Source organism: Sporosarcina sp. 6E9 (genome assembly GCF_017921835.1).
GTDB lineage: Bacteria > Bacillota > Bacilli > Bacillales_A > Planococcaceae > Sporosarcina.
The window spans coordinates 1,439,472-1,554,814 of record NZ_JAGEMN010000001.1 but is presented as its reverse complement, the minus strand read 5'-3'; the positions used below and the strand labels follow the sequence as shown (position 1 = coordinate 1,554,814).

The window sequence follows — 115,343 nt, the reverse complement described above, 5'->3', positions numbered from 1 at the left end:
TATTGCCTTCGACTATGTAGATGCGATTGAGGCAGTTCATGGATGGTTAAATTCACCTGCTCACCGTAGTATACTCCTAGATAAGGATTTTACTCATATGGGAACAGGTTCATATGGGAATTATTATACACAAGACTTCATTAAAGCTACAAAAGAAGATATTAGAAGGAAATAGCCGTTACCAAAACCTAAACGGATAGGGACGGACAACGTGATCCGTCCAATAAGTTAATTTGTAATCCAAGTTCCACTTTCTGTTCCGGTGATGCCTCTAATATAAAGAGGTGTCGCTGTTTTTTTTGCGTGTAATGCAGCACGTTTTTGTATGATAGGTTTTTCGCAATTAAGAAAGCCTAGAAATTCATCAAAGCTAAGTGAATCTAATCTTCGGGCGCTCTTGATGATTGCAGGGTCTTCGGTCATAACACCAGGAACATCTTTGAAAAATTGAACATGTGTCGCCTGAAGTGCATCTCCCAAAGCGACAGCGGTTAAATCACTGCCACCTCTACCAAGGGTCATTATATTTCCTTTTTCGTCCATTCCCTGAAAACCTGGAATGATAACGCAGTCAACTTCATGTAGATAGTGGTGAATTGATTTTGTGTCGATGGTCGCAATTGAAGCATCGCCATACTCTCCGGAAGTCACAATTCCCGCTTGCATTCCATGAAGAATCTTATTACGAATGCCAAATTGATGTAATTCGGCAGAAAGAACGCTGGCAGCAATTAACTCTCCACACGATGCGACAAGGTCCTTCGCTGCCTTATTGGATGAGAATGCCTTCGACAAGTTAAGTAAGCTGTCTGTGGCGTATGGGTCGCCAAGACGGCCGATTGCAGAGACGACAACGACTATTTTTTTAAATTGTTCAATCCCATCTTTTATGTGGTTGATGCATTTCATTCGCATTTCTTCGTTTTGCATGGCGACTCCGCCGAATTTCTGGATAATCATACGCGTCCCCCAATTTTCTTCGTGACATTTGAAACACCTTGTTCATAGGATAAAGTAGGTTTGCTCTCAATATATTCGATAAAAATTAAAACGTTCGGGAAGGGGAGTCGGGTGCTGCTTTTACAGGAGTTATTAAAAGACTGGCCGTGTACGATTGCTGGCGGGAATTATAGAGTAGCTGTAAAAGGAATTACGGAAAACTCACTGGATGTAAAACCCGGTTTCATATTTGTTGCTAGAAAAGGGAAAAAAAATGATGGAACACTTTTTATAGGGGAGGCGATAAATGCTGGCGCAGTCGCAATTGTTATTGATAAAACCACCAGATATCAATCCGACAGCATCCCGATAATTACCGTGCCAGATTGTAGATTATTTTTATCTCATGCAAGCGCGGAACTGGCACAAAACCCTGCCAACCATTTGACGGTTATTGCCGTAACGGGAACAAATGGTAAAACGACAGTCAGTCATTTCATTGGTCAGTTATTAATGATGCAAGGCAAGCGAGTTGCGGTAATCGGCACGACGGGAATTTTCATCGATGGAATATCATTTAATTATCAGGCACCCCAAATGACGACATTGTCTGCGGAACATTTACATCCATTGTTAGCAAGTTGTTTGGAAAACGGGGTTACCCATGTGGTTTTAGAGGCTTCTTCGTTGGGATTATCGACGTACCGGTTGGCGCATTGTAAAATTGATATCGGGTTGTTATTGAATATTGGTTCGGATCATTATGATGAACACGGCGGAAAAGAATCGTATATTAATGCGAAGAAGAAATTATTGCTTATGGCTAGGAAAGTCATTGTTAATCGAGATGACCCGGTGTGTGTGCAAATGGCGCAATCCGTAGCTAAACCATGCACATATTTTGGTACCTGCCTCGACTCAGACATTCGTCTGAATTTTGAAGCGCAAAAACTATTCGTTCATTGTGGGAAAGAACACGGTGCGTTTTCTCTACCTCTACTTGGGGAATTTAATCGCATGAATGCAGTAGCCGCAATAAGTGTTCTTCATACCTTATCCTATAAACTTTCATCTGTTTTACCATACGTCGGTTCATTACAATTGCCAGAAGGTAGAATGGAACAAGTCAATAAATCAAATATAACTGTTGTCATCGATTATGCGCACACCCCGGATGCACTTCAAGGCGTATTATGTTCGTTGATGAAAACATCTACAGGAAGACTGATTACTATCTTCGGTTGTGGTGGTGAGCGAGATAAGGGGAAAAGGGCAGAAATGGGTCAAATTGCTTCTTTTTATTCTTCAACCGTTATTATAACAACAGACAATCCTAGAAACGAAGACCCGATAGCAATCATCGATGATATAATTTCAGGTATAACGGATAGTGCGAATGAAATTATCATCGAACCGAACAGGGAGTTAGCCATTCAAAAAGCCGTTAATATGGCAGATGCCGGTGATATCGTGCTTATTGCGGGAAAAGGTCATGAAAAAATTCAACATACAGCTGAAGGGACTTTTCCATTTTCAGATATGAAAATTGCTAAACAGGCATTGCTTCGAAAAGAGGGAAATTAGAAAAAAAGATTATTACATTCACGGGATTGAAAATTTCTGTTATGATGGAAGGGTAAATGGAGGGGATGAAATCTATGTTGATGACCGATGAATGGGTCACGATTTTAGAACACGCGGAAGAACTCGCCGATTATATACTCTCTTCGGATGTAATCGAAGAGTACAATAAATGTTACCAAGCTGTTTATTCAAATGACATCCTTGTGAAATCGATTAATGAATTCACAGAGATGAAAGAACGCTATGAAGAAGTACAACGATTCGGGCGTTATCATCCGGATTATAGCCATGTCATGAAAGAGATCCGGTTGCAGAAAAGAGCGCTTGATATGAATGAACAAGTTGCTGCACTTCGTCTTGCTGAAAACGATGTTCAATATCTGTATGACGAAGTTGGGTCAATTATTGCGAAATCTGTATCGGATTCAGTGAAAGTTCCAGCCGGAAGTGCATTCTTCGCAGATTCATCATGTGGAAGTGGTTGCGGCTCTGGTGGAAGTTGTTCGTGTTCCGCATAATAATATTACACCTTATTTCTGGTTAAGCCGACAGAAATAAGGTGTTTTTTGTATAAGAGAAAGTGTTTGCTTATTCAATTGTATTGTCGTAGATGACTTGCATCACGAGTTCAGGATTACTAGTGATAAATCCGGCAGCCCCATTTTTAATCATAGAAAGGATAGCGTTTTGATCATCAACATCTTTGTAATAGATTGGAATATTTAACTTTGATAAAAAGTTAATAAATCCTTCACTGCTAATGGAGAAAATACCGAATTTTTCCGGGACTTGAAACATATCCACTTGCGGGTTATACAAATGTCCGAATTGACTTGCATAGGCTGCATAAGCCTTTTTCACTTCATCGTCCCCAGCCCCTGTAGCAACTCGGTTTTGCGCGTATAAATTAAAACGATCAACTTGCTCGTCATATGAACTTGTAACCGCGACTCGGTCTTCAGCACTCAATTCTTCAATTAGCCGCCATAGCTTTGAAGGCATTAGGCTACCTTCATATGTGTCAGGGGAGTCCTTCATATTGATACTGACAAACATATGTGGAAATCGATCCAGAAGTTCTTTCAGTGTAAGTAATTTTTCGCCTTTACCACGGAAAGGATAGGCTTCATTTTCATCTGTAAAATGATAGCCAGCATCGGCATCTTTTAATTCATTTAATGTGAAATCGGCTACTTTTCCAGCAAGATTCGTAGTGTCGTCTATATATTCATCATGAAAAACTAGAATTTCTTCATCTTTCGTTAATCGTATATCAACACAAAATCCATGAACACCAAGTGAGGCGGAATTTGTGAATGCCGATAATGTATTTTCAGGAGCACCCATTCGTCCACCCCGATTCGCTAAAACGATTGGATTGTCAAATTCAAGTGCTTTTTTACTTTCGCGAATGATAGGTTTGGCAACTGCTTTGGAAGCAGCCCATGCAGCTATACCGGCAGCACCTACGGATATGGCAACTTTAGTTTTTCTACCCAATGATGGATCCTCCTTCATCTGAAAGTATGTACTAGTATAAGTACATCCAGCTCCGAATGGCAACCGCTCGGGTCGTTTCGGTCTTGAACATGTAGGAAGGATTGAACTGCATCCTTCTTTGGCAAAGAGCACCTTTATTTCAAGTCCTCCAACGCCTTTCGCGGTAAACCGCCATTCTCCGCTTTTGTTTATTATAAGTTATAAGTCTCGAGTTGTCAGCTATATGTAAGTTGCAGCCCATTTCTGACATATGGTATTGTAGGGAGTAGGAAAAGAGGGGAATTCTTATGATTGATCGACAAGGTGTTATCATTTATCTCCATCACTTGAGACAAGCGAAATCGCTTCGAAAGTATGGTCATGTTCATTATATATCAAAGAAAATGAAATATGTCGTTCTCTATTGTGATCAAACTGAAGTGGAATCCGTCATTAATAAAGTAGAACAACTTCCAACTGTTAAAAAGGTATTGCCTTCTTATCGTCCATTTGTAAAAACAACTTACGAAAATGCAAAGCCAGATAAAGCAAAGGAATATGATTATAAAACGGGACTGTAAGCAGCTATAATACGGGAGAGGTTGAGTACCATTGAGAATTATTGCGGGAGCAAAAAAAGGATTGCGCCTAAAATCTTTGGAGGGCGTGCATACACGTCCGACATTGGATAAGGTTAAAGAGTCCGTATTCAATATGATTGGTCCTTATTTTAACGGCGGAATCGTTGTGGAGCTTTTTGGTGGAAGTGGGGCACTATCCCTAGAGGCTCTGTCTCGAGGCGCTGAGAAAGCGTATGTTTTCGAAAAAAATAGAAAAGCATGTGCGATAATCCAGTCTAATGTGGAAAAATGCCGTTACGACGAAATTGTACATATTAAGCAAACTGATGCTAGAAACGCTTCGAAAATTTTGCAGCAAAATAATGAGATGATTGATTTACTGTTCATAGATCCACCTTATGCCCAAAATGATTTTTATCAACTAGCCGAGACGATAGCGGATAATAATTTGCTGACTGATAGTGCTATTATCATCTGCGAACATGATAATAAAACAGTATTACCAGGGGCCTATGGTGAGTTCCAGAAAATTAAATCTTCAAAGTACGGCAATATCACGATATCAATTTACGAGAAATGAGGTTTTAAGAATGTCTAAAATAGTAGTTGTCCCAGGTAGTTTTGATCCAATCACCAATGGACATCTTGATATTATTAAACGAGCTGCGAAAGTTTTTGGACAAGTAAATGTCGTTATCATGCATAACTCATCAAAGAACTATCTGTTCAGTGTTGATGAACGCATGGACTTGATAAAGCAAGTGACGCAATCGATTCCAAATGTAAAGATAGAAACTTCCAGCGGGCTAATGATTGACTATGCTGAAAAAGTAGGAGCGGTTGCAGTTGTCCGTGGACTACGGGCTGTGACAGACTTTGAGTATGAAATGCAAATTACATCGATGAACCGTGTTCTAGACGAAAACATTGAAACGTTCTTTATTATGACAAATAATCAATATTCGTTTCTAAGTTCAAGTATCGTAAAAGAAGTCGCGCAATACGGCGGAGATATTTCTGAACTTGTTCCAGTACAAGTGGAAGAAGCATTGAAGAAGAAATTCGCAAAATAATAGTCTGGAAAAAGGCTATCATGGGAATCCATTCATGATAGCCTTCTTTTATTACAGCAATAAGTAAAGTAAAATCGGAACGATGACAATACACCAGACTCTGCCTATCACGTAAGGTCGCATAGAAACCTTCGCCGTTTTGGCGATAACCGCAACTTGAATATGAATACTTAGCCCATTCATTGAAATAATTGCTGCAATGAGCAATGGGTAGATGGTTAGCCCGCTAAAATGGGTCGTTGCGGATTGGACGCCGGAAGTCATTTCGAAAATTGACAAGGTCACAGTTTGTGCAATACCAGTGTCAACTGAAAAAGTCGATGCAATGACACTGGATAACACGATTCCTAATGCAGAGAAAAAAATAACGGTTGTTGCAACGAGAATAATAATTTCCGAGCTATCCTTTAGCGAATCCAAAAGTGGCATTGTCGATTGTTTTGGTACTGGTGGTTGAATCTTGCCCTTCAATTCTTGTTCATTCTTAATAAATAGCAATGTCATGAAAAAGAAAATAATATTTGCGATATGGATCGCAATCAATAACTTCCACCCTGTGTTGATATCGCCGAATAGTTCAATTCCTACGAAACCGATAACAAACATTGGGCCAGGAGCATGGCATGACGCTAATAGAAGACCAGCTTGTTTTCGCGTCAACTCTTCATTTTTTGTCATTTCCGATACAGTGACAGCGCCGACCGGAAAACCACCAAAAGAGCCGAGTACATAGGCTTTCACAAACTTTTTCCATGGGGCTCCTACCTTCCCGGCGGTTACCGGCATTTTTAATAACCATTGCGTTAAAATGATATAGGGGAGCAAATAAGGAAGCAGCGCGTGAACAAATAGCCTTGCACCTGCTTCAGCACCGTCGTGTGCAACACCTGGTTGTAAGATAAAGAGCAGGATTAACCCCCATATAATAAAGATGTTTATCATCTAATGGTGCATTCATCTAATTTAGCGTGCATGCACTCCGCTCCTTCCGCTTGTGGAGTAAAGGTAAAATGAAATTAATCCGATACACTACTATATATGTCAAACCCGTACAGGCTATTAATAAATGGAGGTGCATAATAATGAATACGAAAAAAATCGGCATAACCGGAATTTTACTTATCCTAATTGCGATCCTGTTTGTTTACCCGATGGACATTTATATATCCAAACCAGGGGGAGCCTATGATCTAACGCCTTTAGTAGATGTAGAAGGTGGCGACGAGAATGATATCGGCACGTTTAGTTTAATGACGATTTCATTGTCAAAGGCAACTGCGGCGTCATACGTCTATTCACAGTTTTCAGACCAACGGAAAATTCTCCCTGCAAAACAGGTTCGCAGATCGGGTGAAAGCGAGACTGAATATAATTTGCGACAGAAAAGGTTAATGTCTGATTCGCAGTTTAATGCGATAACAGTTGCCTTTGATAGAGCTGATATTCCAATCGATGTTACCTTTGATGGGGTGACAGTTATGAGTGTGTTAGAAAATGGGGCAGCTGACGGTATTTTAGAAGCAGGCGATCAAATTCAATTAGTAGATGGCGTTCGATTAAAAGAATCTGGTCAGTTTGCCGACATTATTTCACGAAAACTTCAAGGGGACGAAGTGAATCTGTCACTAACACGAAAAGATGATGATAAAAACGTAACCGTTACGTTAAAAGAAATACCCGAAGGTGATGGGCGTGTAGGATTGGGTGTTCAATTTCTAGAAGACAGAACATTAACGACAGATCCTGAAGTGACAATGCATACATCCAATATAGGCGGACCTTCGGCAGGGTTAATGTTCACATTAGAAATAATGAATCGATTAATGGATGAAGACCTTACAAAAGGCTATAACATAGCTGGTACTGGAGAAATGTTAGAAGATGGAACCGTCGGAAGAATCGGCGGTGCGGATTTTAAAGTAATTGCGGCATCCCGTAAAGGTGTTGAAATTTTCTTTGCTCCGGATGATGAAATTCCGAAAGAAGTGTTAGAGAAAAATCCTGGGTTGCAAACAAATTATGAGGAAGCCGACGCAATGGCGCAAAAGATCGGCACGAAAATGAAACTGGTCCCAGTGAAAACAATAGACGATGCACTCGAATACTTGGAAAAACTAGAGCCAAAATAAGCAATATAAAGTCTTGGAAAATATAGAAGTGTGTGAATCTTACATTACAAATAAAACCTATTGAAAAATGATAAACAAATGTTACAATAAAAACATTCTAATAACATTCACTCATATAATCGCGGGGATATGGCCTGCAAGTTTCTACCGATTTGCCGTAAACAAATCGACTATGAGAAGCAATGGAAGGGTCATGCAATGTATAAGCATGTCTCCTTTTCATATCTTTCGAAAAGCTCGAAGGACATTGCTCCACTCTAGTCATGATTGGATGCACGGTCTTTGGGCTTTTTTTGTCGTTAGGTCGTGAAATATGAAGGGAGAACATTATCGTGGAACAATTAAAGAATAAGATTATACAAGAAGGAAAGGTATTATCCGAATCGGTGTTGAAGGTCGATTCTTTTTTAAATCATCAAATCGACCCAGAATTGATGCAAGAAGTGGGCAAGGAATTTGCGTCACGATTTGCTGATTCAAATATTACTAAAATATTATCAATAGAATCATCTGGTATCGCACCGGCTATGATGGCGGGATTATATTTAGGTGTGCCAGTTATTTTTGCTAGGAAAAGAAAATCACTAACATTGACCAATCATTTATTTACATCAAGTGTTCATTCATTCACGAAAAATGAAACGAACGACATTTCCGTATCCAAAGACTTTCTGTTAGCCGATGATGTCGTGCTCGTGATTGATGACTTTTTGGCAAATGGACAAGCAGTTCATGGGCTAGTTGACATTATTGAACAGGCAAAAGCACAGTTGGCTGGCGTCGGGATTGTTATCGAAAAGGGATTCCAACCTGGAGGCGCTACAATACGCGAACAAGGTATACGTGTCGAGTCGCTTGCCAACATCCGATCTTTGGAAAATGGAAAAGTGGAATTCTTTAGTGAGGTAAGTGCTAAATGAAAAATGGTACTAGAACCGCGGCATTAAGTATCCAACACGTGCTTGCAATGTACGCGGGAGCAGTTATTGTCCCGCTAATTGTTGGAGAGGCGCTCGGACTGACTTCAGTTCAGCTAACTTATCTCGTCTCCATTGATATATTGATGTGCGGTGTCGCAACGATTTTACAAATCATGAATAACCGTTTCTTCGGAATCGGCCTACCAGTAGTCTTGGGTTGTACATTTACAGCAGTCGGTCCAATGATAGCGATTGGCGGAGAGTTTGGGATTTCTGCGATATACGGCGCGATTCTTGTGTCGGGATTATTCGTTATTGTTATTAGTAGTTTTTTTGGAAGCTTGGTCCGCTTTTTCCCACCTGTGGTTACAGGATCAGTCGTGACGATTATAGGAATTACATTAATACCAGTTGCGATTAATAATGCGGGTGGTGGTCAAGGTGCAAGCGATTTCGGCTCGTTGACGAATATCTCACTTGCTTTCGGTACTTTGCTATTTATTATCGTGTTATATCGGATGTCTACAGGTTTTATGCGCGCAATTTCTATTTTGATAGGGTTACTCGCTGGTTCAGCTGTCGCGATGTTTATGGGCATAGTCGATTTTGCGCCCGTTAAGGAAGCGTCTGTTTTCCATATGGTGAAGCCGTTTTATTTTGGAATGCCTACTTTTGAATGGTCGGCAATTTTAACGATGATTCTCGTTGCAATGGTTTCTTTAGTTGAATCTACCGGTGTTTATTTTGCCTTAGGAGATATCTGTGAGCGGAAATTAAAGAAAAATGATCTTGCAAAAGGATATCGTGCAGAAGGAATCGCTGTATTATTAGGCGGGTTATTTAACGCATTCCCATATACGACGTTTTCACAAAACGTCGGGCTAATTCAAATGTCCGGCGTGAAATCAAGAAAAGTCATTTTCATCACAGGATTGATGCTGGTCACACTTGGTTTTGTACCAAAAATTGCTGCGATTACAACGATTATTCCAACTGCTGTATTAGGTGGAGCGATGATTGCAATGTTTGGAATGGTTATTTCTCAAGGGATTAAAATGCTGAGTAAAAGCTTTGTGTCATCGCAAGAAAATTCGATGATTATCGCTTGTTCCATCGGAATCGGTCTAGGTGTCACTGTAGCACCAGAGTTATTTGCGAATCTTCCAACAAGCCTACAAATGTTTACAAGTAACGGTATTGTTGCGGGCAGTTTGACCGCAATTGCGTTGAATATATTATTCAATATGCTTCCGTCTCCTAAGAAAAAACAAGCAAAACTAGCTGAACAGAAAGTTTAATCTCATATTGTAGCATAGGAGGGATTTCAATAATTCTTCTCCTATGCTTTTTTAATAAAAAATGCGAAGACGTTTCCAGGTCTGATCGAAGTGTTTCCTTCTCAGTCACGCCAGAAAATCGGTGCATGCATATAATCAGCACCAATTAAGCTTTGTTCTGTTCCGTTTGCGATTCCAAGTGCATACATATTTGATGCATGCACATCCATTTTCATTGACGGATCTGAAAAGGCGGCGACTTTACTGACAAGCGGGCGTTTTAAATCCTTTTTATTTTCATTTAAATAAAGTCTTCCAGTTTGCGTCATACCTAATAAGCGCAAATAGGATGGCGCTTCGATTTGACGGCGGATATCATACGTGAATCCGGTGAAGATATGAGTGAGCATACGTTGGATTCTGGTCCATGTATATCGCTTTGATTTGACTTTATTCATGAACTCATCAAATGTCCCGCTCGTTTCAGCAGCACGATAGAACAGGTTCTCAATGCCTTCTGTCACATCAGCGATACGCTTTAGTCGTTCCGATCCTTCCCGAAGGATTGTAAATCTTAAAAAAGGATAGAATGAGTCCCAATTCCCAAATGATTGACGTTCGGCTTGCCATTTGCGTAAGGCGTTATATGTTTCAGGTGGATAAAATCCTTGAACAGCGTCAAGCGAATTCGATTCGAAAAAGGATTTTCGGATTCCAGTAGCGCTGGCAATTGAATTCCCTTTGACTGCATCATCATGATAGTCAGCTATAATACGGGATATAGTCGCGGCTTTCATAGACGATTGAATGTTCCTGGCGGCCTGCAAATAATGAAAACCCAAGATATTGTTCGGTTTTGTTAAATCTGCAAATGGCCTATCAGACGCAGAGGATTGAATTGCTTGTTGATAGGCTGAATTAAGGGCTTTAGGATAACTCATGCCTTCCTGTACAGATTTTTTAACAATTTCTTCATACTCATATTCAGCATTTGTTATGAGCTCCAAGCTATTGTTAAAAGGCTCTATATCGCCGTCTTCGCTTCCAAAACAATAGGATTGACAGCGAGCGGCATCTAGAATTTGAATGGCTCCTTCTGCAAATACAGGAGCATGTGCTGTAGCGAAGGCATATGGAAGTTCGAATACAAGGTCAACACCATTTTGAAGCGCCATTTTCGTGCGAGCCCATTTATCAACAAAAGCAGGTTCCCCGCGTTGCAAGAAATTCCCGCTCATAACAGCGATAACAAGGTCGGCATTTGTCGTCTTCCGTGCTTGTGATGCATGAAATTTATGTCCGTTGTGAAACGGGTTATATTCAACAATAATTCCTGTTGCTTTCAAAGCTGTCACTCCTTTGTTACAATGATGTTATTATACCTATGGGAATGGTGAAGTGACAAGAAATTGTCTTGACATCCCTTTGTTCCCATTATATAATCAAGAATGTTGTCTTGAGGTGATCGACATGAAATGGTCCATCAATCAATTGCAGAGATACAGGCAAGGGGACATGCCGTTTGACGAAACGGTTAACCTAGATTCCGTTAAAAAACGGAACCCGGAAATCCGGGATATCAAGCCTATCCATGTAACCGGAAGTTGTACAATTGGCTCGAGTAATCTCTCCTGCCGATTCCGGCTTGAAGGTACGATGACACTGCCTTGTGCCCGAACGTGGGAAGATGTCGCTTTTCCATTCTTAATTGAATCTATTGAACGATTCAGTTGGGATGAAGCGGAACTAGCGGCCGATGATGAAATTCATCAAGTCAGCGGAGATTTTGTTGACTTGACCCCCGTCTTTGAGGAGCTCGTCCTCCTTGAGGTGCCCCTTCAAGTTTTCAGTGAAGATGCTGATAAAATGAAGACGGCTGAAGGTAAAGGTTGGTCATATGCGACCGACGAGGCGTACAATGCTCGGCTCCAACAAGAACGTGAAACAAAGGTGGATCCGAGGCTTGCCGGATTGGCAAACTTATTTGAGAAGAAAGACGAATAAGGTAATTCGTTTAAGGAGGTGCCCCAGATGGCTGTACCAAAAAGAAGAACATCTAAAACTGTAACAAAAAAACGTCGTACACATTTTAAACTACAAGTACCAGGAATGGCTACTTGTGATAACTGTGGCGAAACAAAGCTAGCACACCGCATTTGTAAATCATGCGGACACTACAAAGGAAAAGAAATCGTAGGCGAATAATTAGATTCGTTTACATAAAGAATGTTTTTGAACGTTCTTTATAAAGGCTACCGTGAGACCATGGATCTCGGTAGCCTTTTTTCTATGCGAAAAATACCTTCAATTGCTATACTAAGTTTAAAGTGGAGGTGCAATTGAATTGGCATACAAAATTACAATTGAAGAAAATATCGCTACATTCATGATTGATCGACCTGAAATGAGAAATGCAATAAACACCGAAGTAGTCGATGGACTTGAATCTTTTTTAGAGAAGATTGAAAATAATTTAGAAGTTTCGTTTGTTGTTATTACAGGAGCAGGTGACCGTGCATTTTGTTCGGGAGGCGACTTGTCTGAGTACCAAGACCTTCAAACTGCAGAAGATTCGTTTCCGATGCTCAGTCGAATGGCAGGCCTCTTACATCGAGTCGCGACACTTCCGATGCCTGTTATTGCGCTCGTGAATGGAACAGCTGTCGGAGGCGGCTGCGAGCTTGCAACGGCATGCGATTATCGTGTTGTTTCGGATAAAGCGAAAGCGGGCTTCATTCAAGGGACACTTGCCATCACAACTGGATGGGGCGGCGCGACATTATTATTTGAGAAGTTCAGCAAGCAGGATCAAGTATTCCGTTTATTATCCGAAGCAGAAGTTCATAGCGCCGATCAAATGTTAGAAATCGGTTGGGCGACTGAATTGTATAGCGGTACTGCTGAGGAAGGACTGGAAAAGTTTCTAGAAAAGATGTTGAAAATACATCCTTCTGTCCACAGAGCCTATAAAACGATCGCAATTCGAAAATGGACTGCTGACTTTATTAAAGACCGAATGTTGGGTGAGGCACAGAATTGCTCAATACTTTGGGAAAGCGAAGCGTACCACAAAGCAGTCAAACGCTTTTTACAATAAAGTTGCTAAAAAGGAAATGAAAATAGATTAATTTTAGACAAAGGTTGAAAACGGTTTCACTTATCGTATAAACTAGTAAGTGAATGGGAGATTCACTTCAAACAGTTTGGGGGATTAAATTATATGAAAAAGATACTGATTGCAAATCGTGGGGAAATTGCAAGTAGGATCATACATACGTGCAAACGTCTCGGCATTGAAACGATTGCGGTGCATTCTGAAGCTGACGAACATATGCCGTTTGTAACAGAAGCTGATGCAGCATTTTTAATCGGGCCACCGCCCGTACAACAGTCTTATTTAAAAGGGGAAGAAATTCTGGAAATTGCGCTACGCGAAGGGGCAGACGGCATTCATCCGGGGTATGGGTTGCTGTCTGAAAACGCTGAATTTGCATCTCGAGTGTCAGAAGCGGGTCTGAAATTTATTGGACCGGACGCTTTGACAATAACAGAGATGGGGGACAAAGTTGGCTCAAGGTCTACGATGAAAGCTGCATCTGTTCCGGTTGTACCCGGGACAGATGACGGGGTGGAATCACTTGAAGATGCCATTCGTGTTGCAAAGACAATTGGATATCCAATCATGTTGAAGGCGAGTGCAGGCGGCGGCGGTGTGGGCATGGTGCGCTGTGAAAGTGAGCAAGCGCTCAGTCAACAATTTGATTCGGTGAAAAGTCGAGCGAAAATGTATTTTGGAAATGATCTCGTTTTTATTGAAAAATATATTACAAATGCCAGACATATTGAGGTCCAGATTTTCGGTGATGACGCTGGAAACATTGTTCATTTATTTGAACGAAATTGTTCCGTACAACGTCGCAATCAAAAAGTGATTGAAGAATCACCATCACCGAATCTATCAGCAGAAACGAAAAATCGTCTTTATCAAGCGGCTATCGACGCGGCAAAAGCAGTAAACTATAAAAATGCAGGAACGGTAGAATTTATCGTCGATGAAAATGATGAAATCTACTTCCTCGAAATGAACACGAGGCTTCAAGTCGAGCATCCTGTAACGGAAGAAGTGACTGGATACGATCTTGTAGAGTGGCAAATAGAAGTTGCCCGCGGAAATGAACTTCCGGTTAAAAATCAAGACGACATTCAACTTAATGGGCATGCATTGGAGTTTCGCGTATATGCGGAAGATCCGAAAACGTTCATGCCGTCTCCGGGAACAATCACGAAACTGAAATTACAAAGTGACATCGACGGCATTCGAATCGATAATGGCTACGCCGAAAACGGAAAAGTCACGCCGTTTTATGATCCATTAATTTCAAAAGTGATTGTGCATGGGAATACACGGGATGAAGCGATTGAAAAATCAAAAAGGTTTTTTGAACAAGTCGAGATTGAAGGATTAAAAACGAATATATCTTTATTTACAGAAGTGTTGAATGAGGAGTCGTTTAAGGACGGTACTTATACGACGGCAATTCTCACTGACTGGTCTAAAAAATAAGAGGAGGAAATGAATATGACACAATTAAAATCAACAATGGCGGGAACAGTATTCACAGTAAATGTAGCAGTTGGAGAAGAAGTGGCGGCGGGTCAAGTCGTGATTGTTCTGGAATCAATGAAAATGGAAATTCCAGTTGAAGCAGAAATAGCGGGAAAAGTGACGGCTATTAATGTAAATGTTGGCGACTTTGTGAATGAAAATGATGTTCTAGTTACTTTAGGGGAGTAATCGCTAAAGAACATCAACTCATGTTTTAAAGAGGGAAGGGGATCGGGATGGTAGAAAAAGTAGAATATAATAAAGATCTTGAATCGAAACTTAAAGAAATCTTTGCGGGCGGTCATTCGAAATATCATGAACGCCTAAAAGAACAAAATAAAATGTTCGCAAGAGACCGCTTAGCACTTCTTTTTGATAACGGTAAATATACGGAGGATGGTCGCTTCGCGAATTATGAAGCGGGGGATCTTCCGGCAGACGGTGTCGTCACGGCTATGGGGGAAGTTAACGGCCAAACTGTTTGCGTGATGGCGAATGATTCGACGGTTAAAGCGGGTTCTTGGGGTGCGAAAACGGTAGAGAAAATCATTCGGATTCAAGAAATTGCAGAAAAAAATCGTGTTCCGATGCTTTATCTCGTCGATTCAGCAGGTGCGCGAATAACAGATCAACTTGAAATGTTCCCGAATCGACGCGGTGCGGGAAAGATATTCCATAATCAAGTAAGATTATCTGGTTTTATTCCACAGATTTGTATTTTGTTTGGTCCATCGGCAGCGGGCGGAGCGTATATCCCGGCATTTTGCGATCTTCTTATCATGGTGGAAGGCAATGCATCGATGTATCTTGGGTCACCGCGAATGGCTGAAAAAGTTATCGGTGAAAAAGTAACGCTTGAACAAATGGGTGGCGCGCGCATGCATTGCTCGATCAGCGGATGCGGAGATGTGCTTGCTACGAACGAAGAAGAAGCTATCGCGGAAGCACGTCGATACCTAGAATACTTCCCGGCAAATTATATGGAAAAACCGAAAGTTAAAGAAACGATTGAAGCGAAAGCGGGTCGTACACTAGAAGCAATCATCCCGGAGAACCAAAATGCACCGTTCGATATGTATGAAGCGATTGATGCATTAGTCGATGAAGGCAGTTTCTTCGATGTGAAAAAATTATTCGCCCCTGAAATTATTACGGGGTTAGCACGAATCGAAGGGCAACCCGTGGGAATTATTGCGAATCAGCCGAAAGTAAAAGGTGGCGTGTTATTCGTAGATTCAGCGGATAAAGCAACGAAATTCATCAATTTATGTGATGCATTTTCAATTCCATTGCTATTCCTAGCTGATGTACCTGGTTTCATGATTGGAACAAGCGTGGAACGCGCAGGTATTATTCGCCATGGCGCAAAACTAATTATGGCAATGAGTTCTGCTACGGTGCCGAAAATTTCGGTCATCGTACGAAAAGCTTATGGCGCAGGTTTATACGCAATGGCGGGTCCAGCTTTTGAGCCAGATGTTTGTATCGCACTTCCCACTGCGCAAATTGCGGTAATGGGTCCTGAGGCTGCTGTAAATGCGGTCTATTCAAACAAAATTGAGTCCATTGAAGATCCAAAAGAAAAACTTGCTTTTGTTCAAGAAAAGCACAAGGAATATCAAGAGGAAATCGACATTTATAAAATGGCATCGGAAATGATTATCGATGATATCATCGAGCCGTCAGACTTAAGAAGCGTCCTTGCGGATCGATTCAGATTGTATAGTACGAAAGAAATAGCGCCAGCACCGAGAAAACATCCAGTATATCCTGTATAATGGAAATATAGAGTAACGAATAGGCCCGCTATTATGCGGGCTTATTTATATGAAAGGAGAATTAGGAAATGGATGTCGTAATTGTTGGCGCTGGATCAGTTGGATTACTACTTGGTTCGTACTTATCTGAATCTGGCCTAGAGGTCACAATGATCGTTCGAAGGGAAGGACAAGCAAACGCTCTTAATAACAATGGGATTCGAAGAATAAATGAAGATGGTTCAGAAACGATTTCACGTATTCATGCGACAACATCAATGCCAACAGGTAGTGCATCTCCTGTCTGGATAATTGCGGTAAAATATATAAATTTACAGCAATTACTAAACGAACTAGATAATTTACAAATCCTAAATCCCATGCTATTTATCCAAAACGGACTCGACCATTTCGGAATGGCGAATGCCACATCGCTTCCGAATCTTGCATTCGCTACCGTTGAGCATGGAGCGCGCAGGCTTGACGATAATACCGTGCAACATAACGGAGTCGGTCTTGTAACGATTGGAGCGGGTAGAGGCGATTCTACTATTTTCGGTATAATTGAAACTGCACATTCAGATCGCTTTCCGGTAACGAGACATGTCGATGCGGAATTTGTATTGATGAGAAAAGTATTGATAAATTGCATGATTAATCCCTTAACCGCGATACTCGAAGTGGAAAACGGCGAGTTGCTCACAAACCCATCATGCCATGAATTATTTGTAGCACTATATGATGAACTCATCAATGCGTTTCCTGATATGAAACCTTTTCTTTCGATAGAGGCAGTATCAGCCGTCTGTCAAAACACCGCGCATAATAAATCATCGATGTTATCTGACCGACTAGCAGGGCGTCCGATGGAAATAAAAACAATCATCACAGCAGTAATTGAAAAAGCCAATGAATTACATAAAAAAGTTCCCCTTCTAGCTATGTTAGAAAAAATGCTTTATGCAATTGAAGGCAAGGGAGAACAACTATGATGGAAACCATTTTATCTGTTCTGTTTGGTATTCTTATATTCTGTCCATATATAATGACGATTCTTATTTTAATGATTTATAGAAGACTAGGAATAGCGCCGGCATCTATACTCGGCCAAGCAGCTGATTTAACTACGCCATTTCTATTTCTTTCGGTATATATAATTTCACGAACGATTTTTGGGGATTTAGTTGGATTTTACATATCTATCACCTCAATCATCATTATTATCATCTATTCAATTGTTGAAAAGAAGAGTGTTAAAGAATTTCTTGTAAAACGTTTTTTACGAAAAGTTTGGCGATTATTTTTCCTTCTATTATCATTTTCGTATATTATCTTGCTCATCATCGGCCTGGTACTAAAAATAATTGAATACACCCTATAAGCGTTTGTTTTTAATCAAGCCCTTTAAAATGATATACTTTGGATAATTAGGAATGTAAAAAAGGGGCTCGCATATGAAAGTGGAGAATATCGCATTACAAGAGCAAAATAAAGTAATGCAATCATACAATCATGATAATGAATTCATACATACGTATTTTGATTATGAAAATAAAGAAAGTTCATATCCAGAAAGACTGGCTGAATTATCAACACGCAATTTTAAACGAAAACAACTTGTGGAAACGGTTCGTTCGTTTATGGAGCCGTTTGGGATTTCACCAACTGCCCACAAACATTTGGAGGAACTCGAGGAAGATGCAGTTACAGTAGTCGGCGGGCAACAAGCGGGAATACTTACAGGTCCTTTATATTCGGTACATAAAGCAATTTCAGTAATATTGCTTGCAAAGAAACAACGCCAAACTTTGGGCGTTCCAGTTGTCCCGGTTTTTTGGGTGGCGGGTGAAGATCATGATATTGATGAAATTAACCATGTCTATACAAATGTAGCTGGACGGATTACGAAGGAAAAAATTCAAGATAAATTCGTCTTGAAATTAATGGCGTCTGATGCGACGTTCGATCAAGTCGAAATGAAAAAATATGTTGAAACGATTTTCAGCAGGTTCGGTGAGACGTCTAATACAAAACCATTGATGGAAGATGTTTTAGCTGCTGTGGATAAAGAAAATACGTTTACGGGTTTCTTTGTTCGATTGATGAATGGTCTCTTTGCAGAGGAAGGATTATTATTCATCGATTCGGCATACAAACCGTTACGTGAGCTGGAAAGCGATTATTTCCAACTACTTATTCATGAATCGGAAAACATTGCTGCAGCCATTGTCGATAAGGAATCAATGTTCGATTCTGAAGGATACGGGAGGCCGTTTGATGCTGAAGGGGATGCTTCGCATTTATTTTATGTACATGAAACTGGTCGGATGTTACTGACGCGAAGAGATGAGTTCTACGTGAATGATAGTGCAGGACTTCGATTTACTACCGAAGAAATGTTGGAAATCGCAAAGGAGTCGCCATTTCTATTAAGTAATAACGTCGCAACTAGACCTATAATGCAAGATCTGATATTTCCGGTTCTCGCATTCGTAGGTGGGCCTGGAGAAATTACGTATTGGGCTTTGCTGAAAGAAGCATTTCACCAAATCGGTATAAAAATGCCAATCATTGTCCCGCGGTTATCGTTAACACTCGTTCCGAGAGATACCTGCAAAGCGCTAAAAGAGAAATCATTGACATTCCAAGATGTCATTTCAGGTGAAGTCGCGGGAGCACGCGCGGAATTTATCGCGACATTGCAAAATAAACAATTTGAACAAGCAGTAATCGAGGCGGAAAAAGTTCTGAAAAAGGAATACGAAAAAATCAGTCGTACAATAGATTCCGATGAACGTATGATGAAGGATATTTTGAAAAAGAACTTGAATTTCCATAAACTGCAGTTCAACTATTTAAAAGAAAAATCCGAGGAAGCGGTAATCATCAAACATGAAGTTGCGCTTCGTAAATTTAGTCTTATTGAAACAGATTTATATCCAAACAATGGTCTGCAAGAACGAAGTTACACGCCATATAAATACATGAATGTATATGGTCCAACCCTCATTAAAGATTTATTAGAACTTTCATTGGAATTTGATGGAACTCATAAGTTAATTCACATTTAACAAGTAACACGCCAATCTGCATCTTCATGCGGTTTGGCGTGTTTTTTAATTGCTTAGGAAACTAAAAGCTTATTGACTGTGGATCTCTTCTAACGTAGATATTTCACGTCTAGCTCCAGGCGCCAGCCCCTCGAGTCGCTTCAGGCTTTAAGACGTAGGAAGGATTGAACTGCATCCTTCTTTGGCAAAGAGCGCCTTTATTTAAAGTTCTCCAGCAAGGAGGAATTGACCCGCATTCTTCTCCTCACGGCTAAACGGGCGCCTTGCGCTTTTGTCATTAGGATTTTTATATATTAGGTCTATTGACTATAGGAGAAAACTCGGATAGCATAAATGATTGAATTATCAAACTCGTTTCAATAACTTGAAAACATGACTAGAAGGGGGACTAGTATTGTGTACTATATTCTATCGAAAGAAATGGGGATGATTCCATGATCAAATTAATACATTTTGAAATGACCAAAATAATTAAATCAAATTTCTTTCGAATGATACTACTAGGTTTTTGCATTTTTATAGTTGCTTACTATGTATTTATAAACCTGAATACAATAAGAGTTGAAGATTTAATAGTAGATGCAGAAAGCACTGTTCAATCCAATAATGAAAACCTTGAGAGATTAAGGGAGTCGCTAGATGCGAGTGATGAGCAGGGAAAAAAACAGATTGAAGATGAGCTAGAGTTTTGGGGAGAATGGAGCAAAAAAGATGAAATAAAACTGAAAGCGCTCCAGGAAAATGATTGGACGACACTTCTGGAACTAGCCATCGCAGAAGATGAAGATCGTTTATCCGCCTATACAAAAGATGATTATTACACTTCATCTTGGCCGACGCCTTTTACAATGGAGACGCGCCTTGAAGGGTATAGGTGGTTAATAGAAAGAAATATTGACCCTGTACTTCGATATGATTTCTGGTCTCATATGACATTCTATGATGTGAATTTTCAAGTCGACGGTATTAGCGAAGAGGAACATAAAGCCTGGCTTGTCAAGCTTAGTACTAAATATTCGTCCGCTGGAATGTATTATCTAAACCACCTATTTCGAATTCTTTTTGGCGTATCCGGCGCGGTATTTTTCCTTTTTCTATTCGGGGATATCGTGACGAAAGAAGGATTAGGTAGAAGCGGGCCGATTCATTTACTGCAAACCCAGCCAATTCGTCGAGATAAAGTGTTGCTGAGCAAGTTTTTAACCGTACTATTATCAAGCGTATTTATTCTCGTAGGCGCAAGTATTATTTCATTAATACTCGGAACGGTTTTTGATTCGTTTGGCTATTGGAATTATCCAGTTTTAATTTACGGGGAAGCGTATTCATACTTTTTTATGAATATGAGCACATTTATTTTAAAGTCAGCATTCCTATTTTTTATGATTCTACTCTTTTGTTATTCCATTCTATTTCTCTATTCAATTTTAACGAAAAGGGCATCTATTGCGCTTGGATTAACAATCGCCACCATCATTATAGGCATTAAACTAAGTGAAGGATCCGTCTTGTTTAGCTTGGCGCCGTATATACCATTTTATTACTTTTCAGTGCCGCAAGTGATGACGATGGAATTAGCTGTAACATTAAAGAACTTCGATTTTTCCTATATGAATGGGCTAATTTCGTTAGGGGTATCTAGTTTCATTATTTTATTTGTGACCTATATCGTTTCTGTCATGCAATATAAATTTGGTCGTTAACGAAAAATTGAATTGGGAGTGATGAGATGATTGTTCAAGTTAGCAATTTAAAAAAAAAATATAAGAAGCAGACGGTGTTAAAAGGAATTGATATAACAGTGGAGTCGCCGCAAATTATCGCGTTAGTCGGCCCCAATGGATCTGGAAAGACGACATTACTCAATTGTATGACAAATCTTCTTTCGTTCAATGAAGGGAACGTCGAAATCCTAGGGAAAAAACATACGGACACATCTCTTTTTTATGAATTGTCCTATTTACAAGACAATCGTATTTTATATGGGGATTTGACCGGCTACGATCACTTGAAATTCATCTGCCATGTCCAAAAAATCCCGTTAACTAAAATTCAGGAAGTCGCCGAACGGGTTGGAATGGCAGATTACATAAAGAAACGAGTTAGAAATTATTCACTCGGCATGAAGCAACATTTATTGCTGTCGATGGTAATTATTAACGAGCCAAAAATATTGCTATTGGATGAGCCATTGAACGGACTAGATCCAACAAGCGCTATAAATATGCGAAAGATTTTGCTGGAGTTATATCAAGAAGGGACGACTATTATTCTATCTTCACATAATCTCGATGAAATTGACCGATTGACAAATACGATTTACTTCATGAAAGATGGTGCACTTCTGAAAGAGTCACTTCAAGACCTAGCGACAAATTACTATTTGATTACCGTAAATGATTTGGAAAAGGCGAAAGAAGTATTGGAAGAACAAAAAACACCTTTTACCATCAATGATAAAAATCAAATAGGTTTTCTCGAAACAGATATTGATCTACAAACATTTATCACGCAGCTCAATAAAAGTTCTATCACTATCGAAAATATTGAGAATGAAAAAGTAGGAGCGGAGAAGCGGTACCAAGAGTTATTTGCAGGGGAGAAATCTGTATGAAATTACTAACCTTCGAATTAAAAAAGGTTTTCTTTAGTAAAAAATTCATATACCTGTTATTGCTAATTATCATTGGCATCAGCGCTCTTTTTCTGCGTAATATTACATTTCAGGAATATATCGAAAAAGAAGAACTAAGAGAGATAGAATCACAAATCAACACCGCCCAGGGAAAATCGAGAATACATGGATTAGAAATAGAACAAGATCCGGAAAATGAAAAAGCAGAATTACTAAAGAATATTACGTCTACTATGCTTATCTCGCTGTATGACTTAAGGGCGGCGAACCCAGGAGATGATTGGAAAGCAAAACTAACACTTCAAAACCAAGCGCTATTGGATACTGTGAAATACAAAGAAGAAGGCGGCGACCATCCATTCTCTTTTAAGGAGATCGAACAAAGGCTTGCCATGAATGAAAAATTATTGGCGGATGATATTAAACCCGAACATCCAATGTATAGCTTAGTGTTACCGAATTTTATGAAGCATATTGTTGATATGTATATTAACTTTGGGGCAATTATTATTTTGGTCCTCATGATTGGTGAAATCCTTTCGGGGGAGTATGAAAATCATTCCATAAATCTATTATTTACTCAGCCGTTAAAAAAGACGCAGATTATTATGAGTAAGTTTTGGAGTTCTGTCATCGTCTATTTGTTTACGACAGGGGTTATTCTCGGGATAATTACCCTAATTGGATTTATTTTTGGGGAAAAGGGAGCATTTAATTATCCAATTCTCATCGAAAGAAACACTCAAATTGATTTTATAACGATTTCTGAATTTTTAACTGAAGGATTATTTGTTTTGACGGTCACGATGGTCATGGTAATTGCCCTTTATTTATTATTTGGTCTGCTGTTTAAGCATACTTTGTTAACGCTGTTTGTTTTATTGGGTGCGCTGGTTGGGGGCTATGTCGTCACATCGTTCATGACGTGGCCAGCTTTTGCATGGCTTAACCCGTTTCAATACTTGTTACCAGAAAAAACAATTATCGTGCAAAATGGAAGCGAGTGGTATCAAGGGATACCAGTAATTCTTTTATTGACAGTTGTATTTTACATCATGGCTTCGCTAAAAATTAAAACAAGCAAAATTGATTAAAAAACTGAAAAAATGTCACTCCGCTAAAAAAGCTGAGTGACATTTTTTCTGCGGCTATCGTATCGACAAAGAAAAAGCATAGATGGCTTTTCCTTTTAAATCACCATCCCATGTGAGGATAGCTGAATAATAATAGACGCCTTTTCCTTTGGGGGCAGTGAATTTTTGGTTGATTACTTCGAAAGTAGATTCTTCGTCTTTTCCTGTCTGGATTAATACAAACTCTTCTGGACTAGTTAAATAGAGACGGTCCTTGTCTGATGCAATAAAAGAGAAAGAAACTTCTGCTTCTTGAGCCACGCTCATGTGAGTTTCCCCCTTTAAAAGTTCCTGCGGTGGGGTAGGTTCGATTGAACAAGTTTTATCATCTTCCTCCTGATCCCAGCAATACGTATCTATGATGCCACCATAAGCTGAATTTTCGTTATGGACACCGAAATCGAATGGTTTCCCTATTTCTTGTGGCGTATCTACAAGCGATTCTTCCTTAACTTCTTCTTTTACTGAACACCCAACTAAAAAAATACCAATTAACATACTGATAATTATCTTCGACTTCCTCATGATAATTTCCCCCTTCTATACATCTAAAATTATTAAAATTAAAAAAATATCTCATACAATTCTAACATCTTTAACATTTCTTATCTATTACCGTTTTAATTTATAGATTGAGACACTTGTTTTTTCTTTAAATAGGGAAACTCCTCCACAAGGTTACTAAGTCTAAGAAATCGCGATATTATCTCATTGAAACAAGTACTATTTACACATTTTCAACGAAAACAGAAAGAAATACCGATTAGTGGTGGAGGAATGTGGGGGGATGTGGTACATTTATTTTACATGGTGGGGTGAAGAGTATGTTCATGGGTGAATATCAACACACAGTAGATACAAAAGGTCGCCTAATCGTTCCTTCAAAATTCAGGGAACATTTGGGTGGTAATTTCGTGTTGACTCGTGGCCTAGATAACTGTCTCTTTGGTTATCCTATGGATGAATGGAAAATACTCGAAGAAAAGCTTAAAGCCTTACCTGTAACGAAGAAAGATGCGCGTGCATTTACCCGATTTTTCTTTTCCGGAGCAACAGAAGTTGAATTGGATAAGCAAGGCCGCATTAACATCCCAGCATCACTGCGTAACTATGCGAAAGTCGAAAAAGATTGTGTTGTTATCGGTGTATCCGGTCGTATTGAAATTTGGTCGAAACCACTATGGGATACTTACTATGACGAATCCGAAGAATCTTTCAATGACATTGCAGAAAACATTATCGACTTTGATTTTTAACTTAAGAAAGTAGGCGGACTTAATTGTTCAATCACACAACGGTATTGCTCGAGGAAGCCGTCGATGGTTTAAATATAAAAGAAGACGGCATATACGTTGACTGCACACTTGGTGGCGCAGGGCATAGTATAGAAATTGTGAAAAGACTTTCAGAAAAAGGTCGTCTCATTTGTTTTGATCAGGACACTTCCGCTATCGAAGTTGCAAAAGAACGACTTAAAGATTATTTAACAAACGTTACTTTTATTCATTCGAATTTTAGGTATTTAAAAGAAGAACTTGCGAACATTGGCATAACCCATGTTGATGGCATTCTCTATGATTTAGGTGTCTCATCACCGCAACTTGATACACCCGAACGTGGATTCAGCTACAATCATGACGCGCCGCTCGACATGCGCATGAATATGGAAGCGACATTGACAGCTTATGACGTGATTAATGATTGGTCTTATGAAGATCTGGTTCGAATCTTTTTCCGCTACGGAGAAGAAAAGTTTTCAAAGGGGATTGCAAGAAAGATTGAGGCGGCCCGTGAAGAATCTCCTATTGAAACAACTGCACAGCTTGCAGAATTGGTGAAGAGTGGAATTCCCGCTGCAACAAGACGTACTGGGGGACATCCAGCAAGAAGAGTGTTTCAAGCAGTACGAATTGCTGTCAACGATGAGTTAGGGGCGGCAGAAGATTCTATCTCCGATGCAATTACATTGCTAAATCCCGGCGGTAGAGTTTGCGTAATCACGTTCCATTCATTAGAGGATCGGTTATGTAAAGCGATTTTTCGCGAAGCATCTTCTTTACCAGAAATGCCGCGTAATCTACCGATAATTCCTGATGGAATGAAACCTTTATTAAAGCAAATTACGAGAAAACCAATTATTCCAGATCCAAATGAAATCGAAGAAAACAAACGTGCCAGATCCGCTAAATTGAGGATTGTCGAAAGAAATTGAAGAGGGGGATAACGAATGGCGATAGAGCAAAGAGTGATGGTTTCACCGCAAAGAGAATATGAAACACATGATTTACCAAAACAACAACCGAAAATCAGGCGTAGCAAAAAGCTGTTTTCAACCGGGGAGAAATTCCTTTTTGTGTTATTTACAGCTGTCCTCGTTCTTTTCGCATCAATGATCTTACATACTGAAAGCCAATTAAATGATGTGAACAGAGAAGTACAAGCACTTAGCGGGAAGATCGAGGAAACAACAAAACAGAATACGGAATTGTCCATCCAAGTGAAGGAGCAATCTACCTATGAAAGAGTATGGGAGAAAGCTAGGGAGCTCGGTTTGAATCTAAACGAAAAAAACGTTAAGGTTGTGCCTGGACGATGAAGAAGAAATTCAGATTCCAATGGGGAGCCTTTCTAATGTTTATCGTTTATGGAGGGCTCTTTTTCTTATTATTTGGAAGGATTGTTTTTATTCAGGTTACTGGTGAAGCAGAAGGCAAAGTCCTGGCTTCAATGGCCGAAAGTAAATATGCTAGGGAATCGATACTTACCGCAGATCGCGGGAAAATTATTGACCGTAACGGCGAGCTGATTGCATCCGATACATTAAGTTATCGGCTTGTAGCGGTATTGGATGAAGGTTTAAGTGATTCAAAGGTAACTCGACATGTTGATGACCCAGAAAAGGCAGCCGAAGTTCTTTCAAAATACCTTCCGCTTGAAAAAGATGAGTTGGTTGAAAGATTGACTAGAAGTGAAGAGCAAATTAAAGAAGGTAAAAAGAAACAAGTCGAATTTGGCAGTGCGGGACGAAATATTAATCATGAAACTGTTTTAGCAATAAGAGAGGAAAAAGTCCCTGGAATACAATTTATCGAATATCAAAAACGATTTTATCCGAATGGGAATTTCGCGTCTTACTTAATCGGTTTTGCCCAAGAGGAAGAAGATGATAAAGGCATCATTTCTACAGTAGGGAAAATGGGACTTGAGGCAACTTACGATGAACAATTGACGGGGGAAGATGGCAAGGTAAACTTCAAGTCTGATAGATTTGGAATTACGCTCCCGAAAGCCGACAAGCAAATTGTGCCGGCTAAAGATGGTCTTGATATTAAACTTACAATCGATAAAACGATTCAAAACATAGTTGAAGATGCAATGAATGAAGTCGATAAAGAATACTCGCCGGATAAAATGTCAGTAATTGTGGCCAATCCGAAAACTGGCGCAATTCTAGCCATGAGCCAGCGGCCATCATTTGATCCTTCAACACGTGAAGGTTTGACGTCGAATTGGCTTAATGAAGCAGTTGAAAATACGATTGAACCAGGATCTACGATGAAAATATTCACTTTGGCCGCAGCGATTGAAGAAAATAAATGGGATCCAAATGCGACCTTTAAATCCGGTCAATATACGCTTTACGATCGTACGATTCGTGATCACGTTCGTGGCGGTTGGGGAACAATTTCTTTTCTTGAAGGATTCCAACGCTCATCGAACGTTTCAATGGCTTATTTATTGGAACGGTTAGGCGACCGCGAATTCATAAAGTATATGGAAAAGTTTGGTTTCGGGGCTAAAACGGGTATTGACTTACCGAAAGAATCTGCAGGCGTAATCCTCGATCGATTTCCTTCCGAAAGGTTAACGACTTCTTACGGGCAAGGGTCAACGGTAACTCCGATGCAAATGATGCAAGCAGTAACGGCTATTGCAAATGACGGAGTGATGATGAAGCCTTATGTGATTGATGAAATATACAATCCGAATACAAAGAAAATTGTCGAGAGTAAAGGGCCCGAAGAAAAAGGCCGGCCAATATCAAAAGAGACAGCCCAAAAAGTGAAAGAAGCTTTAGCGACGACAGTTACATCTGATGCAGGAACGGGAAAAAGATTCGCTTTGAATGGCTATACAGTCGGGGGGAAAACAGGAACTGCTGAAATACCAAGTCCGAATGGCGGTTATTTAAGCGGTGGCTCTAATTTTCTATATTCCTTTATTGGAATGGCGCCGATTGAAGATCCGCAATTAGTCACCTATGTATTAGTGCAACATCCTAAGTTGAAGGCGGGAGAATATGGATCCGATCCTGTATCGAAACTTTTCACTACAATTATGGAAAGTAGTTTAAAGTACTTGAATATTGTTCCGAATGATATTGAAGACGTTGAAACGAATAAACTAGATAGTTTTGTAAAAAAAGATTCTAAAAAAGCGATTGAGAAACTGAAGACAGATGGTTTTTCACCTGTCCTAATCGGTGAGGGCGGAAAAGTGACGAGTCAATATCCAGAAAATGGCGCGCTACTTTCACCTGAATCTGTCGTATTATTAGCAACGGAAGGTCAAACGACATTGCCAGATTTCACGGGATGGTCGAAAAAAACATTGTTATCGTTTAAAATGTTATCAGGCCTAGATATAAGAATAACGGGAGACGGTTTTGTTACCGAACAAAGCCATACAGCGGGAACAGTACCAGGGGAAGATGAACCCATTGTTATCCATTTGCAACGACCATCAGAAATTTATAAAATAAAGCCAAAGGACGCGGAAGAAATGGATGATATTATCGGCGGTTGACGAATAGCGCCCGATGCCACTTCATAAGTTAGTAGAAAATGTGAGGTGTGTCAGCGCTGCGTAAAATCATAGAGTTACAGTCCAAAAAGAGATTGCGAGCAATCTTCGTCTTTTTCATTTTGTTATTTGGCATGGTTATCCTAAAATTATTTCAAGTTCAAATTATTAAGCATGAATTTCTTAAAAGTAAAGCAGAAGAGAATTGGGATCTTGAAATTCCTTTTGGCGGAATGCGTGGTAACATTATAGATCGAAATGGCGAACTAATTGTCGGGAACCAATTAGCGCCGACGCTTTATTTTATGCCTTCCCAAAATAAAGATATAAAAGATGTTGCCACGACACTGGGGAGGATTTTGAATACGGATGTTGCAGCTCTTGAGGAGAAACTATCAAAGAAAACCTATATGGTTAAAATAGCTCCTGAAGGGAAAAACATTTCGAAGGATCAAGCGGATGAGATTGCCAAACTACAAATTGCGGGTCTGTATACAGGCGTGGATTTTGTTAGGCATTATCCAAACAAAGAGTTGTTATCACGATTACTAGGGTTTACGGGATACGATGGCCAAGGACTGGCAGGAATTGAGTATGCTTATGATGAAATTCTACAAGGTACCGGTGATCGAATTCGATTATATACAGATGCGAAGGGTGTTCCTTTACCACATGTAGATGACGGGTTTAGAACAGGAGATAAAGGTGCTACTGTCGAATTAACCATAGATCTTCGAATTCACAAAGTTGTTGAACGTGAATTGCAACAAGCAATGGAGAAATTTGAAGCGACGCAAGCACTTGCTATCGTGATGAATCCCAAAACTGGCGAATTATTATCTGTAGCATCTTTCCCGACTTTTCATCCAGCAGAATATCAAAAAATAGATCCTAGTATTTATAATCGTAATTTGCCAGTATGGATGACATTTGAACCGGGTTCTACTTTTAAAATAATTACACTTGCTGCTAGTTTAGAAGAGCAATTGATAGACTTAGAAAAAGGACAGTTTCACGACCCTGGTTATACGATGGTTGCCAATGCAAGACTTCGTTGTTGGAAAAGAGAAGGCCATGGCTCCCAAACATTTTTAGAGGTCGTTGAAAACTCATGTAACCCGGGTTTTGTAGAAATGGGCAGACGTTTAGGCGGAGATAAATTAGATAAATACATTCGGGATTTCGGGTTTGGTCAAACTACAGGTTCAGGAATTGCCGGAGAATCCAAAGGTATTTTATTTTCAAAAGAGGGATTTGGACCCGTCGAACAAGCGACAACTGCGTTCGGTCAAGGTATTTCGGTAACGCCGATTCAACAAGTTCAAGCCGTTGCCGCAGCAATTAATGGCGGTAATCTTTATAAGCCGTATATTGTAAAAGAAATTGTAGACGCTAATGGAAAGTCGATTCAAAAATTCGGTCCGGAACTTAAAAAGAAAGTCATCAGCGAAGAAACATCTAAAGAGGTTAGGCATGCATTGGAGTCAGTTGTCGCAAACGGTTCTGGACGTAATGCGTATACAGATGGACTTCGCGTTGGCGGAAAAACAGGTACCGCGCAAAAAGTGGTAGACGGACATTATAAAGACGGCGAATATATCGTTTCCTTTATCGGGTTTGCACCTGCTGATGATCCAGAACTTCTCGTTTATGTCGCCATTGATAATCCAAAAAACTCTGTTCAGTTCGGAGGCGTAATCGCCGCACCGATTGTAGGAAGAATTATCGAAGAAATAGCACCGGTAGTCGGTATTACAAAGCGGGAAAATCAACTTGAAAAAGAATATCGTTGGGGAGATGCAATCACTCATCGGGTGCCGGATCTCACTGGAATGACAAGGGAGACCGTCCGCAACCAACTTTATACGTATCGAATCGAATGGCATGGTAATGGTGAAAAAGTTAAACATCAACTTCCTGCAATCGATACGCTTATCACTGTTGACGATATTATTCACGTTTATACAGAATGACATTTGGGTTGATGAACAATGAATGCCCATAAAAATTTATGCGAAGTCTGAACCAGTATTAAGTTCATAACTGTTTCAGAAATAGAAGGAGAAAAATCATGACACTCGCTACTACGTTGACGGCAATGGCTGTCGCATTTACCATATCAATAATATCGGGGTTCTTAATCATACCAGCCCTAAGACGAATGAAGTTTGGTCAAAGCATTCGTGAAGAAGGCCCGAAAGCCCATCAGAAAAAGGCGGGAACGCCGACGATGGGCGGGCTTATTTTCCTAACTTCAATTATCCTATCAACCCTTATACTGGATTACATATACGATGATGTTTTGACGACACCTACAATTGTATTGTTATTAATTCTTGTAGGCTTTGGATTGATTGGATTTTTAGATGATTTCATCATTGTAGTGTTAAAAAGAAACCTTGGTTTAACCTCATTACAGAAGTTGATTGGCCAAATCATCGTTGCGATTATTGCGTTTTTTCTGTTGCAAATGGGTCCGTTTGAAACAACAGTAGCTATTCCGTTTACGGCGATTAATATTGATCTTGGAATTATGTATATTGCATTTCTAATATTTTGGCTCGTTGGTTTTTCCAATGCTGTCAATATTACGGACGGACTTGATGGTCTTGTTGCAGGTTGTTCTGCAATATCCTTCGCGGCGTTTGGTGTACTTGCACTTCATTACGGGCAAGAAGATATAGCTACATTTACATTTGTGGTCTCGGGTGCCATGCTTGGCTTCCTCTTCTTCAACAGCAAGCCTGCCAGAGTGTTTATGGGCGATACTGGTTCATTAGCGCTGGGGGGAGCTCTTGCCATGATTTCAATCCTTATCAAGCAAGAAGTTTTGTTATTATTAGTTGGTATTGTTTACGTCGTTGAAACCTTATCAGTAATAATCCAAGTCATTAGCTTTAAATTGACAGGTAAACGGGTATTTAAAATGAGCCCCATCCATCACCATTTCGAATTATCTGGATGGTCGGAGTGGAAAATTGTCCTTGTATTTTGGGGTGTTGCAGCCTTAGCGGCAATCGTACCTGTACTGTTGGAGGTGTTATAAGATGAAGAATACAATGCAATTTAAAGATAAAAAAGTACTGATTCTTGGGCTTGCGAAAAGTGGATATGCAGTGGCGAAGTTACTCCATTCATTAGGCGCTGATATCACTGTCAATGACTCTTCCCCTGAGAATGGGAATAAAGAAGCTGCAGAGTTACGAGCTGATGATATTTCAGTTATTTGTGGTGGTCATCCTATAGGGATTTTAGATGAAGGATTTAGTTTAGTCATTAAAAATCCAGGCATACCTTATACCAATCCAGTGGTTATGGACGCAATCAAAAGGGAAATTCCAGTTTGGACGGAAATCGAGCTTGCCTATAAAATTAGCGAAGCGCAAATCATCGGAATAACGGGGTCAAATGGCAAGACAACAACAACAACCTTGCTGTTTCATATGCTTAGCATTGGTAAAAAGCGTCCATTAATTGCGGGGAATATTGGTACAGTATCCTGTTCAGTTGCAGAACATGCAACTCCGAACGATGTCATTGTGCTTGAAGCATCCTCCTTCCAACTTATGGGGACAGAAACATTTAGACCGAAAATAGCGATTTTGACAAATATTTATGATGCGCATCTAGATTATCACGGAACATCGGATGCTTATGCTGAAGCAAAAGCAGAAATCACGAATAATCAGCTTGAAGATGACTTTTTTATATACAATGAGGAACAAGAAGCCGTTCGCGAGATTGCCATGAAATCACGGGCGATATTAATTCCTTTTTCAGTTAGTGAGAAAAAAGAAATCGGTATATCTGTCGATGAAACTTATATATATTGGAACGGGACGCCTTTTATTAACCGTTCTATTATTAAATTGCCAGGGCAGCATAATCTTGAAAATATTTTATCTGCAACAGCAGCCGCAATATTAATGGGTTGTAATAAAGATGCGATTGAAGATGTGTTAGCATCATTTACAGGGGTTAAGCACCGGATGCAGTATGTGAAAGAGTTACAAGGCAGAAAATATTTCAATGACTCTAAAGCTACCAATACATTGGCTACCAAAAGCGCGCTTGCTGCTTTTGACGTGCCGACTATATTGATAGCTGGCGGATTAGACCGGGGTCATTCCTTCGAAGAGTTAAGACCATTTATGGGAAACGTGAAAGCAGTCGTAGCGCTTGGTGAAACTCAGAAACGATTTGCTGAATTTGCATCTTCATGCGGTATTGAACAAATATTAAATGCGGGAACTATGGAAGATGCCGTACGCCTTGCGCATGCCCTTTCCGAAGTTGGAGATGTTATTTTATTATCTCCCGCAAGCGCAAGTTGGGATCAATATGTCAGCTTTGAAGTTCGCGGCGATGCGTTTATAGAGGCAGTCATGTCCCTTTAAGTATAAAATACTGACCGTGGAAGGATGCGTTAACTGGAAAAGAAATTGAAGATAGCGTTTGTCTTATCGGCAATCGCATTATCGTGTATAGGATTGGCTTTTGTCCATTCCGCAGGTTCTTATTGGGGTACCGTTTATTACGCAAATTCTTCTCCTTTTATTATCAAACAATCGATTCATATGGTAGTATCCATGGGCATTGCATTATTTATCATGAAAAGCCCGCTGACATCAAAAGAAAAAACGTGGACGATTATTTATTGGCTTGTGATAGTGGCCCTAATCGCAGTTAAGATACCCGGTATTGGTGCTTTTCGTAATGGTTCACAAAGTTGGATTGTATTTGGTCCGTTGAGTTTACAACCAGCGGAATTTGCTAAAATAACTGTGATTACTAAACTTGCAAGTAGTCTTCGGTTTAGAAGCAAAGGAAAATACGTCTTCAATCTTAAGGATATAGGTATTATTTTACTGCCAGCCGGGTTAATCATGTTACAACCCGACCTTGGTTCAACTGTCATTCTAGTCGTTTCAGCGTTCATCGTGTTATTTGTAGCCGGTTATTCATTACGTTTTTTTACAATAATTGGTGTTACAGGTTTGGTTGCATTTATCGGGTTAATCGCAGCGGCATCGTATCGACTCGATCGCATAAAATCATATATCGATCCATGGAACGACCCACTGGGCACTGGATTTCAAGGCATACAGTCCTTATTTGCAATTGCTCCAGGTGGCCTTTTTGGACATGGTTATGGAAATAGTCGGCAAAAGTATTTGTATTTGCCTGAGCCTCAGAATGATTTCATCTTCTCGATTATTGCAGAAGAGTCAGGGTTTTTAGGGGCTACGATAATAATTTCATTATTCATAGTGCTTCTCGTAGCAACATTTGGAATTGCCATAAGATCAAAGGACCGCTTTTCATTTCTTGCTGTAACCGGTATGGGGTCAATGATTCTATTCCAAACCTTTTTAAACATCGGTGTAGTTTCAGGTTTATTGCCAGTCACGGGGGTGACGCTGCCGTTTATCAGTTATGGTGGTTCATCACTTATGACGACTTGGATAGCAGTTGGAGTAGTCATGCATTTTATGAATGAAAAAACATAGTGAATAGGAGGGGAGCAATATGGAGAAAGTCATCGATATAGAAGAACGAATTCCGTCAATGCGGGAGAAAAGGCGCAGAAGAACCAATAAAAAATTCATCTTTATATTGTCAATCTTTGCTTTAGCTCTCCTCGTCATTCTTTATTTTCAATCACCCTTCAGCAAAATTAATAATGTAACAGTGACAGGGAATAATTTACATGATAAAGAATTTTACATAGAAACGAGCGGTCTAATAAAGGACAAGTCTTTTTGGGGATTTACCAGAAATAAGACCGAGGAAGTTCTTGGCAACCTCGAAACTGTAAAAGAAGTTTCTATTACTCGAAAATGGCTTAATGATATTGATATTAATATTACTGAATGGAATACGATAGGCTATTTGGAAAAGGAAGGTCAATTTAAGTTATTACTTGCAAATGGCGAAACATTTTCAGCAGATGAATTAAAGCCAAGTGACAAAGCTCCTATCCTAAATGGTTTTGACGATTCCGTGAGCAGGAAGAAAATAACGAAGCAACTCTTAAAGATAGAAAATAATGTCTATCAATTAATTTCAGAAATCATTATGAATGACGATAAACATGGCTCAACAGACTTGACGATTTTTATGTATGATGGATACGAAGTGCGTGCCATGATTTCGACTTTCGCTGAAAAGATGGCTTATTATCCAGAAATCACAGCACAATTGCATGATCACGAAAAAGGCGTAATCGATATGGAAGTCGGCACATTTTTCACGCCATATAGTAAAGTATACGGTATAAGTGAGGAGGGCGATGTGAGTGCCGAAGAAGATGAATGATGCCTACAGGAAAAAAGGTTGGCATATTTTATTTTCAATCGTATTTTTAGTGCTAGGTTTTATCCTTGCATTTTCCTATAAGACATTGGGGAAAAGTAAGGAGACAATGAGTCCGGTATCTGATTCATTCTTAGCGGAAGAAAAATATCGAGAAGAATTAATTTTACAAAAAGAACGAAATAAGGAACTTTCCGATGAAATCGGCGTCAAGCAGGAAGGTATACGGTCCTATGAGCAATCATTTTCCGCTAAGGAGAAAGCTCATGCTGACTTAGTTGAAGAAGCAAAAGATCTTCGCTTGCTGCTTGGTGTAATTCCTGCTACTGGTCCGGGTATCAAAATAATACTGAAAGATGCGGATTATGATCCAGTAGAACAAAATCCAAATGATTATATTGTCCATGAGAGTCACATTTTTAAAGTTATAAATGAATTAAGAATCTCAGGGGCGCAAGGTTTGTCAATCAATGGTCAACGGATTACAGCAAACTCCTTTATAAAGTGTACAGGCCCGGTGATTACGGTGGATGGAAAAACATTTCCGGCTCCATTTGTAATCGAAGCCATCGGTGATTCAGATGTACTAGCTTCTTCTTTATATTTAAAGGGAGGGGTTATCGACGGTTTAATACGCGATAACATTGTCGTTACGACAGAGCAAATTAAAGAAATGAAATTGGCGGCTTTGGGGGAATAAGCTAGACGCGAAGGAGGAAGCCCAGGTGCGAAATCAATTCAAATTCTCGATTGTTTTGCTCATAGTAGGGTTTATGGTTGCTGTTCAGTATAATACAGTGAAAAAACCTGAAGTGCGTGATACACGAGACGTTTGGGCAATTCGGCAGGAATTAGCTGCCGAAAAGAAAATCCACTCTGAATTACTAAGTGACCTCCGCGAATTGGATAAGACAATCGATACATACGAAGCTTCAAAAGAAGAAAATGCCGGAAAAGTACTTTTGGAAACAGTGGACAACCTTTATGAACAAGCGGGCATGACGGATATCGAAGGCCCAGGGTTGGTCATTCAAATACGTCCTTCCATGGAAAGTGTAGCATTCGGGTTGCCTATTGAGGGAATTTCCCCAGACTTACTAACGCGCTTTATTAATGAGATAAATCGCATAAAAGGAAATTCTATCGAAATTGACGGAAAAAGATTCACCACGTTAAGTTCAATTCGGGATATTAACGGAAAAACAACTGTGGATGGCTTGAATGTATCGGTCCCACCAATAAATTTGAAGATTATAACCCAAACCTTCGCTGACGCTGAAAAACTTTTTAATACATTGCATGCTTCAGAAATTCATGATGATTTTTATCTTGATAATTTAAACTTAGAAATTGGTGAGCCTAAGAATGAAATTAAAATCCGTGGCTGGAAAGAGCGATACACTAATTTGTTCTTAAAAGAATTGCCGAAAGGGGAATGACCATGTGGTTGCCAATTTTAGGGTTGATACTTGGTGTAACGCTTGGACTATTATCAGATCTACATATCCCGCAAGTTTATGGCAATTACTTATCGATCGCCGTTCTAGCTGCGCTGGATACTTTGTTTGGCGGTATACGCGCCCATTTACAGCAAGTGTATGATGATAAGGTATTTGTTTCAGGATTTTTCTTTAACATCGCGCTTGCAGCTGGTCTTGCATTTTTGGGCGTACATCTTGGCGTAGACTTATATTTAGCAGCTATATTTGCATTTGGTGTACGATTATTTCAAAATATCGCGGTTATCCGTAGAATTCTTCTTGCCAAATGGACGGAAAAAAGACAAGATTCCAATGTGGAAAATGCCAAATGAAAGGAAACATTTACATTATGCCAAAATTATTTAGACAATACTGTTATAATGCAATAGAATGGTATATAACAATTGAATTTGGAGGTGCCAGTCATTGAACCAATCAGAATTGTACGTTTCATTAGATATAGGATCATCATCAGTAAAAGTACTAATTGGTGAAGTTGATGGCGGGACTCTACATGTTATTGGAGTAGGGAACGTTCAATCAGCCGGAATTCGCAAAGGAACAATAATTGATATTGACGCCACTGTCGAATCGATTAAAAAAGCTGTTGACCAAGCTGAGCGAATGACAGGTATGCAAATTCATGAAGTAATTCTAGGCATACCAGCCAATGGAGTTGTACTTCAAGACGTTAAAGGCGTAGTAGCGGTTAGTTCAGAGAATCGCGAAATTACAGACGAGGATCTTGATCGGGTTATGCAATCGGCCCAAGTGATGTCTGTTCCTCCAGAACGAGAAATTGTTAATATTATCCCAAAACAATTTATAGTAGATGATTATGGAGAAATAACAGATCCGAGAGGTATGATTGGCGTCCGTTTAGAAATGGACGGAACGTTGTTTACCACATCTAAGACCTTACTTCATAATATCTTACGATGCGTTGAACGCGCCGGATTAACAATACGCGATATCTTTTTACAGCCTTTGGCTGCGGGAACATTTGCGCTCTCAGATGATGAAAAAAATCACGGAACTGCATTTATCGATATAGGTGGAGGTTCGACGACCATTTCGATTTTTGGTGATGATCGATTCATGTCTACAAGCGTTATACCTGTCGGTGGTGACCACATAACAAAAGATTTATCGATTATTTTAAAAACACCAACCGAACAAGCTAGGAAAATCAAACATCAATATGGCCATGCATTTTATGATGATGCCTCTGACGATGAACTTTTCGAGGTTCCGGTAATCGGAGCCGACTCAAAGGATCAATACAGCCAAAGGTACATATCAGAGATTATTGAAGTAAGATTAGCAGAGCTCTTTGAACTTGTCTTAGAAGAACTATATAAGATGGGGGTTCATGATTTGCCTGGCGGAGTAGTTTTAACTGGTGGAATTACAAAGCTTGACGGAATTCTTCAGTTAGCTAGACATATATTAAAATCGCGCGTTCGTGTACATACACCAGAATTCATTGGTGTAAGGGAACCAATGTATACGACTGCAGTCGGGCTTATCCAATATGCTTATATGCATGAGGCTTATTTTGGTGCAACTTCCGATGCGCCGCCCGCTTCGCTTGTCGAGGCATCTGCAACAACGCATACCCACTCGAATAGACAACCTGAAAGAAAACATGCAAACAAACCTGGTTTGTTTAATCGGGCAAAGAAAGTTTTCGATAACTTTTTCGAATAATTGAATACTATAAACGAACAATCTTGTAAGTAGGATAAGGAGGAGTAACGATGCTAGAATTTGAAACGAACGATGACTCACTCGCAGTCATAAAAGTAATAGGCGTTGGAGGCGGGGGGAATAATGCTGTAAACCGAATGATAGAGCATGGAGTAGAAGGCGTAGAGTTCATCGCGGTGAATACAGATGCTCAGGCACTCAATCTATCATCTGCAGAAGTTAAATTACAAATTGGAACGAAACTAACGCGCGGTCTTGGCGCTGGAGCTAATCCAGAAGTTGGGAAAAAGGCAGCGGATGAAAGTAAGGAACAAATTGAAGAGGCACTACGTGGTGCAGATATGGTGTTTGTGACTGCCGGAATGGGCGGGGGTACAGGTACAGGTGCTGCGCCGGTAATCGCTCAAGTTGCAAAGGAGCTAGGTGCGCTAACGGTAGGTGTAGTAACTAGACCATTTACTTTTGAAGGACGCAAACGTCAAACGCAAGCCATTGGCGGTATTACTGCGATGAAGGAATCCGTAGATACGCTAATTGTTATTCCGAATGATAAATTACTCGAAATTGTCGATAAAAACACGCCAATGCTCGAAGCGTTCCGCGAAGCGGATAATGTACTTCGACAAGGTGTACAAGGTATCTCTGATTTAATTGCGGTCCCTGGCCTAATAAACCTTGACTTTGCTGACGTAAAAACAATCATGTCAAATAAGGGTTCAGCGCTAATGGGGATTGGTGTTTCAACAGGAGAAAACCGTGCTTCAGAAGCAGCCAAAAAAGCCATTTCAAGTCCATTGCTTGAAACGTCTATCGATGGTGCAAAAGGTGTTCTAATGAATATTACGGGTGGATCGAATCTGAGTCTCTTTGAAGTACAAGAAGCGGCGGATATTGTTGCGTCTGCATCGGATGAAGATGTCAACATGATTTTCGGTTCTGTCATTAATGATAACTTAAAAGATGAAATTATCGTAACGGTCATTGCAACAGGGTTTACTGAGGAGCAATTAGTCGCAACACGCCCTACAAGAAGCTCTGGCTTCAGTGCAACGACTCAGAGTCGTCCGCAACCTCGTGAACAGCAGATTGAACGTCCACGTCAACAACCACGACGTGAGGAGCAGGAGCAGTACCAACAACAAGAACCAGAGCCTGTTCGTCAACAACAAAATAACCACGCCGATGACGGATTAGATATTCCAACGTTTTTACGTAACCGTCAACGCCGTAAATAAACATAAAAGACTTTTTAGTAGGTTTATAACTTACTAGAAAGTCTTTTTTTTGTTTGTATTTGTACTGGAACATTCATTAGTACAGGGATCGTCGCTTTCCGTTCCGGGCGGACGCTTTCCTGCGGGCGAGCGCTGAGCCTACTCGTCGCAAGTGCTGCTCCTGTGGGGTCTCAGCTGTCTCGCTTATTTCCGCGGGAGTCGCTACCCTGCACTCCAATCGACTAATTTCAATGTACGAAGTAAGTTAATAGGTGCATATTTCTTACCAATATAGAAGTCCATATTCGCTTAAAGTGTATCAAAAGAATTATTTTTTCTGATAGTCTTAAAAAGAACTTTTATTTACAAATTATCTAAATCAACATTCCCAAATTAGAGACGACAACAATATACAAGAACAATCCAGCGTAGACGCCTCCCGAGTGGTAGCCAACCGAACAGCGAAGGGTTCGGTTTGTATAATTTCTGTGCACTTTACAGAAATTATACAGGCTTTGATAAAGGACAGTGATCTTCTGTCTGGCTTCTCGCGGGAGGCATCCACCAAGTGCGGAAAGATACAGATCAATCTTTCTTTAGCGCCGAAGCGAATTTCATAGAAGAATTCTATAACAACTCATACTTGTAAATGACCAATCATATAATCCCGATATGAAAATAATTGTCGAATGTTTTTTTTATTTCATTGCTCAATCCGACAAACATTTCAATACATGCATGCTAATGTTATTCATAGGGAGGGCGTCCTATGTATGGAGAGCTGATTATCGGACTCAATATGCTGTTTAATTTTGTAATTCTTTCATTCGCAAATAAAGTAGCCAATGTAGGTTCGACACGTGGACGTCTGCTAATCGCTAGTTTACTAGGCGCTATACCAGTAACTTTTTTTCCGTCCTCGTCGATTGCCATACTCGTTTCCTTTTTGTGTATGACAATCTATGCATTTGGAGTGAAACTGGATCAGTGGAAAAACTCTGCAGCAATGGTGTTAATCGGCGCCGTAGTTGCGGGCGGATTACTAACTGTTTTTCAAACAAGAATATCGACCCCGAAAGGCAGTGTATCAATTTTCATCTATGCTACAGTCGCCTACATTTCCCTTTACTTAATGAAAAGTAAGTGGTTAGACGTTCGAACGGTACGACGTGTTTCAGAGTTAACTGCTGACTCGACACTTTGCATATGGAATGAAAAAGTTCAGCTTACCGTTTTTGTCGATTCCGGTAATAGTTGTACCGAACCGCTATCAGGAGCACCTGTTCATTTTGTCTCTTTTCGCCTGTTAGAAGACATTATCCCAGATGAATTAAAAAAATCCTTATTATCGTGGGATCCGCAAGGTCCTTCCACATTAACCGAATTTCCAGAAGAATTTTTGAAAAATATACGACTGATTAAACTTCTAACTGTACAAGGGCATTCATGGGCAGTCGGCATTAAATTTGAAAAATGGACAATCGAAGGAGGAAATGAACTCGAGCAGGGCTATATCGTTTTGACAAAAGAAGATCGTCGCTATCCTAATGGTGCCGGAGCAATCTTACACGTATCTGCAATGGAAACATTAATTGAAGAAAGGGGAACTGTTCATGCTGCATGAAGCAAAAAAGTGGTTGTCGATTATCACCTCATTTTTTAAAAGGAAAAAGAATGGCACGTACTACATTGGAGGGCACGGTGCGCTTCCAAAGCCATTGACCCGGGAGGAAGAAGCGGTAACAATTCGTGCATTTATGGAGGGAGATATGGATGCACGCGATACGTTAATCGAAAAGAATTTGCGTCTTGTCGTTTATATTGCGCGTCGATTTGATAATACCAATACACATATTGAAGACCTTATTAGTATTGGAGCAATTGGACTCATAAAGGCGATTGAAACGTTTAAGCCAGATAAAAACATTAAACTCGCGACATATGCTTCCCGTTGTATTGAAAATGAAATACTAATGCATCTTCGTAAAACTAACAGAACAAAATCGGAGATATCTTTTGATGAACCACTAAATTCGGATGCGGATGGAAATGAGCTATTATTGTCGGACATCCTAGGGACAGAGGCAACAATAATTATTGATAATGTCGAGCGTAAAATTGAGCGTCAACACATGATTGAAGCCATTCGGACACTGGATGATAGAGAGCGTTATATTATGGCTTGCCGTTTTGGATTAACTGGTAAAGTCGAAATGACTCAAAAAGAAGTAGCTGAAATGCTCGGTATTTCTCAGTCTTATATATCGCGACTTGAGAAAAAAATCATCATGGAATTACGTGATATGTTAAATCATCCCATTGCATAATGGTTTAATTTGGAGCGATTGATTTTCGCATATTTCGCTATTCTGCGGATAGACTATTTCGTACAGTCATCTACAGAATGTGGAGGAATAGCGAATGGCACGTACACGAGTTGAAATATGCGGAATCGATACATCTGAATTGCCATTACTCTCGAACGAAGTAATGAGAGAAACATTTGTCCGATTGCAAAGTGGTGACATGTCCGCGAGGGAAGAACTTGTAATTGGAAATTTACGTTTAGTTCTAAGCCTAGTTCAAAGATTTATATATAGAGGTGAACAGGCGGACGATTTATTTCAGGTTGGATGCATTGGACTTTTAAAGTCAATTGATAACTTTGATTTGAAACACAATGTTCGGTTTTCAACGTATGCTGTTCCGATGATAATCGGAGAAATCAAAAGGCATTTACGCGACCATCATGCAATTCGGGTATCCAGATCACTTCGAGATATCGCGTATCAAGCAATGAGAGCAAGAGAAGAATTTATAAATGAAAGACAAACAGAACCGCGCCTCTCTGATTTGGAAGATGCGACAGGAATACCGGCTGACGAAATTCTTTATGCCCTAGATGCAATCCAAGATCCAATGTCGCTCCATGAACCAATGAATGGGGGCGAAGGTGATCCGGTGTTTTTGATGGACCAACTACAAGATAAAACTGTTTCAGAAGAAAGATGGCTGACATATGTTTCGGTAAAAGAAACGGTTTCATCAATGAACGAACGGCAACAAGATATCCTTTCAAAACGATTTTACCTTGGACAGACGCAAACGGAAATTGCTAAAGAACTTGGTATCTCGCAAGCACAAATTTCAAGGCTTGAAAAGAGTGCAATCAAGACAATTAGAGATGGCATGGAACAAGATATATAAATTCGATTATAAGATGTATGTTGCAAAGACTTCATAAATCTCCGTAATTATTACTTTTAACGCAATGCAGCCAATGCATTGCGTTATTTTTTATTTATAAGCATATATTCAATTAAAGGAGTGTTGATATGAAATTTTCTGAAATTCAAAAAAAAGAAGTAATTGACGCTACGAAAGGTTCTTTCCTAGGCTATGTTGAAGACGCGACAATTGATATTGCTAACGGAAAAGTAGAATCTTTACATGTTAATATTGGAGAAAGAAGTCTGTTTTTTGATTCCAAACAAAAAAATGTGAAGAAAATTCCACTGAAGGACATTTCAATTATCGGTAAAGATATCGTACTCGTTGGCAAGAAAGGTGGAAAAGAATGATATTTCATTGAAAAGTGAAGCGTTGCTTGGTACAATGAAATGAAAGATATATGAAAAGTAGTGATTAGAATGGGCAATCTTCAAAAACGTATACAAGAAATCAAAGAAAATATTTCAGTAGCTTGTACTAAAGTTGGAAGAGATCAATCTGAAGTAACGATTGTCGCTGTTACAAAAAGCGTTTCCGAACAAAGAGCGGCAGAAGTTGTGAATGAGGGAATCGTTGATCTTGGCGAGAACAGAGCTGAAGGTCTCGTTCAGAAACAACAAAATATGCAGGACGCGGATGTCTCCTGGCATTATATCGGAAACATCCAAAGCAGAAAAGTTCGGGATATTGTTGGAAACATTAGCTACTTACATTCACTAAGTAGAATAAACATTGCGAAAGAAATTCAAAAACGTGCCGCTGAACCCATTAATTGTTTCGTGCAAGTAAATGTTTCGGGCGAAGAATCTAAATCGGGTGTTACACCACAGGATCTAGAACGTTTTATAAATGATCTAGCTGAATATGATAAGATACGTGTCGTCGGTTTAATGACAATGGCGCCGAATACTGAAGATGAAGCATTAATACGTTCGGTTTTCAGTCAGATGCGCGTTCTACGAGATCAATTAATGGAAAAGAATATGCAACATGCGCCTTGTACAGAACTTTCAATGGGCATGTCAAATGATTATTCAATTGCAATTGAAGAAGGCGCGACGTTCGTACGTATTGGAACTGCACTAGTCGGAGCAGAAAGCGAGGGTGTCAGATGAGTCTTAAAAACAAATTCCAAAACTTCTTTTATCTAGACGAAGAAATTGAAGATGTAGAACCCCAAAGGAAGCAAGAAGAACAGCGTCCGATTGAACCCCCGAAACGGACAAAAGCACGTGCGCAACAATCAGTTAAAACTGAGCAACAACCAAACAGAGTTGTCAGTTTACAAAGCGTTCAAAAGTCATCAAAAGTCATTCTAATTGAACCGCGAGTTTATGCTGAAGCACAAGACATTTCCGAGCACCTGAAAAACAAAAGAGCCGTAGTCGTTAATTTGCAGCGTATTGAAAGAGATCAAGGCGTTCGCATTATTGATTTCCTGAGCGGTACTGTTTATGCACTTGGCGGAGATATTCAACGTATCGGAACAGATATTTTCCTTTGTGTTCCAGATAATGTTGAAGTTGCCGGGGCCATATCCGATTATTTCGAACAATAGAAACTAGATGAGGTGTACGATTTATAATGGTTCAATTTATAGTAATATTAGCAAATGTAATAAGTAATGCAATTACATTATTTAGTTTCATGCTCATCGCATATATTTTAATGTCTTGGGTACCATCAATGCGCGAAGGTAAATTCGGTCAATTATTGGGTAAAATTGTTGAACCGTATTTATCTTTTTTCCGTCAGTTCATCCCGCCACTGGGCATGATTGACATTTCACCAATCGTTGCGATCTTCGCTTTACGTTTTATTGACAGAGGGGTTGCAACTGTTTTTAATATGATTATTCAAGCAATTTATTAACAACTTTTAAATCCTCACAGTTGTGAGGTTTTTTTAAACAACATGGAAATAGCTAATCAAATTAGACAATTAATTTTTTGGATAGTTTTTGCAGCGTAGATGAGGAGTATAGGCCGTGGATGCAATCATGCAACATTTTAGAAAAGATGAACAACCTTTCATTGAAATGGCTATGGGGTGGGTACGGGAAGTGGAAAACTCGTATGCGCCTAAATTGACTGATTTTCTCGATCCTAGGGAGCGCTTTATCCTGGATTCGCTTATAGGCGGAACTGATATAGTGGTCGAATCTTACGGTGCATATCCAGAAAGTGAAAGAATGAGGGTATTACTTTTTCCAAGTTATTATGTTCCCGAACCAAATGATTTTGAAGTGACGATATTTCGTGTGAAATATGCAACTAAGTTTTTAACGCTCGAGCATAAGGATGTTCTTGGATCACTTATGTCGCTTGGAATCGAACGAGCTAAATTTGGCGATATACAACTCGCTGGGGATGAAGTGCAATTTGCTGTGGTTTCCGATATGAAGGACTATTTGACAGCGAATTTTACATCCATTGGAAAAGCAAAAGTTTCTGTTGAAGAAGTTACAAACAAAGAAGAGCTGATTGTCACGCATGATTTATGGATTGAATCGTTGCAAATCGTTAGTTCAATGCGACTAGATGCAGTTATTGCATCACTATTAAATTTTTCGCGACAAAAAGCTTCCGTAATAATCCGTAGAGACAAAGTTAGAGTAAATTGGGCCACGCAAAATGATCCATCAGCAGAACTATACGAATCGGATATGTTATCTATTCGAGGATTCGGTCGATTTAAAATAATTGCTGTAGAAGGAAGAACCAAGAAAGATAAAGTTCGACTTCTAACGGGACATCTAGAATAATCATTACAAACTATAAGTGAAAATACTGATAACTGATGTCATTTTGACTGATTTTATGTATAATGAAATTTACTAAGGTAATAGGAGGATTCGACATATGGCATTATCACCGCTTGATATACATAACAAAGAGTTTAGTCGATCAATGTTTCGTGGGTATGACGAGGATGAAGTCAATGAATTTTTGGAACAAGTACTGAAAGATTATGAAAATGTACTTGAAGAAAAAAAGGCGTTGGAAAATAGTTTAAAACAATCAACAGAACAAGTGACTCATTTCAATACAATTGAAACGACACTCCAAAAGTCGATTCTCACGGCGCAAGAAGCTGCAGAAGATGTTCGTCGTAATTCGATGAAAGAAGCGAAGTTGATTATTAAAGAAGCGGAGAAAAATGCAGACCGCATTGTTAACGAAGCACTATCACGTGCACAGAAAATTGCGGTTGAAATAGAGGACTTGAAAAAACAATCTAAAGTTTTCCGGAATCGTTTTAAAATGCTGATAGAAGCGCAATTGGATTTAGTCCAGTCAAATGACTGGGATGATCTGCTCGAATATAAAGTGGATGCGGAGCAACTTCATAAAGTAGCAGAAGAGCGGTAAAGTCAATAATACTAATACTTGACACCTTTTATGTTCAGAATTATAATTATGAGCATATATTGTCAGTAAACAATTTTGTGCATATACAGTTAGTACCAAAACATAAACTTCATATAGTTGACGAGCAAGGATAGAGAAAGTAATTTTCTGCTGTTGTATAAAGCGATTCAGGGATGGTGAGAGCCTGGAATACACACTGGAAATGAAAAATCACTCTTGAGCTGGTTTGCGGAATTAGAGTACGCAACCCCGGATATACCTCCGTTATGGTATCTGAGTGGCAGCATATTTAATAGCTGCAAGTAGGGTGGTATCGCGAGTAATTCTCGTCCCTTTTTAGGGACGGGATTTTTTTATTTTATTTTATGAGGAGGATTTTTAATGGATTATAAAGATACATTATTGATGCCAAATACAAAATTCCCGATGCGCGGGAATTTACCGAACAAAGAGCCTGAAATGCAAGCGAGATGGGCAGAGATGGACATTTACGGCAAGGTGCAAGAACGTACGAAGGATCGACCATTTTTTATTCTGCATGACGGACCGCCATACGCAAATGGTGATTTACACATGGGCCATGCGCTTAACAAAGTACTGAAAGACATGATTGTTCGTTTTAAATCGATGACTGGTTACAACGCACCTTATGTTCCGGGTTGGGATACGCATGGTTTGCCAATTGAGCAAGCGCTTGTTAATACGGGCGTAAAGCGTCACGAACATTCAGTTGCAGAGTTTCGTAAAATGTGCGAAGAATATGCGCTTAAACAAATTGATAACCAACGTACACAATTTAAACGCATTGGCGTACGCGGAGATTGGGATAATCCCTACATTACCTTAAAACCTGAATTCGAAGCGCGTCAAATTGAAGTTTTTGGGGAAATGGCTAAAAAAGGCTATATTTATAAAGGATTGCGCCCTGTATATTGGTCACCATCAAGTGAAACTGCATTGGCCGAAGCAGAAATTGAATATCATGATAAAAGATCACCTTCTATCTATGTTAGCTTCCCGATTAATGACGGACTTGGCGTACTCGAAAATGATGTCCAGTTTTTAATCTGGACGACGACTCCTTGGACAATTCCAGCAAACCTTGGAATTACTGTCCATCCGGAATTTAATTATATTATTGTTAAGGTCGGAGAAGAAAAATTCTTAATTGCAGAAGATTTACTGTCATTCGTGGCAGGCGAAATCGGTTGGGAAGACTATACAGTAGAACGTGTACTAAAAGGCGCCGAATTAGAACGCATCAAAGCCAAACACCCATTGTATGATCGTGATTCACTCATCATGCTCGGAGACCACGTTACAATTGATGCAGGTACAGGTTGCGTTCACACAGCACCAGGACACGGGGAGGAAGACTTTTATGTCTCTCGTACTTATGGTATTGACGCATTAAATCCAGTCGATGACAAAGGCTTTATGACAGATGAAGCACCTGGGTTTGAAGGTCTATTCTATGAAGATGCAAATAAAGCAGTTTCAGAAGCGTTAGAGAATGTCGGCGCACTTGAAAAATTATCATTCGTAACACACTCGTACCCACATGATTGGAGAACGAAAAAACCTGTTATTTTCCGTGCAACTGCACAGTGGTTTGCTTCCATCGAAGCTTTCCGCGATGACTTATTAACAGCAATTAGAGAGACGAAGTTCACACCTTCTTGGGGAGAAACGCGTCTTTACAATATGGTACGAGACCGCGGAGACTGGACGATTTCACGTCAACGTGTTTGGGGAGTTCCAATTCCGGTTTTTTATGCGGAGAATGGCGATCCAATTATTATGGAAGAAACGATTACTCGCGTATCGGAATTGTTCCGCGAGCACGGTTCTAATATTTGGTTCGAGTGGGATGCGAAAGACTTGCTTCCAGAAAACTTTACGCATGAAAGCAGTCCGAATGGCGTATTCACTAAAGAAACGGATATTATGGATGTTTGGTTTGATTCAGGATCAACGCATCAAGGCGTTCTTGAAGAAAGAGATGATCTTGTCTCTCCGGCTGATTTATACCTTGAAGGATCCGACCAGTACCGAGGGTGGTTTAACTCATCACTTACGACAAGCGTTGCGATGAACGGCCATGCACCGTATAAAGGCGTATTAAGCCACGGTTTTACGCTTGATGGAAATGGACGGAAGATGAGTAAATCTGTTGGTAACGTCATCGTACCGGCAAAAGTAATGAACCAATTTGGCGCTGAAATCCTTCGTTTATGGGTCTCTTCAGTAGACTACACAGCGGATGTTCGCGTTTCGGATTCGAACTTTAAACAAGTCGGAGAAGTATACAGAAAAATCCGTAATACATTCCGTTTTGTTCACGGAAATACATCTGACTTCAATCCAAATACAGACAGTGTAGCATTCGAAAATCTTCGTCCCGTTGATCAATATGTCTACGTTAAACTACAAGGTTTGATCAAAGAAGTTCGTCAGGCATATGAGGACTATGAATTTGCAGCTGTATATCATGCAGTAAATAATTTCTGTACCGGTATTTTAAGCTCATTCTATTTGGATATTGCAAAAGATGTTGTTTATATTGAAAATAAAGAACACCCACATCGTCGTTCAATGCAGACAGTTATGTATGATTCATTGTTTGCTTTGGTGAAGTTATTAGCACCGATTCTGCCGCATACAGCAGAAGAAATGTGGTCTCATCTTGAGCATGTCGAAGAGGAAAGTGTTCAATTGACAGATATGCCGGAAGCGCAAGATTTCGGCGAAAAAGCGAAGGAACTCGTTGAGCGCTTCGCAACATTGATGGCTGTCAGAGACGATGTACTGAAAGCACTGGAAGTCGCAAGAAATGATAAAGGCATTGGGAAATCGTTAGAAGCAAAAGTGACGGTCTTCGTACCTGAAGAACTAAACGATATCTTCAAAGCGGATGATATCGATTTTGCACAATTCTTCATTGTATCGAAATTCATCGAAGGCGACGCTTCATCTACACCGGAAAATGCGCTTAAACTTGACACGGTAAGTGTTCTAGTTGAACCAGCGGATGGTGAAAAATGCGATCGTTGCTGGACAATTTCTGAAACAGTCGGTCAGGATGAAACACATCCGGAGATTTGTACGCGCTGTGCAGATGTTGTAAAGAAATATTATTCATAAAAATAACGAATTATAATCAGACAGTTGTGGCAGTCTTTCTATGACGATTGCTGCAACTGTTTCTTTTTTTGTGGTAATATTAATAGTGAATCTGTTGACGGGAGTTGTCGGTCTTGCTTATTTATTATGCATTGGCAATAGTTGTTATCTTAATCGATCAAATAACGAAATGGCTCGTTGCAACCAATATGCAATTGGGTGAAAGAATTACAATTATCGATCCGTATTTCGAACTGCTTTCCCATCGAAATAGAGGCGCAGCATGGGGCATGTTAGAAGGTCAAATGTGGTTGTTCTACATTGTTACAGTGATTGTTGTTGCGGGAATTATTTATTACTTTCATAAAGAAGCACGTGGACATAAACTTTTTAGCATCAGTTTAATGTTACTTCTCGGTGGTGCAATCGGTAACTTTATCGATCGTTTATTACGTGGAGAAGTTGTTGATTTTATTTCTGTGTTAATTCCAGTTATCAATTACGATTTCCCGATATTTAATGTCGCTGATGCCGCACTGTCAGTTGGCGTAGCAATCCTCATTATCCATATTATCTTGGATGAAAAAAAGAATAAGAAAAAGGTGTCGTAAATGGAAATTATTCGAATCGAAATAACAGAAGAAGACGAAGGTAGTCGTATTGATAAGGTTTTATCGACGAGTCGACCGGATTTATCACGAACACAAATCCAACAGTGGATAAAAGATGGTGATGTTTTAGTCAATACGAAAACAGTTAAACCTAATTACCGTGTGAAAACAGGCGATCTCCTAACGGTCGACGAACCTGAACCAGAGGAACTTGATATCACTGCAGAAGACCTGGAATTAGATATTGTCTATGAAGATAGTAACGTCCTTGTTGTAAATAAACCACGTGGCATGGTCGTGCATCCTGCAAAGTCACACGCGAGTGGCACGCTTGTAAATGGACTCATGTATCATTGCAAGGATTTGTCCGGGATAAACGGCATACTGCGTCCAGGCATTGTCCACCGTACTGACAAGGATACATCAGGACTGTTAATGGTGGCGAAGAATGATAAAGCACATATTTCGCTCGTCAATCAACTCGTTGAGAAATCAGTGAAAAGAGTCTACACGGCGCTTGTTCACGGGCATATCCCACATGATAATGGAACAATCGACGCGCCAATCGGTCGTGATACGCGCGATAGACAGAACATGACGGTAACGGATAAAGGAAAAGATGCGGTCACGCACTTTAAAGTCCTTGAACGATTCGGCGAATACACGCTAGTCGAATGTACACTCGAAACAGGTAGAACGCATCAAATTCGTGTCCATATGAAATATATTGGCCATCCACTAGTCGGAGATCCAAAATATGGTCAAGCAGAAACAATCGATTTTGGCGGTCAAGTACTTCATGCGGGAACACTGGGATTCAAACATCCAGAAACATGGGAGTTTATAGAATTCACAGTAGAGCCTCCAGCGGATTTTCATGCGTTGGTTGAAAATATTCGTAATAACGTTGACATTCCAAAGAAGTAAAAGTATACTACTAAAAAGCAATCAAATAGCGATACCTTTAAAATCAGTCCAGAGAGGCTGGGAAGGTTGCACGGAAAGTACAGTGGCATAGCTACGCCTATTTTGCTGTACAAATTTTCTGCAAGTATACCCTCCCGCCTTAATTGGCAGGGAGGTTTTTTGTTTGAACTTATATAACAGGAGGAAACCAAATGACTGAAAAAGCAAATATTCTCGATGAACAAGCAATCGGACGTGCATTGACGAGAATTGCATATGAAATTATAGAAAGAAATAAAGGAATTGACGATTGCATCCTTGTCGGTATCAAAACGAGAGGGGTATATCTTGCGGACCGGCTTTCAAAAAAAATCGAGCAAATAGAAGGAAAGGCGATACGTTCAGGTGAACTTGACATCACACTTTACCGTGATGACTTGCAAACAAAACATGATGATAATGAACCCCGCGTACATCAAGTTGATATCTCGCATGATGTCAATGATCGAAAAGTTATCCTTGTCGACGATGTACTCTATACCGGACGAACAGTTCGCGCCGCTATGGATGCAGTGATGGATCTAGGACGACCGTCGCAAATACAACTTGCCGTGCTTGTCGACCGGGGACATCGTGAACTGCCGATTCGACCAGATTTTGTCGGGAAGAATATACCGACATCGAATCTCGAACGAGTCGTTGTGAATTTGCAAGAAGCCGATGATGAAGATAGCGTCACAATTCATTCGAAAAAATAAAGAAACGATATGGGGGAATTATGAATGAGCGACAAGGTTTTAGATGTACATGAAAAACCGACGCCAGGTAAATGGTTAACACTTAGCTTGCAGCATATGTTCGCAATGTTCGGGGCGACAATTCTTGTCCCGCAACTTGTTGGATTAAGCCCGGCAATTGCACTATTAACGAGTGGAATCGCGACGATAATATTCATCTTAGTCACACGTTTTCAAGTTCCTGCCTATCTAGGCTCTTCATTTGCCTTTATCATCCCGATTCAAGTAGCTACAGCGAGTGGCGGAATCGGAAGTGCAATGATCGGAAGCATGTTTGTCGCGCTAGTCTATGCGATTGTCTCGCTCCTGATTTGGAAAACAGGTTACAAATGGATTATGAAATTGCTTCCGCCGATTGTTGTAGGTCCTGTGATCATGGTTATCGGACTCGCATTAGCTCCAACAGCAGTGGGAATGGCGAGTACAGTCCAAGTGGAAGGGGAACCAGTTTACAATTTGCTCCACTTTTCTGCAGCACTCGTTACACTGGCTGCAGCCATCATCTGCATCATGTTTTTTAAAGGGGTAATCAGCCTGATGCCAATTTTAATCGGTATCGTAGTCGGCTATCTATACTCAGCAATCATCGGAATCTTGGATTTTTCAAAAGTTTTAAAAGCAAAATGGTTCGAGTTTCCTGAAATGCTCATCCCAGGTATTGATTATTCATTCGTCGTAACACCAACGCTTCTTTTTATCATGGTGCCCATTGCCATCGTTACGATATCCGAACATATCGGACATCAACTTGTTTTAGGTCGCATCGTTGACCGGAATTACATAGAAAACCCAGGATTAAATCGCTCATTACTCGGTGACGGTCTTGGTACATTAATCAGTGGATTAATCGGGGGGCCACCGAAGACAACATACGGTGAAAACATTGGCGTCCTTGCAATAACGCGCGTATACAGCATTTACGTCATCATAGGTGCAGCAGTTTTCGCTATCCTGTTCTCGTTTTTAGGAAAAGTGATGGCGTTAATTGCCACAATCCCAACAGCAGTTCTTGGGGGAATTTCCATCCTGTTATTCGGAATTATCGCTTCATCGGGTCTCAGAATGCTCGTAGATCATAACGTCGACTTTGGGAATCAACGGAATCTAGTAATCTCATCTGTCATTCTGGTGATTGGAATAGGAGGCGCAACAATTAAATTCAGTGAAACATTCGAAATTGAGGGAATGGCGTTAGCAGCCATCGTGGGGGTATTGTTAAACCTACTATTACCGGGAAAAGCCGAGGAAAAGTTAACAGACGAAACAGCTTAAAACGGTCTAAGGGGGATGATTCGGATGAATGATTTAGTATCTATGCAACAATTAAATGAAACTGAAATAATCGCACTTCTGGACCGCGCTCAAAACTTTGAAGAATACGGCGCACGTGAGCTACCAAAAAAATATACAGTTTCAAATTTATTTTTCGAACCGAGTACAAGAACCAAAACGAGTTTCGAAGTTGCGGAACGAAAGCTTGGTTTAGACGTAGTCCCGTTCGAAACAGGGCTTTCCAGCACGATAAAAGGCGAGACTCTCTATGACACCGTCAAAACCCTAGAGTCGATTGGACTTGATGCACTCGTCATACGACATCCTGACGTCGGGTATTACGATTCACTAATAGGCAAAACAAATATCTCCATCATTAACGGAGGGGACGGGTCGGGTCAACATCCTACGCAGTCGCTACTCGATTTATATACAATCCGTGAAGAGTTCGGATCATTCGAAGGCCTGAATATTCTCATCGCAGGGGATATTGCCCATAGTCGTGTGGCAAGATCGAATGCTGATGCCTTAACCAGATTAGGTGCTCATGTCACTTTCCTATGCCCAGCCGAATGGTGCGGTGAATTCGACGCAGTTCATGAGTGGAACGATAATCTATTAAACTCTGATGTCGTTATGCTACTCCGCGTCCAACATGAAAGACATAATGAAAAATCGATATTTACAAAAGAAAGCTATCATAGTCAGTATGGCCTCACGCTAGAACGGGCAAGTAGAATGAAAGAAAATGCAATCATCATGCATCCCGCTCCATTCAATCGTGGTGTAGAAATAGATGAAAAATTAATTGAATGTCCAAAATCAAGGATTTTCAAGCAAATGGAAAACGGTGTGTATATTCGAATGGCAGTACTAGAATTAATTCTAAATGGGAGGAATTAACATGGGGACACTAATTCAGGAAATACAATTACTAAATGGCGACGGGGGTTTAATCACGAGAGATGTCAGAATCACGGGTGACAAAGTATCGGAAATCGGTGAGCAACTAGAAGTCGGGAGTTCGAAAGTCATCGACGGAAAGGGCTTGTTTCTTTCACCAGGATTTGTAGACGTTCATGTCCATTTACGCGAACCGGGCGGTGAACATAAAGAAACGATTAAAAGTGGAACGCTAGCGGCAGCAAAGGGCGGTTATACAACGATTTGTCCAATGCCGAATACAAGACCAGTACCTGATACAATCGAAAACCTGACACATGTAAATAACCTAATAGAAGAAAATGCCTGCATTCGAGTACTCCCATATGCATCCATCACGATTCGTGAGGCAGGAAAAGAACGAACAAATCTGTCGGAATTAAAAGAACACGGCGCATTCGCATTTACAGATGACGGGGTAGGTGTTCAACAAGCTGGCATGATGTACGAAGCGATGCAAGACGCAGCGAAAATAGGGATGGCCATTGTCGCACACTGTGAAGATAATACATTAATCTACGGCGGGGCGTTGCATGAAGGAAAACGAAATAAGGAACTTGGCCTTCCTGGAATTCCTTCTATTGCAGAATCCGTTCACATTGCACGCGATGTCCTGCTCGCAGAAGCTGCAGGCGCGCATTATCATGTTTGTCATGTTAGCACGAAAGAATCTGTCCGAGTCATTCGCGACGCAAAAAAAGCGGGAATTCACGTAACAGCAGAAGTGAGTCCTCACCATCTTCTTTTGTCAGAAATTGATATTCCGGGGGATGACGCAGATTGGAAAATGAACCCGCCACTACGCGCAGAAGATGATTTGCAAGCACTTCGCGAAGGATTACTTGATGGAACGCTCGACGTTATTGCAACGGATCATGCACCGCACACAGCTGAAGAAAAAGCGGCTGGCACCAAAACGGCACCCTTCGGAATTACAGGATTGGAAACAGCATTTCCATTGTTATATACAAATTTTGTAAAAAAAGGAACCTGGACACTTCAGCAACTAGTCGACTGGATGACGAAGAAACCAGCTAAAATCTTTGGCTTGCCATACGGAACACTTGAAGTCGGGGCTACTGCTGACCTCGTGTTAATTGATTTGAATAAAGAGCAAGCGATTGACCGAGAAACTTTCGTCTCAAAAGGAAAGAATACACCATTTGACGGGTGGGTATGCGCTGGTTGGCCTGTGAAAACAATTTTCGAAGGAAAAGTCGTTTGGGAGGATGGAGAATAATGAAGAAAAGAATGCTCATTTTGGAAGACGGCACGACGTTTATTGGAAAAGCATTTGGTTCAGATGAAGCTTCAATAGGGGAAACAGTTTTCACGACAGGGATGACCGGATACCAAGAAGTGATTTCCAATCCATCCAATTGCGGTCAAATGATTGTTATGACATATCCGCTAATCGGGAACTACGGCATAAATCGCGATGATTTCGAATCGATTGAACCTGCGATGAATGGAATAATCGTCCGAGAACTTGCTGACGAACCATCGAACTTCAGAAGCGATATGTCATTGGACCAATTGCTGACTATGAAAGGTATCCCAGGAATTCAAGGCATCGATACGCGAAAATTAACGCGAATTCTCCGTGAGAAAGGCCCGTTAAAAGGGACCTTAACAGTAGCCGGTGTAGAAGTTGATATCGAAAAAGAAATTGAGCACGTAAAAGCATATAAACGCCCAACAGATCTCGTATCCCAGGTTTCAACTAAACGACCGTATCCAAGTCCAGGCAGAGGTAAACGTGTTGTGGTTATCGATTACGGCATGAAACATGGCATTTTAAGAGAATTGAACAATCGCGACTGTGATGTCATCGTTGTTCCATACAACTCCACTTCCTTGGAAGTTCAGTCATTGTATCCGGATGGTATCGTGTTAACAAATGGACCAGGAAACCCGGAAGACGTAGGGGGTGCGGTAGATACAATCAAGGATTTACTCGGTAAAGCACCAATCTTCGGCATTGGACTAGGCCACCAATTACTTGCGCTCGCATGCGGTGCTCGAGTTGTTAAATTGAAAAATGGTCATAGAGGTGGAAATTACCCGGTAAAAGATTTACAAACGGGACGAACAGAACTTACAGCGCAGGGCCATGGTTATGCAGTTGACGAGGCGACGTTAGAAGGAACAGGCCTTCGTATAACGCATAAAGCGCTAAATGATGATTCCATTGAAGGTTTGGAGAGTACCAATTATAAAGCATTTTCAGTTCAATTTTATCCCGAGGCATCACCGGGACCTGAAGATGCCAATCACGTATTTGAGCGTTTTACCGGAATAATGACAACGAACAACCGAAAGGAGCAATACAATGCCTAAACGAAATGATATCGAAACGATTTTAGTAATAGGTTCTGGACCAATTGTAATTGGTCAGGCGGCTGAATTTGATTATGCAGGTACACAAGCTTGCCTATCTTTAAAAGAAGAAGGTTACCGAGTTATTTTGATCAACTCGAATCCTGCGACAATTATGACAGACACAGAAATTGCCGACAAAGTTTATATTGAGCCAATCACACTTGAATTCGTCAGTCGAATCATTCGGAAAGAACGTCCGGATGCATTACTTGCCACATTAGGTGGTCAAACTGGATTAAATATGGCAATTGAGCTCCATGATTCAGGCATATTAGATGAATTGAATATTGAAATACTAGGAACAAAATTAGATGCCATTCACCAAGCGGAGGATCGTGATTTATTCCGAACGCTGATGAATGAACTTGGGGAGCCTGTACCTGAAAGCGACATTATCCACAATTTAGAAGAAGCATTTACGTTCGTAAATAGAATTGGTTATCCGGTCATTGTTCGACCTGCTTTCACACTTGGTGGAACAGGCGGCGGAATTTGTGAGAACGATGAAGAGTTAAGAGAAATTGTTGCAAATGGTCTAAAGGCGAGCCCGGTGACACAATGTCTTCTTGAAAAATCCATCGCCGGTTTTAAAGAAATTGAATATGAGGTCATGCGCGACTCCGCTGACAATGCAATTGTCGTTTGTAATATGGAAAACATCGATGCTGTTGGGATTCATACTGGCGACTCAATCGTTACAGCGCCATGTCAAACGCTCACAGATCGCGAAAATCAAATGCTGCGAAATGTTTCATTAAAAATCATCCGTGAACTAGGAATTGAGGGCGGCTGTAACGTTCAACTTGCACTCGATCCGCATAGTTTCGACTACTATATTATCGAAGTCAATCCACGTGTCAGTCGTTCTTCAGCATTGGCTTCAAAAGCGACTGGATACCCAATCGCAAAATTGGCAGCGAAAATTGCAGTCGGTTTGACGCTAGATGAAATGATGAACCCGGTGACTGGTACAACTTATGCTTGTTTTGAACCAACACTTGATTATGTCGTGACTAAAATTCCGCGTTGGCCATTTGATAAATTTGAGTCAGCCAAACGAAATCTTGGCACTCAAATGAAGGCTACAGGGGAAGTTATGGCCATTGGCCGTACGTTTGAAGAGTCGATTTTGAAAGCTGTTCGTTCCCTTGAAATTGGTCAATTTGACTTAGTGTTAAAAGATGGCGCTGAAATGACAGATGAATGGATTGAAAAAAGAATCCGCCGTGCGGGCGACGAGCGACTATTTTTTATCGGTGAAGCTTTGCGCAGAGGGGTTACAGTCGAGACACTTCATGAGTGGAGTATGATTGATAAATTCTTCCTTCGAAAATTCGAAAATATTATTAATCATGAAGATGTTGTTAGTGAAAATCCATTCGATCAAGAAACGTTATACGAAGCGAAACGCATGGGTTTTTCGGATGTTGCGATTGCGAAGCTTTGGCATACAAGAGAAATCGAAATTTACAATTTACGTAAAGAACTCGACATTGTCCCAGTCTATAAAAAGGTCGATACATGTGCCGGAGAATACGAATCCGACACGCCATATTTTTATGGAACCTATGAAGAAGAGAATGAATCACTTCAAACTGATAAAAAAAGCGTTATCGTATTAGGTTCTGGCCCGATAAGAATCGGTCAAGGGGTCGAATTCGATTATGCGACGGTCCACTCTGTTTGGGCCATTCAAGAATCGGGCTATGAAGCGATTATTATAAATAATAATCCAGAAACTGTTTCGACGGATTTTTCCATATCTGACAAACTATATTTTGAACCGCTAACGTTGGAAGACGTTATGAATATCATTGACCTAGAACAACCAGAAGGCGTCATCGTGCAATTCGGGGGACAAACAGCTATCAATCTCGCAGATGGCCTTGAAGCACGCGGTGTGAAAATTTTGGGCACTTCGCTCGAAGATACGGACCGTGCAGAAAATCGAAATAAGTTCGAAGCAGCACTTCACGAGATTAATATTCCACAACCGCTTGGAAAAACTGCAGTTTCCGTACCAGAGGCGATTACGATCGCCGAAGAAATCGGATATCCTGTGTTAGTCAGACCTTCTTATGTACTAGGCGGCCGTGCGATGGAAATTGTTTATGCGGAAAAAGAACTAATCTATTATATGGAACATGCTGTTGAAGCGAGTCCAGAAAAGCCTGTTTTGATTGATAGGTATTTAACGGGAACTGAAATTGAAGTGGACGCGATTAGTGATGGAGAAAATGTTCTTATCCCAGGAATCATGGAACATATCGAAAGAGCCGGCGTTCACTCCGGAGACTCAATCGCCGTATTCCCGCCGCAAAATTTATCTGCGAAACATATGGAAGTAATTACGGATTATACGACAAGGCTTGCACAAGGCTTGAATATCATCGGACTTCTTAATATCCAATACGTCATTTCTAAAGATGAAGTATATGTGATTGAAGTGAATCCGCGATCAAGTCGTACGGTACCATTCTTAAGTAAAATTACGAATATCCCGATGGCGAATATTGCAACGAAAGCAATCCTAGGACAATCCATTATTGCACAAGGTTATCCATCTGGACTTGCGGTAGCTCCAGAAGGTGTCTATGTAAAAGTTCCTGTGTTTTCATTTGAAAAACTCGGGCGGGTGGATATCACGCTAGGCCCTGAAATGAAATCGACTGGAGAGGTCATGGGGAAAGATGTAACGATTGAAAAAGCACTATATAAAGGGCTGGTTGCGGCAGGAATGGAAATAAAAGAATACGGATCGATATTAATGACAGTATCCGATAAAGATAAAGAAGAAATTGTTGGGATCGCAAAACGCTTTACGAATATCGGGTATCGAATTCTAGCAACAGCAGGAACGGCAAAAGTGATAAAAGATGCGGGGATACGCGTTGAAATGGTTGATAAAATCGGTTCAGAAGGTCCGACGCTTCTCGATGTCATCCAAAAAGGCGAAGCTCAACTTGTTATTAACACACTGACAAAAGGTAAACAACCTGAGCGTGATGGATTCCGAATTCGCCGTCAAACAGTGGAGAACGGGATTCCTTGTTTCACATCACTAGACACTGCGATTGCAATGCTTCGTGTCATTGAATCCATGACATTCCAAACCGAAGAAATGATCAAACAAGAGGTGCGCGTATGATAATCCAAGACAAAATGATTGTGAAATCTCAAAAAGAAATTGCGCATCAAATATTTGAGATGACACTCTCAGGGAAGCTTGTCGATGAGATTACATCTCCGGGTCAATTCGTCCATATTCGTGTGAGTGATTCCTATGAGATGTTGCTACGCAGACCGATTTCAATTGCAGCCATAAATGAAAACGCGAATGAAATTACAATCATATACCGTGCAGAGGGACAAGGAACAAAAACCCTATCAACAAAGCGGGAAGGCGATATTGTCGATGTTTTAGGTCCATTGGGAAATGGTTTTCCGGTCGAGGAAACGAAGGTTGGTGAAACAGCCTTCCTCATTGGCGGCGGAATCGGCGTGCCTCCCCTTTATGAACTATCGAAACAATTAACTGCAAAAGGTGTCACTTGTGTTCACGTCCTCGGTTTTCAATCGGGAGATGTTGTCTTTTACAAGGAAGCGTTTAACGCACTTGGTGAAACGCATATAGTAACGGTTGACGGTACAGCAGGAACTCAAGGGTTTGTAACAAATGTGATGGAGAAGCTGGGCACTGACTTTTCGACTTATTACAGTTGTGGGCCAATGCAGATGCTAAACGCAGTTGAAAAAATGTACGAGGGCAAAAAAGGATTCCTTTCATTCGAACAGCGAATGGGTTGCGGAGTCGGGGCTTGCTTTGCATGTGTTTGTGAAACTACGGAAGGTTCGGAGAAATCCTATATTAAAGTTTGTTCCGACGGTCCGGTATTTCCAGCAGGGGTGGTGGCAATATGAATAGACTTTCAGTAGAACTACCAGGTTTGCAATTGAAAAATCCGATTATGCCAGCATCTGGTTGTTTTGGATTCGGGAAAGAATACGGTAAGCTTTATGACTTATCGATGTTAGGTGCCATCATGATTAAAGCGACTACGCTCGAAACGAGGCTCGGAAATCCAACGCCGCGGGTTGCTGAAACATCTTCCGGTATGCTTAATGCGATTGGTCTTCAAAATCCAGGACTTCAAGGTGTAATGGAAGAGGAACTCCCCTGGTTGGAGCAGTTCGATGTTCCGATTATCGCGAACGTCGCGGGAACCGAAACCGCGGATTACGTTGAAGTTGCTAAGGTGATTTCCACCGCGCCAAATGTTCATGCGCTTGAACTAAATATTTCTTGTCCGAACGTCAAAGAAGGCGGCATAACATTCGGAACGGATCCACAAATCGCGAAAGAATTAACGGCTGCGGTAAAAGCGGTTTCCAAGGTCCCCGTTTATGTAAAATTATCACCAAACGTGACCGACATAAAAGAAATTGCAATAGCAGTTGAAGAAGGCGGTGCGGATGGAATTACGATGATTAACACACTTCTTGGCATGCGCCTTGATGAAAAAACGGGGAAACCAATTATTGCGAACAAAACCGGCGGATTATCCGGCCCAGCCATTAAGCCAGTCGCGATAAAAATGGTGCATGAAGTTAGCCAAGTCGTCAACATACCCGTAATCGGTATGGGGGGAGTCACGAATACCCAGGATGTCATCGACTTTCTTTCGGCAGGCGCAAGTGCGGTTGCTGTCGGTACCGCGAACTTCGTAAATCCTTTTATTTGTCCGACAATTATTGAAGAATTGTCGACAAAATTAGACGTACTAGGGATCAATCACATTTCTGAATTAGTAGGAAGGAGCCACCGATATTGAATAAATCACCAATAATTGCGCTCGATTTTCATTCTGCAGAAGCGGCATTTACATTTTTAAAACCTTTCGAACAGAGCGCTAACGTGAAAGTAGGTATGCAACTTTATTATAAAGAAGGGCCTGCCATCATCGCGAAATTAAAAGAAAAAGGCTACGGTGTTTTTCTAGATTTAAAACTTCATGACATCCCGAATACGGTAAAATCAGCGATGGAAGTTCTTGCAGGATTTGGGGTTGACCTAGTTAACGTTCATGCAACTGGCGGAAAAACGATGATGGAAGCGGCCTTGGAAGGGCTGGATAAAGGAACTGGCGCAGGACTTCGTCGTCCTTCAATCATTGGGGTAACTCAATTGACTTCTACGGATGATCGTCAAGTTCGGGAAGAGCAATTAATAGGTGTTTCATTAGCTGAATCCGCTCTGCATTATGCGAAATTGACACAAGACGCAGGACTTGACGGGGTTGTTTGTTCAGTGCTTGAAGCATCCGCGATTACACAAGCATGCGGGCAAGAATTTTTCAAAGTGACACCCGGCATCCGACTCGCAGATGATGCAAAAAATGACCAAATCCGAATTGCGACACCTGAAGAAGCACGACGCGCAGGCTCTACGCATATCGTGGTTGGTAGATCGATTACAGCTGCAAAAAATCCATATGAGGCATACGAATTGATAACTTCACAATGGGAAGGACTGAATTAAATGGTCAAAAAAGAAATTGCAGAAATTCTATTGAATGTCGGCGCTGTTGAACTCAATCCTAACGAACCATTTACCTGGGCATCTGGTATTGAATCCCCGATTTATTGCGATAACCGTCTAACGATGTCAGACCCGGTAGGACGCAAGAAAATTGCTGGAGGATTAGCTGATTTGATCCGTACGAATTATCCCGAAACGACAATGATTGCCGGTACCGCAACAGCCGGAATACCGCATGCAGCTTGGGTAGCGGATATTCTTGGTCTGCCAATGGTTTACGTTCGGTCATCAGCAAAAGGACACGGAAGAAGTCGTCAAATTGAAGGGAAAATCAATCGCGGGGATAAAGCCGTCATTGTCGAAGATTTGATATCCACGGGAGGTAGTAGCCTAAATGCAGCTGCCGCGCTTCGCTCTGAGGAAATCGAAGTTACGGGGATTGTATCCATCTTTACATATGAATTGAAGAAAGCAGATGAAGCTTTCGAAGCTGAAAAATTAACATATGCAAGCTTAACAGATTTCGGTGCATTGATCGATGTGTCGAAAGAAAATGGCGCAATTGATGATAACTCAATTAGCAGCTTGCTTGAATGGCATGGGAAATTAAAGGAAGGAAGATTATAAGCAAGAAAGTAGGCGTCCGAGATTGTTCTCAGGCGCCTAACTTTGTCGTTCAGCGAAGTAGATTCCGCGCCACGGTCTCCGGACTTCTCTCACCGGTGTCTGAATTCCGCGCAATTCGCGAAGTCCTCTCCTTGCCGATTGAACTCCGTGCATCCGTTTCTGGTCTCCTCTCTCCGGCGTCTGAATTCCGCGCAATTCACGAAGTCCTCTTCTTATCAATCGAACTCCTCTCTTCATTCATTCGAAAATCAAAAAAACGCAAGCAGCTAATTCACTGCTCACGCTTTTTACACTAGTTATTTACGCAATTTCCGAACCAATTCCTCTTCTGGGGTTACAAAGAGCGTTTTTTGTTCAAAGTAGATAACAAACCCCGGTTTGGATCCGTTCGGTTTTTTAACATGCTTCACTTCAGTGTAATCGACGGGAACAGATGATGATTCACGCGCTTTACTGAAATAAGCTGACAGCATGGCTGCTTCTAAAATTGTTTGTTCATCTGGTTGATCATCATGAATGACAACATGGGAACCAGGAATGTCTTTCGTATGGAGCCAAATATGATTTCGAGCTGCTATTTTAAATGTTAAGTAGTCGTTTTGTTTATTATTTTTTCCAACGGAAATGGTTATTCCGGAGGATGAAAGATACGTTTCTGGTTTTGGTTTTTTCGATTTTCTGCGTTTCTTTACGTTACGAGCTTTCATAAATCCGAGTTCAGCCAATTCTTCGCGTATTTCTGCGATGTCATCGGGGGAAGCTTGAATGACTTGCTGTTTCAGCATTTCAAAATACTCGATGTCATCCGCCGCTTTTGTAAGTTGTTCGGCAATCATGATTATCGCATTTTTCGCTTTGGAATATCTCGTGAAAAATCGCTGCGCATTTTCAATGACTGATTTACGTGGATCCAACGGGATTGTAACTGTTGTTCCTTGTTCATAATAATTATCAACGACAGCTTCAGTGACACCTTTTTGAATCGCATGACTATTTGCCGTTAACAACTCGCCGTACAACTGAAAAGTATCTAGTTTGCCTGCGGAATCTCGTTCTTTTTGCAGTTTCTTAACTTTGGAATTGATTTTGGCAATTTCATTATCTAGCCAACGTTCCAAGTCGGCAGCTTGTGATTTGACTCGTTCCCGGTCTGCACGTTCAAAATAGACCTTGTCGAGCAACTCGCTGACTGTAGAAAATTGCGCGATTGATTTGTCGGTATGTGTTAATGCTGTTGCTGAAAAAACAGTACGATTTTCTTTTTCAGAAATATTCGGTTGTGCTTGCTCGCCATTAAACGAGGACAGGAAATCCTGGAATACCGAAAATCGTTCTGAGGTTTCACTATTTTTCAAACGGAATAATAGCTCATTCCCATTAATGGGTGAAAATCCAGAGAAAATCCGTACAAAATCGCGACCTGTTTCTATCTCGGGTAGTAAATCAATAAACGCTTGTTCTGTTATATTAAAAGGATTAAGTTTATCTTGCGGCGGTGCTGGTATATACGGTTGCCCTGGTAATATTGTACGATAGCTGTTCACTGAAGGGGGCAGATGCTTCATACTATCAATGATGATTTTTCTATCAGGATCCACAAGGATTAAATTACTATGTCTTCCCATTATTTCAATGTAGACTGTTCGGCGAATATCATCCCCGATTTCATTTTTTGCTCGGATGTCAAATGAAATTATTCTGTCTGTACCATATTGCTCAACGGTGGAAATAAAACCGCCTTCTAAATGTTTTCGCATAACCATACAAAACATAGGTGGTTCCGGTGGATTCGTAATTGCTTCTTCCGTCAATTGAATTCGAGAATACGATGGATGGATGGAAATAAGAAGACGATGATTTTGACCGCCTGAGCGAATCAGAAATACGAGCTCTTGTGCGTTCGGTTGATGTATTCTTGAAATACGTCCTCCTTTTAATACCTGTAGTTCTTGTACCATTGCTGTGGTGAATAAACCATCAAATGCCATAACGATTCCTCTTTCATTACATTTTGCTCCATTTTAGCACTCTATCATCCATTTATGCTATAATATGAACACGAAGTTTATTTCGAAATAAATTTTCTCTAACGAAAAATTGACAAGTATACCAAACAAAAAGAGGGATTACATGTACAAAAAACGGGGACTTCTAATCGTTCTATCCGGACCGTCCGGTGTTGGTAAAGGAACGGTGAGGAAAGAGCTATTTACACAACCGAATACGAACTACGAGTATTCTGTCTCAATGACAACGAGAAGCCCGCGTGAAGGCGAAGTAGATGGCGAAGATTACTTTTTTAAATCGCGTGAAGAATTCGAACAGCTTATTGATCAAGGTAAACTTCTTGAATATGCTGAGTATGTAGGGAATTATTACGGTACACCGCTAGATTACGTAAACGCCACGCTCGATGCAGGACGAGATGTTTTTCTCGAAATCGAAGTGGTTGGCGCAGCGCAAGTTCGCAAACTCGTTCCGGATGGGCTATTTATTTTCTTGGCACCACCGAGTTTATCCGCGCTTGAAACTCGACTTATTGGACGAGGCACCGAATCAGCAGACGTCATTAAGTCCAGGGTATTGAAAGCCCGGGAAGAGCTCGAGTTGATGAATTTATACGACTATGTGGTCGAAAACGATGAAGTTCAAAATGCCTGTGAACGAATTAACGCAATCGTAACAGCAGAACATTGTCGTAGAGAACGCGTTGAAAAAATATATATCCAGATGTTGGAAGGGGATTACTAAATGTTATATCCATCGGTCGATTCAATGAAAGCGAAAATTGATTCAAAATACATCCTTGTTACACTTGCTTCTAAACGTGCACGTGAAATCCAAGAAGTAGGAAACAAGCTGCTTCCGGTTTATAAAGCGAAAAAAGATGTAGGCAAAGCTTTGGAAGAAATCGTAGCAGGTGCTTTGACTAAAACGACACAAGATGAATCGATTATTTACGAAGACGAAATTTAATTTAAATTTAAAATAGTGATGATAGCATACTCCCTAAGAAATTTGTTTTTCTTTGGGAGTTTGTCATTTTAGAAAGGAAGAGTTCAGTGTTAGCAAATAAAAAAATTCTTATTTGTGTAACGGGTGGCATCGCGGTTTATAAAGCAGTTGCGCTCGTTAGCAAGTTATCCCAAGCGGGAGCAGATGTGAAGGTTGTTATGACAAAATCAGCTATGGAGTTTGTGACGCCACTAACTTTTCAGGCAATGTCGCGTAATGACGTTTTTTTCGATACGTTTGATGAAAAAGATTCCCGTGTGATTGCACATATCGACTTAGCGGATTGGGCAGATTTGGTCATCGTTGCACCGGCCACAGCAAATGTAATCGGCAAAGTCGCGAATGGTATTTCGGATGACATGGTGTCGACCGTTCTTTTAGCCACAACTGCTGAAGTTTGGTTTGCGCCGGCCATGAATGTCAATATGTATGAAAAACAAGCCGTTATTAGAAACATTGACACGCTTGCTAAAGATGGCTATCGATTTATCGAACCATCAGAAGGATTTTTAGCTTGTGGATATGTCGGAAAAGGACGCCTTGAAGAACCAGAGAAAATTGTCGCGCTAGTTCAAGAGAAATTCCTTCAGAAAAACTTACCTTTGGCAGGGAAGAAAGTTGTGATTACGGCTGGACCAACACGTGAAAGAATCGACCCTGTTCGATATGTGTCAAATTTTTCGAGCGGCAAGATGGGGTATGCGATGGCGGAAGCCGCGGCTAACCTTGGTGCCCAAACGATACTGGTGTCAGGCCCGGTTTCGCTAGATCCACCAACTGGCGTTGAAGTGATTCATATTGAAAGTGCGGCTGAAATGTTCGAAGCAGTCACTGAAAACTATGATGACGCGACAATCGTTATTAAAGCGGCTGCAGTCGCCGATTACAGACCAGCAGAAATTCATCCGCAGAAAATTAAAAAGTCGGATAGTGATTCTGTCATTAATCTAGAGCGAACAACTGATATATTGCAAACACTAGGAGAACGGAAAAAACAACAAATTCTTGTGGGCTTTGCAGCTGAAACCGAAAATGTCATTGAAAATGGCATGAACAAGTTGGAAAGAAAAAATCTGGATTTCATTATCGTTAACGATGTAACAGATCCTGATGGTGGCTTTGGGAATGAAACAAATGTTGTTACATTATTATCAAAAAACGGAACGAATCAATCGTATCCCGCATTGCAGAAAAGAGAGCTTGCAACTCTCTTACTACAGACAATAATAGAAGAGGAAAAGGTCGGCGCTTCACATGATCGCTGAAGTAATTGTCGATGTAGCGGCCTATCCAATAGATAGACCATTTGATTACATAGTTCCTGAAGCATTGACGTCAATCATTGAGCCGGGTGCGCGTGTTAAAGTGCCTTTCGGGCCTCGGAAAGTCATTGGCTATATAACGAAGTTGAAAGAAGAAAGTGATTTAGAAGCAAGTAAATTAAGACCAATCCATGAGTTAGTCGATTTGGAACCAGTATTAACGAATGAATTGTTAGACCTTTCCAAGTGGTTGGCAGTACAAACGTTATCCTATGAAATTGACGCGATGCAAGTGATGTTGCCTGCTGCAATGCGCGCGAAATATGAAAAGTTTATTCTTGTAAATGAACCTGAAGAAATTGATGATATAGAATTCAGCTTATTTTTAGCGGGCAGAAATCGTGTACCGATGAAAGAAGCGGAGTCACGAGGATTACTTGGCGTATTGAAAGGCTTAGTCAAAGATGGAATCGTGACAGTCGATACGGCAGTCAGTCAACAAACAGCCATGAAAAAAGTCCGGATGATTCGGATGCAAGATGCAGTAGAACTCGAGCGTATTAAAGAGACGTTACATCAAAATGCGACCCGCCAAATCGAATTGGTGAATTGGATGATTGAAAATGCCGGGAAGACAATTCCCGCCAAATCAATTACAGACGAATTAGGCATACAAGGCACAGTCATTAAAGCGCTAATTGAACGAGGCGCGGCGACCGAAGAATATGAAGAAGTATACCGGGAACCTGAAGCGCCTGGACTAAAAGATGTGGCAATTCCTGTGCATTTAACAGATGAACAGGAAATTGCTTTGGATAGTATTTCTACATCAATCAAAAATGAGAAGCCAGAAACGTTTTTATTGCACGGAGTTACGGGAAGCGGAAAGACAGAAGTCTATTTACGTTCAATTCAACAAGTTTTGAAGAATGGGAAAGAAGCAATTGTTCTAGTCCCGGAAATCTCTTTAACGCCTCAAATGACTGCGCGATTTAAAGCACGTTTTGGGCCGCTAGTAGCGGTGATGCATAGTGCGCTTTCTTCTGGTGAAAAATATGATGAATGGCGAAAAATCCGACGTGGTGAAGTGAAAGTTGTCGTTGGCGCCAGGTCAGCTATTTTTGCGCCATTTGAAAATGTCGGCATCATTATTTTGGATGAAGAACATGAAGGAACCTATAAACAAGAAGATACGCCCCGCTATCATGCAAGAGATGTGGCGATTAAAAGGGCTGAGTATTATAATTGTCCTGTTATTCTAGGGAGTGCAACTCCCTCTCTCGAATCCTATGCGCGTGCGACAAAAGGCGTCTATACCTTACTTACATTGATGAAACGAGCCAGAAATCAAGCACTTCCCGAAGTGACTATCGTTGATATGCGAAATGAGTTGAAATCTGGAAATCGATCAATGTTTTCAGTAGCTCTTGCAGAAGCCATTCGCAAACGTATAGAAGCAGGCGAACAAAGTATTTTATTTTTGAACCGTCGTGGTTTTTCTTCATTCGTTCTCTGCAGAGATTGCGGCACAACGGTTGAATGCCCGAATTGCGATATTTCTTTAACTTATCATCGGGCAAATGAGCGCTTGAAATGTCATTATTGCGGCCATGAAGAACGTGTACCATTAATATGTCCTGAGTGTGAAAGTGAACATATTCGGTTTTTTGGAACGGGTACGCAAAAAGTAGAAGAGGAAATAGCAAATCTCGTTCCCCAAGCGCGAGTCATTCGTATGGACGTTGACACAACTAGACGTAAAGGATCACACGAGCGCTTACTACGGCAATTTAGTGAAGGGCAAGCAGATATTTTATTAGGGACCCAAATGATTGCGAAAGGGTTAGATTTTCCGAACATTACCCTAGTCGGCGTTTTGGCAGCGGATACGACGCTTCACTTGGCGGATTTCCGCGCTGCTGAAAAAACATTTCAATTGATGACCCAAGTAAGTGGACGTGCTGGCCGACATGAATTGCCGGGGGAGGTATTTATTCAAACGTATTCTCCTGAACATTACGCGATTGAATTAGCCAAAGAACATCATTATGAACCTTTTTATAATTTGGAAATGGCTGCTCGCAGACAATACGGCTATCCGCCATTTTATTTTGTGACGCTTATCCAATTTACACATGAAGATGTCTTGAAAGTTGCAGACTTTGCGGGTCGGGCCGCAACCTTTTTACAGTCGAATTTGTCGCCTGAAACAGTCATTATTGGACCGACAGCAGCTGCGATAAGTCGAGTGAACAATAGATATCGATACCAATGTTTGTTAAAATACAAAAAAGAGCCCAAGCTAACCGAAACGTTACAACAACTGATTAGATTATATCGAACGGATTGGATTAAGGCGGGCCTTACAATGAGCGTAGATGTAGATCCAGTATCTATTTACTAACCAGAAAGAAAAGAGGAATTATGTTGGCAATAAAAGAAATTGTGGAGCATCCATCTCCCATCCTGTTACAAAAATGTAAGGAAGTCGTGAAGTTTGATGAAAAACTTGCACAACTTTTGGATGATATGTATGAAACGATGAAGGAAGTTGATGGTGTCGGATTAGCAGCACCTCAAGTCGGCGAATCAGTCCAGGTTGCGATTGTTGAAGTAGATGAAGAACAAGAAGTCATTGAACTTATAAATCCCGTTGTAACCGCAATAGGAGGATCTGAGATTGAAATCGAAGGATGTCTTAGTTTCCCTGGCGTTTACGGAGAAGTCGAACGTCCTTTTTATGTAAAGGTTGAAGCACAGGAGCGGGATGGTTCACTATATGAACTTGAAGCTGAAGGCTATGAAGCGCGTGCGATTCTTCATGAGATTGATCATTTGAATGGTGTTTTATTTGACTCGAAAATCATTCGTATTGTTGATCTTGATGAGCTTGAAGCGCTGGAAGAAGAAGAAATTGAAATGAGCAGAGAAGGTGAAGAAGCTTGACGTCTATTATATTTATGGGGACACCGGATTTTTCAGTACCGATTTTATCGATGCTTCGGGACGAAGGATATGATGTGATTGCAGTCGTCACACAACCGGATAGACCTGTTGGTAGAAAACGCGTACTAACGCCGCCACCGGTAAAAGTAGAAGCAGAAAAGCTTGGAATATCGGTTATTCAACCTGAAAAGTTAAAAGGTTCAGCTGAACTAGATGAAATTATATCTTTGAATGCGGATTTAATTATTACCGCGGCATTTGGTCAACTGTTACCTAAAGAATTGCTCGATGCGCCGGCGCTCGGATGTATTAACGTCCATGCGTCTTTACTGCCGAAATATCGAGGCGGTGCGCCAATTCATAAAGCAGTTATGGATGGTGAAACAGAAACCGGGGTCACAATTATGTATATGGTTGAAAAGTTGGATGCAGGCGATATCATCTCTCAAGTCAGCGTGCCGATAAAAGATACAGATGATACGGGAACTTTATTTGATGTATTGTCAAAAGCGGGTGTAGATCTGCTGAAAAATACGCTTCCTTCGATTCTAGATGAAACGAATGATCGAATTGTCCAAGACGAATCTCTAGTGACTTTTGCGCGTAATATCTCAAGGGAAGAAGAGCGCATTGACTGGACAAAAGACGGCAAAGAGATATATGACAAAATCCGTGGGTTACATCCATGGCCAGTCGCCTATTCTGTATTTCAAGACGCCAATGTGAAGATTTGGTGGGGCGAAAAAGTAGAAACATCGTCATATGCTGAACCCGGAACGATTATCGATATTGAAACTGACCGTATTATTGTTAAAACGGGTAATAATATTGGCATAGCAATTACCGACATCCAACCTGCTGGAAGAAAAAGAATGCCTGCTGAAGTATTTATCCGCGGAATCGGTTCGGCATGGAATAAAGGAGATCGGTTTCAATGACCAGGCCAACTAAAAAAATATGGAACGGGAATGTGCGCGACGCAGCCCTTTCCATATTGATGGAAATAAATAATAACCAAGCTTATAGTAATCTTTTGCTCCATCGAACCATTAAAAAATACAATATTGAAACAAAAGATCGTGCGTTATTAACTGAACTGACTTATGGAACGCTTCAACATCGAATGACCCTTGATTATTATTTAGAACCTTTCGTTCGCGGAAAATTGGACGGTTGGGTACGCGAGCTTCTCAGGATGTCGTTGTATCAAATTGTTTATTTGACTAAAATTCCGCCGCACGCGGTTGTTCATGAAGCAGTTGAAATTGCAAAAAGACGTGGGCATAAACGCATCGCACCAACAGTCAACGGAATTCTACGTTCAGTGTTACGTAAAGGCGTTCGTTCGCTCGATGATCTTGAAGATGGTGTCGCTAAGATTGCTATAGAAACGAGTCATCCCGAATGGCTCATCGAACGTTGGATTAACTTGTACGGAGAAGATGACGCAATTGCAATGGCGCATGAAAATAACAATCCAGCTGCGGTAACAATGAGAGTCAACACTGCAAAAACCACTGTTGATGAAGCCGTTGCCGCGCTTAAAGCTGAAGGAATTGAAGTTCGACGCGGGGAAGTTGTTCCCGAAAGTTTGATTAGTGAATCGGGAAATCCTAGCAACACAGATAGCTATAAAAAAGGCCTTATCACCATTCAAGATGAAAGTTCGATGCTACCCGTTAATGCGCTAGATGTAGAACCAGGCATGAGAGTGCTAGACATGTGCGCGGCACCAGGGGGGAAAACAACCCACATCGCAGAAAAGATGAACGATGATGGCGAAGTTTTTGCCCATGATATTCACGCGCATAAAATAAAACTGATTCAGTCGAATGCTGAAAGGCTCGGTCTCAATTCAATTATTCCCAAAAGTGGAGATAGCCGTGAGTTAGTAAATTTATACGGTGAATCATCGTTTGATCGCATTCTCCTAGATGCACCATGCAGCGGATTTGGTGTTATTCGAAGAAAACCGGAAATAAAATATGTGAAAAATGAAAGCGACATAAAAGGGCTACTAACGATTCAAGCAGAACTCTTAGACACTGCAGAAAAACTTCTAAAACCAAATGGTATAATCGTGTACAGTACTTGTACAGTAGAGTATGAAGAAAATCGCGGCATGGTTGAAATGTTTCTAGAAAAACATGAAAATATGGAACTAATTCCATTGCCGAATTTACATGAAAATAAAAAACTTTTAATTGAAAGTGAAACACTTCAAGTACTTCCACAACACTTCGGGGGAGACGGATTTTTCGTCGCGGCTTTTAGAAAAAAAGAACAATAAGTTATAAATAGACAAGATAGAATGGGGAGATGAATGGTGCGATTTGAAGTTCTTTCAGATATTGGGAAAAAAAGAACAGTGAATGAAGACGGCGCGGCAGTCTTTACACTTCCCGAAGGAATAGCACTTGCGGTCATTGCAGACGGTATGGGGGGGCATCGCGGTGGAGATTTTGCAAGTTCCACGGCGATAACAGTAATTGGCGAGGAATTTATGAAGTTAAAAGACCGGGAAATCAATCAGGAAATGGATTGGACTGTTTGGCTAAAAGAAGCCATATTCCAAGTCAATCGATTTTTATTTAATTATGCAAAAGACAATGAAGAATACAAGGGCATGGGAACGACGCTGGAAGCAGCGATTATTAAAGATCATTCCTGCCATATTTACCATGTCGGTGACAGTAGAGTTTATATGATTGACCCTGAGGGAATACGTCAAATTACAGTGGATCATTCCTATGTAAATGTTCTTCTTGAAAGTGGAGAGATTACGAAGGAGGAAGCTGCGAAACATCCGCAACGTAACTGGATTATGAAGGCCCTTGGATCTGAAAGAACAATTGAACCTGATTTTCACACAGTAGAACTCGGAAAGGAGAGCTACCTTCTCCTTTGTACGGACGGTTTAAGTAATAAAGTGGATATAGAATCAATGCAAAGTATTATCTTATCAGAACGCTCACTTCGTGAAAAAACGGAAGTGCTCGTAAACTTGGCAAATAAATTGGGCGGCGAAGATAACATTTCAGTTATATTGCTAAAGCCTTCGGATGAGGGGGTGTTGGACCTGTGATCGGCAAAAGAATTGGTGGACGTTATGAAATTTTGAAGTTTATCGGCGGGGGCGGTATGTCACGCGTCTATCTAGCGCACGATATCATTCTGGATCGGGATGTTGCGATAAAAGTTCTAAATTATGACTTTTCAAATGAAGAAGAACTTAAACGGCGTTTTATGAGAGAAGCTCTTTCAGCTACAAGCTTGACGCATCCGCATATTGTCGATATCTATGATGTGGGAGAAGACGGTGATATCCACTATTTGGTCATGGAGTTTATTGAAGGTCAAACATTGAAGGAATATATTAATTCCCATGGACCATTATCACCTGAACAGGCTTTGCCAATTATGCGCCAGCTAGTTTCAGCCATATCAAACGCGCATTATAACGGCATTGTTCATCGAGATATAAAACCGCAAAATATTTTGATGGATCAAGATGGAAATGTAAAAATCACTGATTTTGGTATCGCAATGGCATTAAGCGCAACCGCTTATACAAAAACAAATTCAGTTTTGGGTACCGTTCATTACTTATCCCCGGAACAAGCGCGCGGCGGCATGGCGACCAAAAAATCAGATATCTATTCTTTAGGAATTGTGTTTTATGAATTATTAACAGGAAAACTACCATTTTCGGGTGAATCCGCTGTTTCAATCGCTTTAAAACATTTACAAGAAGAAACCCCTTCTATTAGGAAGCTATTTCCAACAGTTCCACAAAGCGTTGAAAATGTAATTTTAAAAGCGACAGCTAAAGACGCTGTAAGTAGATATAGATCTGCGGATGAAATGCAGGATGATCTCGCAACTGTGCTATCACCTGAACGTGCAAATGAAGATAAGTTTGTCAGCTCGTTTGATGATGATGCGACACGTGCAATACCCGTCATTACAACAACTTCTAAGTTTGATAATGTACAGCACACAATAGAAACTCAGCCTGTCAATCCTGAAGTTGAAGAGGATGCCGAACCAGTCAAAAAGAAGCGGAAGAAATGGCCGATTGTCGTTGGAATCCTTGCAGGTCTTGCTGTAATCGCTCTGTTAATCGTATTTTTACCTGGTTTATTAGGACTTAATAAAATTGAGGTTCCTGATGTCAGTGATTATGACGAAAGAGAAGCAGTTGATCGTCTAGAGGAAAAAGGTATTATTGTCGCGGAAGAAAGAACTGAACAAACATCCGATGAATTTGAAGCGGGAAAAGTCATTCGAACTGTTCCAGAAGCTGGAAAGGAACGAAGACGGGGAACTGAAATTACGCTTTATATTAGTATGGGAAAAGAAGCGACGGAATTAGACGATTATACCGGCCAAGATATTGAACAAGTCTCCAAAATAGTAGAAAACATGTTTAAATCCGTTAAAGTAGAAGAAGTTTTTGACGATGAAATAACAAAAGGAACCATTATTAAACAATCTCCTGAAGGCGGTAAAGAATACGTTTTAAGTGAAACTGATTTAGTCTTTACGGTAAGTAAAGGGAAAGAAATGATAACACTTGAAAATCTTGTTGGTTATGATGAACAGAAGATAGCAGAATACGCCAAGTCCTCTGGTTTAAACATAAACGTAACTAAGCAACACCACGCAACAGTTGGATCTGGAAGAATTATTTCTCAAGACCCAGCTGCTGATACAATGATAGAAAAAGGTGGAAGGGTTGAAGTTGTTCAATCTTTGGGTCCTGAGCAAAAGCCGATTAAACAATTAATCCAAACTGTAACTATTGAATATGTTCCTGAAGAGCCTGTAGACGGCGAGGAAGAGGATCCAGAAGCAGAACAAAAACCGAATCGAATTCGAATTTATATTCAAGACCGTAAAAATTCCATGTCGGATGTTTTCAGCGACTTCACAATCGTAGAGGATACGCCAAGACGTATTACCATTGAGTTAGCAGAAGGCCAGAGTGGCGCGTATCGTATAATTCGTGGTGAAGACACGCTTGTTGCAGAGGAGACATTCGATTATGACGACGTTGATTGAGAAAGAGGGTAATTTATCTGGAAGGCCAAATTAGAAAAGCGATTAGCGGATTTTATTATGTAGAAAAAGATGGCGTAATCTATCAATGTAAAAGTCGTGGTGTTTTTAGGAAGCGGGGTGTTCATCCGCTGGTAGGTGATTTTGTAACTTTTGTACCTGACGGCGCTAATGATGCGACGATTACAGTTGTTCATGAAAGAAAAAATGAACTCGTACGGCCGCCAATTTCAAATGTGGATCAGGCGATTCTGGTATTTTCAATCGTGGAACCAGATTTTAGCGCGCATTTACTTGACCGCTTTCTTACCGTTATTGAGTCATTAAAAATCAGGCCGGTTATTTGTTTGACGAAAAAAGATTTAGCGAATGAAAAAGAGTTGGCGCAAGTTGAAATAGCTGCGAAGTATTACAAGAAAATCGGTTATAAAGTCATGAAAACCTTTATCGATGATGAGAATTTACCGGAAATGCTTAAACCGATTTTGAATGGAAAAACAACCGTGTTGGCGGGACAATCGGGTGTAGGGAAGTCTACATTATTAAATACTGTGCTTCCTACACTTGGTCTTAAGACAGGTGTGATTTCAGAGGCTCTAGGTCGTGGGAAGCATACGACACGACATGTTGAACTATTAGAAGTCGCTGGTGGCCTCGTTGCGGATACGCCGGGCTTCAGCTCACTGGAGACTGATCATATCGAAAAAGGTGAACTATCCCGGTATTTTATAGAAATCGATCAAGCATCGGATTATTGTAAATTCCGTGGTTGTTTACATTTAAATGAACCGAAATGTGAAGTGAAGAAATTAGTTGAAGATGGAGAAATTGCAAAACATCGCTACAAAAACTATCTTTATTTTTTACAGGAAATAACAGAAAGAAAGCCGAGGTATGAAAAACATGATTAAAATTGCACCCTCCATATTGGCTGCAGATTTTTCGAAACTTGCCGAAGAAGTACGCGAAGTAGAAAAAGCCGGAGCGGATCTCATCCATATCGACGTAATGGATGGACACTTTGTACCCAATATTACGATGGGTCCAATCGTAGTGGAAGCGCTGCGACCGGTAACATCATTACCATTGGACGTCCATTTAATGATTGAAAATCCGGATGCTTATATTGAACAGTTTGCAAAAGCCGGAGCTGACTATATAACGGTCCATGTTGAAGCTTGTCCCCATTTACATCGTACGCTTCAATTGATTCGGTCTACTGGGGTGAAAGCTGGCGTCGTGTTAAATCCACACACACCAGTAGAATCGATTATTCATGTACTTGACAATGTAGATATGGTTTTATTTATGACTGTAAATCCAGGATTTGGTGGTCAAGCATTTATTGATTCGGTTCTACCGAAAGTAAAACAACTATCTACAATTATCAAAGAACGGAATTTGGAGATTGAAATTGAAATAGACGGTGGAGTCGATGCAAATACAATCATTCCATGTGTCGAAGCAGGAGCCACGGTGTTAGTAGCGGGTTCGGCTATTTTCAATCAAGAAAATCGTGCTGAGGCATTACAAACGATTAAAGCAGCTGGAGAAGGAGCTTTGCAAAAATGAAATATGCCATTGTCTGTGCGGGTGGGCCAGAACATGAGATAGCGGATTTATCCGGATTCCATGTGGATGAGACTGTTTTTATCGGTGCAGACAGAGGGGCAGTTCATCTACTTGAAAAAGGAATTACACCAAAAGAAGCAGTAGGGGATTTCGATTCTGTTTCAATTGAAGAGTATGAAAAAATAAAAAAAGCAGTAAAAAATATTTCGAAATTCAATGCGGAAAAAGATGAAACCGATACTGAATTGGCGATTGAACGTGCGCTTTCCTATAACCCAGAACATGTATTACTAACGGGTGTCACAGGCGGTCGACTTGATCATTCCGCGTCTGCACTACATCTTCTGTACCGAATTCAAATTGAATATCCAAGCATTTCATTTTCGATTATCAATCAAACAAATGCAATGTCTATCCTTCTACCAGCTGTACATAAGTTGGTTCGGGAAAATCGTTATCCATTTGTTTCTTTTTTTTCATTTGGACGAAGCGTGACAGGCCTTACGCTTACTGGATTCAAGTATGAAACAAGTGAGGAAACACTTGAATTAGGCATGACGAAGTTTACAAGTAACGAGACAGCTTCTCATATCTGTACTATCTCATTCCGTGAAGGCATATGCTTAATGGTAAGGAGTTCAGATGCTTGAAAGGAGTTGGGGAGTTGCGCGTTTATACATTTACACTACCAAAGTTTGTGAGCGGTATAGTCCGGAAATGTATTGTTGTCTTTCGTAAAGATGAAAAATCTAAGCCATCGCCATCGAACAAGAAAAAGAGGAAGAAAAACGAAAAAATGCCAGGCTGAAGTTTTTCAGCTTGGCATTTTGTTTCTCTAGGAACTATAAAATTACGGACTGTGGGAATCTCCTAACATAGAGATTTCACGTCTAGCTTCAGGCGCCAGCCCCTCGGGTCATAAGTATTTCAGCTATGAAGAATTGAACTGCATTCTTCCCCGGCAAAAATCGCCACGTCGCTGAATTACTTATGCCTGTCGGGGCTCGACGGGCGCCTTCCGCTTTTGTTCTACAAAATTAAACTCTTTGAACTTTACCAGATTTTAATGCTCTTGCAGAAACCCAAACTCTTTTAGGTTTTCCGTCAACGAGAATACGGACTTTTTGAAGGTTCGCTCCCCATGTACGTCTGGTTGAGTTGAGTGCGTGAGAACGTGTATTTCCTGTGCGGGCTTTACGGCCAGTGATTACGCATTGTTTAGACATATTTGTACCTCCTCGTAAATGAAGATTAAGCGATGCATTTCTTAAATTCGCATACAACTAAATTTATCACAGATAAGTCTTCATTGCAACCTTTTTTGATGCAACTTTCAAGCGGAATAGCTTTACACGCAATTTGAAAAGAAAATGCTTTCTTTTATTATTATGTGGAGTATAGTACAATAGGGTGAGTAAAACAATGATACGGAGGGACACACTATGTCAATCGAAGTATTAAACGAGTATGGCAAGATCGATATAACGAATGACGTTATTGCAAGGGTCGTTGGTGAATCTGCTATAGAGTGCTATGGTATTGTAGGTATGGCTTCTAAGCATCAAATCCGCGATGGTTTAACTGAAATTCTGCGAAAAGAAAACTTTGCGCGCGGTGTCATTGTAAGAAATATCGGTGAGGAAACACATATTGATATGCACGTAATCATTGGTTACGGAACAAAAATTTCGGAAGTCGCCTATCAGGTACAATCAAAAGTCAAATACACTTTAAAGAAAACAGTGGGATTATCCGTAAAATCGGTTAATATATTTGTCCAGGGAGTTCGCGTAACGAACCTGTAGAAGGAGGAAATTATTTCAATGAAGTCAATAGATGGTTTAAAATTTGCGGAAATGATAAAGTTGGGTGCTCATCATCTTTATCTAAATGCCGACTATGTGGATTCGTTAAACGTGTTTCCCGTTCCTGATGGTGATACAGGAACTAACATGAATTTGTCAATGACGTCGGGAGCAAATGAAGTCGCTGCAAATGCTGTTCCGCATATTGGTGAAACGGCAGGAGCACTTTCAAAAGGATTGCTTATGGGAGCGCGCGGAAATTCCGGTGTTATTTTATCTCAATTATTCCGTGGTTTTGGAAAAGCGATTGAAAATGAAGCTTTTCTTGACGGCGAAAAATTTGCATCTGCGTTACAATATGGCGTTGAAACAGCGTATAAAGCAGTTATGAAACCAGTGGAAGGTACAATATTAACAGTTGCAAAAGATGCTGCAAATGTTGGCGTGGAAGTTTCAAAAACAACAGATGATTTCATTGAAGTAATGGAAGCGGTTGTTCGCGAATCGAAAGCTTCACTTGAGCGCACACCTGATTTACTTGCAGTATTAAAAGAAGTTGGTGTTGTGGATAGCGGAGGGCAGGGACTCGTCTATGTCTACGAGGGCTTTTTGGCATCTCTAAAAGGAGAAGGACTTCCAGAAAGAACTGATGATCAAGCGATGAAAGAATTGATAGATGAGAAGCATCATCTTAGCCTTCAAGGATTTATGAATACTGAAGATATTATCTTTGGTTATTGCACGGAGTTCATGGTGAAATTTGAAGATGAAAAGCTATTGAATAATCCTTATGATGAATCTAATTATCGACAAGAATTAAGCCAATTCGGAGATTCGCTTCTAGTTATTTCTGATGACGACGTTGCGAAAGTTCATATTCATTCAGAAGAACCGGGCGATGTACTTTCATTTAGTCAAAAATATGGTTCGTTAATCGATATTAAAATTGAGAATATGCGTGAACAACATATTAACCTTGTTGGGGCAGATCATCAGGTACATAATGTCAAACAATCCGAAACCATTAAACATCCTTATGCAATTGTAACGGTTGCGATGGGTTCTGGAATTGCTGAATTACTGAAAAGCGTGGGTGCTTCGGCAGTTATCGAGGGTGGACAAACTATGAATCCATCTACAGAAGATATCGTGAAAGCGATAGAAGGTGTCGGCGCTGAGCGTGTTTTAATATTACCGAACAATAAAAACATTATCATGGCTGCAGAACAAGCGGCGGAACTCATAGGAATTGAGGCGGCGGTTGTACCGACGAAAACAGTTCCAGAAGGATTATCTGCGATTCTTGCCTTTAATCCGGAAGCAGAAGTTAGTGTAAATGCAGCTGCGATGACGGAAGCAGCGGCTCATGTGAAAACCGCACAAGTCACACATGCGGTTAGAGATACAACAATTGATGGCCTGACGATAAAGAAAGGCGAATATATGGGGATTGCAGACGGTAAAATCGTAGCAACGCATGCATCAATTGAAGGCGTAACAAAAGAATTGTTATCAAAAGTTGTAGACGATGATGCTGAAATCGTTACGGTCCTTTACGGAGAAGAAGTAACAGAAGATGCCGCTTCACTTATTGAAAGTTATATTGAAGATAACTTTGATCATGTGGAAGCTGAACTTTATAAAGGGAATCAACCACTTTATCCTTATATTATTTCAGTCGAATAGTAGTTGGAAACAGTGTTGCTTATGAATTAGCAACACTGTTTTTTGTTCTATTCAAGTTTTTCATGTAAAATAGGCATCAGGATAGATTGAGGGGGAAATTAAGATGAAATTCAGATCAGTATTTGAAATAATCGGTCCAGTAATGATTGGACCTTCATCTTCACATACAGCAGGAGCTGCAAAGATAGGACGTGTAGCACGGACGCTTTTTGGACGCCAACCAAAATGGGCTCGTATTCACCTTTATGGGTCTTTTGCAGAAACATATAAAGGGCATAGTTCAGATGTTGCGATTATTGGGGGATTACTAGACTACGATACTTTCGATGAACGTATAAAAACTTCATTTGATGAAGCAGAAAAAGTTGGTTTAACATTTGAATTTATCGCGGAGGAAGAAGAAATGCCGCATCCGAATACAGCCAAAATTGTCATTGGGGATGATAAAAGTGTTATGGAATTGACGGGGATTTCCATTGGTGGCGGTAAAATGGAAGTTGTTGAACTGAATGGATTTCCACTAAGACTATCTGGTAATTATCCTGCACTGCTCGTCGTTCATGAAGATACAGCCGGAGTCATTGCAAACGTTTCCAATGCACTGGCTACAAAAGGCGTGAACATTGCGCATATGGAAGTCGGTCGTAAGGAAAAAGGTCAAATGGCCTTAATGGTTATCGAAGTCGATCAGTTAATCGATGACGAACTTATTAATGAAATAAAAGTTTTACCACATATTACACAAATTTCAACGATTGCCGATTAAGGGGGACGAAAAAATGGATGTATTATTTAGCTCAGTAAAAGAACTTGTCGCACTTGCGGAATCACAAAATAAACCGATATCAGAAATAATGATTGAGCAGGAAATATTAATCACGAAAAGAACGCGTGAAGATATTATTGAACAAATGGATAATAATTTAAAGGTTATGGAAGAAGCAGTCGAAAAAGGATTGCAGGGGGTTCGTTCGACATCAGGTCTGACGGGTGGCGATGCTGTACTTATTCAGAAGTATATGGAGTCCGGAAAATCACTTTCCGGGGATGTCATATTAGACGCGGTGAGTAAAGCAGTCGCAACAAATGAAGTAAACGCGGCGATGGGAATGATTTGTGCAACACCGACAGCTGGTGCGGCGGGTATCGTTCCGGGTACTTTATTTGCAGTGAAAAATAAATTGAATCCAACGCGTGAACAAATGATCAATTACTTATTTACTTCAGGTGCATTTGGATTTGTCGTTGCGAATAATGCCTCGATATCAGGTGCAGCGGGCGGGTGTCAAGCAGAAACGGGATCGGCCGGATCAATGGCTGCAGCAGCGATTGTTGAAATGGCGGGCGGAACCCCACAGCAAAGCGCTGAGGCTTTCTCGATAGTCATGAAGAATATGCTTGGACTTGTCTGTGATCCAGTGGCAGGTCTAGTTGAAGTGCCTTGTGTAAAACGAAACGCAATGGGAGCGGCTAAAGCATTAGTCGGTGCAGACATGGCGTTGGCGGGCGTAGTCAGTCGAATTCCTACGGACGAAGTAATCGAAGCGATGCACCGAATCGGTCAATCAATGCCCTCAGCTTTACGGGAAACGGCAAGAGGCGGATTAGCGGCAACACCTACGGGAAAAGCATTGCAAGCAAAAATATTTGGAGAGCAAACAGTTGGAAGTAGCTCCGTCACTTAATGATTTAGTAACTACCGTAAAAGGAATCGGAAAGAAAGCTGGAGAACAGCTTGAGTCGTTGAAGATTATTACTATTTCCGATTTATTACTGACGTTCCCGTATCGTCATGATGATTTTACACTAAAAGATTTATCTGAAACACCGCATAATGAGCGTGTCACCATCGAAGGCAGAGTCGAAAGTGAACCCGCCGTTCTATTTCTTGGGAATAAACGATCCCGTCTTCAAGTCCGTCTTCTCGCCGGCAAGCATCTTGTGAAGGCGGTCTTTTTCAATCAGCATTATTTAAAAGATCGACTCGAACCGGGAACGATTGTTACCGTAACCGGGAAATGGGACCGCGGTAGACAATCAATCAATGTATCAAACTTTACATCCGGTCCAAAGTCGGAACAAGCAAATTTTGAACCTGTTTATAGTTTAAAAGGCGTCATGCATCAGAAAACTTTTCGTCGCTTTATGCGAAGCGCATTAGATAGCGTCGCAGGACTTCATAAAGATCCACTGCCTGCTGACATTCTGGAAGCTTATAAGTTACCGACGCTGGAGCAAGCTTTAGAAATGATCCATTTTCCTAAAAGTCCGGCGCATATGAAACACGCTAGAAGACGATTTGTTTACGAAGAGCTTTTACTGTTCCAGTTAAAAATGCAAGGCATGAAAAAGATTCGGAAAGAGTCGGATAAAGGTGTCATTATCGACTATGATCTTAGCAAAGTAAAAGCGCTGATCGCTTCGCTACCGTATGAATTAACCGGGGCGCAAAAACGTGTCGTCAACGAATTATGTGCCGAATTGAAAAGCGATGCACGGATGAATCGACTCCTGCAGGGAGATGTTGGTTCAGGGAAAACGGTTGTAGCTGCAATTGCACTTTATGCAGCCATTACAGCAGGATTCCAAGGGGCCCTAATGGCACCGACGGAAATACTTGCTGAACAACATGCGGCATCTCTCGCTGAATGGCTAGAACCATTCGGCGTAACTGTTGCATTTCTTTCAGGTTCAACAAAAGGAAAGGCAAGGGAAAACTTGCTTGAACGATTAGCAGTAGGCGACGTCGATTTACTAATCGGAACGCATGCACTTATTCAACCAGATGTTATTTTTAAAAACTTAGGTCTTGTCATAACAGATGAGCAACATCGTTTTGGCGTAGAACAAAGGCGTGTACTCCGCGAAAAAGGTATTAATCCAGATGTTCTATTCATGACAGCAACCCCAATACCAAGGACGCTCGCGATTACAGTGTTCGGAGAAATGGATGTATCAGTATTAGATGAATTGCCGGCAGGCCGTAAAGAAATCGAAACGCATTGGATGAAAGAAGAATCCCTACACCCGATATTAAATAAGATGCAAGCAGAACTACAAGCGGGTAGACAAGCATATGTTATTTGTCCGCTTATTGAAGAATCCGATAAGCTAGACGTTCAAAACGCGGTTGACGTTTATGAGCAATTATCGACCCATTTTCGAGGGCGGTTCACAGTAGGACTTATGCATGGTCGACTCCATTCGGATGATAAAGAAAACGTTATGCGTCAGTTCAGTGAAGGGGAAATAGATGTACTGGTATCCACAACGGTTGTGGAAGTCGGCGTTAACGTTCCAAACGCTTCTTTCATGTTAATATACGACGCAGGGCGCTTCGGCCTTTCCCAACTTCACCAATTAAGAGGGCGGGTTGGAAGAGGAGCAGCGCAGTCATACTGCGTCCTATTAGCAGATCCGAAAACAGAAGAAGGCAAGGAAAGAATGCAGTCGATGACGGAAACAAATGATGGTTTTGTTTTAGCGGAAAAGGACTTGGAGCTAAGAGGCGCCGGCGACTTTTTTGGTAGGAAACAAAGCGGTATGCCAGAATTCAAAATGGCGGATCTTGTTCATGATTTCAGAGCACTCGACACAGCCAGGAAAGACGCGGAAAAGTTTCTAGCCTCTGATGAATTTTGGCAAGCGCCAGAATACGTGCTTTTGCGTAAGCAACTTGAGGAATCAGGCGCCTTAGGGAATGAACGAATTGATTGATGAATTAGTTATCGTAGAGATGAAAACACTAGATGAGCTGATTGTAGCTCACTAGTGTTTTTTCGCCTGTCGCATCTAAACGGTCACTTCCACATTTCTTGCTGTCCAGTTCCAGTGACCAGATGCTCGGGTCATAAGTCAATCTGACTCTGTGGATAAAGACTCCACGCCGTCAGCTTGTCTTATGCCTGTCGCATCTAAACGGTCACTTCCACATTTCTTGCTTGCATTCTAATTTCTATCTTTATATACTGATGTTAGTACCAAGTGCTAATTCGGAAGGTGAAACGATTGCGAATGCCTAAAAAAGAGAGGCAATTACTTCTCAAAAAGTTGGTAGAACAAGATCCGTTTTTGACAGATGAAGAACTGTCAAAACGTTATGACGTAAGCGTTCAAACAATTCGATTGGACAGACTTGAATGCGGAATACCGGAACTGCGAAAACGATTGAAAAGGGTCGCTTCGCAGTCGATGACAGGAGAAGTCAAATCACTCAGTTCCGACGAAATAATCGGTGACATTATCGATATTGAACTTGATAAACGGGCATTGTCTATTTTTGATGTTACAATAGACCACGTCTTCCAACGAAGTGGAATTGCACGTGGACATCACTTATTTGCCCAAGCAAATTCATTGGCTGTCGCGGTTATGGACGAAGATCTTGCTTTAACGGTCAAGTCAACAATCGAATTTCTAAAGCCAGTGAAAGCCGGCGACAGAGTCATCGCACGTGCTGATGTTAAAGAAGAGAGCAATATGGAAAAACGAACACTTGTTGAGGTAGTTTCCAAAGTCGGTGATGTGGTCGTGTTTACAGGCCAATTTTATATGTACCGGACGACGGAGCGGAAACAGGAGGAATTATTATGATTATCGCTTTAGACGGAATGGGCGGCGACAATGCACCTGAAGAAATAATAAAAGGCGCATTAAAAAGTGTCGAAGCTTTTGACGATATACATATACATATTTTCGGGGATGAAAAAGCAATTGCCCCATACTTAACAGAACATAATCGATTAACAGTTATTCATTGTACAGAAGTCATCGAACCAGATGATGAGCCCGTTCGAGCAATCCGACGTAAAAAAGATGCTTCAATGGTTCGCATGGCAGGAGCGGTTAAAGACGGATCTGCTCAAGCAGGTGTTTCCGCTGGGAATACGGGCGCGCTTATGGCGGCAGGACTTTTTATCGTTGGACGAATCGAAGGCATTGAAAGACCTGCACTTGCACCGACACTTCCAACAGTTGACGGTCAAGGATTTGTTATGCTCGATTTAGGTGCTAACTCGGATGCTAAACCCTCCCATCTTGGCCAATACGCAGTGATGGGAAGTATTTATGCTGAAAAAGTACGCGGCATTTCTAATCCGCGAATCGGTTTATTAAATATTGGAACTGAAGAAGGAAAAGGAAATGAACTGACAAAAGCTGCATACGACGTTTTGAAAGCTGCACCGATTAACTTTATCGGTAACGTAGAGGCCCGTGATTTATTAATGGGGGCTGCAGATGTCGTTGTTACGGATGGATTTACGGGGAATATGGTATTAAAAACAATTGAAGGAACTGCACTTGGCTTTTTCACGATGTTGAAAGATGTATACACATCTTCATTAAAAACAAAAGTTTCCGCAGCACTTGTAAAAAGTGAACTTGGCGGATTAAAAAAGAAAATGGATTACTCGGAATACGGCGGGGCGGGATTATTCGGGCTTAATGCACCGGTAATCAAAGCTCACGGTTCATCGAATGCAAATGCAATATATAATGCAATTCGACAAGCGCGAACAATGGTTGAATACGATGTGAGCGGAACAATCCGTAAAACGATTGGAGAGGGGCAGAAAGAATGACGAAAATTGCATTTGTTTTTCCAGGACAAGGATCTCAATCTGTCGGGATGGGACAAGAACTTGCTGAAAAAAGTGGACATTATTTTGAAAGAGCAAATGAAGTACTCGGATTCTCGTTAAGCAACCTGATTTTAGAAGGTCCCGGGGAAGAGTTAACAGTGACGTACAACGCGCAACCTGCACTACTTACTGTTGGATCAATGATAGCTTCAAGACTAGTTGAGGAAGGAATTACACCGGATTATACGGCTGGTCATAGCTTGGGCGAATATACAGCGCTTGTCGCGTCTGGGGTATTGTCATTTGAAGATGGCGTTTCGGCTGTACATAAACGCGGACTTTACATGAATGAAGCAGTTCCGGCAGGCGTCGGATCGATGGCTGCAATTCTTGGTTTGGACGGCGAAGCTGTAACAAAAGTAACTGATTCTATTACTGCAAACGGCGACGCAGTCCAACCTGCAAATTTGAATTGCCCCGGTCAAATTGTTATTTCAGGGACAAAAGCAGGCGTTGAAAAAGCTTGTGTCGAATTAAAAGAAGCGGGTGCAAGAAGGGCTATTCCACTTGATGTCAGTGGACCATTCCACTCTTCCCTTATGAAACCAGCAGCGCAAAAGCTAAATGATACGCTTGGTGAAATAGTAATGAGAGATGCAGATATTCCATTGATTGCAAATGTGAACGCATCGATTGTTGAAAAAAGTGAAGAAATAAAAGGACTTCTCGTTGAACAATTGTATTCGCCTGTACTTTGGGAAGATTCAGTTCGTACAATGCTAGATAACGGCGTGACACATTTTATTGAATGCGGTCCAGGTAAAGTACTTAGCGGATTAATCAAGAAAATTGATCGTTCCGCTACAGTCTTGCCGGTTTATGATGAAGAATCGTTAGAAGCCGTCATTGAGGCTTCGAAAGGATGGTCAAAATGAGTAGATTTGAAGGAAAAGCAGCAATCGTTACAGGTGCATCGCGTGGAATTGGACGTGAAATTGCACTAAATCTAGCGAATGAAGGCGCAAGAGTTGTTGTCAACTATAGCGGCAGTAAAGATAAAGCAGATGAAGTTGTTGAGATAATCAAAAATGCAGGCGGGGAAGCATTTGCCATTCAAGCAGATGTGTCAAATTCGGAAAGCGTTAAAAATATGATTGATGAGACGATTGCAACATTCGGCTCGATTGATATACTTGTTAACAACGCAGGTATTACAAGAGACAATTTATTAATGCGTATGAAAGAAGACGAGTGGGACGATGTCATAAGTATTAATTTAAAAGGTGTTTTCCTCTGTACAAAAGGTGTGACTCGTCAGATGATGAGACAGCGCGCGGGGAAAATTGTTAACGTAGCATCAATCGTCGGCGTTTCCGGAAATCCAGGACAAGCCAATTATGTAGCTGCGAAAGCTGGTGTGATCGGCTTGACAAAAACAACAGCGAAAGAACTTGCTACCAGAAACATTAATGTAAATGCAGTTGCACCTGGATTCATAACAACAGATATGACAGAGACGTTGAGTGAAGATGTTCAAAAACAGATGCTTGCAAACATCCCGCTTGGTAAACTGGGTAGCCCTGAAAACGTGGCAAAAACAGTATTATTTTTACTGTCAGATGACGCAGCTTATATTACGGGGCAAACAATCCACGTTGACGGCGGAATGGTCATGTAGTCTTGAATAAAGTTCGAAAATCAGTATAATCATCGAGGGGAGGTGACAGATTTGGCAACAGTAGTAGAACGTGTAACGAAAGTAATCGTCGACCGCCTTGGCGTCGATGAAAGTGAAGTTAAAATTGAAGCATCCTTCCGTGATGACCTCGGTGCAGACTCTTTAGATGTAGTTGAGCTCGTAATGGAATTAGAAGATGAATTCGATATGGAAATTTCCGACGATGACGCAGAAAAAATCGGCACAGTCGGTGACGCAGTCACATATATCGAAGCAAAAGTTAACTAATTTAAGATGAAACCATTTTAATTTATTGCAAGGGAATGAAATCTAATTCGATTTCATACCAAAATATTAGAGACGTATCTATCCAATCATTAGAAAGGATAGCGTGCGTCTCTTTTTGCGATTTAGCAATTGCTCCGGCTCACTGGCAATGCGCATTGCTTGTTTCTCTTGGTAATTTTTTTTATGTTTCACTTTTCCACTCAACTAAACGTCATCTTCTTCTTTTGCCCTTTGCACTTATGCAGTGAACAAGGTAAAATTAAAGGTATCATGTTTTGAAAGGTAGAATCGTTCTTATGACAGGTAAACGAAACACGGAAAAAAATAAAAAAACGCAACTTCCTCTAGTTATTCGAAATAAATTTGAGGATCTACAACAAAGGCTTTCAATTACTTTTGAAAATCCTTCCCTTTTATACAACGCTTTTACCCATTCATCCTATGTGAATGAGCATCGAAGAAAGAATTTCATGGATAACGAACGACTTGAATTTTTAGGCGATGCCGTCCTTGAACTCGGCGTATCGCAATATCTATATTCAACAGAGCCAGGAATGAGCGAAGGTGAATTAACCAAACTCAGAGCTGCAATTGTTTGCGAACCGGCACTCGTCAAGTTTGCAAATGAGTTAGAGTTCGGTCAGTATGTCTTACTCGGTAAGGGTGAAGAACAAACCGGGGGAAGAATGCGTCCAGCTCTTCTTGCAGATGTTTTTGAAGCATTCATCGGCGCGCTATATATCGATCAGGGTATGGATGCAGTAACTAAATTTCTGGAAACAGTCGTTATTCCGCAAATCAGTGACGGTGCTTTTTCGCATGTGATGGATTACAAAAGTCGACTACAGGAAATCATTCAACAGTCGAATAATGGACAACTTCAATATGAAGTGATTGAAGAAAAAGGGCCGGCACACGCAAAAACATTTATTACGGTCGTTAGGCTCAGTGACACAGAGCTTGGAACAGGTAACGGGAGATCTAAAAAAGAGGCGGAACAAGAAGCTGCCCGACATGCGATTGGTAAACTTAAGAGTGAGCAGGTTGAAGGGGAGATTTAAATGTTTCTAAAAAGACTCGAAATAATAGGTTTTAAATCATTTGCCGAGCGGATTGGCATCGACTTTGTTCCTGGAGTGACAGCAGTTGTCGGTCCGAATGGGAGCGGGAAAAGTAATATTACAGATGCGATTCGATGGGTCCTTGGCGAGCAATCTGCAAAATCGTTACGCGGTGCGAAAATGGAAGATGTTATTTTCGCAGGAAGTGATTCGCGGAAGCCGCTTAACTTTGCCGAAGTAACCCTTGTTTTAGATAATAGTAAGGGTCTTTTTCCGTTGGATTACACTGAAATCAGTGTCAGTCGACGGGTTTTTCGTTCGGGAGAAAGTACATATTTGTTGAATGGGCAACAATGTAGACTACTGGATATTAATAATGTCTTTATGGATTCAGGGCTTGGAAAAGAAGCTTTTTCCATTATCTCACAAGGTCGGGTAGATGAGATATTAAATAGCCGGCCTGAAGATCGTCGTAGCATTTTTGATGAAGCAGCAGGCGTTTTGAAATATCGAAATCGAAAGCGTAAAGCTGAACATAAGCTCTTCGAAACATCCGATAACCTTGACCGTGTGCTTGACATCTTGAAGGAACTCGAGATTCGGATTGAACCACTGAAAGAACGTGCGGAAGCGGCTGAAAAGCACGCGACGCTTTCTGAAGATACCCGCGAGGCGGATAGTTTATTATTAAATTATGATGCAGGGAAGCTCCGTGTTGAAATTGAAGCAAAGTTAGAGGAAGCTAAGAAGTTTGAAGTTGAACAACTGCAGCTCAAAAACGCTACAGTAAACGCAGAAGAAAATACTAGTCGATTGAAAGAACAACTGGCAACCGTCGATCGTGAGTTAGAAACATTACAAAGAAAGCTCGTGGATGTTAGCTCGGAGGCGGAGAAGTGGGAAGGCCGTCGTCTACTTTCCGTTGAAAAAGAACGAAATGCCACAGTCCAGATTGATAGACTGCAAACGGATCTTGTGTCAACACGTGAAGAAGAATCTCGCCTACAGGCAAAACTAGAACAATCCAAATCCAAGTTAAGTACCTTAACGGATGAATATAAAACAACATCAAACGAGATGAATGAAATAGCTCAAATTCTAAAGCGTTCAGTCGTTGAAACAGAAAATGAAATCGAAGAACTGAAATCGACATATATTGATCGCTTGAATGAAGAAGCTACCCTTCGTAATGAATTGAAACATATCGAAGAAAGACTAGTTGGTGAAAAATATTCATCTGAAAAAATAAATGAACAGACTAAGTCGTTGAATAGACGACTTAAAGAATTAACTGCTGAAAAAATTGAAAAAGAACGTGCGCTTGCTAATTTAAATAAAGAAATGAAACAAGTAAGTGCTACTCTGATTAACAATACAAATAAACTTCGTGAAAATGAGGTCGATTTAAGCAAAAAAGAGCAACTTCTTCAACAAGCTTATAATAAGCAATATGAAATGCAGGGAAGAATGCGTGCATTACAAAGTATGGAAGCTGATTTTTCTGGGTTTTATTCAGGCGTTAAAGAAGTACTAGTCGCTCGTAAATCCGGGAATTTAAGTGGTATAAACGGTGCGGTCGCTGAATTGATTAACGTTGAAACTGATTATATCAACGCGGTTGAAACTGCACTTGGTGGAGCGATGCAACATATTGTTACTACTTCCGAGGCGGATGCCAGAAAAGCAATCGGTTATTTAAAATCTCGCAATGCGGGGAGGGCAACATTTCTTCCGCTTGATGTCATGAAATCAAGAAAAGTTCAGGCTTCTGCTTTTAGGTCTATTGAGCAACATCCTGAATTTATAAGTACGGCGGACGAGCTTGTAAATGTACAAGGGCCATATAAAATCATAACGGAAAACCTTTTGGGGAACGTGCTTGTTTCCAAAACGCTTACAGGTGCATCTGAAATTGCCAAAGCCGTAAATTATCGATTCCGCGTCGTCACACTTAGTGGAGACATCGTAAATGCGGGTGGGTCACTAACTGGTGGAGGTACAAAGGGTCGAGCGACGGTCTTCTCTAGAAAAGCTGAACTCGAAACATTACAAAGTCAGCTCACCAAAATGGCGTCATCGATAGGAATGGCAGAAGTTTCAATTGGTGATTCAAAAATGAAGGTCGCGGAGTTCATGCAAAAAACAGAACAATCCCGGAAATCCAATGAAAAGTTACAATTGGACATAGCTGCTGCCCAATCAAGTATTCGTGAAACGGACATTGCGATAAATGCACTTGATATTGAAAGAGCTTCTGTTGAAATGGGAAGACGCGGTGCAGAAACGACAGGATCCGAACTAGCGAATAGAAAAATAGCATTAGAAGAAAATCACCAGCAATTACGAAAGAAATTAGAAACCATAAAAAATGAAATCGAAACGCTTGAGCGTCTAGCTGCGAATCGTCGAAATGAAGAAGCTTCGCTGACATCCAGGTTAACTGAGTTGCGTGAGCGTGCGGCTGTGCTCCGTGAACAGATGACCTATGAAAAAGCGGCAATCGCCGATATGGACCTTGCAATAGGTGCAGCACAACAAAAAATGACGTCAATTTCGAAAGAACTGGATTATATCAATGGCATAGACGGTGAGGAAAATTTAACCGCCGAAGAAATTTCGGCACAAATTGAACAGTCGATAGCCGAAATAGAAGCGGTTGAAACTGCGATTGTAAAATATAGAGAGAAAAGATTGAAGCAATCCGCAAGCATCATAGAAAAAGAAGCAGTCTTACGTGACTTAAGATTGAATGTAGAGAAGATGAACATCAAACATAATAATGTCACAATCGAATTATCACGGTTAGAAGTTAAATACGATGCAATTACCGGAAGATTACTAAATGAATACGGCCTTCGACCAGACTTTTCTTCGATTATCGAATTTGATGAACAAGCAACTCGAGAAAAACTAATTCGACTTAAATCAGAACTGGCGGATATTGGACCTGTCAATCCGGCTGCGATTGATGAATACAAGGAAGTTTCTGAGCGACATGAGTTTTTAACGGTGCAACGAAATGATCTACTTGAAGCGAAACAAACGCTACAAGTCGCTATGTCCGAAATGGATGAAGAAATGACTTCGCGCTTTTCATCTACCTTTGATGCAGTCCAAAATCGATTCCGACACGTCTTCAAGGAAATGTTCGGGGGAGGCAATGCGGATTTAATATTAACAGACCCAAATAATTTATTGGAAACTGGTGTTGATATTGTCGCACGTCCGCCCGGAAAAAAACTGCAAAATCTTAGTTTATTATCTGGTGGAGAACGTGCATTGACGGCAATCTCCTTATTGTTTGCAATCATTGAAGTCCGGCCCGTGCCGTTTTGTATTTTAGATGAAGTCGAGGCTGCCCTCGATGAAGCGAACGTTATACGGTATAGTAAATACTTGAAGAAGTTTTCGGATAAGACCCAGTTCATAGTCATCACCCATCGAAAGGGAACTATGGAAGGGGCAGATGTGCTGTATGGGATTACCATGCAGGAATCCGGTGTATCAAAACTAATTTCTGTCAAGCTATCTGAAATACCCGAGGAAGCAATTATGTAAAAGTATGGAGGGGTAAAAATGTCTTTTTTTAAACGGATGAAAGAAAAGATTACAGGAACAAATGAAGCGGTAACTGAGAAGTTTAGGGATGGTTTAACGAAAACACGGAACCAATTTACATCTAAAGTAAATGATTTGGTGGCACGTTTCAGAGAAGTGGATGAGGAGTTCTTTGAGGAACTAGAAGATTTGCTTTTACAAGCCGACGTAGGCTTTGAAACTGTCATGGAGCTAATTGATGAATTGAAGCTTGAGGTTCAAAGGAAAAATATTAAAAGTACCGAAGGCATTCAAACGGTTATTTCCGAAAAACTCGTTGAAATATATGAGAGCGGCGAAGAAACGAATAGCGATTTAAACATTCAAGTAGATGAACTTTCTGTAATTCTAATGGTTGGCGTTAACGGTGTTGGAAAAACGACTACGATTGGAAAGTTGGCCGCGCGGTTGATGGCGGAAGGAAAGACAGTCATGCTTGCGGCCGGAGATACGTTTAGGGCAGGTGCAATTGATCAGCTAGTCGTTTGGGGAGAACGTGCAGGTGTCGAAGTGATTCGGCAATCAGAAGGTTCCGACCCCGCAGCGGTAATGTATGATGCGATTCATGCCGCCAAAAACCGAAAAGTGGATGTCCTAATTTGCGATACTGCAGGTAGACTTCAAAATAAGGTAAACTTGATGAATGAATTGCAAAAAGTGCGTCGTGTCATTAGCAATGAAGTTGAAGGTGCGCCGCATGAAGTGCTACTGGCACTGGATGCGACGACTGGTCAAAATGCACTTGTTCAGGCGGAAACATTCCAAGAAGCGACGAATGTAACTGGGATTGTGCTAACAAAGCTTGACGGAACTGCTAAAGGCGGGATTGTTTTAGCGATTAGAAAGAAATTGAACATCCCGGTGAAGTTTGTTGGTCTCGGTGAGGGCGTGGACGACTTGCAACCGTTTGATCCGGAGAAATATGTGTACGGTTTATTTGCCAATGAATTAGATAAACAATTTGAAGCAGACAAGTAAAATTACTTGACGGAGACATCGCTTCATACTATGCTAAATTTGGACAAAGTGAATTGGGGAGGTTTGACGAATGACGCTAATTAAAACAACACGCATTAACTTCCTCTTCGATTTTTATCAGTCATTATTAACTGATAAACAAAGAACGTATATGGACTTATATTATTTGGAAGATCTTTCTTTAGGAGAAATCGCGGAGGAATACGGGATTTCACGTCAAGCTGTTTATGACAATGTCCGCCGCTCCGAAATGATGCTCGAAGACTATGAATTGAAGTTGAACCTGTTTTCGAAGTTTCAACAACGATTAGAGATTATTGGCGATATGGAAAAGTTATTGACGGATTCGACAGTTCAATCCGATGAAATCCGAAAACTATTAGATACATTAAAAGATTATATGTAGGAGGTGCGTCAAGCATGGCATTTGAAGGATTAGCTGATCGGCTGCAAGGGACGCTCCAAAAGATTAGGGGCAAAGGGAAGGTTAACGAAGCAGACGTTAAAGAAATGATGCGAGAAGTTCGTTTCGCGCTTATCGAAGCGGATGTTAACTTAAAAGTCGTTCGTGAATTTGTGAAAACAGTAAGTGAAAAAGCTGTTGGTTCAGATGTTATGAAAAGTTTAACGCCTGGCCAACAAGTTGTGAAAATTGTTAAAGATGAATTGACGAATTTAATGGGCGGCGAACAGGAGTCAATTAAGTTTTCAAGAAATTCTCCGACTGTCATTATGATGGTTGGGTTGCAGGGTGCTGGTAAAACCACTACTTCCGGTAAACTAGCAACCCTTTTGCGAAAGAGACATAATAGAAAGCCATTGCTCGTTGCGGCAGACGTCTATCGCCCAGCAGCGATTGAGCAACTTGAAACAGTAGGCAAACAATTGACAATTCCGGTATTTTCGCGTGGAACAGATATCTCGCCTGTAGAAATCGTTCGTCAAGCGCTCGAGGAAGCTAAAAAAGAGCATCATGATATTGTCATCATCGATACCGCTGGTAGATTGCACGTTGATGAAAAACTGATGCAAGAGCTGGCAGACATCCACGAATTATCATCTCCAGATGAAGTATTCCTAGTCGTGGACGCAATGACGGGGCAAGATGCTGTAAACGTTGCGCAAAACTTTAATGAGACCGTAGGAATTACAGGGGTTGTCTTAACGAAACTCGACGGAGATACAAGAGGGGGAGCTGCGCTTTCAATTCGTTCAGTGACCGGCAAGCCAATCAAATTCATCGGTGTCGGGGAGCGAATGGATGCACTTGAGGCATTTCACCCTGAACGAATGGCTTCACGAATCCTCGGCATGGGCGATGTTATGTCACTTATTGAAAAAGCGCAAGATAACGTTGACGAAGACAAGGCGAAAGAGCTAGAAGAAAAGTTCCGAACGCAAACCTTTACACTCGACGATTTTCTTGATCAATTGCAACAGGTGAAAAAAATGGGTCCGCTTGATGAATTACTGAAAATGATGCCGGGCGCGGGTAAAATTAAAGGCTTAGAGAATGCTCAAGTTGATGAAGGGCAAATGGGACGCGTTGAAGCTGTCATTCAATCGATGACAACAAAAGAGCGTACTACCCCGGAAATCATTAACGCAAATAGACGGAGACGTATTGCAAAGGGATCAGGAACATCAATCCAAGAAGTGAATCGTCTGCTGAAGCAGTTTGAAGAAATGAAGAAAATGGTTAAACAAATGACCAACATGCAACAAAAAGGAAAAAAACGTATGAAAATGCCTGGATTTGATTCTTTTTTCAAGTAAAAAGATCGATATAAAAAGAAATTTTAAGGTGTTAAGAGAAAACCCTTTACAAACAAACAAAAGCTTGTTAATATAATATCTTGTGTGAAACTATTCGGAGGTGCAATAAAAAAATGGCAGTTAAAATTCGTCTTAAACGTATTGGAGCAAAGAAAACTCCTTTCTACCGTATTGTAGTAGCGGACTCACGTTCACCACGTGATGGTCGTCAAATCGAGACTGTGGGAACTTACAACCCGCTTACAAAACCGGCAGAATTAAAAATTGATGAAGAGCTAGCGCTCAAATGGCTACAGAACGGTGCTCAACCGTCTGACACAGTCCGCAACCTGTTTTCTGACCAAGGCATCATGGAAAAATTCCATAACGCTAAACACAGTAAATAAGGAGGGGTCTACATGCAGCAGCTGATTGAAACAATTGTAAAACCATTAGTCGATTTTCCCGAAGATGTTCGGGTCAAGAAAGATGAACAGGAAAGCCGAGTTACGTATAAACTTTCTGTGAATGCCGAAGATATGGGCAAAGTAATTGGAAAGCAAGGACGCGTTGCTAAAGCAATCCGCACGATTGTCTATTCAGCTGCGGGTAGTCACCACGGCAAGCGAGTATTTGTCGATATTGTAGATTGATAGGAGGGAGGAAGGAGCTTATGTTCCTTCCTCCTTTTTGAACTTTTATTTTAAGGATGGTGTGTCAAATGAATTGGTATAATGTAGGGAAAATCGTTAACACCCATGGAATTCTTGGAGAAGTCCGCGTAATATCGAGTACGGATTTTCCAGATGAACGCTATGCAATCGGGAGTAAACTCGGTCTTTTTATGCCGGGAAGCGATAAACCGATTAACCTAACTGTCGCAAGTCATCGGAAACATAAAAGTTTTGATCTTTTGACATTTGAAAATCATCCCTATGTACAAGATGTCGAAGTATACCGAGATGGCGTTTTGAAAGTGTCCGAAGATAAACTTGAGAAGTTAGAAGATGGGGTATTTTATTACCATGAAATTATCGGTTGTCTTGTCGTAACGCTGGACGGAACGGAAGTTGGCACGGTGACGGAAATTATGGAAACCGGCGCAAATGACGTATGGACGGTAAAACCTGAAAAAGGTAAATTACAATATATTCCTTATATTGATGATGTCGTAAAAGAAATCGATGTCGACAATAAAAAAATAATAATTGATCCAATCGAAGGGTTGCTATCATGAGAATTGATATCCTTTCATTATTTCCAGAAATGTTTGAAGGTGTGCTCCATTCATCAATCATGAAAAAAGCCCAAGAGAACGAAGCGGTAGACTTTGATGTTGTCGATTTTCGAGATTACTCCGAAAATAAGCATAAAAAAGTGGATGATTATCCATATGGCGGCGGTGCGGGAATGTTACTAAAGCCAGAACCATTATTTGCTGCTGTAAAAGCTGTATCTTCCAGAGGAGATACGACGCCTCGGGTAATTCTGATGTGCCCGCAAGGTGAACGCTTCACCCAGAAAAAAGCGGAAGAACTCGCTGAAGAAGAACACCTCGTTCTTATTTGCGGTCACTATGAAGGTTATGATGAGCGAATTCGCGAACATCTCGTCACGGAAGAATTATCACTTGGTGATTTCGTCTTAACTGGCGGAGAAATTGCGGCGATGGCGGTAGTAGATAGTGTCGTACGCCTATTACCAAATGTTCTTGGTAACGAAGATTCACCGGTCTTGGATTCCTTTTCAACGGGATTATTAGAACATCCGCAGTACACTAGACCCGCTAACTTCAATGGTTTAGAAGTGCCAGAAGTATTATTGTCAGGCAATCATGCAAAGATAGATCAATGGCGTGAAGAACAGTCATTGATTCGAACATTTGAGCGAAGAAAAGATCTATTGGAAACTGCAACTTTAACCGAGCATCAAATTAAATTATTAAATCAACTAAAAAAAGAAAAAAAGTAAACAGCTGTTGCACGTAACCTTACTTTGTGATATTATCTACTATGTACTTCTATGGGGAGTACATACTGACTGATGTTCCGCTGCAAAGGTACGAAGTGCAAGAGCATTTGTGGAGAAGGAGAGAAAATAATCATGCAAAACCTTATTGCAGAAATTACTAAAGATCAGCTACGTACTGATCTGCCAGAATTCCGTGCGGGAGACACTGTTCGTTTGCACGTAAGAATCGTTGAAGGAACGCGCGAGCGTATCCAGTTATACGAAGGTGTGGTCATTAAGCGTCGCGGTGGCGGAATTAGTGAAACATTCACAGTTCGTAAAATCTCTAATGGTGTTGGTGTTGAACGTACATTCCCTGTACATACACCAAAAATCGAAAAAATCGATGTTGTTCGTCGCGGTAAAGTGCGTCGTGCGAAATTATACTACCTACGTAGTCTTCGCGGTAAAGCTGCACGTATCAAAGAAATTCGCAAAAAATAAGACAAATTCAGGAGGCCCAAAATGTGGCCTCCTTTCTTTTTGCCCTAAATATGAATAGACTGTATAGTAGAGAAAGTAGATGCGGGAGGCTTGTGGAATGAAAGAGAAAAAATCCAAAAATGAATCATGGGAATGGATCAAAGCGTTATTAATTGCATTCGCGTTAGCGGCACTTATTCGCGTGTTCCTTTTCACGCCAATCGTCGTGGACGGCATTTCGATGATGCCGACTTTAGAAGATGGAGACCGAATGATTGTCAATAAAATTGGCTATACAATTGGTAAGCCTGATCGATTTGATATTGTGGTATTCCATGCACCCGAGCAAAAAGACTATATTAAACGTATTATTGGGTTACCGGGAGATGCGGTAGAATATCGTGATGATATTCTATATATCAACGGTGAACCTATGGAAGAACCCTATTTAGATCGGTACAAAGAAGAAGTTGCAGATAGTCCATTAACGGAAGATTTCACGCTTGAAGGGAAACTGAATAGTGAGGTTGTACCAAAAGATCATGTATTTGTTCTGGGCGATAACCGTAGAAAAAGTAAGGATTCTCGACATATCGGTGTCGTTCCGATTGACGAAATCATTGGCAGTACAAAAATAGTATTTTGGCCATTAAAAGATTTCGGTTTTGTTGAATGATAGAAGGGGTTTAAAGATATGACAATACAATGGTTTCCTGGGCATATGGCAAAAGCCCGAAGAGAAGTAACAGAGCAATTAAAGTTAGTTGATATCGTTTTCGAATTAGTCGATGCACGCTTACCGCTTTCATCAAGAAATCCAATGATTGATGAGGTTATCCAGCATAAGCCGAGGTTGCTAATCCTCAACAAAGCTGATTTGGCGGATAGTTCCGAAACGACTAGATGGATTCAGTATTTTAAAAATGAAGGAACGCCTGCAGTTGCCATTAATTCATTTCAGGGGCAAGGCTTACAAGCAGTGACAAAAGCGGCAAAAGAGATTCTTGAACCCAGAATTGAGCGCATGAGAAAACGAGGGATTCGACCAGGTGCGATACGGGCAATGATTGTCGGAATTCCGAACGTGGGAAAATCCACGTTAATCAATCGATTGGCAAAAAAGAATGTCGCAAAAACAGGAAATAAACCAGGTGTAACGAAAGCGCAACAGTGGATTAAATACGGCAAAGAACTCGAATTATTGGATACACCAGGTATTCTATGGCCTAAATTTGAAGATAAAGAAGCTGGTTATAAACTTGCAATTACGGGCGCGATTAAAGACACACTACTGAATATGGAAGATTTAGCGTTATACGGTCTTCGTTTTTTGGAACAAAAATATCCGAACAGACTTATGGAGAGATATGGTATCTCAACAGTTGGTACAGAACAAGATGAGATTATTAAATTGTTTGACCATATCGGCGCACGTCGCAACGTTTACACAACCGGCGGCGAAGTAGATTACGACAAAGTTTCTGAATTTATTGTGCAAGATATCCGAAACGAACTCCTAGGTAAACTGACATTTGATAGTGTAGAAGATAAATGAGAAAACTAAAAGTCGATGCTAGCGCATAAATTCATGCGGCATTCGGCTTTTCTTTTTCAGTATGCAAGTTGGAGAATTAAGTAAAGGCGGTAGGAGAAATCCATGCTAACGATAAAAGAGATTGAAGAGAAACTAAAAAACGAACATGAACCAGCAGAATGGATTGAGGAACTTAAAAATGATCAAAGAGCTGGTGTGCACAAAGCACTTGCCCGTTGGCAACGCAACTATGAAATGAAAGAAATTCAATTACAGGAACATCAAGAGAAAATAGCGTTTGACAGGTCATATGCGCCGTTTACCGAAGCACTCGTCGCAGGTGTCGATGAAGCGGGAAGAGGGCCGTTAGCGGGCCCTGTAGTCACTGCAGCGGTTATTTTACCGGTGGACTCGCCTGAACTGGTTGGACTAGACGATTCGAAAGCAATTTCAAAAGAAAAAAGAGAACAGCTCGCAAAGAAGATCCGACAAGTTGCACTTGCTTATTCGATACATATCCAACCCGCCGATAAAATTGATAAGCTAAACATCTATGCGGCCACCCGTGAATCAATGGAAAAGGCAGTAGGCGAACTTGCACCTCAACCGGATTTTGTAATCGCGGATGCAATGTCCCTTAACACAAATTGCCAAACGGCATCCGTAGTTAAGGCTGATGCCAAAAGCCTAGCTGTTGCCGCAGCATCAATACTCGCGAAAACAACGCGAGATGCAATCATGGACACCATACATAATGATTTTCCAATGTACAATTTTACTAAAAATGCAGGATACGGCACTACCGAGCACTTATCCGCCATACGCGAACACGGCCCGTGCGAACACCACCGAAAAACATTCGAACCGATTAAGTCAATCATTGCCGATGAAACTAGCATTCTTATATAAAAGAGTGAAGTCCATTATCACCCGAGAATTATGGCGGGTTTTATTCGTGACGCTATAACTTAAATGGAATCTGCAGTTGATTGGAGTGGAGGGCGGCGACTCCAGCGGGATTAGCGCTCGCCCGCAGGAACGCGTCCGCCCGCAACGGAAATCGACGGTATATAACAAAATTAGGTACTTGTAGATGAAATCAAAGTCATATCTGCAAAAACAAACAAATCCAAGTTCCACATTTTGAACGTCATATGTGGACATTGTTTGACATCTTTATTACAATAGATAGGGCAGTAAATTAAAAGAGTTATAAGTTTGATTGGAGGATGTAAGATGAATATCCATGAATATCAAGGGAAGCAGCTTTTACGTGATTATGGTGTAGCTGTTTCAAACGGAATTGTCGCGTTTTCTCCGGAAGAAGCGGTTAAAGCAGCAAAGCAACTAAACACAGAAGTTTACGTTGTTAAAGCACAAATACATGCAGGTGGCCGCGGTAAAGCAGGCGGTGTCAAGATTGCAAAAAACCTTGACGAAGTACGTGCATACGCAAAAGAACTACTCGGCAAAATTCTTGTAACTGAACAAACGGGTCCAGAAGGTAAAGAAGTTAAACGTCTTCTTATCGAAGAAGGTTCCAATATTGAAAAAGAATATTACATAGGCCTAGTGCTTGACAGCGCAACAGACCGTGTAACGCTTATGGGGTCTGAAGAAGGCGGCGTAGACATTGAAGCTGTAGCTGAAGCGACGCCTGAAAAGATTTTCAAAGAAATCATTGATCCAGTTGTCGGCTTGACAGGATTCCAAGCACGTCGTATGGCATTCAACATGAACATTCCAAAGAAACTTGTTAACAAAGCAGCTAACTTCATGTTAGGTCTTTACAAAGTATTCGTTGAAAAAGATGCATCTACAGTAGAAATTAACCCGTTGGTTACGACGGCAGAAGGCGATATCTTAGCACTAGATGCGAAGTTCAACTTCGATGAAAGCGCATTATACCGTCACAAAGATATCGTAGAACTACGTGACTTTGATGAAGAAGATTCCAAAGAAATCGAAGCTTCAAAGTATGACTTAAGCTATATTTCCCTAGACGGAAATATCGGTTGCATGGTTAACGGTGCAGGTCTTGCGATGGCTACGATGGATACAATCAACTACTACGGCGGCTCACCCGCTAACTTCCTTGACGTTGGGGGCGGTGCGACTGCAGAGAAAGTTACAGAAGCATTTAAAATCATTCTTTCAGATGAAGCTGTTAAAGGAATCTTTGTTAACATTTTCGGTGGAATTATGAAGTGTGACGTAATTGCAGAAGGCGTAATCACTGCAGCAAAAGAAGTTGGTTTGCAAGTGCCGCTTGTCGTGCGTTTAGAAGGTACAAACGTCGATAAAGGGAAAGCTTTATTGAACGAATCAGGACTTAACATCATCGCTGCAGATTCAATGGCAGACGGTGCACAAAAGATTGTTGAACTCGTAGGCTAAGAAAGGCAGGGACAAACATGAGTATTTATATTAATAAAGATACAAAAGTTCTCGTACAAGGAATTACAGGTTCTACAGCGCTTTTCCATACGAAAGAAATGCTAGAATATGGGACGAAAATTGTCGCTGGCGTTACACCTGGAAGAGGCGGAGAAACTGCAGAAGGCGTTCCAGTTTTCAATACAGTTGAGGAAGCTGTAAAAGAAACAGGCGCAAACGTTTCAGTAATCTATGTTCCAGCACCATTCGCTGCAGATGCAATTATGGAAGCGGTAGATGCTGAGCTTGATATGGCTATCTGTATCACAGAACATATTCCGATTTTAGATATGGTTAAAGTTAAACGTTATATGGAAGGCAAGAAAACACGTCTTGTCGGGCCGAACTGTCCAGGTGTCATCACATCTGACGAATGTAAAATTGGTATTATGCCAGGATACATTCATACAAAAGGTCATGTAGGCGTTGTTTCTCGTTCGGGTACATTGACGTATGAAGCTGTACATCAGTTAAGCCAAGCGGGCATCGGTCAAACGACAGCTGTTGGAATCGGTGGAGACCCTGTTAACGGGACGAACTTCATCGACGTTCTCAAGGAGTTCAATGAAGATCCTGAGACATATGCAGTCGTTATGATTGGAGAAATTGGTGGTTCCGCTGAAGAAGAAGCGGCTGAGTGGATCAAAGAAAACATGACGAAGCCTGTTGTTGGATTTATCGGTGGACAAACAGCTCCTGAAGGAAAACGTATGGGCCATGCTGGTGCCATTATTTCCGGTGGTAAAGGTACTGCAGCTGAAAAAATCAAAGCGTTAAACGCTGCTGGTGTTGAAACTGCAGATACACCATCTGTTATTGGTGAAACTTTAATTAAAGTAATTAAAGAAAAAGGTCTTTACGAACAGTGTAAAACCCATTAATATAGAAAGTGCAGTGTATTCTGAAAATACACTGCGCTTTTTTTAGTTATTAATTGGGAGGCGTGCGAGTGAAATTAACAGATGGAGAAAAAAGGTTATTGGCATTGCATTATCTCTTTCCAGTTCCGAAAAATCGATTGAATGCTTTATATGAGATTGACCCCAATCTTGAAAAACTTCATACATATTCGGCGGAACGACTGGCATTCTTACTCCGGATAAAGATTGAAAAAGCGGTCTACTTAAAGGAAAATTTCCTGAAAAACGTCTCTACTCCCTATGATTTACTTTATAAACAGCATGGAATAACCCCAATTCCTTTCACACATTCCTTATACCCGAAAACATTATTAGAATTGATAGATCCCCCGACTATATTGTATACAAAAGGCGACATATCGATATTGGCTGAAAGGTTCAAGGTGGCTATTATCGGGTCTCGTAAAGCAACCGTTTATTCGAAAAATGCGATATCACTCATCGTTCCACCGCTAGTGGCGAATCGTACTGTTATTGTGTCTGGACTTGCAAAAGGTGCAGATGCGATGGCTCACAAAGCTGCAATTTTTTATGGCGGAAAGACGATTGCTGTACTCGGGCATGGATTATTTCATCTATATCCATATGAAAATAAAGAATTGGCGAATGAAATTAGTAAAAATCATCTACTTATTTCAGAATATCCTTCATACGTTAAACCAGAAAAATGGACATTCCCAATGCGAAACCGTATCATTAGTGGTTTGTCGGATGCAGTCATTGTAACTGAATCCGCAAGTAAGAGCGGAACGATGAGTACAGTTGAACATGCGCTTGACCATGGGAAACACATTTTTGCAGTGCCAGGGTCTGTCATGTCAAGCCTTTCAGAAGGCCCCAATATGCTGATTGATGAAGGTGCAAGGCCATTGTGGAATGGTTTTCAAGTCGTTAGTTCGCTACTTAATCAAACTTAACAAACAAGAAATTATACTGGATAATTTGCTTTTATTTGAAATCTAGTATACATTTTGCAACAGATATTCTATTGTGGAATAAATACAAAACCTCTATAAGGGGGAAAAATTATATGGCAGATTATTTAGTAATAGTAGAATCCCCAGCTAAAGCTAAAACGATTGAACGCTATCTAGGGAAAAAATATAAAGTTAGAGCATCACTAGGTCATTTGAGAGATCTTCCAAAAAGTCAAATGGGTGTCGATACCGAAAATAATTATGAACCGAAATATATTACGATTCGTGGTAAAGGCCCAATCCTGCAAGAATTAAAGAAAGATGCAAAAAAAGTCAAGAAAATTTATCTCGCGGCTGACCCCGACAGAGAAGGGGAAGCGATTGCCTGGCACTTAGCACATCAACTTGGTGTGGACATTGAATCAGAGTGTCGAGTCGTTTTCAACGAAATAACGAAGGATGCGATTAAGGCTTCATTTAAAAACCCGCGTCCAATAGATATGGATTTAGTCGATTCACAACAAGCGCGAAGAATTTTAGATCGTCTGGTAGGCTATAATATCAGTCCGATACTTTGGAAAAAAGTGAAGAAAGGGCTTTCAGCCGGCCGTGTTCAGTCGGTTGCACTTCGCTTAATCATTGACCGGGAAAATGAAATCAATGTGTTTGAACCAGTAGAATACTGGAGCATTTCTGGTCAATTCGGAAAAGGCAAATCAGTATTCGAGGCAGCTTTCTTTGGAGATGCGAAGAAAAAACTTGAGCTATCCAACAAAGAAGAAGTTGACAAGGTACTAGGAAAGATTGAAGGAGATAGTTTTGAAGTTGCAGATGTTGTAAAAAGAGAACGTAGGCGTAATCCAGCATTACCATTCACGACATCCTCTTTGCAACAAGAAGCAGCGCGAAAACTAAATTTCCGGGCACGTAAAACAATGATGATTGCACAGCAATTATACGAGGGTATAAAAATTGGCAAAGAAGGAAACGTCGGGTTAATCACATATATGAGAACAGATTCTTCTCGGATTGCAGACAGTGCTGTTGAAGAGGCGAAATCATTCATTGAAACCACATATGGAAATGAATATCTAGCAACAGCTAAAGCCGCCGCTAAAAAGACTAAGTCGAACACACAAGATGCTCACGAAGCAATACGTCCTACTTCTGTAATGCGTCCGCCGGCAGCGATGAAGGCGTACTTAACGAGGGACCAGCTACGTTTATACAAGTTGATTTGGGAACGTCTAGTCGCGAGTCAAATGGCGCCAGCAGTTCTTGATACAGTGAGGGTGGACTTAGTAAACGGTGATGTTCGTTTTCGTGCCACTGGATCCCAAGTGAAGTTTGAAGGATTTATGAAAGTGTATGTCGAAGGCGATGACGATAAAAAGGAAGAGAAAGACAGGATATTGCCTCCGCTTGAAAAAGGTGATCATATAAAATATGAAGAGATTGAGCCGACTCAGCACTTTACGCAGCCGCCTCCGAGGTATACAGAGGCCCGTCTCGTCCGTACATTAGAAGAGTTGGGAATAGGTCGACCATCGACATTTGCGCCAACACTTGATACGTTACAAAGACGTGGATATGTTACACTAGATGCGAAACGCTTTATACCGACTGAACTCGGTGGCATTGTGCATAATGCTGTAAACGAATTTTTCCCGGATATTATTGATGTTGAGTTTACTGCGGAAATGGAGAAAGAACTTGATGATGTTGAAGAAGGAAATAAGAAATGGGTTAACGTAATCGACAAATTTTATAAAGACTTTGAAAAACATGTTCAGTTTGCGGATGCTGAAATGGAAAAAATCGAAATTAAAGATGAACCTGCAGGTGAAGATTGCGAGAAATGCGGCGAGCCGATGGTTTATAAACTTGGTCGATATGGAAAGTTTATGGCCTGTTCTGGTTTTCCGGATTGTCGGAATACAAAAGCCATTATGAAACCAATCGGGGTTCCGTGTCCTACCTGTAAAGAGGGTCAAGTTGTCGAACGGAGAAGTAAAACCAGACGTATTTTTTATGGTTGCGACCGCTATCCGGAATGCGAATATGTATCATGGGATAAGCCGGTTGCCAGACCTTGTCCAAAATGTGACAATACGCTAATCGAAAAGAAATCCAAAAAAGGTGTTAACATACAGTGTACTGAATGCGAGTATAAAGAGGATTTACAATAGGAATCTTGCAAAATGTGAGGGGCGCCTGCTCCTCTTTTTTGTGCGAAGGATTAAAGGCATTCGACAATAAACGACAATCTAGTAAGTGTTATAGTTGATGAATTATAGACATCTATTGTATAGTAGGCAATGGACACTTCCGAATTTAGAAATTAGTCCGCATCTTGCCAATTGGGGGATAATTCTCATTACTGTTTCGTAGCTGACCAATAAAACAAACGATGAAAAATTTTCCCAAAAGTCAAGCAAATTATTATTCATTTTAATTATTAATTTGTTATACTAGAATAGGTTTGCATCGAGGGGGCCATTGCATGTCAGTCCAACCTTCAACTGTTCTTGATGAATATATTACGTACGTTATGTTAGAACGGAATTATTCATCACACACAGTAACAGAATATACAAAAGATATCGAAGAGTTTTTTTCATTCATCATTGTTGAAGGCATTGAAGATTTAAACGATGTCACGTACTCAGAAGCGAGACTTTATGTAACGACACTTTATGACAAGGGTTTATCCAGAGCAACAATCTCGAGGAAAATATCTTCTGTTCGTTCTTTTTATAAATTTGCGAACACTAGACACGGGATTGTTGATAATGCATTTAAATCTCTCTATCATCCAAAAAAACAAGAGCGACTTCCAGCCTTTTTTTACGAAGATGAAATGAAACACTTATTTGCTGCTTGCGAAGGCAGTGATAATAAATCCTTAAGGGATCATGCATTATTAGAAATGCTATATGCAACTGGAATAAGAGTAAGCGAGCTAACTTCAATTCAATTAAGCGACATTGATACGCACCTAGGTATTGTACTAGTAATGGGGAAGGGTAAGAAAGAACGTTATATCCCCTTCGGTAGTTTTGCGGAAGATGCAATTAATGCCTATATCGAAATCAGTCGCCCGAAATTGATGAAAAAGAAAGATCATAATACTTTGTTTGTAAATTTACGTGGTGATCCTCTTACGGGTCGCGGCGTGCGCTATATTTTAACTTCGCTTATGGAACGTGCTTCCCTTCACTCTAAAATATACCCGCATATGATACGACATACTTTTGCAACTCATTTATTATCAAATGGTGCTGATATGCGTTCGGTACAGGAATTACTGGGGCATTCTCATCTTTCTTCAACTCAGGTATATACACATATAACGAAGGAACATTTACGGAAGACGTATATGAATACGCATCCGAGAGCATAGGGAGGATGGTTTTTATGGAATTCCATGCAACGACGATATTTGCTATTCGCCATGACGGTGCATGCGCCATGTCAGGTGATGGCCAAGTTACAGTCGGCAACGCGGTTGTTATGAAACATACCGCAAAAAAAGTGCGCAGAATTTTTGGTGGGCAGGTCCTTGCAGGTTTTGCCGGATCAGTTGCTGACGCTTTCACTTTATTCGATTTATTTGAAGGGAAACTAACCGAGTACAATGGCAATCTCCAACGTGCCGCTGTAGAGCTTGCCAAACAATGGCGAGGCGATCGGATGCTTCGTAAACTCGAAGCAATGTTACTCGTGATGAATAAGGATGAACTGCTTCTTGTCTCAGGTACAGGAGAAGTTATTGAACCTGATGACGGTATTCTAGCTATTGGTTCGGGTGGACATTATGCGCTTGCTGCAGGCCGAGCACTGAAAAAGTATAGTGGAGATTCTTTGTCGGCTGAACAAATTGCCAAAGCTTCACTGGAAACAGCTGCCGAAATTTGCGTCTTTACAAATGACCAGATTATTGTGGAGGTACTTTAATGACGAAAAGAGAAGAATTAACGCCAAAAGAACTTACCGCACATTTAGATCGTTATATTATTGGACAGGATAATGCCAAACGTGCGGTAGCGGTAGCGATTCGAAATCGATTTAGACGAAGCCTTCTTACTGAAGAAGAAAAAAATGAAATTATACCTAAAAACATTCTGATGATTGGTCCAACTGGAGTAGGGAAAACTGAAATTGCAAGAAGAATTGCCAAGTTGGTAAATGCACCTTTTTTAAAAGTGGAAGCAACAAAGTTTACAGAAGTCGGTTATGTTGGTCGTGACGTTGAGTCAATGGTTAGAGATTTAACGGAGGCCGGTATACGAATTGTTCGTGCCGAGAAGCGCGAAGAAGTCAGGGAACAAGCAACAAAGCTGGCGAATGAAAGACTGATTAAACTCATCGTCCCTAGTAAAAAGAAACAAAGCAGCGGACAAAACCCATTTGAAATGCTCTTTGGTCAAAAGCCAGAAGTTGAGGAGCATGACGGTGAAAAAGAAGCTGAGGTAAAACAAAAGCGCGCTGACATTGCAAAAAGTTTATTAGCGGGTGAACTTGAAGAAGAGACAGTGACAATCGAGGTTACTGAGCAACAGCCATCGCTTTACGATGCGTTCCAAGGGTCGGGAATGGAGCAAATGGGTGCGAATATGCAAGACGCGCTTTCTTCCCTAATGCCTAAAAAGAAAACGGTTCGTAAAATGAAAGTGAAAGATGCACGTCTTGTACTTGAATCGGAAGAAGCAGATAAGCTAATCGACCACGATGAAATCGCAAGAAATGCAATCGAGTTAACCGAGCAATCGGGTATCATATTTCTTGATGAAATGGACAAGATAGCAAGGAGCGAAGGTAGCGGCGGCTCGTCAGCCGATGTGTCGCGTGAAGGCGTCCAACGCGATATCTTGCCAATTGTAGAAGGCTCTACCGTTTCGACGAAATACGGTGCGGTGAAAACGGATTTTATTTTATTCATCGCGGCAGGTGCTTTTCATATCTCGAAGCCTTCTGATATTATCCCCGAACTCCAAGGTCGTTTTCCGATACGAGTTGAACTAGATAAATTATCGAAAAATGATTTTGAACGCATATTGAAGGAACCGGACTTCTCATTGATACGTCAATATGAAAAGTTATTGGAAACAGAAGGTGTCATATTAGACTTTACGGAAGAAGCGGTTAGCAAAATTGCGGAAATTGCATTTGAAGTAAATGATAACACTGAAAATATCGGTGCAAGACGTCTGCATACGATTTTAGAAAAGCTGCTTGAAGAAGTTTCATATGAAGCGGCTGACATCGGTCCTTCAACGATAAAAATAACGCCGAAATATGTCGAAGAAAAGCTACAAGAAATTGCAAAGAACAAAGATTTGTCACAATATATTTTATAAATGAGTCAAATCGCTTTATTTAATGATTGAAAACCTTTAGAATATTCCATAAATGCATCAGCATTATACTTAGGAGGAAGAATGAAAATGTCACTATTATTAAAAACACGTAAGATTAACGCAATGCTACAAGAGTCAGGTGGAGAAGCAGTCAACTTTAAGGAAATGGCTGAAAAGCTTAGTCAAGTTATTGAATGTAACGCATTCATCGTTAGCAGAAAAGGGAAATTACTTGGATTTGAAATTCATCAACAAATTGAAAACGAGCGCATGAAAGATATGTTTGAAAGCCGTCAATTCCCTGAAGAATATACGAAAAAACTTTTCGAAGTAAACGAAACTTCTTCGAACTTGGATATTGAAAGTGCATATACTGTATTCCCAATAGAGAACAAAGAACTGTTCAGTGAAGGTTTAACAACAATCGTTCCTATTGTTGGCGGAGGAGAGCGCTTAGGTACGCTTATCCTTGCTAGAATGACGCAAGAATTCCAAGATGAAGATCTAATTCTTGCTGAATACGGCGCAACTGTTGTAGGCATGGAAATTTTACGCGAGAAAACTGAAGTAATTGAAGTTGAAGCACGTAGTAAAGCTGTTGTTCAAATGGCGATCAACTCACTATCTTACAGTGAACACGAAGCGATTGAGCATATCTTTAAAGAGCTAGACGGTGAAGAAGGTCTACTAGTAGCTTCGAAAATTGCTGACCGTGTAGGAATTACACGTTCGGTTATTGTTAACGCACTTCGTAAACTTGAAAGTGCTGGCGTTATTGAATCCCGTTCACTAGGAATGAAAGGAACTTATATTAAAGTTCTTAACAATAAATTCCTTGCAGAGTTAGAAAAACAAAAAAACTAATGACAACAATTTAAAAAAGCCTTCCTTCCTTGGGTCGATGAAGGGAGGAAAGCTTTTTTATTTTGATTATAGAATTAAATAAACGATTGTTGCATTGTCCAAATCAATATGTTATATTAGCAAATGGTATTACTACACACGTGCATGGACTTTGGAATGGTGCCGAAAGGTTGTTCCACTGGATGATTTGCGCGGAGGAATTTAAACCAAAACAGGAGGAATAGAAATGGCAGTAGTCTCAATGAAGCAATTACTAGAAGCAGGTGTTCATTTCGGACACCAAACTCGTCGTTGGAACCCAAAAATGAAGAAGTTCATTTTTGTAGAACGTAACGGCATTTACATTATCGATCTTCAAAAAACGGTGAAAATGCTTGAAGAAGCATACGCATATATGCGTCAAGTTGGTGAAGATGGTGGGAAAGTACTTTTTGTGGGTACGAAGAAACAAGCACAAGATGCAATTAAAGAAGAAGCAGAACGTTCAGGAATGTATTACATCAACCAACGTTGGCTTGGTGGTACACTAACTAACTTCGCTACAATTCAAAAGAGCGTAGCGCGTATGAAGAAAATCGAGCGTATGGAAGAAGACGGTACGTTTGAAGTCCTACCTAAAAAAGAAGTTGTTCAATTAAATAAAGAACACGAAAGACTAGAAAAATTCCTTGGTGGAATTAGAGATATGAAATCACTACCAGATGTTATGTTTGTTGTTGACCCGCGTAAAGAACGCATCGCGGTTGCGGAAGCAATTAAGTTGAACATTCCTATCGTTGGAATTGTTGATACAAACTGTGACCCTGACGAAATTGATTATATTATTCCAGCGAATGATGATGCAATTCGTGCAGTACGTCTACTAACGAGCAAAATGGCTGATGCTTTGATTGAATCAAGACAAGGCGAAGACGAAGCTCCAGCTGAAGAAAACTCAGAAGAGACAGTAACTGTAGAGTAATTTTTCGAAGCAGGCGATAAGCTAACCCCTTATCGTCTTTTTTAGGAATTGGCCCACAATAACAGGTAGTATTGCGGAAAAAACAATTCCACGCTAATGGTTCAACTAATGCCATTGGGGGAGAATCCCCAATGGTTGAAGTTTCATTTTACGACACATTATTGGAGGATGGGAAAAATGACAGTAAAAATTACAGCTCAAATGGTTAAAGAATTACGTGAAAAAACAGGTGCAGGTATGATGGACTGCAAAAAAGCACTAACTGAGGTAAACGGAGATATGGAAGCAGCAATCGATTTTCTACGTGAAAAAGGATTATCAAGCGCTGCGTCAAAAGCTGACCGCATTGCTGCAGAAGGGACTGCATCTATTCATATCAATGGAAATGAAGCCGTTATTCTTGAAGTAAATGCTGAAACAGACTTCGTTGTTAAAAACGAATCTTTCCAATTGTTAGTGCAAGAGCTATCTGAAAAACTTATTGAAGCTAAACCAGCTACAATTGAAGAAGCACATGAATTGAAATTAGAAAATGGGTTAACTGTTGCAGAACACATTTCTAATGCAGTTGCTAAAATTGGTGAAAAAATTACACTTCGCCGTTTTGAGATCCGTACAAAAACAGACAATGATGCATTTGGTCCATACCTCCACATGGGTGGTTCAATAGCTGTACTTGTAGTTCTTGAAGGTTCAACGAACGAAGAAGCAGCTAAAGATGTTGCAATGCACATCGCTGCACTAAACCCGAAATACATTTCACGCGACGAAGTTCCAGCTGATGAAGTTGAGCGCGAGAAGAAAATCCTTACCGAGCAAGCATTAAACGAAGGTAAACCTGAAAACATTGTTGCTAAAATGGTTGAAGGCCGTATCGGTAAATATTTCGAAGAAATTTGCTTGCTTGATCAAGCGTTTGTAAAAGACTCTGATCAAAAAGTAAAAGCGTTCGTTAAATCAACGGGTGGAACATTAAAAGATTTCGTTCGTTATGCAGTTGGCGAAGGAATCGAAAAGCGCGAAGAAAACTTTGCTGACGAAGTAATGAGTCAAGTACAAGGTAAATAAGCAGATAGGAAGAATGTATTTCAATTCTTCTCTGGAAGAATGTATTTCAATTCTGCGTTATAAATGAATGGGGAACACACAAGTGGTGTTCCCTCTTTTTCAAGAAAACTGATTAAACGGAGGTACTTATGAGCATCCCAAAATATAAACGTATTGTTTTGAAGTTAAGCGGTGAGGCACTTGCAGGTGAGAAAGGCTTCGGTCTATCCCCGGAGGTTATCAAAAACGTTGCTAAACAGGTACAAGAAGTTGCTGAGCTTGGTGTTGAAGTTGCGGTAGTTGTTGGCGGTGGAAACATTTGGCGCGGCAAGGTCGGAAGTGAAATGGGAATGGATCGTGCAACAGCCGACTATATGGGTATGCTCGCAACAGTTATGAATTCTCTAGCCCTTCAAGATTCCCTCGAACAACTAGGAGTACAAAGTCGTGTATCTTCTTCTATTGAAATGAGACAAGTCGCTGAACCATACATACGTAGAAAAGCAATTAGACATCTAGAAAAGAAACGCGTTGTAATATTTGCAGCAGGTACAGGCAATCCTTACTTCTCAACAGACACAACAGCAGCGCTTCGTGCGGCGGAAATTGAAGCTGACGTTATTTTAATGGCGAAAAATAATGTTGACGGCGTTTATTCTGCTGATCCTTTACTCGATAAAAATGCAATTAAGTATACCGAATTATCCTATATAGACGTCATTAGTCAAGGCCTTGAAGTAATGGATTCAACAGCTTCAACCCTATGTATGGACAATGATATACCACTCGTTGTATTCTCAATTATGGAGAATGGAAATATAAAGAGAGCCGTACTCGGTGAACCCATCGGGACGGTCGTCAGGAGGAATTTGTAATGGCGAACGCAGTTTTGAACCAAGCGAAAGAAAGAATGGATAATGCAATTGGAGCGTTTTCAAGAGAATTAGCTTCAATCCGTGCAGGGCGCGCTAATGCTTCACTGCTTGACAGAATCACAGTCGATTATTACGGAGCACCGACTCCGCTTAATCAAATGGCAGGTATTTCTGTGCCAGAAGCACGTCTACTTGCAATACAACCCTATGACAAAACAACCCTTGGGGATATTGAAAAAGCAATCATGAAATCGGATATCGGAATTACGCCATCTAATGATGGAACGATTATTCGTCTTGCGATCCCTGCATTAACAGAAGAGCGTCGAAAAGATATTGTTAAGACTGTTAAAAAAGAAGCAGAAGAATCTAAAGTGGTAATTCGAAATGTTCGTCGAGATGCAAATGAAGAATTTAGAAAACTTGAGAAAAATGCTGAAATAACAGAAGATGAACTTCACCGCAATGGTGATGAAATCCAAAAATTAACGGATTCTTATATTAAAAAAATTGACGATCTCGCAAAAGCTAAAGAAGATGAAATCATGGAAATCTGAAGCAGTGAAACTAGTTCAATGGCGGCTTAACCTTCATTGATGTTAGTTGAGCAATTCGGGCATTGACGTGCTGTTCATCGCCATTAATTTTTGTGGTTTTCCTGAAACCTTTAAGTGTTGGGGTGGGCTTACGGCTCGTTAATGCGGGATAGAAGAACTTTCTATTTTCTAAGACGTCCTTATTTCAGGGCGTCTTTTTTACATCTATCAAGAATTCAATAATGTATTTGATACGGATTTTTGGTAGTATAGAATTAGCTTGCTCTGAAATGGTAGTGGAGTGGAGGAAAAATTATGCTAGGAAAGCTCATACGAAAAAAAAATGTGGAGACCGAGCCCTTAATTTCGGTAGAATTAGAAAGTGTTAAAAGTAAGCATATCCCTGCTCATGTGGCAATAATTATGGATGGTAATGGCAGATGGGCAAAAAAGCGTAATTTACCTAGAATTGCTGGTCACCACGAAGGCATGAAAACGGTTCGGAAAATTACACGTGTTGCAAATGATATAGGGATTAAGGTACTTACACTTTATGCATTTTCAACTGAAAATTGGAAACGCCCAAAACTAGAAATTGATTTTCTAATGAAACTTCCCGGAGAGTTCTTAAGTACTTACCTCCCTGAGCTAATCGAGCAAAACGTAAGAGTTGAAATGATTGGTAATTTTGATGTTTTACCTGAACATACAAAAAATGCTATCCAACGGGCAATCGATGAAACAGCTGAAAACGATGGGATGACATTAAACTTTGCGATGAATTATGGAAGTCGCCTTGAACTAATTCAATGTATGCAAGAAATTGCTAAACTCGCAACAGAAGGTAAAATTGAATTAGAGGATATTGATGAGACATTAATAGGCAACAATTTAATGACCGCTCATTTACCAGAGCCAGACTTACTAATCCGCACCAGCGGGGAAGTCCGTTTGTCGAATTTTATGTTGTGGCAACTTGCTTATGCCGAGTTTTCATTTACAGACGTCTTATGGCCTGATTTTGATGAACTGTGCATGATAAATGAGATCAAGGAATTCCAATCTCGAAATAGACGTTTTGGGAGTGTAAATGAGGAGGGTGACGCTTGAAACAAAGAATTATAACAGCAATAATCGCATTAGCATTTTTCACTCCATTCGTAATAATAGGTGGATGGCCATTCACGCTTGTAATATACGCAATTGCAACGATTGGTTTATATGAAATATTACGAATGAGGAATATTAAACTTGTGTCCATTCCTGGGGTATTAACCTGGGTTGCACTTGCAGTTTTATTAATCCCTTCGGCTTATGAACAACAATTTTACGATACAGTAGGCTATACCAAAATTGAACTAGCTTTTGCAGTCACATTACTTCTATTAATTCATACGGTCATCGTAAAAAATCGTTTTACATTTGACCACGCTGCTTTTTCAATACTTGGAGCATTGTACATTGGTATCGGATTTTACTATTTTATCGAAACTCGACTCTTTGGAATTGAATATGTACTTTATGCACTTATTGTAATTTGGACGACAGATACAGGTGCCTATTTTGTTGGGCGAAAAATTGGGAACTTGAAGTTATGGCCGGATATATCACCTAATAAAACAATTGAAGGATTTTTGGGCGGAATCATCGCCGCAATAATTTCAGCATGTATTTTCCATTACTTCATTCCGATTGCATCATCATATTGGATATTGATCGTGGTTACCCTTATCGCATCTATGGTAGGTCAGCTAGGTGATCTAGTTGAATCAGCTATTAAAAGAAATTATAATGTAAAGGATTCAGGAAGTCTTCTTCCGGGGCACGGAGGAATTCTTGATAGATTTGACAGTCTCCTTTTTGTTTTACCGCTGCTCCATTTTCTTCAATTCGTAGCATAACGGAAAGGGTGACATTATGAGGAAGAAAATTAGCTTGTTAGGAGCTACTGGCTCCATTGGCGTCCAAACAATTGATATAATAAAATCGAATCCCGAGAAATTTGAACTTGTATCATTTTCGGCGGGCATGAATATCGACAAGGTGCGGGAGTACGCTACTTTATTTCAACCGCAAACAATATCGGTCATTCAACGTGAGGATGCAGAACTTCTGAAAACCGAATTCCCTTCGATTGATTTCGTTCATGGGAAAGAAGGACTTACCGAAGTTGCTGCCCATACTGGTGCAGATGTTTTAGTTAATGCTGTAATTGGCAGTGTCGGACTTAAACCGACCATCGAAGCCATTCGTTCGAAGATTAATATCGCAATTGCAAATAAAGAGACGCTGGTGGCCGCAGGCGAACTGGTTTTAGAGGAAGCGCGGAAAAAAGATGTGCAACTTCTACCAGTTGATAGCGAACACTCGGCACTCTTTCAAGCTTTAAATGGTGAAAACCTTAAAACTGTCTCTAGACTCATTTTGACAGCATCTGGAGGAAGTTTTAGGGATTTGACACGGGATGAGTTAACAGAGGTTACCGTGGAACAAGCTCTTGCACATCCGAATTGGTCGATGGGCAATAAACTTACAATTGATTCGGCCACTATGATGAATAAAGGACTTGAAGTGATTGAGGCGCATCATTTATTCGGTGTTCCTTATGAACAAATCGATGTTCTTCTGCATCGTGAAAGTATCATACATTCATTAGTTGAATTTGAAGATACGAGTGTCATGGCTCAACTAGGATCAACTGATATGAGAGTCCCTATCCAATATGCATTGACATATCCTGATCGAATCCCAATGCAAAATGCAAAACCGTTGCGCCTCGAGGAAATTGGAAAGCTTCATTTTGAGAAGCTTGACCATACTCGCTATAAGGCGCTTGCACTTGCTTATGCAGCGGGTAAAGAAGGTGGCACGATGCCGGCAGCGATGAATGCTGCCAATGAAGTAGCTGTGAGTTTATTCATGCAAGGTAAAATAGGGTTTCTTGAAATCGACAATATCGTCGAACGTGTAATGGAAGCACACAAGACAATTTCAAAACCAAATCTTGAAATGATTTCCGAAATTGATTCGCACACTCGAAAAATAGTGTATGCTATGTTAGATTAACTAATTCTACAAAGTAATATCACGCGAAAACGTGAGTGAAAATGTTTTTTATATCCGGCCAATAGGCCAGTGAAGGTGGTTTTGTATGGAGACCGTAATTGCTTTTGTAATCGTATTTGGATCTCTCGTTTTTTTCCATGAGTTAGGGCACTTTCTGTTCGCAAAAAGGGCCGGGATAATGGTTCGTGAATTTGCAATTGGATTTGGACCGAAAATTATCGGGATTACCAAAGGGGAAACATTATACACAATCCGTTTACTACCATTTGGCGGATATGTTCGCATGGCCGGAGAAGATTTTGATACAGTTGAACTTCAGCCGGGTTACCGAGTAGGAGTTTACATCGGCGATTCTGGTGAGGTCGAAAAAATCTACTTAAATCAAAATGTAGCAAATCCGAATATTCAATTCTTAGAAACAGAGTCATCTGATTTTGATAAAGAACTTTTCATTGAAGGGTACGATGAGGACGGCGAACTCGTTCGATATAATATATCCAGAACAGCTGTCATAATTGAAAAAGGTCAAAAAACGCTTATCGCGCCTTATGACAGACAGTTTGAATCTAAATCTGTCGGAAGTCGTACGATGACAATTTT

The 115,343-nt window shown here is 40.7% G+C and carries 117 protein-coding genes, 1 riboswitch and 1 other annotated feature (2 of these 119 cut by a window edge); of the genes, 109 read left to right on the top strand and 8 right to left on the bottom strand.

Annotation, left to right across the window (positions count from 1 at the left end; genetic code table 11):
- Positions 1-175: the 3' portion of a CAP domain-containing protein gene (locus J4G36_RS08065; RefSeq protein WP_210469508.1), read on the top strand. Its footprint begins 968 nt before the window's first position; only the last 175 of its 1,143 coding nucleotides appear in the window; the start codon falls outside the window, past its left edge; the stop codon is at positions 173-175.
- Positions 176-228: 53 nt separating this feature from the next.
- Here J4G36_RS08065 and J4G36_RS08060 read toward each other — a convergent pair whose 3' ends face one another.
- Positions 229-960 carry an amino acid kinase family protein gene (locus tag J4G36_RS08060; RefSeq protein WP_210469507.1) on the bottom strand — a complete coding sequence of 244 codons (732 nt, stop codon included), beginning with the start codon at positions 958-960 and terminating at the stop codon, positions 229-231.
- Between the two features lie 111 nt (positions 961-1,071).
- Here J4G36_RS08060 and J4G36_RS08055 point away from each other — a divergent pair, with 111 nt between their 5' ends.
- Positions 1,072-2,523: a UDP-N-acetylmuramoyl-L-alanyl-D-glutamate--2,6-diaminopimelate ligase gene (locus tag J4G36_RS08055; protein ID WP_210469506.1), complete on the top strand. Its 1,452-nt coding sequence runs from the start codon at positions 1,072-1,074 to the stop codon at positions 2,521-2,523.
- Positions 2,524-2,597: 74 nt separating this feature from the next.
- Complete coding sequence (locus tag J4G36_RS08050; protein WP_210469505.1) at positions 2,598-3,041, top strand: YlbF/YmcA family competence regulator; 444 nt, start codon at positions 2,598-2,600, stop codon at positions 3,039-3,041.
- Between the two features lie 70 nt (positions 3,042-3,111).
- On the opposite strand, the gene J4G36_RS08045 is transcribed toward J4G36_RS08050, so the two are convergent.
- On the bottom strand, positions 3,112-4,023 hold the full coding sequence (locus tag J4G36_RS08045) for a glycerophosphodiester phosphodiesterase family protein (RefSeq protein ID WP_210469504.1): 912 nt from the start codon (positions 4,021-4,023) through the stop codon (positions 3,112-3,114).
- Positions 4,024-4,310: 287 nt separating this feature from the next.
- On the opposite strand from J4G36_RS08045, the gene J4G36_RS08040 reads away from it, so the two are divergent.
- The 3 genes from J4G36_RS08040 to coaD are packed head-to-tail and all read left to right on the top strand — an operon-like array spanning position 4,311 to position 5,656.
- Positions 4,311-4,583, top strand: coding sequence for a YlbG family protein (locus J4G36_RS08040; RefSeq protein ID WP_210469503.1), 273 nt, complete (start codon positions 4,311-4,313; stop codon positions 4,581-4,583).
- Positions 4,584-4,614: 31 nt separating this feature from the next.
- Positions 4,615-5,163: a 16S rRNA (guanine(966)-N(2))-methyltransferase RsmD gene (rsmD, locus tag J4G36_RS08035; RefSeq protein ID WP_210469502.1), complete on the top strand. Its 549-nt coding sequence runs from the start codon at positions 4,615-4,617 to the stop codon at positions 5,161-5,163.
- A gap of 10 nt (positions 5,164-5,173) precedes the next feature.
- Positions 5,174-5,656, top strand: a complete 483-nt coding sequence (coaD, locus tag J4G36_RS08030; RefSeq protein ID WP_210469501.1) for a pantetheine-phosphate adenylyltransferase — start codon at positions 5,174-5,176, stop codon at positions 5,654-5,656.
- A 51-nt stretch (positions 5,657-5,707) separates the two neighbouring features.
- Here the strand turns inward: coaD and J4G36_RS08025 are convergent, their stop codons facing one another.
- The gene (locus J4G36_RS08025) at positions 5,708-6,598 is read right to left on the bottom strand and encodes a hypothetical protein (protein WP_210469500.1); all 891 of its coding nucleotides are present in this window, start codon (positions 6,596-6,598) and stop codon (positions 5,708-5,710) included.
- A 140-nt stretch (positions 6,599-6,738) separates the two neighbouring features.
- On the opposite strand from J4G36_RS08025, the gene J4G36_RS08020 reads away from it, so the two are divergent.
- The 3 genes from J4G36_RS08020 (at position 6,739) to J4G36_RS08010 (ending at position 10,003) form a co-directional block, all read left to right on the top strand.
- Positions 6,739-7,785 (top strand): SepM family pheromone-processing serine protease, encoded by a 1,047-nt coding sequence (locus tag J4G36_RS08020; RefSeq protein WP_210469499.1) that lies wholly within the window; start codon positions 6,739-6,741, stop codon positions 7,783-7,785.
- A gap of 91 nt (positions 7,786-7,876) precedes the next feature.
- Positions 7,877-7,978: riboswitch (purine riboswitch) on the top strand.
- 139 nt (positions 7,979-8,117) lie between these two features.
- A complete protein-coding gene (locus J4G36_RS08015) occupies positions 8,118-8,705 on the top strand; it encodes a xanthine phosphoribosyltransferase (RefSeq protein ID WP_210469498.1) in 588 nt (195 codons plus the stop codon).
- Positions 8,702-10,003, top strand: coding sequence for a nucleobase:cation symporter-2 family protein (locus J4G36_RS08010; RefSeq protein WP_210469497.1), 1,302 nt, complete (start codon positions 8,702-8,704; stop codon positions 10,001-10,003). Before J4G36_RS08015 ends, J4G36_RS08010 begins: the two co-directional genes overlap by 4 nt.
- Before the next feature lie 101 nt (positions 10,004-10,104).
- On the opposite strand, the gene J4G36_RS08005 is transcribed toward J4G36_RS08010, so the two are convergent.
- On the bottom strand, positions 10,105-11,337 hold the full coding sequence (locus J4G36_RS08005) for a nucleotidyltransferase (protein ID WP_368668735.1): 1,233 nt from the start codon (positions 11,335-11,337) through the stop codon (positions 10,105-10,107).
- 115 nt (positions 11,338-11,452) lie between these two features.
- Here J4G36_RS08005 and J4G36_RS08000 point away from each other — a divergent pair, with 115 nt between their 5' ends.
- The 12 genes from J4G36_RS08000 (at position 11,453) to J4G36_RS07950 (ending at position 23,145) form a co-directional block, all read left to right on the top strand.
- Positions 11,453-11,986, top strand: a complete 534-nt coding sequence (locus J4G36_RS08000; RefSeq protein ID WP_210469495.1) for a YceD family protein — start codon at positions 11,453-11,455, stop codon at positions 11,984-11,986.
- 27 nt (positions 11,987-12,013) lie between these two features.
- Positions 12,014-12,187, top strand: coding sequence for a 50S ribosomal protein L32 (gene rpmF / locus J4G36_RS07995; RefSeq protein WP_210469494.1), 174 nt, complete (start codon positions 12,014-12,016; stop codon positions 12,185-12,187).
- 139 nt (positions 12,188-12,326) lie between these two features.
- Entirely contained in the window at positions 12,327-13,079 is a 753-nt protein-coding gene (locus J4G36_RS07990; protein WP_210469493.1) for an enoyl-CoA hydratase/isomerase family protein, read from the top strand.
- A gap of 123 nt (positions 13,080-13,202) precedes the next feature.
- Complete coding sequence (locus J4G36_RS07985; RefSeq protein WP_246880441.1) at positions 13,203-14,546, top strand: acetyl-CoA carboxylase biotin carboxylase subunit; 1,344 nt, start codon at positions 13,203-13,205, stop codon at positions 14,544-14,546.
- A gap of 15 nt (positions 14,547-14,561) precedes the next feature.
- Positions 14,562-14,777, top strand: a complete 216-nt coding sequence (locus J4G36_RS18470; RefSeq protein WP_246880440.1) for a biotin/lipoyl-containing protein — start codon at positions 14,562-14,564, stop codon at positions 14,775-14,777.
- 47 nt (positions 14,778-14,824) lie between these two features.
- Positions 14,825-16,366, top strand: a complete 1,542-nt coding sequence (locus tag J4G36_RS07980; RefSeq protein WP_210469492.1) for an acyl-CoA carboxylase subunit beta — start codon at positions 14,825-14,827, stop codon at positions 16,364-16,366.
- Between the two features lie 68 nt (positions 16,367-16,434).
- Positions 16,435-17,337 (top strand): ketopantoate reductase family protein, encoded by a 903-nt coding sequence (locus J4G36_RS07975; protein ID WP_210469491.1) that lies wholly within the window; start codon positions 16,435-16,437, stop codon positions 17,335-17,337.
- Positions 17,334-17,726 (top strand): DUF3397 family protein, encoded by a 393-nt coding sequence (locus J4G36_RS07970; RefSeq protein ID WP_210469490.1) that lies wholly within the window; start codon positions 17,334-17,336, stop codon positions 17,724-17,726. Before J4G36_RS07975 ends, J4G36_RS07970 begins: the two co-directional genes overlap by 4 nt.
- A gap of 73 nt (positions 17,727-17,799) precedes the next feature.
- Entirely contained in the window at positions 17,800-19,416 is a 1,617-nt protein-coding gene (gene bshC / locus J4G36_RS07965; RefSeq protein ID WP_210469489.1) for a bacillithiol biosynthesis cysteine-adding enzyme BshC, read from the top strand.
- Positions 19,417-19,850: 434 nt separating this feature from the next.
- Positions 19,851-21,119, top strand: coding sequence for an ABC transporter permease (locus J4G36_RS07960; protein ID WP_210469488.1), 1,269 nt, complete (start codon positions 19,851-19,853; stop codon positions 21,117-21,119).
- Between the two features lie 26 nt (positions 21,120-21,145).
- Positions 21,146-22,030, top strand: coding sequence for an ABC transporter ATP-binding protein (locus tag J4G36_RS07955; protein ID WP_210469487.1), 885 nt, complete (start codon positions 21,146-21,148; stop codon positions 22,028-22,030).
- On the top strand, positions 22,027-23,145 hold the full coding sequence (locus J4G36_RS07950; protein WP_210469486.1) for an ABC transporter permease: 1,119 nt from the start codon (positions 22,027-22,029) through the stop codon (positions 23,143-23,145). Before J4G36_RS07955 ends, J4G36_RS07950 begins: the two co-directional genes overlap by 4 nt.
- Positions 23,146-23,199: 54 nt before the next feature.
- Here the strand turns inward: J4G36_RS07950 and J4G36_RS07945 are convergent, their stop codons facing one another.
- Positions 23,200-23,709, bottom strand: coding sequence for a hypothetical protein (locus J4G36_RS07945; protein ID WP_210469485.1), 510 nt, complete (start codon positions 23,707-23,709; stop codon positions 23,200-23,202).
- Positions 23,710-24,008: 299 nt separating this feature from the next.
- Here J4G36_RS07945 and mraZ point away from each other — a divergent pair, with 299 nt between their 5' ends.
- The 36 genes from mraZ (at position 24,009) to pyrE (ending at position 61,508) form a co-directional block, all read left to right on the top strand.
- On the top strand, positions 24,009-24,440 hold the full coding sequence (gene mraZ / locus J4G36_RS07940; RefSeq protein ID WP_210470478.1) for a division/cell wall cluster transcriptional repressor MraZ: 432 nt from the start codon (positions 24,009-24,011) through the stop codon (positions 24,438-24,440).
- 23 nt (positions 24,441-24,463) lie between these two features.
- A complete protein-coding gene (rsmH, locus tag J4G36_RS07935) occupies positions 24,464-25,396 on the top strand; it encodes a 16S rRNA (cytosine(1402)-N(4))-methyltransferase RsmH (protein WP_210469484.1) in 933 nt (310 codons plus the stop codon).
- Positions 25,397-25,411: 15 nt separating this feature from the next.
- On the top strand, positions 25,412-25,780 hold the full coding sequence (gene ftsL, locus J4G36_RS07930) for a cell division protein FtsL (protein WP_210469483.1): 369 nt from the start codon (positions 25,412-25,414) through the stop codon (positions 25,778-25,780).
- Complete coding sequence (locus tag J4G36_RS07925) at positions 25,777-27,990, top strand: penicillin-binding protein (RefSeq protein WP_246880439.1); 2,214 nt, start codon at positions 25,777-25,779, stop codon at positions 27,988-27,990. The genes ftsL and J4G36_RS07925 overlap by 4 nt, the downstream gene beginning before the upstream one ends.
- A 56-nt stretch (positions 27,991-28,046) precedes the next feature.
- Positions 28,047-29,960 carry a penicillin-binding transpeptidase domain-containing protein gene (locus tag J4G36_RS07920; protein WP_483315892.1) on the top strand — a complete coding sequence of 638 codons (1,914 nt, stop codon included), beginning with the start codon at positions 28,047-28,049 and terminating at the stop codon, positions 29,958-29,960.
- A gap of 98 nt (positions 29,961-30,058) precedes the next feature.
- Positions 30,059-31,033: a phospho-N-acetylmuramoyl-pentapeptide-transferase gene (gene mraY / locus J4G36_RS07915; RefSeq protein ID WP_210469482.1), complete on the top strand. Its 975-nt coding sequence runs from the start codon at positions 30,059-30,061 to the stop codon at positions 31,031-31,033.
- A gap of 1 nt (position 31,034) precedes the next feature.
- Positions 31,035-32,384 carry a UDP-N-acetylmuramoyl-L-alanine--D-glutamate ligase gene (gene murD, locus J4G36_RS07910; RefSeq protein ID WP_210469481.1) on the top strand — a complete coding sequence of 450 codons (1,350 nt, stop codon included), beginning with the start codon at positions 31,035-31,037 and terminating at the stop codon, positions 32,382-32,384.
- 45 nt (positions 32,385-32,429) lie between these two features.
- On the top strand, positions 32,430-33,497 hold the full coding sequence (ftsW, locus tag J4G36_RS07905) for a putative lipid II flippase FtsW (protein ID WP_246880438.1): 1,068 nt from the start codon (positions 32,430-32,432) through the stop codon (positions 33,495-33,497).
- Positions 33,498-33,516: 19 nt separating this feature from the next.
- A complete protein-coding gene (locus tag J4G36_RS07900; RefSeq protein WP_210469480.1) occupies positions 33,517-34,305 on the top strand; it encodes a cell division protein FtsQ/DivIB in 789 nt (262 codons plus the stop codon).
- Positions 34,298-35,002 (top strand): DUF881 domain-containing protein, encoded by a 705-nt coding sequence (locus J4G36_RS07895; RefSeq protein ID WP_210470473.1) that lies wholly within the window; start codon positions 34,298-34,300, stop codon positions 35,000-35,002. Before J4G36_RS07900 ends, J4G36_RS07895 begins: the two co-directional genes overlap by 8 nt.
- Positions 35,003-35,027: 25 nt before the next feature.
- Positions 35,028-35,741, top strand: coding sequence for a DUF881 domain-containing protein (locus J4G36_RS07890; RefSeq protein WP_368668734.1), 714 nt, complete (start codon positions 35,028-35,030; stop codon positions 35,739-35,741).
- A gap of 2 nt (positions 35,742-35,743) precedes the next feature.
- The gene (locus tag J4G36_RS07885; protein WP_210469479.1) at positions 35,744-36,115 is read left to right on the top strand and encodes a small basic family protein; all 372 of its coding nucleotides are present in this window, start codon (positions 35,744-35,746) and stop codon (positions 36,113-36,115) included.
- A gap of 94 nt (positions 36,116-36,209) precedes the next feature.
- Positions 36,210-37,493, top strand: coding sequence for a cell division protein FtsA (gene ftsA / locus J4G36_RS07880; RefSeq protein WP_210469478.1), 1,284 nt, complete (start codon positions 36,210-36,212; stop codon positions 37,491-37,493).
- A 50-nt stretch (positions 37,494-37,543) separates the two neighbouring features.
- Positions 37,544-38,728, top strand: coding sequence for a cell division protein FtsZ (gene ftsZ / locus J4G36_RS07875; protein ID WP_210469477.1), 1,185 nt, complete (start codon positions 37,544-37,546; stop codon positions 38,726-38,728).
- 748 nt (positions 38,729-39,476) lie between these two features.
- A complete protein-coding gene (locus J4G36_RS07870; RefSeq protein WP_210469476.1) occupies positions 39,477-40,331 on the top strand; it encodes a sigma-E processing peptidase SpoIIGA in 855 nt (284 codons plus the stop codon).
- Entirely contained in the window at positions 40,321-41,034 is a 714-nt protein-coding gene (gene sigE, locus J4G36_RS07865; protein WP_210469475.1) for an RNA polymerase sporulation sigma factor SigE, read from the top strand. Before J4G36_RS07870 ends, sigE begins: the two co-directional genes overlap by 11 nt.
- Before the next feature lie 94 nt (positions 41,035-41,128).
- On the top strand, positions 41,129-41,914 hold the full coding sequence (gene sigG / locus J4G36_RS07860) for an RNA polymerase sporulation sigma factor SigG (protein ID WP_210469474.1): 786 nt from the start codon (positions 41,129-41,131) through the stop codon (positions 41,912-41,914).
- Positions 41,915-42,042: 128 nt separating this feature from the next.
- Positions 42,043-42,288 (top strand): PRC-barrel domain-containing protein, encoded by a 246-nt coding sequence (locus tag J4G36_RS07855; RefSeq protein WP_210469473.1) that lies wholly within the window; start codon positions 42,043-42,045, stop codon positions 42,286-42,288.
- A gap of 69 nt (positions 42,289-42,357) precedes the next feature.
- On the top strand, positions 42,358-43,053 hold the full coding sequence (locus tag J4G36_RS07850) for a YggS family pyridoxal phosphate-dependent enzyme (RefSeq protein ID WP_210469472.1): 696 nt from the start codon (positions 42,358-42,360) through the stop codon (positions 43,051-43,053).
- Positions 43,050-43,496, top strand: a complete 447-nt coding sequence (locus tag J4G36_RS07845; protein ID WP_210469471.1) for a cell division protein SepF — start codon at positions 43,050-43,052, stop codon at positions 43,494-43,496. The genes J4G36_RS07850 and J4G36_RS07845 overlap by 4 nt, the downstream gene beginning before the upstream one ends.
- Before the next feature lie 26 nt (positions 43,497-43,522).
- Positions 43,523-43,810: a YggT family protein gene (locus J4G36_RS07840; protein ID WP_210469470.1), complete on the top strand. Its 288-nt coding sequence runs from the start codon at positions 43,523-43,525 to the stop codon at positions 43,808-43,810.
- Positions 43,811-43,925: 115 nt separating this feature from the next.
- Entirely contained in the window at positions 43,926-44,702 is a 777-nt protein-coding gene (locus J4G36_RS07835; RefSeq protein WP_210469469.1) for a YlmH family RNA-binding protein, read from the top strand.
- A gap of 97 nt (positions 44,703-44,799) precedes the next feature.
- Positions 44,800-45,309 carry a DivIVA domain-containing protein gene (locus J4G36_RS07830; RefSeq protein ID WP_210469468.1) on the top strand — a complete coding sequence of 170 codons (510 nt, stop codon included), beginning with the start codon at positions 44,800-44,802 and terminating at the stop codon, positions 45,307-45,309.
- 118 nt (positions 45,310-45,427) lie between these two features.
- Positions 45,428-45,646 (top strand) — a binding site (T-box leader).
- A 44-nt stretch (positions 45,647-45,690) separates the two neighbouring features.
- On the top strand, positions 45,691-48,453 hold the full coding sequence (gene ileS / locus J4G36_RS07825) for an isoleucine--tRNA ligase (protein WP_210469467.1): 2,763 nt from the start codon (positions 45,691-45,693) through the stop codon (positions 48,451-48,453).
- Between the two features lie 113 nt (positions 48,454-48,566).
- On the top strand, positions 48,567-49,043 hold the full coding sequence (gene lspA, locus J4G36_RS07820; protein ID WP_210469466.1) for a signal peptidase II: 477 nt from the start codon (positions 48,567-48,569) through the stop codon (positions 49,041-49,043).
- Positions 49,044-49,970, top strand: a complete 927-nt coding sequence (locus J4G36_RS07815; protein WP_210469465.1) for an RluA family pseudouridine synthase — start codon at positions 49,044-49,046, stop codon at positions 49,968-49,970. It abuts the gene before it with no gap.
- Positions 49,971-50,161: 191 nt separating this feature from the next.
- The gene (pyrR, locus tag J4G36_RS07810; RefSeq protein WP_210469464.1) at positions 50,162-50,707 is read left to right on the top strand and encodes a bifunctional pyr operon transcriptional regulator/uracil phosphoribosyltransferase PyrR; all 546 of its coding nucleotides are present in this window, start codon (positions 50,162-50,164) and stop codon (positions 50,705-50,707) included.
- Positions 50,708-50,731: 24 nt separating this feature from the next.
- Positions 50,732-52,018 (top strand): uracil-xanthine permease family protein, encoded by a 1,287-nt coding sequence (locus tag J4G36_RS07805; RefSeq protein WP_210469463.1) that lies wholly within the window; start codon positions 50,732-50,734, stop codon positions 52,016-52,018.
- A 24-nt stretch (positions 52,019-52,042) separates the two neighbouring features.
- Positions 52,043-52,921, top strand: a complete 879-nt coding sequence (locus tag J4G36_RS07800; RefSeq protein WP_210469462.1) for an aspartate carbamoyltransferase catalytic subunit — start codon at positions 52,043-52,045, stop codon at positions 52,919-52,921.
- A 1-nt stretch (position 52,922) separates the two neighbouring features.
- Positions 52,923-54,200 (top strand): dihydroorotase, encoded by a 1,278-nt coding sequence (locus J4G36_RS07795; protein WP_210469461.1) that lies wholly within the window; start codon positions 52,923-52,925, stop codon positions 54,198-54,200.
- Positions 54,200-55,300: a carbamoyl phosphate synthase small subunit gene (locus J4G36_RS07790; RefSeq protein WP_210469460.1), complete on the top strand. Its 1,101-nt coding sequence runs from the start codon at positions 54,200-54,202 to the stop codon at positions 55,298-55,300. The genes J4G36_RS07795 and J4G36_RS07790 overlap by 1 nt, the downstream gene beginning before the upstream one ends.
- Positions 55,293-58,490 carry a carbamoyl-phosphate synthase large subunit gene (gene carB / locus J4G36_RS07785; RefSeq protein ID WP_210469459.1) on the top strand — a complete coding sequence of 1,066 codons (3,198 nt, stop codon included), beginning with the start codon at positions 55,293-55,295 and terminating at the stop codon, positions 58,488-58,490. The genes J4G36_RS07790 and carB overlap by 8 nt, the downstream gene beginning before the upstream one ends.
- A complete protein-coding gene (locus tag J4G36_RS07780; RefSeq protein WP_210469458.1) occupies positions 58,487-59,263 on the top strand; it encodes a dihydroorotate dehydrogenase electron transfer subunit in 777 nt (258 codons plus the stop codon). Before carB ends, J4G36_RS07780 begins: the two co-directional genes overlap by 4 nt.
- The gene (locus J4G36_RS07775) at positions 59,260-60,174 is read left to right on the top strand and encodes a dihydroorotate dehydrogenase (RefSeq protein WP_210469457.1); all 915 of its coding nucleotides are present in this window, start codon (positions 59,260-59,262) and stop codon (positions 60,172-60,174) included. Before J4G36_RS07780 ends, J4G36_RS07775 begins: the two co-directional genes overlap by 4 nt.
- The gene (gene pyrF / locus J4G36_RS07770; RefSeq protein ID WP_210469456.1) at positions 60,171-60,881 is read left to right on the top strand and encodes an orotidine-5'-phosphate decarboxylase; all 711 of its coding nucleotides are present in this window, start codon (positions 60,171-60,173) and stop codon (positions 60,879-60,881) included. Before J4G36_RS07775 ends, pyrF begins: the two co-directional genes overlap by 4 nt.
- A complete protein-coding gene (pyrE, locus tag J4G36_RS07765; protein WP_210469455.1) occupies positions 60,882-61,508 on the top strand; it encodes an orotate phosphoribosyltransferase in 627 nt (208 codons plus the stop codon).
- A gap of 36 nt (positions 61,509-61,544) precedes the next feature.
- Here the strand turns inward: pyrE and J4G36_RS07760 are convergent, their stop codons facing one another.
- Together J4G36_RS07760 and J4G36_RS07755 are read right to left on the bottom strand one after the other, a co-directional pair.
- Positions 61,545-61,727 carry a hypothetical protein gene (locus J4G36_RS07760; protein ID WP_210469454.1) on the bottom strand — a complete coding sequence of 61 codons (183 nt, stop codon included), beginning with the start codon at positions 61,725-61,727 and terminating at the stop codon, positions 61,545-61,547.
- A gap of 77 nt (positions 61,728-61,804) precedes the next feature.
- Positions 61,805-63,496: an Rqc2 family fibronectin-binding protein gene (locus J4G36_RS07755; RefSeq protein ID WP_210469453.1), complete on the bottom strand. Its 1,692-nt coding sequence runs from the start codon at positions 63,494-63,496 to the stop codon at positions 61,805-61,807.
- Between the two features lie 142 nt (positions 63,497-63,638).
- Here J4G36_RS07755 and gmk point away from each other — a divergent pair, with 142 nt between their 5' ends.
- The 13 genes from gmk (at position 63,639) to spoVM (ending at position 76,172) form a co-directional block, all read left to right on the top strand.
- Complete coding sequence (gene gmk / locus J4G36_RS07750; RefSeq protein ID WP_210469452.1) at positions 63,639-64,259, top strand: guanylate kinase; 621 nt, start codon at positions 63,639-63,641, stop codon at positions 64,257-64,259.
- Positions 64,260-64,484 carry a DNA-directed RNA polymerase subunit omega gene (rpoZ, locus tag J4G36_RS07745; protein WP_210469451.1) on the top strand — a complete coding sequence of 75 codons (225 nt, stop codon included), beginning with the start codon at positions 64,260-64,262 and terminating at the stop codon, positions 64,482-64,484.
- A gap of 86 nt (positions 64,485-64,570) precedes the next feature.
- Positions 64,571-65,788 carry a bifunctional phosphopantothenoylcysteine decarboxylase/phosphopantothenate--cysteine ligase CoaBC gene (gene coaBC / locus J4G36_RS07740; protein WP_210469450.1) on the top strand — a complete coding sequence of 406 codons (1,218 nt, stop codon included), beginning with the start codon at positions 64,571-64,573 and terminating at the stop codon, positions 65,786-65,788.
- A complete protein-coding gene (gene priA / locus J4G36_RS07735; protein ID WP_210469449.1) occupies positions 65,778-68,189 on the top strand; it encodes a primosomal protein N' in 2,412 nt (803 codons plus the stop codon). Before coaBC ends, priA begins: the two co-directional genes overlap by 11 nt.
- A gap of 23 nt (positions 68,190-68,212) precedes the next feature.
- Positions 68,213-68,731, top strand: coding sequence for a peptide deformylase (gene def / locus J4G36_RS07730; RefSeq protein WP_210469448.1), 519 nt, complete (start codon positions 68,213-68,215; stop codon positions 68,729-68,731).
- Positions 68,728-69,669 (top strand): methionyl-tRNA formyltransferase, encoded by a 942-nt coding sequence (gene fmt / locus J4G36_RS07725; RefSeq protein WP_210469447.1) that lies wholly within the window; start codon positions 68,728-68,730, stop codon positions 69,667-69,669. The genes def and fmt overlap by 4 nt, the downstream gene beginning before the upstream one ends.
- The gene (rsmB, locus tag J4G36_RS07720) at positions 69,666-71,021 is read left to right on the top strand and encodes a 16S rRNA (cytosine(967)-C(5))-methyltransferase RsmB (protein ID WP_210469446.1); all 1,356 of its coding nucleotides are present in this window, start codon (positions 69,666-69,668) and stop codon (positions 71,019-71,021) included. The genes fmt and rsmB overlap by 4 nt, the downstream gene beginning before the upstream one ends.
- Positions 71,022-71,054: 33 nt before the next feature.
- On the top strand, positions 71,055-71,816 hold the full coding sequence (locus tag J4G36_RS07715) for a Stp1/IreP family PP2C-type Ser/Thr phosphatase (protein WP_246880437.1): 762 nt from the start codon (positions 71,055-71,057) through the stop codon (positions 71,814-71,816).
- Positions 71,813-73,795 carry a Stk1 family PASTA domain-containing Ser/Thr kinase gene (pknB, locus tag J4G36_RS07710; RefSeq protein ID WP_210469445.1) on the top strand — a complete coding sequence of 661 codons (1,983 nt, stop codon included), beginning with the start codon at positions 71,813-71,815 and terminating at the stop codon, positions 73,793-73,795. Before J4G36_RS07715 ends, pknB begins: the two co-directional genes overlap by 4 nt.
- On the top strand, positions 73,792-74,703 hold the full coding sequence (gene rsgA / locus J4G36_RS07705) for a ribosome small subunit-dependent GTPase A (RefSeq protein WP_246880436.1): 912 nt from the start codon (positions 73,792-73,794) through the stop codon (positions 74,701-74,703). The genes pknB and rsgA overlap by 4 nt, the downstream gene beginning before the upstream one ends.
- Positions 74,696-75,364, top strand: coding sequence for a ribulose-phosphate 3-epimerase (rpe, locus tag J4G36_RS07700; RefSeq protein WP_210470467.1), 669 nt, complete (start codon positions 74,696-74,698; stop codon positions 75,362-75,364). Before rsgA ends, rpe begins: the two co-directional genes overlap by 8 nt.
- Positions 75,361-76,014: a thiamine diphosphokinase gene (locus J4G36_RS07695; protein ID WP_210469444.1), complete on the top strand. Its 654-nt coding sequence runs from the start codon at positions 75,361-75,363 to the stop codon at positions 76,012-76,014. The genes rpe and J4G36_RS07695 overlap by 4 nt, the downstream gene beginning before the upstream one ends.
- Positions 76,011-76,172, top strand: a complete 162-nt coding sequence (gene spoVM, locus J4G36_RS07690) for a stage V sporulation protein SpoVM (protein WP_246880435.1) — start codon at positions 76,011-76,013, stop codon at positions 76,170-76,172. The genes J4G36_RS07695 and spoVM overlap by 4 nt, the downstream gene beginning before the upstream one ends.
- Positions 76,173-76,401: 229 nt before the next feature.
- Here spoVM and rpmB read toward each other — a convergent pair whose 3' ends face one another.
- Complete coding sequence (rpmB, locus tag J4G36_RS07685; RefSeq protein WP_210469443.1) at positions 76,402-76,590, bottom strand: 50S ribosomal protein L28; 189 nt, start codon at positions 76,588-76,590, stop codon at positions 76,402-76,404.
- Between the two features lie 216 nt (positions 76,591-76,806).
- Between rpmB and J4G36_RS07680 the strand changes: the two genes are divergently transcribed.
- The 39 genes from J4G36_RS07680 to rseP form a co-directional block, all read left to right on the top strand.
- A complete protein-coding gene (locus tag J4G36_RS07680; RefSeq protein WP_210469442.1) occupies positions 76,807-77,169 on the top strand; it encodes an Asp23/Gls24 family envelope stress response protein in 363 nt (120 codons plus the stop codon).
- A gap of 18 nt (positions 77,170-77,187) precedes the next feature.
- Positions 77,188-78,855 carry a DAK2 domain-containing protein gene (locus tag J4G36_RS07675; RefSeq protein ID WP_210469441.1) on the top strand — a complete coding sequence of 556 codons (1,668 nt, stop codon included), beginning with the start codon at positions 77,188-77,190 and terminating at the stop codon, positions 78,853-78,855.
- Between the two features lie 103 nt (positions 78,856-78,958).
- A complete protein-coding gene (sdaAB, locus tag J4G36_RS07670; protein ID WP_210469440.1) occupies positions 78,959-79,621 on the top strand; it encodes an L-serine ammonia-lyase, iron-sulfur-dependent subunit beta in 663 nt (220 codons plus the stop codon).
- Between the two features lie 13 nt (positions 79,622-79,634).
- Complete coding sequence (gene sdaAA / locus J4G36_RS07665) at positions 79,635-80,540, top strand: L-serine ammonia-lyase, iron-sulfur-dependent, subunit alpha (RefSeq protein WP_210469439.1); 906 nt, start codon at positions 79,635-79,637, stop codon at positions 80,538-80,540.
- Positions 80,518-82,572: an ATP-dependent DNA helicase RecG gene (recG, locus tag J4G36_RS07660; protein ID WP_210469438.1), complete on the top strand. Its 2,055-nt coding sequence runs from the start codon at positions 80,518-80,520 to the stop codon at positions 82,570-82,572. Before sdaAA ends, recG begins: the two co-directional genes overlap by 23 nt.
- Before the next feature lie 291 nt (positions 82,573-82,863).
- Positions 82,864-83,448 carry a transcription factor FapR gene (gene fapR / locus J4G36_RS07655; protein ID WP_210469437.1) on the top strand — a complete coding sequence of 195 codons (585 nt, stop codon included), beginning with the start codon at positions 82,864-82,866 and terminating at the stop codon, positions 83,446-83,448.
- A complete protein-coding gene (gene plsX / locus J4G36_RS07650; RefSeq protein WP_210469436.1) occupies positions 83,445-84,437 on the top strand; it encodes a phosphate acyltransferase PlsX in 993 nt (330 codons plus the stop codon). Before fapR ends, plsX begins: the two co-directional genes overlap by 4 nt.
- Positions 84,434-85,372, top strand: a complete 939-nt coding sequence (fabD, locus tag J4G36_RS07645) for an ACP S-malonyltransferase (RefSeq protein ID WP_210469435.1) — start codon at positions 84,434-84,436, stop codon at positions 85,370-85,372. The genes plsX and fabD overlap by 4 nt, the downstream gene beginning before the upstream one ends.
- Positions 85,369-86,115 (top strand): 3-oxoacyl-[acyl-carrier-protein] reductase, encoded by a 747-nt coding sequence (gene fabG, locus J4G36_RS07640; RefSeq protein WP_210469434.1) that lies wholly within the window; start codon positions 85,369-85,371, stop codon positions 86,113-86,115. Before fabD ends, fabG begins: the two co-directional genes overlap by 4 nt.
- A gap of 51 nt (positions 86,116-86,166) precedes the next feature.
- Positions 86,167-86,403, top strand: coding sequence for an acyl carrier protein (locus J4G36_RS07635; protein ID WP_210469433.1), 237 nt, complete (start codon positions 86,167-86,169; stop codon positions 86,401-86,403).
- A 296-nt stretch (positions 86,404-86,699) separates the two neighbouring features.
- A complete protein-coding gene (gene rnc / locus J4G36_RS07630) occupies positions 86,700-87,464 on the top strand; it encodes a ribonuclease III (RefSeq protein ID WP_210469432.1) in 765 nt (254 codons plus the stop codon).
- On the top strand, positions 87,465-91,022 hold the full coding sequence (gene smc, locus J4G36_RS07625; RefSeq protein WP_210469431.1) for a chromosome segregation protein SMC: 3,558 nt from the start codon (positions 87,465-87,467) through the stop codon (positions 91,020-91,022).
- 18 nt (positions 91,023-91,040) lie between these two features.
- Entirely contained in the window at positions 91,041-92,039 is a 999-nt protein-coding gene (ftsY, locus tag J4G36_RS07620; RefSeq protein ID WP_210469430.1) for a signal recognition particle-docking protein FtsY, read from the top strand.
- 70 nt (positions 92,040-92,109) lie between these two features.
- Complete coding sequence (locus J4G36_RS07615; protein WP_210469429.1) at positions 92,110-92,445, top strand: putative DNA-binding protein; 336 nt, start codon at positions 92,110-92,112, stop codon at positions 92,443-92,445.
- Positions 92,446-92,459: 14 nt separating this feature from the next.
- Positions 92,460-93,815, top strand: a complete 1,356-nt coding sequence (gene ffh, locus J4G36_RS07610) for a signal recognition particle protein (RefSeq protein WP_210469428.1) — start codon at positions 92,460-92,462, stop codon at positions 93,813-93,815.
- Positions 93,816-93,928: 113 nt separating this feature from the next.
- The gene (gene rpsP / locus J4G36_RS07605; protein WP_172369713.1) at positions 93,929-94,201 is read left to right on the top strand and encodes a 30S ribosomal protein S16; all 273 of its coding nucleotides are present in this window, start codon (positions 93,929-93,931) and stop codon (positions 94,199-94,201) included.
- Positions 94,202-94,213: 12 nt separating this feature from the next.
- Positions 94,214-94,447, top strand: a complete 234-nt coding sequence (locus tag J4G36_RS07600) for a KH domain-containing protein (RefSeq protein ID WP_210469427.1) — start codon at positions 94,214-94,216, stop codon at positions 94,445-94,447.
- Positions 94,448-94,515: 68 nt separating this feature from the next.
- Positions 94,516-95,031, top strand: a complete 516-nt coding sequence (gene rimM / locus J4G36_RS07595) for a ribosome maturation factor RimM (protein ID WP_210469426.1) — start codon at positions 94,516-94,518, stop codon at positions 95,029-95,031.
- Positions 95,028-95,765 carry a tRNA (guanosine(37)-N1)-methyltransferase TrmD gene (gene trmD / locus J4G36_RS07590; protein WP_210469425.1) on the top strand — a complete coding sequence of 246 codons (738 nt, stop codon included), beginning with the start codon at positions 95,028-95,030 and terminating at the stop codon, positions 95,763-95,765. Before rimM ends, trmD begins: the two co-directional genes overlap by 4 nt.
- 132 nt (positions 95,766-95,897) lie before the next feature.
- Complete coding sequence (rplS, locus tag J4G36_RS07585) at positions 95,898-96,248, top strand: 50S ribosomal protein L19 (RefSeq protein ID WP_210469424.1); 351 nt, start codon at positions 95,898-95,900, stop codon at positions 96,246-96,248.
- Between the two features lie 97 nt (positions 96,249-96,345).
- Positions 96,346-96,903 (top strand): signal peptidase I, encoded by a 558-nt coding sequence (gene lepB / locus J4G36_RS07580; protein WP_210469423.1) that lies wholly within the window; start codon positions 96,346-96,348, stop codon positions 96,901-96,903.
- Positions 96,904-96,921: 18 nt separating this feature from the next.
- On the top strand, positions 96,922-97,782 hold the full coding sequence (ylqF, locus tag J4G36_RS07575) for a ribosome biogenesis GTPase YlqF (RefSeq protein WP_210469422.1): 861 nt from the start codon (positions 96,922-96,924) through the stop codon (positions 97,780-97,782).
- 102 nt (positions 97,783-97,884) lie between these two features.
- A complete protein-coding gene (locus J4G36_RS07570; RefSeq protein WP_210469421.1) occupies positions 97,885-98,670 on the top strand; it encodes a ribonuclease HII in 786 nt (261 codons plus the stop codon).
- A 327-nt stretch (positions 98,671-98,997) separates the two neighbouring features.
- Positions 98,998-100,158: an ADP-forming succinate--CoA ligase subunit beta gene (sucC, locus tag J4G36_RS07565; RefSeq protein WP_210469420.1), complete on the top strand. Its 1,161-nt coding sequence runs from the start codon at positions 98,998-99,000 to the stop codon at positions 100,156-100,158.
- Between the two features lie 17 nt (positions 100,159-100,175).
- The gene (sucD, locus tag J4G36_RS07560; RefSeq protein WP_210469419.1) at positions 100,176-101,078 is read left to right on the top strand and encodes a succinate--CoA ligase subunit alpha; all 903 of its coding nucleotides are present in this window, start codon (positions 100,176-100,178) and stop codon (positions 101,076-101,078) included.
- 68 nt (positions 101,079-101,146) lie between these two features.
- Positions 101,147-102,034 (top strand): DNA-processing protein DprA, encoded by an 888-nt coding sequence (gene dprA, locus J4G36_RS07555; protein WP_210469418.1) that lies wholly within the window; start codon positions 101,147-101,149, stop codon positions 102,032-102,034.
- Positions 102,035-102,147: 113 nt separating this feature from the next.
- The gene (gene topA, locus J4G36_RS07550) at positions 102,148-104,223 is read left to right on the top strand and encodes a type I DNA topoisomerase (RefSeq protein ID WP_210469417.1); all 2,076 of its coding nucleotides are present in this window, start codon (positions 102,148-102,150) and stop codon (positions 104,221-104,223) included.
- A 314-nt stretch (positions 104,224-104,537) separates the two neighbouring features.
- A complete protein-coding gene (gene xerC / locus J4G36_RS07545; RefSeq protein WP_210469416.1) occupies positions 104,538-105,437 on the top strand; it encodes a tyrosine recombinase XerC in 900 nt (299 codons plus the stop codon).
- A gap of 14 nt (positions 105,438-105,451) precedes the next feature.
- On the top strand, positions 105,452-105,991 hold the full coding sequence (gene hslV, locus J4G36_RS07540; RefSeq protein ID WP_210469415.1) for an ATP-dependent protease subunit HslV: 540 nt from the start codon (positions 105,452-105,454) through the stop codon (positions 105,989-105,991).
- Positions 105,991-107,394, top strand: a complete 1,404-nt coding sequence (gene hslU / locus J4G36_RS07535; RefSeq protein WP_210469414.1) for an ATP-dependent protease ATPase subunit HslU — start codon at positions 105,991-105,993, stop codon at positions 107,392-107,394. The genes hslV and hslU overlap by 1 nt, the downstream gene beginning before the upstream one ends.
- Before the next feature lie 87 nt (positions 107,395-107,481).
- Positions 107,482-108,258: a GTP-sensing pleiotropic transcriptional regulator CodY gene (gene codY / locus J4G36_RS07530; protein WP_210469413.1), complete on the top strand. Its 777-nt coding sequence runs from the start codon at positions 107,482-107,484 to the stop codon at positions 108,256-108,258.
- A 226-nt stretch (positions 108,259-108,484) separates the two neighbouring features.
- The gene (rpsB, locus tag J4G36_RS07525) at positions 108,485-109,219 is read left to right on the top strand and encodes a 30S ribosomal protein S2 (RefSeq protein WP_210469412.1); all 735 of its coding nucleotides are present in this window, start codon (positions 108,485-108,487) and stop codon (positions 109,217-109,219) included.
- Between the two features lie 177 nt (positions 109,220-109,396).
- Positions 109,397-110,287, top strand: a complete 891-nt coding sequence (gene tsf / locus J4G36_RS07520) for a translation elongation factor Ts (protein WP_210469411.1) — start codon at positions 109,397-109,399, stop codon at positions 110,285-110,287.
- 128 nt (positions 110,288-110,415) lie between these two features.
- Positions 110,416-111,141, top strand: a complete 726-nt coding sequence (pyrH, locus tag J4G36_RS07515) for a UMP kinase (protein ID WP_210469410.1) — start codon at positions 110,416-110,418, stop codon at positions 111,139-111,141.
- Positions 111,141-111,698, top strand: a complete 558-nt coding sequence (gene frr, locus J4G36_RS07510) for a ribosome recycling factor (RefSeq protein WP_210469409.1) — start codon at positions 111,141-111,143, stop codon at positions 111,696-111,698. Before pyrH ends, frr begins: the two co-directional genes overlap by 1 nt.
- A 294-nt stretch (positions 111,699-111,992) precedes the next feature.
- Entirely contained in the window at positions 111,993-112,787 is a 795-nt protein-coding gene (locus J4G36_RS07505; RefSeq protein ID WP_210469408.1) for an undecaprenyl pyrophosphate synthase, read from the top strand.
- Positions 112,784-113,578, top strand: coding sequence for a phosphatidate cytidylyltransferase (locus tag J4G36_RS07500; protein ID WP_210469407.1), 795 nt, complete (start codon positions 112,784-112,786; stop codon positions 113,576-113,578). The genes J4G36_RS07505 and J4G36_RS07500 overlap by 4 nt, the downstream gene beginning before the upstream one ends.
- A 16-nt stretch (positions 113,579-113,594) precedes the next feature.
- The gene (locus J4G36_RS07495; RefSeq protein WP_210469406.1) at positions 113,595-114,743 is read left to right on the top strand and encodes a 1-deoxy-D-xylulose-5-phosphate reductoisomerase; all 1,149 of its coding nucleotides are present in this window, start codon (positions 113,595-113,597) and stop codon (positions 114,741-114,743) included.
- A gap of 85 nt (positions 114,744-114,828) precedes the next feature.
- Positions 114,829-115,343, top strand: the 5' portion of a protein-coding gene (gene rseP / locus J4G36_RS07490) for an RIP metalloprotease RseP (RefSeq protein ID WP_210469405.1). Its footprint extends 745 nt past the window's final position; only the first 515 of its 1,260 coding nucleotides appear in the window; it begins with the start codon at positions 114,829-114,831; its stop codon lies beyond the right edge, outside the window.

Coding starts and splice junctions, on each gene's coding strand:
- J4G36_RS08060 (WP_210469507.1), bottom strand. CDS start 960: ATGATTATCCAGAAATTCGGCGGAGTCGCCATGCAAAACGAAGAAATG.
- J4G36_RS08050 (WP_210469505.1), top strand. CDS start 2,598: ATGTTGATGACCGATGAATGGGTCACGATTTTAGAACACGCGGAAGAA.
- J4G36_RS08040 (WP_210469503.1), top strand. CDS start 4,311: ATGATTGATCGACAAGGTGTTATCATTTATCTCCATCACTTGAGACAA.
- coaD (WP_210469501.1), top strand. CDS start 5,174: ATGTCTAAAATAGTAGTTGTCCCAGGTAGTTTTGATCCAATCACCAAT.
- J4G36_RS08025 (WP_210469500.1), bottom strand. CDS start 6,598: ATGATAAACATCTTTATTATATGGGGGTTAATCCTGCTCTTTATCTTA.
- J4G36_RS08020 (WP_210469499.1), top strand. CDS start 6,739: ATGAATACGAAAAAAATCGGCATAACCGGAATTTTACTTATCCTAATT.
- J4G36_RS08010 (WP_210469497.1), top strand. CDS start 8,702: ATGAAAAATGGTACTAGAACCGCGGCATTAAGTATCCAACACGTGCTT.
- J4G36_RS08000 (WP_210469495.1), top strand. CDS start 11,453: ATGAAATGGTCCATCAATCAATTGCAGAGATACAGGCAAGGGGACATG.
- rpmF (WP_210469494.1), top strand. CDS start 12,014: ATGGCTGTACCAAAAAGAAGAACATCTAAAACTGTAACAAAAAAACGT.
- J4G36_RS07985 (WP_246880441.1), top strand. CDS start 13,203: ATGAAAAAGATACTGATTGCAAATCGTGGGGAAATTGCAAGTAGGATC.
- J4G36_RS18470 (WP_246880440.1), top strand. CDS start 14,562: ATGACACAATTAAAATCAACAATGGCGGGAACAGTATTCACAGTAAAT.
- J4G36_RS07980 (WP_210469492.1), top strand. CDS start 14,825: ATGGTAGAAAAAGTAGAATATAATAAAGATCTTGAATCGAAACTTAAA.
- J4G36_RS07975 (WP_210469491.1), top strand. CDS start 16,435: ATGGATGTCGTAATTGTTGGCGCTGGATCAGTTGGATTACTACTTGGT.
- J4G36_RS07970 (WP_210469490.1), top strand. CDS start 17,334: ATGATGGAAACCATTTTATCTGTTCTGTTTGGTATTCTTATATTCTGT.
- bshC (WP_210469489.1), top strand. CDS start 17,800: ATGAAAGTGGAGAATATCGCATTACAAGAGCAAAATAAAGTAATGCAA.
- J4G36_RS07960 (WP_210469488.1), top strand. CDS start 19,851: ATGATCAAATTAATACATTTTGAAATGACCAAAATAATTAAATCAAAT.
- J4G36_RS07955 (WP_210469487.1), top strand. CDS start 21,146: ATGATTGTTCAAGTTAGCAATTTAAAAAAAAAATATAAGAAGCAGACG.
- J4G36_RS07950 (WP_210469486.1), top strand. CDS start 22,027: ATGAAATTACTAACCTTCGAATTAAAAAAGGTTTTCTTTAGTAAAAAA.
- J4G36_RS07945 (WP_210469485.1), bottom strand. CDS start 23,709: ATGAGGAAGTCGAAGATAATTATCAGTATGTTAATTGGTATTTTTTTA.
- mraZ (WP_210470478.1), top strand. CDS start 24,009: ATGTTCATGGGTGAATATCAACACACAGTAGATACAAAAGGTCGCCTA.
- ftsL (WP_210469483.1), top strand. CDS start 25,412: ATGGCGATAGAGCAAAGAGTGATGGTTTCACCGCAAAGAGAATATGAA.
- J4G36_RS07925 (WP_246880439.1), top strand. CDS start 25,777: ATGAAGAAGAAATTCAGATTCCAATGGGGAGCCTTTCTAATGTTTATC.
- mraY (WP_210469482.1), top strand. CDS start 30,059: ATGACACTCGCTACTACGTTGACGGCAATGGCTGTCGCATTTACCATA.
- murD (WP_210469481.1), top strand. CDS start 31,035: ATGAAGAATACAATGCAATTTAAAGATAAAAAAGTACTGATTCTTGGG.
- J4G36_RS07900 (WP_210469480.1), top strand. CDS start 33,517: ATGGAGAAAGTCATCGATATAGAAGAACGAATTCCGTCAATGCGGGAG.
- J4G36_RS07895 (WP_210470473.1), top strand. CDS start 34,298: ATGAATGATGCCTACAGGAAAAAAGGTTGGCATATTTTATTTTCAATC.
- J4G36_RS07885 (WP_210469479.1), top strand. CDS start 35,744: ATGTGGTTGCCAATTTTAGGGTTGATACTTGGTGTAACGCTTGGACTA.
- ftsZ (WP_210469477.1), top strand. CDS start 37,544: ATGCTAGAATTTGAAACGAACGATGACTCACTCGCAGTCATAAAAGTA.
- J4G36_RS07870 (WP_210469476.1), top strand. CDS start 39,477: ATGTATGGAGAGCTGATTATCGGACTCAATATGCTGTTTAATTTTGTA.
- sigE (WP_210469475.1), top strand. CDS start 40,321: ATGCTGCATGAAGCAAAAAAGTGGTTGTCGATTATCACCTCATTTTTT.
- sigG (WP_210469474.1), top strand. CDS start 41,129: ATGGCACGTACACGAGTTGAAATATGCGGAATCGATACATCTGAATTG.
- J4G36_RS07855 (WP_210469473.1), top strand. CDS start 42,043: ATGAAATTTTCTGAAATTCAAAAAAAAGAAGTAATTGACGCTACGAAA.
- J4G36_RS07850 (WP_210469472.1), top strand. CDS start 42,358: ATGGGCAATCTTCAAAAACGTATACAAGAAATCAAAGAAAATATTTCA.
- J4G36_RS07845 (WP_210469471.1), top strand. CDS start 43,050: ATGAGTCTTAAAAACAAATTCCAAAACTTCTTTTATCTAGACGAAGAA.
- J4G36_RS07840 (WP_210469470.1), top strand. CDS start 43,523: ATGGTTCAATTTATAGTAATATTAGCAAATGTAATAAGTAATGCAATT.
- J4G36_RS07830 (WP_210469468.1), top strand. CDS start 44,800: ATGGCATTATCACCGCTTGATATACATAACAAAGAGTTTAGTCGATCA.
- ileS (WP_210469467.1), top strand. CDS start 45,691: ATGGATTATAAAGATACATTATTGATGCCAAATACAAAATTCCCGATG.
- J4G36_RS07815 (WP_210469465.1), top strand. CDS start 49,044: ATGGAAATTATTCGAATCGAAATAACAGAAGAAGACGAAGGTAGTCGT.
- pyrR (WP_210469464.1), top strand. CDS start 50,162: ATGACTGAAAAAGCAAATATTCTCGATGAACAAGCAATCGGACGTGCA.
- J4G36_RS07805 (WP_210469463.1), top strand. CDS start 50,732: ATGAGCGACAAGGTTTTAGATGTACATGAAAAACCGACGCCAGGTAAA.
- J4G36_RS07800 (WP_210469462.1), top strand. CDS start 52,043: ATGAATGATTTAGTATCTATGCAACAATTAAATGAAACTGAAATAATC.
- J4G36_RS07795 (WP_210469461.1), top strand. CDS start 52,923: ATGGGGACACTAATTCAGGAAATACAATTACTAAATGGCGACGGGGGT.
- J4G36_RS07790 (WP_210469460.1), top strand. CDS start 54,200: ATGAAGAAAAGAATGCTCATTTTGGAAGACGGCACGACGTTTATTGGA.
- carB (WP_210469459.1), top strand. CDS start 55,293: ATGCCTAAACGAAATGATATCGAAACGATTTTAGTAATAGGTTCTGGA.
- J4G36_RS07780 (WP_210469458.1), top strand. CDS start 58,487: ATGATAATCCAAGACAAAATGATTGTGAAATCTCAAAAAGAAATTGCG.
- J4G36_RS07775 (WP_210469457.1), top strand. CDS start 59,260: ATGAATAGACTTTCAGTAGAACTACCAGGTTTGCAATTGAAAAATCCG.
- pyrE (WP_210469455.1), top strand. CDS start 60,882: ATGGTCAAAAAAGAAATTGCAGAAATTCTATTGAATGTCGGCGCTGTT.
- J4G36_RS07755 (WP_210469453.1), bottom strand. CDS start 63,496: ATGGCATTTGATGGTTTATTCACCACAGCAATGGTACAAGAACTACAG.
- gmk (WP_210469452.1), top strand. CDS start 63,639: ATGTACAAAAAACGGGGACTTCTAATCGTTCTATCCGGACCGTCCGGT.
- rpoZ (WP_210469451.1), top strand. CDS start 64,260: ATGTTATATCCATCGGTCGATTCAATGAAAGCGAAAATTGATTCAAAA.
- priA (WP_210469449.1), top strand. CDS start 65,778: ATGATCGCTGAAGTAATTGTCGATGTAGCGGCCTATCCAATAGATAGA.
- rsmB (WP_210469446.1), top strand. CDS start 69,666: ATGACCAGGCCAACTAAAAAAATATGGAACGGGAATGTGCGCGACGCA.
- J4G36_RS07715 (WP_246880437.1), top strand. CDS start 71,055: ATGGTGCGATTTGAAGTTCTTTCAGATATTGGGAAAAAAAGAACAGTG.
- rpe (WP_210470467.1), top strand. CDS start 74,696: ATGATTAAAATTGCACCCTCCATATTGGCTGCAGATTTTTCGAAACTT.
- J4G36_RS07695 (WP_210469444.1), top strand. CDS start 75,361: ATGAAATATGCCATTGTCTGTGCGGGTGGGCCAGAACATGAGATAGCG.
- rpmB (WP_210469443.1), bottom strand. CDS start 76,590: ATGTCTAAACAATGCGTAATCACTGGCCGTAAAGCCCGCACAGGAAAT.
- J4G36_RS07680 (WP_210469442.1), top strand. CDS start 76,807: ATGTCAATCGAAGTATTAAACGAGTATGGCAAGATCGATATAACGAAT.
- J4G36_RS07675 (WP_210469441.1), top strand. CDS start 77,188: ATGAAGTCAATAGATGGTTTAAAATTTGCGGAAATGATAAAGTTGGGT.
- sdaAB (WP_210469440.1), top strand. CDS start 78,959: ATGAAATTCAGATCAGTATTTGAAATAATCGGTCCAGTAATGATTGGA.
- sdaAA (WP_210469439.1), top strand. CDS start 79,635: ATGGATGTATTATTTAGCTCAGTAAAAGAACTTGTCGCACTTGCGGAA.
- plsX (WP_210469436.1), top strand. CDS start 83,445: ATGATTATCGCTTTAGACGGAATGGGCGGCGACAATGCACCTGAAGAA.
- fabD (WP_210469435.1), top strand. CDS start 84,434: ATGACGAAAATTGCATTTGTTTTTCCAGGACAAGGATCTCAATCTGTC.
- fabG (WP_210469434.1), top strand. CDS start 85,369: ATGAGTAGATTTGAAGGAAAAGCAGCAATCGTTACAGGTGCATCGCGT.
- rnc (WP_210469432.1), top strand. CDS start 86,700: ATGACAGGTAAACGAAACACGGAAAAAAATAAAAAAACGCAACTTCCT.
- smc (WP_210469431.1), top strand. CDS start 87,465: ATGTTTCTAAAAAGACTCGAAATAATAGGTTTTAAATCATTTGCCGAG.
- ftsY (WP_210469430.1), top strand. CDS start 91,041: ATGTCTTTTTTTAAACGGATGAAAGAAAAGATTACAGGAACAAATGAA.
- J4G36_RS07615 (WP_210469429.1), top strand. CDS start 92,110: ATGACGCTAATTAAAACAACACGCATTAACTTCCTCTTCGATTTTTAT.
- ffh (WP_210469428.1), top strand. CDS start 92,460: ATGGCATTTGAAGGATTAGCTGATCGGCTGCAAGGGACGCTCCAAAAG.
- rpsP (WP_172369713.1), top strand. CDS start 93,929: ATGGCAGTTAAAATTCGTCTTAAACGTATTGGAGCAAAGAAAACTCCT.
- J4G36_RS07600 (WP_210469427.1), top strand. CDS start 94,214: ATGCAGCAGCTGATTGAAACAATTGTAAAACCATTAGTCGATTTTCCC.
- rimM (WP_210469426.1), top strand. CDS start 94,516: ATGAATTGGTATAATGTAGGGAAAATCGTTAACACCCATGGAATTCTT.
- trmD (WP_210469425.1), top strand. CDS start 95,028: ATGAGAATTGATATCCTTTCATTATTTCCAGAAATGTTTGAAGGTGTG.
- rplS (WP_210469424.1), top strand. CDS start 95,898: ATGCAAAACCTTATTGCAGAAATTACTAAAGATCAGCTACGTACTGAT.
- lepB (WP_210469423.1), top strand. CDS start 96,346: ATGAAAGAGAAAAAATCCAAAAATGAATCATGGGAATGGATCAAAGCG.
- ylqF (WP_210469422.1), top strand. CDS start 96,922: ATGACAATACAATGGTTTCCTGGGCATATGGCAAAAGCCCGAAGAGAA.
- J4G36_RS07570 (WP_210469421.1), top strand. CDS start 97,885: ATGCTAACGATAAAAGAGATTGAAGAGAAACTAAAAAACGAACATGAA.
- sucC (WP_210469420.1), top strand. CDS start 98,998: ATGAATATCCATGAATATCAAGGGAAGCAGCTTTTACGTGATTATGGT.
- sucD (WP_210469419.1), top strand. CDS start 100,176: ATGAGTATTTATATTAATAAAGATACAAAAGTTCTCGTACAAGGAATT.
- topA (WP_210469417.1), top strand. CDS start 102,148: ATGGCAGATTATTTAGTAATAGTAGAATCCCCAGCTAAAGCTAAAACG.
- xerC (WP_210469416.1), top strand. CDS start 104,538: ATGTCAGTCCAACCTTCAACTGTTCTTGATGAATATATTACGTACGTT.
- hslV (WP_210469415.1), top strand. CDS start 105,452: ATGGAATTCCATGCAACGACGATATTTGCTATTCGCCATGACGGTGCA.
- hslU (WP_210469414.1), top strand. CDS start 105,991: ATGACGAAAAGAGAAGAATTAACGCCAAAAGAACTTACCGCACATTTA.
- codY (WP_210469413.1), top strand. CDS start 107,482: ATGTCACTATTATTAAAAACACGTAAGATTAACGCAATGCTACAAGAG.
- rpsB (WP_210469412.1), top strand. CDS start 108,485: ATGGCAGTAGTCTCAATGAAGCAATTACTAGAAGCAGGTGTTCATTTC.
- tsf (WP_210469411.1), top strand. CDS start 109,397: ATGACAGTAAAAATTACAGCTCAAATGGTTAAAGAATTACGTGAAAAA.
- pyrH (WP_210469410.1), top strand. CDS start 110,416: ATGAGCATCCCAAAATATAAACGTATTGTTTTGAAGTTAAGCGGTGAG.
- frr (WP_210469409.1), top strand. CDS start 111,141: ATGGCGAACGCAGTTTTGAACCAAGCGAAAGAAAGAATGGATAATGCA.
- J4G36_RS07505 (WP_210469408.1), top strand. CDS start 111,993: ATGCTAGGAAAGCTCATACGAAAAAAAAATGTGGAGACCGAGCCCTTA.
- J4G36_RS07495 (WP_210469406.1), top strand. CDS start 113,595: ATGAGGAAGAAAATTAGCTTGTTAGGAGCTACTGGCTCCATTGGCGTC.